Raw genomic sequence first — 103,827 nt, 5'->3', positions numbered from 1 at the left:
CCCCCCGCCGCTCCCCACCCCCCCCCCCCGCCCTCCCCCCCCCCGGGCGGGGGGGCGGCCGGCCCCCCCCCCCCCCCCCCCCGCGCCGTCCCGGGCTGATCATGAAGTTGGCGGCCGAAACGGAGATCGACATCGCCGCTAACTTCATGATCAACGGGGTGGGGTGGTGGGGTGGGGGGTGAAGGGGGCGCCCAGGTGGGGGGTGGCCAGGAGCAGCGGGGAGAGGGTCGACAGGACGCGCTCGCGGGTCCGGCCGGCCCCGGCCCGGTCCTCCTCGTGGACGTAGCACAGTGCCGGGTCGATCAACTGGATCGCGTGCACCAGCAGGTCGCCGGTGACCAGGAGACGCTCGTCGCCGGACTCCACCAGCACGGACTGGTGCCCGGGGGTGTGGCCGGGCGTGCTCAGCACGCGTACCCCCGGGGTGAGGTCGGTGTCGCCGTCGAGCACCCGCAGCCGGCCGTCGGCGCGCAACGGCCCGAGCAGCCGGGCCGGCAGTTCCGGGTGGAACAGCTCCAGCGCGTCCAGCTCGGCGCGCTGCACCAGGTGGTCGGCGTTCGGGAACAACGACCCCGCCCAGCCCACGTGGTCGCTGTGCAGGTGGGTGAGGACGACCGTGCGGACGTCCGCCGGGTCGATGCCGGCGTCGGCCAGCTCGGCCGGCAGCCGGCCGGGCACCGGCGCCCAGCTCGCCGCCGGGGCGTCCGCCGGGCCGATGCCGGCGTCGACCAGGGTGACCGGCCCGTCACCGGTACGCAGCGCGAACGCGCGGAACGGCAGCCGCCAGCCGCCGTCCGGCCCGATCGCGTCCGGGTCCCGCCGGTCCGCCTCGTGCCAGTTCGCCTCGGTGGCGTCGGGGAACGCCTCCTCGCGCGGCATGAAGAAGGGGCCCGCTCCGTCGAGCAGCGAGGTGATCGTGATGGACCCGAGCGTGTGCGTCAGCGGCATGCGGGAAGGATGTCACCGCGAGGCCGGCTGGGTCACCTCCGACGGTTTCCAGTACGCTCGTACTGCTTGAGCACGTGTCCCCCGAGAGGAGCGCCGGCCGATGGCGAAGATCAAGGTAAACAACCCGGTCGTGGAGATCGACGGCGACGAGATGACCCGGATCATCTGGAAGCAGATCCGGGAGCAGCTGATCCTGCCGTACCTCGACGTCGACCTGCACTACTACGACCTGTCGATCCAGTACCGCGACGAGACCGACGACCAGGTCACCGTCGACGCCGCCAACGCCATCAAGGAGCACGGCGTCGGCGTCAAGTGCGCCACCATCACCCCGGACGAGGCCCGGGTGGAGGAGTTCGGCCTGAAGAAGATGTGGCGGTCGCCGAACGGCACCATCCGCAACATCCTCGGCGGCGTGGTGTTCCGCGAGCCGATCATCATGTCGAACGTGCCGCGGCTCGTCCCGGGCTGGACCAAGCCGATCATCATCGGCCGGCACGCGCACGGCGACCAGTACAAGGCCACCGACTTCGTCGTTCCCGGCCCCGGCAAGGTCACCATCACGTACGCCCCGGCCGACGGCGGCGCGCCGATGGAGATGGAGGTCGCCAACTTCCCCGGCGGCGGCATCGCCATGGGCATGTACAACTTCGACGAGTCGATCCGGGACTTCGCCCGCGCCTCGTTCCGGTACGGCCTGGACCGCAACTACCCGGTCTACATGTCGACCAAGAACACCATCCTCAAGGCGTACGACGGCCGGTTCAAGGACATCTTCGCCGAGGTGTTCGAGGCCGAGTTCAAGGCCGAGTTCGACGCCGCCGGCCTGACCTACGAGCACCGGCTGATCGACGACATGGTCGCCGCCGCGCTCAAGTGGGAGGGCGGGTACGTCTGGGCCTGCAAGAACTACGACGGTGACGTGCAGTCCGACACCGTGGCGCAGGGCTTCGGCTCGCTCGGCCTGATGACCTCGGTGCTGCTCTCCCCGGACGGCCGTACCGTCGAGGCCGAGGCCGCCCACGGCACGGTCACCCGGCACTACCGGCAGTACCAGAAGGGCGAGAAGACCTCGACCAACCCGATCGCCTCGATCTACGCCTGGACCCGGGGCCTGGCCCACCGGGGCAAGCTGGACGGCACCCCGGCGGTCACCGAGTTCGCCAACACGCTGGAGCAGGTCATCGTGGAGACCGTCGAGGGCGGCCAGATGACCAAGGACCTCGCGCTGCTCATCTCGCGGGACGCCCCGTGGCTGACCACCGACGAGTTCATGAACGCGCTCGACGAGAACCTGGCCCGCAAGCTCGCGGCCTGAGCCTCCTCGCCGATCACGACGGAGCCCGCCGGTACGCGCCGGCGGGCTCCGTCATGTCCGGACACGGCCGTTTCCGTGCGTCGTCGTGTCCGGGTGCCGGCTCGTGTCCGCGCCCGGGGCGTCACCCGGGCCCGGCCGGGCTCGTTGGTCCGGTTGGACGCGATGCCAGTCCCGTCCACCCGTCCCTTCCCTGCGGGGGCCCGGTTCCCGGGCCCCCGCGCCCTGTTTCCGGGGCGCGGGGAGCCAGAGGTGTTAACAAGGGGCCCCGCCTCTACCGGAGGCGTTAAGAAGGGGCCCCGCCTTTCACGCGGCGCGGAGGAGTTCGGCGGCCCGCTCGGGGGCGATGTCGTTGATGAAGACGCCCATGCCGGACTCCGAACCGGCCAGGTACTTCAGCTTGTCCTTCGCCCGGCGGACGGTGAACAGCTGCAGGTGCAGGTGCCCCAGCTCCCGGTCGACGCGCACCGGCGCCTGGTGCCACGCCGCGATGTACGGCATCGGCAGGTCGAACAGCCCGTCGAAGCGGCGCAGCAGGTCCAGGTAGAGCGGGCCGAAGGCGTCCCGCTCGGCGTCGTCGAGCGCCGGGATGTCCGGCACCGGCCGGTGCGGTGCCACGTGCACCTCGAACGGCCAGCGGGCCGCCGCCGGCACGTACGCGGTCCAGTGTTCGTTGCTGGTCACCACCCGGTCGCCGGCGGCGCGTTCGGCGGCCAGCACGTCGGCGTAGAGGTTGCCGCCGGTGCGCTCGGTGTGCCGGCGGGCGGCGGCCAGCATGCTCCGGGTCCGCGGCGTGACGAACGGGTACGCGTAGATCTGGCCGTGCGGGTGGTGCAGCGTCACCCCGATCTCCACGCCCCGGTTCTCGAACGGGAACACCTGCTCGACGCCGGGCAGCGCGCTCAGCGCGGTGGTGCGGTCGGCGAGCGCGTCGAGCACGGTCCGCACCCGGCCGGGGGAGAGGCGGGCGAACGAGGCGTTGTGGTCGTCGGTGAAGCAGACCACCTCGCACCGGCCGAGCCCGGGACGCACCGGGGTGAACGGCGTGATCTCGGCCGGCTCCTCGGCCACCCGCTGGCTCAGCGACGGGAACCGGTTCTCGAAGACCACCACGTCGTAGTCGGGCGCCGGGATCTCGCTGTGCCGGTCGCCGCGCGACGGGCACAGCGGGCACTGGTCTGCCGGGGGCAGGAACGTGCGGGTCTGCCGGTGCACCGCCACCGCCACCCACTCGTCGGTCAGCGGGTCGTACCGCAGTTGCGAGGCGGGCGGCGGCGGGGGCAGGTCCCGCCGGTCCGGTTGGTCCCGCACCGCGTCGTCCCGCTCGTCGAAGTAGATCAGCTCCCGGCCGTCGGCCAGCTCGATCTGCGTACGCTTCACTCCGCTCCCTCCGTCGCGGGCACGGTCACCAGCTCACCCACCCGGTCCTCGAGTACCCCTCGCGCGTCGGGTGTCAACCGGTCGTCGGTGACCAGCACGTCCGCCGCGTCGAGGCCGACGATCGACGAGATGCCGACCGTGCCCCACTTGGTGTGGTCGGCGAGCACCACCAGCGCGTCGGCGGCGGCCACCAGCGCGCGGTTCGTGTCCGCCTCCATCAGGTTGGGCGTGGTGAACCCGGCCCGCTCGCTGATCCCGTGCACACCGAGGAAGAGCAGGTCCAGGTGGAGCGCGGCGATCGCGGCCACGGCCAGCGGACCGACCAGCGCGTCCGACGGGGTGCGGACCCCGCCGGTGAGCACCACGGTCTGGTCCGGCCGGCCACCGACGTGCAGGATCTCGGCCACCGGCAGCGAATTGGTGACCACCGTCAGGCCGGGCACGTCCACCAGCCGGCGGGCCAACGCGGCGGTGGTGGTGCCGGCGGAGAGCGCGATCGCGGCGCCGGGGCGGACCAGCCGCGCGGCGTGGTCGGCGATGGCGGCCTTCTCCGCGGCCTGGCGGACCGACTTGGCCCGGAAGCCGGGCTCGTCGGTCGAGCCGGGCCCGGCCAGCGTCGCCCCGCCGTGCACCTTGGCGAGCAGACCCTGGTCGTGCAGCGTTTCCAGGTCCCGCCGGATGGTCATGTCCGACACGCCGAACTCGGCGGCCAGCTCGGTGACCCGGACGCCGCCGGCGGCGCGGACCCGCTCCAGGATGGCGGTCTGCCGCTGTCGCGCGAGCATCGCCGGTCACCTCCCGAGCCTTCCCCCACCGCGAACGCGGTCGAACGTGTTCCAACAAAGACGAACACTACCGGTCGGCGGGGGTGGACGCGACACCGCCGCCGTCCCGGGACGGAACGGCGGCGGTCGGCGGAGATCCGTGCCGGTCAGGCCGGCTGCATGCGTGGCTCCACCCAGCCGGTCTCGGTGAGGTGCTCCAGCACCCGCTGGACCGCCTCCTCGACGGTCAGGTCCGAGGTGTCCACCACCAGGTCGGCGTCGGTGGGCTCCTCGTACGGGTCGTCGATGCCGGTCATGCCGGTGAGCAGGCCGGCCCGGGCCCGGGCGTAGAGACCCTTGCGGTCGCGCTGCTCACAGACCGCCAGCGGCGTGGCCACGTGCACCAGCAGGAAACCCGCGCCGGCCGCCTGGGCCATCTCCCGGGCGGTCGACCGGGCCGCCGCGTACGGCGCGATCGGGCAGCAGATGCCGACCCCCCGGTGCCGGGCGATCTCGGCCGCCACCCAGCCGATCCGGCGCACGTTCAGGTCCCGGTCGGCCTTGCTGAAGCCCAGCCCGGCGGAGAGCTCCCGCCGCACCACGTCGCCGTCGAGCAGCGTGATCGTCCGGTCGCCCTGCTCCCGGAGCACGTCGGCGAGACTCCGGGCGATCGTCGACTTGCCCGAACCGGAGAGGCCGGTCAGGAAGATCACCAGACCGCGGTGCCGCCGGGGCGGGCGGGCCCGGGCCAGCTCCCGCGCCACCGCGGGCGGGGTGTGCCACTCGGGCAGCGGGAAACCCCGGTCCAGCAGGTCGTCGATCTCGTGCTGGCTGAGCGCCAACCGGCGGTTGCGCGGTGGGATGTCCTCCCGCCAGCGCCACTGCCCGTCCCGGTTGTCGTACGCCAGCTCGCGCGGCACCAGCACCCGCAGTCCGGCGCCGGAGAGCATGCCCTCGGTGGAGAGCAGATGGGTCACGCCGTACGCGGCGGCGACCCGCGCCCGCAGCAACGCGTCGCTGATCTCGTCGCTGCGCCGCGCCAGCGGCACCGCCACCAGCGTGGCCGGCGGCATCCGGTCGCGGGCCGCGAACACGCTGCGCACCAGCGCCTCGGCCGGCAGGCCACCGCTGGACTCCTCGCCCACCGGGATCAGCACCAGCAGGTGCGCGCCGAGCGTCCGGGCCGCGTGCGCGATCTGGGCCAACTGCGGGCGGTGCAGCGCACGGTCGGCGAAGACGCCGAGCACCCGGCCCGGCGGCAGCAGCCCGCGCACCTCGTCCGGGCCGCGTCGCAACCGCTGGAACGGCCCGTGGCCGCCGTCGCCGAGCCGGCGTACCGCGCCGCCCACGCCGACCGTGCCGTCGCGGGTCGGCCAGACGTCGATCACGTCCATGGCCGCCACCGGGGCGCCCTCGCCGTCGGTGAGCACCAGCGCCCGACGCGCCGGGTCGGCCAGCTCCAGCCCGTCGGCGAGCGCCGCCGGCACCTGGAGCGTCACCGGCACCGGCCACGGGGTGCCGTCGGCGAGCCGGCCACGCCGGCCCAGCGAGGCCAGGTCCGCCCGGGTCATGAAACCGCTCAGCGGCGCGTACGCCCCGGTCAGCAACAATTCCAGATCGGCCAGCTCAGCGGGCCTTGGCGCGTACGACGGCGCATCCCGCAGCACATCCTCGGGCAGGATCCACCCGTTGCTCATCGAACCCCCAACTCGCCGGCCGGCACACAGTTTCGCAGCCCACCGGCGATCGGTCGAGAGCGCCACTCCACCTCCCGGTCACCCGGAGGTCGACCGGGTGTCGCCGGGCGGGTTCAGCCGGCGGTCGTCAGCGCCGCCGCGCCGAACGAGACGGCGAACCGCTCGCACCAGATGGAGACGCTGGTCAGCCCGGCGAGATCGGTTCCGGCGGGGATCTCGTACGCCTGGTCGCCCCGGTTTCCCTTGAGCGGACCGAGCGCCACGTGCCGCCCGTCGTCGAAGACACGCCACCCGGACGGCCCGGTCCGAACCGGCTGGTCGGTCAGCCAGACCTGAAGATCCGGACCGTTCGAGGTGTCCAGCCCGACCAGTTCCAGCCGGTGCCGCCCGTCGGCGGTGCGGACGATCCGGGCAGCGCCCCGGGTGTCGTGCTCGTGGCTGACGAACTCGCCGCCGCCGAGCAGCACCGGGCCGGCGGGCGTCGGCGACGGCGTGGCCGGGCGCGACGGCCCGGCCGACCCCGTGGACGGCACCGCGGAGGCCACCGCGGAGGGCACCGCCACCAGTTCCTCGTGCACCTCCGTGTCGGTGACCAGCTTCCAGGGCTGGAACCAGTACAGCGCGGTCGCCGCCCCGACCACGAGGACGGCGACGGCGATCCAGGTCAGCGGCGCACGCAGCAGACGCATCGGCATGCGTCGAGTGTCCCGGTGGCGGGCGCGGCGGGCACCGGTCCGGCCGCTTACGGAAGCCTTACCGGCGGTGTCCGGGCCGAATCAGGGACAACCCCGAGCGTTTCCCGGTGCAAAGGCGGGCCCGCGCTTCCTAGGCTGGCAGCGTGACACTGCTCGCGACCGAGTCGCTGACCAAGACGTACGGAGGCCGGGTCACCGCGTTGGCCGACCTCACCGTGTCGGTCGAGCCGGGGATCATCGGGCTGGTCGGCGCCAACGGCGCCGGCAAGTCCACCCTGATCAAGATCCTGCTGGGTCTGCTCCCGCCGACCAGCGGCCGGGTGCAGGTGCTCGGCCTCGACCCCACCACCGATCCGGCGCAGGTCCGCGCCCGGGTCGGCTACATGCCCGAGCACGACGCCCTCCCGCCGGACCTCTCCGCCGCCGAGCTGGTCACCCACCTGGGCCGGATGAGCGGGCTGCCGCGCACGGTGGCCCGGGAACGCGCCTCCGAGGCGCTGCGCCACGTCGGCCTGCACGAGGAGCGGCACCGGGCGGTCGGTGGCTACTCCACCGGCATGAAGCAGCGGGTCAAGCTCGCCCAGGCCCTGGTGCACGACCCCGACCTGCTGCTGCTCGACGAGCCCACCAACGGCCTCGACCCGGCCGGCCGGGACGCCATGCTGGCGCTCATCCACCGGATCGGCACCGAGTTCGGCATCTCCGTGGTGGTCTGCTCCCACCTGCTCGGCGAGGTGGAGCGGATCTGCGACACGCTCGTCGCCATCGACGGCGGCCGGCTGCTGCGGGCCGACCGGGTCGCCGCCATGACCACCGCCACCGACGTGCTCGCCGTCGAGGTGAGCGAGGGCACGGAGGAACTGGCCGCCCGGCTCACCGCGCTCGACCTGCCGGTGTCCCGGGACGGGCGGCTGCTGCTCGTCCCGCTCGCCGACGACCACACCTACGACCTGATCCTCGGCGCGGTCGCCGAGCTGGACCTGCCGCTGCACCGGCTGGACCAGCGACGGCACCGGGTGGCCGAGCTCTTCGCCCCGAGGGAGCCCAGCCATGTCTGACGCGACAGGCGTCATCCACGACATCGGATACCAGCGCTACACCGGCCCACGGCTGGGCCGGCGGCAGGTCTTCGGCGCGCTCTACGGCCACGGTCTGCGTACCGTCTTCGGGTTGGGGCGCAGCGCCAAGGCGAAGATCTTCCCCTGGCTGGTGGTGGCCGTGGTCACCGTGGTGGCCGCCGGGCTGACCGCGGTCCGCAGCCAGCTCGGCCAGGTGGTGCTGACGTACGCCCAGTTCGCCGACGCGATGAGCTGGCTGGTCATCTTCTTCGTCGCGGTGGCCGCACCCGAGCTGGTCTCCCGCGACCTGCGCAGCGGCGTGCTCCCGCTCTACTTCTCCCGTCCGCTGCCGCGCGGCGACTACGCGCTGGCCAAGCTGGCGGCCCTGATGACCGCGCTCTGGCTGCTGCTCGGCGGTCCGCAGCTGGTGATGTTCCTCGGCGCCGCGTTCACCACCTCACGCGGCATGCGCGGGGTGTGGGACGAGCTGCTCGACCTGCTGCCCGGCCTGCTCTACGCCGGGCTGTGGGCGGTGGTCTTCGCCTCGATCGGCCTGCTGGTCGCGTCGCTGACCGGCAAGCGCGCCTTCGCCGCCGGCGGCATCGTCGCGGTGTTCCTGATGACCACGCCGGTGGTCGGCGTGCTGTCCATCATGCCCTCCCGGACGGTCAACGAGCTGGCGTTCCTCGCCTCCCCGTCGTCGCTCGTCAGTGGCGTGGGCACCTGGGCGCTGGGCGACCTGCTGACCCAGGGACAGGAGGGGGGCATCCCGATCGGCGGCTTCGGGCCGGTCTACGCGGTGGTCGCCGTCCTGCTGGTCGCCGCCTGCGTCAGCCTGCTGCTCCTGCGATACCGGAAGGTGGCCGCCCGATGACGGCGCTGCACACACAACCGGCGGCCGACGCGCCCGCCGCCACGACGAGCACCCTCGACCTGGCCGGCGTCTCCCGCTGGTACGGCAACGTGGTGGCGGTCAACGACGTCACCATGCGGCTCGGCCCCGGGGTGACCGGCCTGCTCGGCCCGAACGGCGCCGGGAAGACCACGCTGCTGCACATGATGGCCGGGTTCCTCGCCCCGTCCCGGGGCGCGGTGACGCTGGACGGGGAGCCGACCTGGCGCAACCCGGGCGTCTACCGGCGGCTCGGCCTGGTCAGCGAGCGGGAGGCGGTGCACACGTTCCTCAGCGCGTACGAGTTCGTGCTGGCCAGCGCGAAGCTGCACCGGCTGCCGGACCCGGAGGCGGCGGCCCGGCGGGCGATCGAGCTGGTCGAGCTGGAGGGCGCGCAGGGCCGCCGGATCGGCACCTACTCCAAGGGCATGCGGCAGCGCACCCGGGTGGCCGCCGCGCTGGTGCACGACCCGCAGGTGCTGCTGCTCGACGAGCCGTTCAACGGGATGGACCCGCGACAGCGGCTGCACATGATGGCGCTGCTGCACTCCCTCGGCGACGCCGGCCGGACCATCCTGTTCAGCTCGCACATCCTGGAGGAGGTCGAGCAGGTCTCCGGCACGGTCCAGGTGATGGTGGCCGGTCGGCTGGCCGCCTCCGGCGACTACCGCACCATCCGCCGCCTGATGACCAACCGGCCGCACGTCTTTGCGGTGCGCTCCACCGACGACCGGGCGCTGGCGGTGGCGCTGATGGCCGAGTCCTCGGTCTCCGGGGTCGAGCTGGGCCGCACCGGCCTGACCGTCAAGGCCGGCGACTACGGCGCGTTCACCCGGGCCCTGCCCCGGATCGCCCTCCGCCACGGCATCCGGGTCCGGCAGCTCCTGCCGGAGGACGAGTCGCTGGAGAGCGTCTTCTCGTATCTGGTGGAGGCCTGATGTCGACCGTTACCTGGATCACCGCCCGCGGCCTGTTCGGCCGGAGCCGGTTCCTCATGCTGTTGCCGTTGCCGCTGGTCCTGATCGGCCTGGCGGTGCTCTGCCGGTCGCTCGGGGTGGACCCGGGCCAGTGGGGGCCGCCGGTGCTGGTCGGCCTCGGCCTGGCCGTGGTGCTGCCGGTGGTGGCGCTGATCGTCGGCACCGGCGTGCTCGGCGCCGAGATCGACGACGGCACCGTGGTGCACATCCTCACCAAGCCGCTGCCCCGCTGGCAGATCGTGCTGCCGAAGCTCGCGGTGGCGGCCGGCGTCAGCGCGGTCACGGTCGCCGTCCCGCTCTACGTGGCCGGCGTGCTGGCCGACTCGGTACGCCTCGGCCTGGCCCTGGTCGCCGCGTCGGTGGCCGGCGCGTTGGCCTACTCGGCGCTGTTCCTGGCGCTCAGCCTGGTGAGCCGGCGACCGGTGCTGCTCGGCCTGGTCTACGTGCTGATCTGGGAGGGGCTGCTCGGCCGGTTCGTCGACGGCACCAAGGTGCTCTCGGTCCAGCAGTGGGTGATCGCGCTGGCCGACCGCATCGCGCCGACCGCGCTGCTCGGCACCACCGTCTCGGTGCCGGTGGCCGGCGTACTGATCGCCCTGGTGACGGTCGGCTTCACCGCGCTGGCGGTCGACCGGCTGCGCTCGTTCAGCGTCGCCGGCGAGACAAGCTGAAAGGCGGGGGCCCCGCTTAACGCATTCGGTAGAGGCGGGGGCCCCGCTTAACACCTACCTGTTAAGCGGGGCCCCCGCCTAACAAGCGGGGCGGCCCAACCGGCGTCAGAACGCGCAGGCGATGACCAGCTCGGGGGTGCGGTCGGGCAGCAGGTCGAGCTTGGCGATCCGCCCCGCCGCGCGCACGTCGTCGGCCACGAGCGTGAGCTGGTCGAGCAGGGCCGCCGGCCCGAGCGCCTCGGCCAGCGGCACGTCCGCCTTCATCGACAGTTTCCGCTCCGACTTGGCGCGGCGCACCTGCCCCAGCGCGTCGGCGGCCAGCCGCAGCAGCTCCGGGTCGCCGGGCGCGGCCAGCGCGCGGTCCACCTCGTACGTGGTCGGCCACGTCGCCCGGTGCACGGAGCCGTACCGCCACCAGGACCAGACCTCCTCGGTGACGAACGGCAGCACCGGCGCGAGGAGCCGCAACTGCACCGACAGCGCGGTGGCGAGCGCCGCCCGCGCCGAGTCGGCCGCCGGCCCCTCGCCGTAGGCGCGCTCCTTCACCAACTCGATGTAGTCGTCGCAGAACCGCCAGAAGAACGCCTCGGTGGCCATCAGGGCGGCGGTGTGGTCGTACCCGTCGAGGGCCGACGTCGCGGCCCCGACCAGGCCGGACAGCTCGGCGAGCATCGCGGTGTCGAGTGGTTCCGTCGCCGGGGCCCGCAGCGCGTCGGCGGCGCCCAGCCCCAACGCGAAGCGGGACGCGTTGAGCAGCTTGGTGGCCAGCCGGCGGCCCACCTTGACCTGGGCCGGGTCGAAGGCGAGGTCCATGCCCGGCTTGCCGTTGGCGGCCCAGTAGCGGACCGCGTCGGAGCCGTGCTCGGCCAGCAGCCCCATCGGGGTGACCACGTTCCCCTTGGACTTGGACATCTTCTTCCGGTCCGGGTCGAGGATCCAGCCGGAGAGCACCGTCGTACGCCAGGGCAGCACGCCGTGTTCCTGGTGCGAGCGGGCCACGGTGGCGAACAGCCAGGTGCGGATGATGTCGTGTCCCTGGGGGCGCAGGTCCATCGGGAAGACCCGGCCGAACAGGTCCGGGTCGGTTTCCCACCCGCCGACGAGCTGCGGGGTCAGCGACGAGGTGGCCCAGGTGTCCAGCACGTCCGGATCGCCGGTGAAGCCACCGGGCCGACCGCGCTGCGACTCGGCGAAACCGGGCGGCGGCTCGCTTGTCGGATCGATCGGCAACGTCGCCTCGTCCGGTGTGAGAGGGTGGGTCCAGTCCGGCTCGCCAGTGTCGTCGAGCCGGTACCACACCGGCACCGGCACGCCGAAGAACCGCTGCCGGCTGACCAGCCAGTCGCCGGTGAGACCGCCCACCCAGTGCTCGTAGCGGTGCCGCATGTGCGCCGGCACCCAGCGCAACTCGCGCCCGCGGGCCAGCAGCCCGTCGCGCAGGTCGGCGTCCCGGCCGCCGTTGCGCAGGTACCACTGCCGGGTCGAGACGATCTCCAGCGGCCGGTCGCCGCGCTCGTAGAACTTCACCGGGTGGGTGATCGGGCGCGGCTCGCCGACCAGGTCGCCGGCCTCGCCCAGCAGCTCCACCACCGCGCGCCGGGCGCCGTTGACGCTCTGCCCGGCCAGCGCCGCGTAGGGTCCCGCCGGCACGTCCGCCGGCGGCTCCGGCAGCAGCCGCCCGTCCCGGCCGATCACCACCCGGGTGTCCAGCCGCAGGTCGCGCCACCAGGTCACGTCCGTCAGGTCACCGAACGTGCAGACCATCGCGATGCCGGTGCCCTTGGCCGGGTCCGCCAGCGCGTGCGCGCGCACCGGCACCTCCACCCCGAAGACGGGGGTACGCACAGCGGTGCCGACCAGGTCGGCGTACCGCTCGTCGTCGGGGTGGCAGACCAGCGCCACGCAGGCCGGCAGCAACTCCGGCCGGGTGGTGTCGATCAGCACCTCACGCCCGTCCGGCCCGGTGAACCGCAGCCGGTGGTACGCGCCGGGCCGGACCCGGTCCTCCAGCTCCGCCTGCGCGACCGCGGTACCGAACCCGACGTCCCAGAGCGTCGGCGCCTCGGCCTGGTACGCCTCACCACGGGCCAGGTTGCGCAGGAACGCGCGCTGGCTGGCCGCCCGGGCCGCCGACCCGATCGTGGTGTACGTCAACGACCAGTCCACGGAGAGGCCGAGCCGCCGCCACAGCGCCTCGAACGCCTGCTCGTCGGTCACGGTCAACGTCTCGCACAGCTCGATGAAGTTGCGTCGGGAGATCGCCGTCGGGTTCTTCCGGGCGTCGGCGCTCACCGGTGTGGCCGGCGGTCGCCAGTCCCGGTCGTACGGCAGCGCCGGGTCGGGGCGCACGCCGTAGACGTTCTGCACCCGCCGCTCGGTGGGCAGCCCGTTGTCGTCCCAGCCCATCGGGTAGAAGACGGTCCGCCCGCGCATCCGCTGGAACCGGGCCACGACGTCGGTGTGCGTGTACGAGAAGACGTGCCCCATGTGCAGCTCGCCCGACACGGTCGGCGGCGGGGTGTCGATGGAGTACACGTCCGCGCGTTCCTTCGTGCGGTCGAACGCGTACGTGCCGTCCGCCTGCCAGCGACGGGCCCAGGTCTCCTCGAGCCCGTCCAGGCTCGGACGCTCGGGGACGCCGGAGCGCCCCGTCCTCGTCGTGTCACTCATCCGCCGATGGTAGGCACCCCCGGCGGCCCGCTCCACGTCTTTCCCCCGGCCCCACCGCCCGTCGATCTTGCACTCTCTGCCCCTAGAGCAGTGAGTCGCGCCACTGGCGGTGCAGGGCGGCGTACCGGCCACCGGCGGCGGCCAGCTCGGCCGGCGGGCCGTCCTCGACGATCCCGCCGGCGTCGAGGACCAGCACCCGGTCGGCGATCTCCACGGTGGAGAGCCGGTGGGCGATCACCAGCGCGGTGCGGTCGCACAGCACGTTCCGCAACGCGCGCTGCACCAGCCGCTCGGTCGGCACGTCCAGCGACGAGGTGGCCTCGTCGAGGATCAGCACCCGGGGGTCGGCCAGGAACGCCCGGGCGAACGCGACGAGTTGCCGCTGCCCGGCGGAGAGCCGGCCGCCACGCCGGTGCACGTCGGTGGCGTACCCGTCGGGCAGCGCGGCGATGAACTCGTGCGCGCCGATGGCCCGGGCGGCGGCCACCACGGCGGCGTCGTCCGCGTCCGGGCGGCCGAACCTGATGTTCTCCGCGACGGAACCGCTGAACAGGTGGGTCTCCTGGGTGACCAGCACCACCGCCCGGCGCAGTTCGGCGTCGGCCAGGTCGCGCAGGTCCACCCCGTCCAGGTGGACCGAGCCGGCGTCCGGGTCGTGGAAACGGGCCAGCAGCTTCGCCAGCGTGGACTTGCCGGCCCCGGTCGGGCCGATCAACGCCACGGTCTGTCCGGCCGGGACGGTCAGCTCCAGCCCGGACAGGATCGGCGTCTCCGGCCGGTAGCCGAAGGAGACCGAGCGGAAGACCACGGCGCCGCGCGGCGGCCCGGCGGGCAGCGGCACCGGCCGCGCCGGCTCGGCCACCGCCGGGCGCTCGTCCAGCACCCCGGCCAGCTTCTCCAACGCCGCGGTCGCCGACTGGAGCGAGTTGTAGAACTGGCTCAGCTCCTCCATCGGCTCGAAGAACCGCCGGAGGTAGAGCAGGAACGCGGCGAGCACGCCGACCTCGGTGTCGCCGCCGAGCACCCGCCAGCCGCCGTACGCGAGCACCGTGGCGGCGGTCAGGTTGCCGATCAGCCGGATGCCCGGCGAGTAGATCGCGATCAGCCGGAACGCGCGCAGGCTGGCCCGCCGGTAGTCGTCGTTGACCGCGGCGAAGATGCGCTGGTTGCGGGGCTCGCGGCGGAACGCCTGCACGGCCCGGATTCCGCGCAGCGACTCGACGAAGTGCACGATGACCAGCGCCACCGCCTCCCGGGTGCGGCGGTACGCCCCGGCGGAGGCCCGCGCGAACCAGCGGGACAGCCCGAACAGGAACGGGAACGCGAACAGCGTGACCGCGGCCAGCGGCAGGTCCAGCCAGAGCAGGATGCCCGCCACCGACAGCACCGACAGCACGGCCATGACCAGCCGGTCGATCCCGCCGTCGACCAGTTCACCGATCGATTCCAGGTCGCTGGTCAGCCGGGACACCATCCGGCCGGACGTGTACCGCTCGTGGAAGCCGACGTCGAGGCGGAGGAAGTGCGCGTACACCCGCTGGCGGAGGTCGAGCAGGACGGCCTGGCCGATCCGGGCGGCGAGGGCGAGGAACGCGCGCCGAGCCGCGTACTCGACGGCGGTCGCCACGACGAACGCGGCGGCGACCGCGACCAGTGGGCCGGCGTCACCGGCCCGCAGCGGCCCAATGCCCCGGTCGATGCCGAGCATGACCAGGTACGGGCCGGTCATCGCCGCCGCGTTCTGGGCCAGTAGCAGCGCCACGGCCAGCCCGAGCGGCGCCCGGTGCGGGTGGAGCAGCGTCCGCAGCAGGAGCCGGCTGCGGACGCGGAGCCGGGTCACCGCCGCCGGTGACGAGCCCTCCGCGCGGCTGCGGTCGGCGTCCGGGTCGGTGGCCCGGCCCCGCCACCGGGTCAGGTCGGCGTCCGGCGCGGTCACGACCGCACCAGGCCGACGCCGCCCGGCCGACCCTCCGGCTCGGCGGAGAGCACCGCCCGGTACGCCGGCACCCCGGCCAGCATCTCGGAGTGGGTGCCGACGGCCACCACCCGACCGGCCTCCAGCAGCGCCACCCGGTCGGCCAGCGCCACGGTCGAGGGCCGGTGCACCACCAGCAGCGCCGTGGTGTTCCGCAGCACCCGGCGCAGCGCGGCCTCGACAAGCGCCTCGGTGTGCACGTCCAGCGCGGAGAGCGGGTCGTCGAGGACCAGCAGGGCGGGCCGGCCGAGCACCGCCCGGGCCAGCGCGAGCCGCTGCCGCTGCCCGCCGGAGAGCGACAGCCCCTGCTCACCGACCCGGGTGGCCAAGCCCCACGGCAGCTCGTACGCGAAGTCCGCCTGCGCCAGCGTCAGCGCGGCCCGGATCTCCTCCTCGCCGGCCTCGGGCCGGCCCAGGGTGAGATTTTCCCGGACCGACATGGAGAACAGCGTCGGCTCCTCGAAGGCCACCCCGACCAGCCGGCGCAGCGAGCTGAGGCGCAGGTCGCGTACGTCGTGCCCGTCGAGCGTGAGCCGGCCGCCGGTCACCTCGTGCAGCCGGGGGACCAGCGAGAGCAACGTGCTCTTGCCGCACCCGGTGGCGCCGACCAGGGCGAGCGTCTCGCCCGGCTCGACGGTCAGGTCCAGGTCGTGCAGCACCGGGGTGGGTGCGCCGGGATAGCGGAAGGTCACCCGCTCGAAGCGGAGCCGGCCGTGGACCTCACCCCGACCCAGCGACCGGGCGTGCGGGGCGTCCACGATGGTCGGCGGCGTGTCGAGCACCTCCTGGATCCGGTCGGCGGCGGTGGCGGCCTCCTGCCCGTTCGCGATGATCCAGCCGAGTGACTGCACCGGCCAGATCAGCATCAGTTGGAGGCTGACGAACGCGACCAGTTGCCCGATGGTGAGCGCGCCCCCGGCCACGGCGGCGGCGCCGGCCACCAGGACCGCGCCGAGCGTCAGGTTGGGCACCAGGTCGAACAGCGCGGAGGTGCGGGCCAGCAGGCGGGCCTTGCCGATCCCGGTGTCGTGCAGCCGGCGGGCGCCGGCGGCGAACCGGGCGGCCAGTTCCGGACCCCGCCCGTACGCCCGCATGGTGCGCAGCCCCTGCGCGGTCTCCTCGACCAGCGTGGCCACGTCGCCCTGCTGGTCCTGCATGCGACGGGAGGCCGCGTGGTAGTGCCGGGCGAACCGCCGGCTGATCAGGAACAGCGGGAGGGCGCTGGCCGCGACCAGCAGCCCCAGCCAGGGGTGCAGCCGGATCAGCAGCACCACCACGGCGGCGTAGGTGATCAGGTTGAGCACCAGGAAGAGCAGACCGAAGGAGAGGAACCGGCGGATCACCGAGAGGTCGCTGGTGATCCGGGAGAGCAGTTGACCGGACTGCCAGCGGTCGTGGCAGCCGACCGGGAGCCGTTGCAGGTGCGCGTAGATGTCGGCCCGGATGGCCGCCTCCATGCCCACCGAGGAGGACGACTGCGTCCACCGCCGGATGAAGATCAGCACGGCTTCGGCGAGCCCGAGCAGCAGCGCGAGCGCGCCGAGCCGGAGCAGGCCGGAGCTGTCGTGCCGGGCCACCGGCCCGTCCACCACCCGTTGCACCACCAGCGGGACGGCCAGGCTCGCCCCGGTCGCGGCCAGCGCGGCGACCAGCAGCCAGGCGAACTCCGTCGCGTACGGGCGCAGGTAGGGCCGCAGCCGCCAGAGGTTGTGCAGCGGCTGGGACCGGGCGTCGGTATGCGCCGCGGGATTGCCGTCGCTGGGCGCGGGCACCAACCGACGGTAGCGGCCGGGTGCGTCGACGCGGGGTCAGCTAGCCGTCACCCGTCCCTCATGCCCGAGAAGCCACTTTTTCACGTCCAGCCCCCAGCGGTAGCCACCGAGCGCGCCGTCGGTGCGCAACACCCGGTGGCAGGGCACGAAGAGCGCCGCGGCGTTGCGGGCACAGGCCGCCGCCGCGGCGCGGACCGCGGCCGGCCGGCCGGCCAGCGCGGCGAACCCGGTGTACGTCACCGGATCACCCGGCTTCACGTCGCGCAGCACCTGCCAGGCGTGCGCCAGGAAGGCGCCGTCGGTGTGCTGCTCCACCGCGACCGCGTCGATCGCGGTCAGGTCGCCGTCGAGGTAGGCCCGGACGGCCGCGGTCACCGGCCCGAGGTCGGCCCGCTCCCGCAGGTCGCCGCGGAGGCTCGGGTGCGTCAACGGCACCAGGGTCGTCGGGTCGGCGGTGAAGCCGGCCGCGCGCACCGCACCGCCGGGCCCGGCGAGCACGCTCAGCGGCCCGACGGGAGTGTCGATGACGGTGCTGTCCAGAGTGGTCATGCTGCTCTCCAGAGTCGGATCGTCGCGTACGACCGCCAGGGGCGCCAGCGGTCCGCGTACGCGGTCAGGGTCTTCGGGTCGTCGGGCAGGCCGAGCGCGGCTGCGCCGCGGCGGACGCCCAGGTCGGTGGCGAGGATGACGTCGGGATCGCCGAGCGCGCGCATGGCCAGGTAACCGGCGGTCCACGGCCCGACGCCGGGCAGCGCGACCAGCCGCCGGGCGGCCTCCTCCCGGTCGCCGCCCGCGTCCAGGTCCAGCTCCCCGTCGACGACGGCGCGGGCCAACGCCCGGATCGTCTCCCGCCGGGCCCCGGGCATGCGGAACGCCGGGTCCGGCGCGGCGAGCACCTCCGCCGCGCTCGGGAACGCCCGCAGGCCAACCGGGGCCCCGTCGTCGGCCCCGTCGTCGTCGGACCGGGTGGCGGCGATCAGGTGGGTGAGCGTGGTCCGGGCCGAGCGGAGCGAGACCTGCTGGGTGGTGACGGCGCGGACCGCGGTCTCGAAGCCGTCCACCGCGTGCGGGAGCCGGACACCGGGCTCTGCCGCGACCGCCGGGGCCAGCGCCGGATCGTCGGCCAGGACGGCGTCCACCGCGACCGGGTCCGCGTCCAGGTCGAGCAGGCGGCGGCAGCGGGCCACCGCGGGTGCCACGTCGCGCATGTCGGCCAGCCGCAGCGTGGCGGCCACGTGCCCGCCGGCCGGGGTCAGCGCCACCGTGCCGGGGCCGTGCGGCAGGCGCAGCCCGCGATGGTACGTCCGGTCGCGGACCTCCTCGATGCCGGGCAGCGCGCGCAGGGCGAGGAAGTCCAGCAGCGCGTCCGCGTGCAGCGGTGGCCGGTAGGCCAGTCGCAGCGTGATGGTGCCCGCCCCGCCGGCCGTCGAACAGCCGCTCCGGCCACCCCTCAGCTCGGACGGGGTGACGCCGAACACCTCGCGGACCGTGTCGTTGAACTGTCGCACGCTGCCGAACCCGGCGGCGAAGGCCACCTCGGCCAGGCCCAGCCCGGTGGTCTCGACCAGGATCCGGGCGGTCTGCGCACGCTGCGCCCGGGCCAGCGCCAGCGGGCCGGCGCCCAGCTCGGCCTGGAGCATGCGGTGCAGGTGCCGCTCGGTGTAGCCGAGCCGGGTGGCCAGCCCGGGTATGCCGTCCCGGTCGACCACGCCGTCGGCGATCAGCCGCATCGCGCGGCCGACCAGATCGGCCCGGACGTCCCACTGCGGGGAGCCCGGCGCGGCGTCGGGCCGGCACCGGCGGCAGGCCCGCAGCCCGGCGCCCTGCGCGGCGGCGGCGGACGGGAAGAACCGGACATTCTGCCGCTTCGGTGTCGTCGCCGGGCAGGACGGCCGGCAGTAGATCCCGGTCGAGGTGACGCCGGTGTAGAACCAGCCGTCGAACCGCGGGTCGCGGCTGTCGACGGCCCGGTAGCACCGCTCGAAGTCCAGCTCCATGCCCCGATCCTGCCTCCCGGACCGGCCGCTCGGCTGGCGGGATTCGGACCTGACGTGCGGCAGTCGCGCCAGCTCGGCGAGGTGGCGGTATCCCCGGCCCGCGGATACCGCCACCTCGGCGTAGTGGCGTGGATCTTGCCGGTGCGGCGGGGAAAGTGTCGTAAGTGGTCGGTACCGTCCCGCCACCAACTCCCAGAAAAGGTGCGGGGCATGGCGAGCGTGGCCGGGCGGGGGCGAGCACCACTCGACACCGCGGTGGTGCAGGGCTTCTACGACCGGATGCGGGCGGTGGCGCCGGCCGCCTACGGGGCGATCGAACGGGACCGCGCCGACGACCCGACACGGCCGTTCGCCGAGACGGCCTGCGGCCGGCTGGTCGGCTCGCTCGACGCGGCCGGCCTGCGCGCGCTCGGCATGTGGGCGCACCACTGGTGCATGCGCTTCTACGACGACGACACCCGGGTCGGCGTGCGGTTGGTCGGGGAGATCGCCGGCCGGCGCGGCCTCGGCTGGACCGCCGACGAGGTGCGCTGGCTGCTCGACCGGTCACACGAGGCCGGGCCCGCCGCCGGCCACCGGTTCACCCTGCCGCTCGCCGCCGCGGCGGAGCTGCCGTCCGGCGCGCTGCCCGAGGACGTTCCGGTCGACACGGTGCCGGCCGACTGGCGCCGGTTGCGAGCCGGCTGAGCGGCGGTCACGCCCCGAGCGTGTCGGTCCGGGAGCTGCCCGAGCACCATGGCGACGACCGCCACCGCGAAGCCGGCGAGCTGGATCGGGCCGAGCGCCTGGCCGAGCACCAGCCAGCCGAGCGCCGCGGCGGTCAGCGGGCTGAGCGCGCCGAGCATCGACACCCGGCCCACCGGCAGCCGGGCCGCGCCCCGGAACCAGAGCGCGTACGCCAGCGCGGTGCCGACCAGCCCGAGCCACGCGTACCCGAGCAGGGCCGGCCCGTCCGGCGCGGGCGGCGCCCCCTCGACCACGGCGGCGACCGGGGTGATCAGCAGGCCGCCGGCGACGAGCTGCCAGCTCGTGGCCGCGAGCGTGCCGACCCCGGGCGGGCGCCCCCAGCGGCGGGTGAGCACCAGGCCGGCGGCCATCGCGGCGGTGCCGGCCAGGCCGGCGGCGACGCCGAGCGCGTCGAGGCCGGCGCCCGGCCGCAGCACCACCAGGGCGACGCCGGCCGGGGCGGCGACGGCGGCGAGCAGCGCCGTGCGGCCGGGCCGGTCCCGGAGCAGGGCGACCGTGAGCATCGCGACCAGCAGGGGCTGGGCCGCGCCGAGCACGGCCGCGGTGCCGCCGGGCAACCGGTAGGCGGCGACGAAGAGCAGCGGGAAGAACGCCCCGATGTTGAGCGTGCCGAGCAGGGCGGCCCGGCCCCACCAGATGCCGTGCGGTCGGCGGCGGGTCAGGGCGAGCAGCAGCAGGCCGGCCGGGAGGGCGCGGATCGCCCCGGCCCAGAGCGGCCGGTCGGCGGGCAGCAGCTCGGCGGTCACCAGGTAGGTGCTGCCCCAGGTGACGGGCGCGATCGCGGTGAGCGCGACATCGGTCCGGCGGGTCATGCCTGCCTCTTCTCACGGTGGTAAGTATCTTAGAGCTAAGCTACTTGGCGTCGAGTAAAAGCGGAAGGGCGACGTGCGGCACAATCGACAGCCGTGGCAGCGGACGAGGTGGACCTGATCGTCGAGCAGTGGCGTCGGGAACGGCCCGGCATGCGGCCCGAGCCGATGGCCGTCTTCGGCCGCATCTACCGGCTGTCCCGGCTGGTCGGCGACCGGCAGGAACAGGTGTACGCCCGCTGGGGCATCGGACGCGGCGAGTTCGACGTGCTCGCCGCACTGCGCCGGTCCGGCCCGCCGTACACGCTGGCGCCGAAGGCGCTCACCGCCGCGCTGATGCTCACCTCCGGCGGGATGACCGGCCGGCTCGACCGGCTGGAACGCGCCGGGCTGGTCCGCCGCGCGCCGGACCCGGGGGACCGGCGGGCGCTGCGGGTCAGCCTCACCGACGCCGGCCGGCAGATCGTCGAGGAGTCGGCGGAGGCCGGGCTGGAGGTGCAGCGGCGGATCCTCGACGCGCTGCCCCCCGCCGACCGGGACCGACTGGCCGACCTGCTGCGCGCGCTGCTCGCCGCCGCCCAGGCGGCGGACGGGCCACCGGACGACGAGGCACAATGATCTCCACCGTCGCCGGCCGGAAGGACACCCATGCCCGCCACCGAACCGACCATCGTCGCCACCAGCATGGGCTACTTCAGTCGCCGGCGCGGCCCCTGGGACGCCCGGCCCAGCCAGCTCTTCGACCACATGGCCGAGCTGGCCGGCGCCGGTGACGCGCCCCGGGTCTGCTATCTCGGCCAGGCCGTCGGCGACCAGCCGACCGGCCTCACCGTGTTCTACGGCGCGTTCGCCGACACCCGGTTCCGCGCGTCCCACCTGGCGCTGTACCCCATGCCCAACGTCGACGACATCCGCGCCCACCTGCTGGCGCAGGACGTCATCTGGGTCGGCGGCGGCAGCGTCGCCAACCTGTGCGCGGTGTGGCGGGTGCACGGCCTGCCGGAGATCCTGCACGAGTGCTGGCAGGCCGGCGTGGTGCTCGGCGGCGTCTCCGCCGGCTCGATCTGCTGGCACACCGGTGGTGCCACCGACAGCTACGGCCCGGAGCTGCGTCCGTTCACCGACGGGCTGGGCTGGCTCCCGTACGGCAACGGCGTGCACTACGACAGCGAGGAGCAACGCCGGCCGCTGATGCACCGGCTGGTCGCCGACGGGACGCTGCCGACCAGCCACTGCACCGACGACGGCGTCGGGCTGATCTACCGGGGGACCCGGCTGGTCGAGGCGGTGGCGGACCGGCCGGATGTGGCCGCGTACGAGCTGGTGCGCGCCGACGACGGCACGGTGCGGGAGACCCGGATCGAGCCCCGGCTGCTGCCCGCCGGGCCGGACGGCCGGCAGACCGCGTAAGCTGGCTCGTCGTGAGTCTCACCATCGGCATCGTCGGCCTGCCCAACGTGGGCAAGAGCACCCTGTTCAACGCGCTGACCAAGAACGACGTGCTCGCCGCGAACTACCCGTTCGCCACCATCGAGCCGAACGTCGGCGTGGTCGGGCTCCCCGACGAGCGCCTGGGCAAGCTGGCCGAGATCTTCTCCTCGCAGAAGGTGCTGCCCGCGCCGGTCTCGTTCGTCGACATCGCCGGCCTGGTCCGGGGCGCGTCGAAGGGACAGGGCCGGGGCAATGCGTTCCTGGCCAACATCCGCGACGCCTCGGCGATCTGCCAGGTGGTGCGCGCGTTCTCCGACCCGAACGTGGTGCACGTCGACGGCAAGGTCTCGCCCGCCGACGACATCGAGACGATCAACACCGAGCTGATCCTGGCCGACATCCAGACGCTGGAGAAGGCGCTGCCGCGGCTGGAGAAGGAGGCCAAGCTCCGCAAGGACCGGGCCGCCGCCGTCGAGGCCGCGAAGAAGGCCGTCGAGGTGCTCGACAACGGCATCACGCTCTACGCGGGAGCCGCCGCCGCGAAGGTCGAGCTGGAGCACCTGCGCGAGCTGCACCTGCTCACCACCAAGCCGTTCATCTACGTCTTCAACGTCGACGAGGCCGAGCTGGGCAACGCCGCGTTCCTCGACGAGCTGCGCGCGCTGGTCGCGCCCGCCGAGGCGGTCTTCATGGACGCCAAGATCGAGTCCGAGCTGGTGGACCTGCCCGAGGACGAGGCCCGCGAGCTGCTGGAGTCGATCGGGCAGTCCGAGCCGGGCCTGGACCAGTTGGTCCGGGTGGGCTTCCGGACGCTGGGGCTCCAGACGTACCTCACGGCCGGCCCCAAGGAGGCGCGGGCCTGGACCGTCCCGATCGGGGCGACCGCGCCGGAGGCCGCCGGGGTGATCCACAGCGACTTCCAGCGCGGCTTCATCAAGGCCGAGGTGGTGTCCTACGCCGACCTGGTCGCGGCCGGATCGATGGCGGCGGCGAAGGCCGCCGGCAAGGTCCGGATCGAGGGCAAGGAGTACGTCATGCAGGACGGCGACGTGGTGGAGTTCCGCTTCAACGTCTGAGTCCGGCCTGTTTCCGCAGTTCAGACGGTGGACGCCCCGTTCTGGGGCACATCACGGGCGCGAAGGGCCCCGGCCTACTCGGCGACGAAGACGCCTACGCCCGGCAGCGTCTCGGTCATGCCCTTGATCCGTAGCACCTGCATGGCGCGGTCGATCACCGGCTCGGTCACGCCGTAGTGCTCGATCAGCTCTCGCCGGCTGGGCAGCTTGGCACCCGGCGGGAACTCGCCGGACGCGATGCGTTCGGCGAGGTCGTCGGCAATCTGCTCGTAGCGGTAACGCGGTGGCACGGTGTTCTCCTCGGTTGGCGACACGAGTCAACCACCTACACCAGCCCTTGACTACCCAACGGTACCTATGGGAGGTTGCGGAGGAGGTCGTCCCCTCGGTTGGCACTGTGGGCCGTCCTCGCCGGCGTGGATGCCCGGCACATCCCCCGTGATCGGGCATCCACGCCTCCGGACACCCGTGGCGCGAGGAGGCCGCAGTGCTCCCTTCCCACCTCGGATTCGGTGGCTGTGACATGTCGCCGAAGCGGGTTACGTATGACGACTACGTCCTGGCGGCAGCGCTCACCCTCGCCCGTCGCCACCGACCGGTGTGGTCCTGGCGGCACTGGCGACGCATCTGCCGCTGCGGCGCGAACCTGCCCTGCCGAAGTCGGCATCGCATCCCGATCAACCGCGGCCACTGGCCCAACCAGGACGGCCTGTCATGAGCGCACACCAGCCCGTCAAGCCGACATGGACGTGCGAAGGCTGCGCGGGGGATTGGCCCTGTCGGAGCCGGCGCCGCGAACTGCGAGCCGAGTACAACGCCGCCTCGGCATCGCTGGCGGTCTACCTGGCCGCACAATTCGTCGATGCCGTCCAGGACCTTGGCCACGTTCCTACCGGCGATCTGTACCGCCGATTTCTCGGCTGGATCCGATGAGCATCCTGCGAGCGGGCGACGAGAAGTTCCACTACAGCGACGGCTCGCACAAGTGGATCCCACCGGACCCCGACTACGACCAGGAGGTCTGGAACGAGCAGGTCCGCCAGCACAAGCTGGGCCACCTGAGGAACGAGCACCCGAAGGTGCGTACCCAGCGCCGTATATGAGCCAGCGACCACCGCCGATGCCGACACTGTCGCAGATCACCTGGCGGACGCGTGTCGCACATCAGTCGACGGAGGACAAGCGGGCTGCCGGCGAAGTGGTTCAAAGTTTCTGTACGTCTTCAAGGCGGCCCTGAACGGGCCGCACGCGCCGCCGCCTGGGCGCGCGCCCGACGCTCCGCTGTCGCTCCACGACGGCCACGCAGAACGCCCGTCGGCTGGCGCGGACAGCGGGAAGCCCGGGGGCCGCCGCAGACGGGATAGGTCAGGGAAGTGGTGGAGGTTCGTCGCCGGCAGCCGGCCGCGCCGCGGCCGGAGCAGCGCGGCGCAGGGAAGGGCACGCCGGGTCCGCAGCGCGGGTCGCGGCGGCGGACCGGTCGCGGTCACTGCGCCTCCGGCGGGGGCGCAACGACTCCAGGATGGCCGGAGCTGCGTCGGCGGGTCGCGGTCCGTGGGTGGTTGCGCGTGCCATCCCGCCAGCCGTCGACCCGGGCGAGCCGAGCAGACCACCGCCCGACCCGCCAGCGTCCGACCGTGCGTCAAGGTCCGCTTGACGTGGCGGGCCGGGCGGCGGCCCGCTCCCCAAGGGGCGGGTCGACGGCAGACGGGATGGCGCTACTTGAAGATGGCGATCGGATGGACAATGACATCCGGGTGCGTGAAGGAGAGATCCTCGTCTTCAAATGGAACGTGCAGATGAGCAGCACCTTCCTGCATGTGTTTCATGGCTTCGGTTACGGTACTTACTTCAATTGGCACCGGCGGCGCATCTTTCAGAACGCGGACCAGCGACTCTTGATGTCTCGGGGAGAGAATAGAGCGCACCTGAGCCACAACCTGGTACCTCTCCTCAATGTTCGCTAGGCCCGAAACCAGATAATCGGAGGAGAGTCTGGCCACGATCCGCGGCCTGCCTGTGCTATTGGCTCTTAAATATACGGCAACTGATCGACTGCCATCGCTTCCCGAAATCCAGCTCTCCATCATCTGGGCGGTTCGCTTTATATTGGCAAGCTCCTGTTGTTTCAGCCCGAATTGCTGCGGAGCCTTGGCGAACGAGGAGTACGCGGTGACCAGCTTGAACAACGGACTTACGCTGACATCCGCTGAGAAGTGCAAGGTGTCTCCAACTGACACCTCGTCGCGAACTTCCATGTCCCACTCGTCAAAGGTGCCCAGGGCACCTTCTTCTTTGAGGCGGCGGAACCAGGATTCGAACGAAGAAAACCTGGTTCGGGTTTTCACAAGTTCCTCCTGGATGCTTCCCTGCCTTTTCTTTGCACCCCCAACGCGAGTGCCTTTAATTCCAATCCCTCCGTCTATCGAGCCTTCGGACGCTTCCGTTGTCTTCTCGACGATTTCATCGATTCGCCCGGCTTCGAAAGCCGATAGTGAGTTAAGAATGGTGTCGTGATTCAGGTAAATGAACTCTCGGTGAAGATTCGTCTTTGGCTTTTTATAATTCCCCACTTGTCTCTCCCAGTAGGTCACCCGAACCGGTACGACGCGAGCCTACGAACATACGTCAAGCACCTATCAAGCGGTGAGGCAGCAAACCAGACTGGCGTTGCTGCCGAGCGGAAGGCGTGAAAATTGCAGCGGGAGTCCGGGCGGCCCTCGTGGTTCGCGGATCAGCTCCCAGCTATTGGCGTCTGCCTCGATCTGGTCGTGGTCAACCATAGCGCTCACAACTGGCAGGTTCGACTACGGCCCGCCGAAGTCGAAGCCAGCGGCTGAGGGACTAACTGGGTGACGATCGGGGTGTACGGGTCTGGACGTCTGTGGACGATGCCGGACGCGAGTCCCAGCGCGCAGCCAAGGTCGGCGCAGGTGAGAACGCCCTGATGGTTGCCTGGGGGTCAAAGGAGTCAGGCAATTCGGCAAGATGACCGAGAGCGACCAGCAGCACCCGGAGAATCGGCAAGTCAGCCGCCACATGAGGGCGCGGCTGACCTGGTGGGTGGCGGACGAGACGACCTGTACGCCGGATTGTTTGGCCTGATCTACTGGCGAGATGCGCGGGCATCTTCCCCACCTCGCACTGCTGAGCGCTGGCGTCATGACGGCAGGGGCTGGCCTGATGGTCGCCCTGGGCTACATGGAACAGCCGGGACCGCTGAACGAGGCGCTGTTGGGTGCGATCGGCGGTGCCACAACGGCGGCGGGGTTCCGTCGTTGGAGGAAGAACCGTTCGTCGGGCTTGGGGCACACACGGGGCACAAGACAGCGTGAAACGTCGGCAACCAGCCACCAATAACGTGAGGTCGGCACGAGGTGCCGCCAGCGCGTCGGGCACGTCGGTGCAGGTCACGGGAGCCTCCGTCTTAGTTCCGCTTCAACGTCTGACTCCGGCCCGCCGGGGCTGGCAGGATCGGTACGGTTGGCGCTGAATTCAGCAATCGCTGTACTGTCGTCGGGTGGAGATCCTGACGCACGGGCATGTGCTGGCCCGGTTCGGCCATGCGTTGTCCGACCCCATCCGAGCGCGGTTGCTCTTGGCGCTGCGGGACGCTCCGGGCTATCCGGCGGAGCTGGCCGACCTGCTCGGGACGACTCGCCAGAACCTGTCCAACCACCTTGCCTGCCTGCGCGGCTGTGGTCTGGTCGTGGCGGTGCCCGAGGGGCGGCGGACCCGCTACGAGCTGACCGACGCGCGGCTGGCGCATGCTCTCGGTGACCTGCTGAACCTGGTGCTGACGGTCGATCCGACGATGTGCGCGGACGCCGACGAGAAGGGCTGCTGTTGATGTCCGCCCCTCTGCTGCAGGTCCGATCCGGTGGCGGCGCGGCCCGTCGTGCCGTGCTCGCCCGACGGGTGCGGCTCCTGGTGGCGGCGACGATCACCTACAACGTGATCGAGGCGGTGGTGGCGATCACGGCCGGTGCTGCGGCCTCCTCCACCGCCCTGATCGGCTTCGGTCTGGACTCGGTGATCGAGGTTTCCTCGGCAGCGGCGGTGGCGTGGCAGTTCGCCGGCCGTGACCCTGAGGCGCGGGAGAAGGCCGCACTGCGGATCATCGCGGTGTCGTTCTTCGCGCTTGCCGCGTACGTGACCGTGGAGTCGGTGCGGGCGCTGGCCGGCGGCGGAGAGGCCGAACACTCCACCGTCGGTCTGGTCCTGGCTGCCCTGTCCTTGCTGATCATGCCGGTGCTGTCCTACGCGCAGCGGCGGGCCGGGCGCGAGTTGGGCTCCCGATCAGCGGTGGCCGACTCCAAGCAGACCCTGCTCTGCACCTATCTGTCCGCCGTGCTGCTCGTCGGCCTGGGTCTCAACAGCCTCTTCGGCTGGTCCTGGGCCGATCCGCTCGCCGCGCTCGTCATCGCCGTGGTGGCGGTCAAGGAGGGGCGAGCGGCGTGGCGCGGGGACGCCTGCTGCGCGATGCCGGTCAACGGTTCGGCTCCACCTGCCGGTCGGCGTGACAGCGCCGACACCTGTGCGTGCGAACCTGGCTGTTCCTGCTGCTCGGGCGAGACGAAGTGATCTTCCGGCGCTGCGGGTGCCGCTTCGACGGCTGACCGTGCAACGGGGTGAGAGACATCGCGCTGTCACTGCGCCAAACGCGGAGGCTTACCGTTGGCGGTGTGCCGCGCATCGAGCTGACCACGGACGTCCAGGCAGCCACGGAAGCCGTCTTCGACGCCTGCCTCGACGTCGACACGCACACCGACTCCATGGCGAACAGCGCCGAACGGGCGGTCGGCGGCGTGACGACCGGCCGGTTGGCGGCCGGCGACACCGTGACGTGGGAAGCGCGGCACTTCGGCCTGCCCTGGCGGATGGCCGTCCGGATCACCCACTATCGACGACCGCACGGCTTCACGGACGAGCAGATCAGCGGCCCGTTCCGCCGATGGCACCATGAGCACACGTTCACCCGGAACCCGGCTGACCGCGCGGCGACCCTCATGCGCGACGTCATCGACTTCACGGCGCCGATGGGCCCCCTCGGTCGCCTGGTGGCCCACTTGATCCTGCGGCCGTACCTGCGACGCCTCATCGCCCGCCGCAACGCCTACCTCGCGGACGCCTTGGCACGGCCTCAACGCCAAGCTGAGGGGGCGGAGTGAAACCGCCTGGCGGGCACTAGGTCAGCTTTTGCGGACGGGCAACAACCCGGTCAGGTCGATCTTGATCGGGAAGGGCAACGAGGTGCGCAGCTCACCCCGATGGATTCCGGTCGGCGCATACGACCGGGTGGGGCCGTCGATCTCGTACGTGTAGACCACCGGGGAGCCGTCCTCGTCCTCGATGCGCCAGTAGTTCGCGATCCCCGCTTCCGCGTACTTGCGCAGCTTGACGTTGCGGTCCCGGTGCGCCGACTCGGGCGAGACCACCTCGACCACCAGCAGCGTCTCTTCGGGTGTGTAGAAGGTGCGGGACGGGTCGTAGGGCGCCGTTGTGGCAAGAAGATCGGGCTCGGGGCGGTTCCATCGGTCGAGTCGAATCGTGATTTCCCGATCGACCTCGACGCCTGCCGGAGCCTGCTCGGTCAGGGCGATCACCAGTGCGGTGACCATCCGGGCGTGCCAGACCCGCTGAGGGGACATCATGAAGACGAGTGCTCCATCGATGAGCTCGGTGTGACGCGGCGCTTCGGCGAGCTTGTCCAAATCCTCGGAATACCAGCCTTCAGGGCGGGGCGGCCGCATCCACTCGGGCACCGCAGTCATGGGCCTCACGGTAGCACTCGGTGACGGGCCGACCTGCGCGCTCACGCGGTCGGCGCGTTCTTCGAGCAACCCTCTCGGCGGTGCTCTGCGAGAGATCAAGAGCACGCCTCGGGTGCTGGCGACGGCAGGTGAGGGTGGCGTGGCGTCATGGTGATGCCAAGCTGAGGATGGCTCTTGAACAGGGTTGATGCAGTAATCAACTCAGGGCGCGTGCCGCAGTGGCATCATTTAGGCTTGCCATGGTGCCAGTGATGTGCCACAGTAATGCCATGGACTTGACCTCGTATGTGAGCAACCTCGGGCGGGAGTTCGCCACGCTCGCCGAAGCCGGCGGTGAAGAGTCGCGTGCGCTGGTCGAGCGCCTGACCGGGCCGCTGGAGTCGGCGATCCGGATGACGCTGCTGGACGCGCTGTCGGCCGCCGCCGACGAGATCACCCGGGAACTCGCCCCCGGCTCGGTGGAGGTGCGGCTGCGCGGCCGGGACCCGGACTTCGTGGTGACCCCACCGCAGGCCGAGCCGCTCCCGGCGGCGTCCGACCAGGGCGCGGCACCGGACATCGACCTGCCGATCAGCGAGGACGGCCCGGTCGCCCGGATCAACGTACGCATGCCGGAGCAGCTCAAGGCCGCGGTCGAGGAGGCCGCCTCCGCCGAGGGGCGCTCGGTCAACGCCTGGCTGGTCCGGGCCGCCGCCGCCGGCCTGTCCCGAGGCGACCGGGAGTCGCGTCCCGAGCCGCGCGCCAGCGGGCAACGGTCCCAGCAGCGCTTCACCGGCTGGGTGCACTGACCGTACCGCCCCACCCGGCTTTTCTCTTCACGTCCCCCTGACCTGCGGGGACGACTCACCGACCCAGGATGTGGGGACAACCATGCCTGTTTTCGACACACCCGAATCGATCTCCGTCACGATGGAACTCGGCGTCGCCGCCGTGCGGGTGGCCGCCGGCGACCGCGCCGACACCGTGGTGGAGGTCCGCCCGAGCAACGGTGACGACGAGTCCGACGTCCAGGCCGCCGCCCAGGTACGCGTCGAGTTCACCAACGGCACGCTGCACGTGACCGGCCCGAAGCGCACCTTCGACTTCTCGAAGAAGAGCAGGTCGGTGGATGTCTCCATCGAGTTGCCCGGCGACTCCCGGCTCGCCGCGCACCTGCTGCTCGGCGACGTGCACGCCACCGGCCGGCTCGGCGAGACCCGGGTGAAGACCACCGGCAACGTCCGGCTGGAGCGCAGCGGCCCGCTGCGCCTGCACACCGGCGTCGGCCACGTCACCGTCGACGAGATCACCGGCGACGCGGAGATCTCCACCGGCTCCGGCACGGTGCGGGTCGGCAGTGTCCAGGGCGCCGTCGCGGTGAAGAACTCCAACGGCGACACCACGATCGACGCGGCCACCGGTGACGTGCGGGTGCGTAATGCCAACGGTGCCATCGAGGTGGCGCACGCCGGCGCCGGCGTCGACGCGAAGACCTCCAACGGCGGCATCCGTGTCGCCGAGGTGACGCGCGGCTCGGTGGTGCTGGGCACCGCAATGGGTGACCTGGACATCGGCGTCGCGGCGGGCACCGCCGCCTGGCTGGAGGTCAACACCGGCTTCGGCCAGGTGCACAACCACCTGGAGAGCACCGCGCGGCCGGGCGGCACCGAGGAAACCGTCGAGGTACGCGGCCGGACCTCCTACGGCGACATCACCATCCACCGGTCCTGACGGGAGGACACCATGACCACGTATCAGATCGCCGTGACCGGGCTCCGGAAGTCGTTCGGCGAGCACGTCGTGCTCGACGGCGTCGACCTGCGCGTACCCGAAGGCACGGTCTTCTCGCTGCTCGGCGCGAACGGCGCCGGGAAGACCACCACCGTGCGGATCCTGTCCACGTTGCTCGCCGCCGACGGCGGTGAGGTCCGGGTCGCCGGGCACGACCTGGCCCGCGAGCCGGACGCGGTACGCGCCGCGATCGGTGTCACCGGTCAGTTCTCCGCGGTGGACAAGCTGCTCACCGGCGAGGAGAACCTGCGGTTGATGGCGGACCTGCACCACCTCGCCCGCCACGAGGGCCGGCGGCGGGCCACCCGGCTGCTCGAACGGTTCGACCTGACCGGGGCGGCCGGGAAGCCGGCGTCGACCTACTCCGGGGGCATGCTGCGGCGACTCGACCTGGCGATGACGCTGGTCGGCGACCCTCGGGTGATCTTCCTGGACGAGCCGACCACCGGGCTCGATCCGCGCAGCCGCCGGGACGTGTGGCAGATCGTCCGCGAGCTGGTGGCCGGCGGCGTGACCATCTTCCTGACCACCCAGTACCTGGCGGAGGCGGACGAGTTGGCCGACCGGATCGCGGTGCTCGACCACGGCCGGGTGGTCGCCGAGGGCACCCCCGAGGAGTTGAAGCGCCGCATCCCGGGCGGGCACGTCCGGCTGCGGTTCGCCGACCCGGCGGGCCTCGACGCGGCGGTACGCGTGCTCGACCGGGCCACCCGCGACACCGACGCGCTCACCCTGCGGGTGCCCGGCGACGGCAGCCTGCGGTCGCTGCGGGCGCTGATCGGCCGGCTCGACGACGGTGGCGTCGAGGTCGACGAGTTGTCCGTGCACACCCCCGACCTCGACGACGTCTTCCTCACCCTGACCGGCGGACCCACCGACACCCTGACCGGCGGACCCACCGACACCCGCACCGACCAGCCGTCCGATGGGAAGGTGACCACGCGATGAGCGTCTCCACCCACGCCGACCTCCGGTTCCACCCGCTGCGCGACTCGGTGACGATGCTGCGCCGCAACCTCCGGCGCATGCTGCGCTACCCGTCGATGACCGTGATGCTCATCGGGATGCCCGTGGTCTTCCTGCTGCTCTTCGTCTACGTGTTCGGCGGCACGCTGGGCGCCGGGCTCGGGAGCGGCGCCGGGGGGTCGACGGCCGGTGGCGGCGCGGCCGGTGCGGGGACCCGGGCCGCGTACGCCAACTACGTGGCGCCGGCGATCATCCTGATGACGGTGGCGGCCACGGTCCAGGGGACCGCCATCTCGATCGCGATGGACCTGACCGAGGGCATCATCGCCCGGTTCCGCACCATGCACATCGCCCGCGTCTCGGTGCTGACCGGACACGTCCTCGGCAGCATGATCCAGGCGGCGTTCAGCCTGGCCGTGGTGATCGGCGTGGCGCTGCTTGTCGGCTTCCGTCCCACCGCCGGGCCGGTCGGCTGGCTGGGCGCGGTCGGCCTGCTCGCGGCGGTGACGTTCGCGCTGGTCTGGCTGGCGGTCGCGCTCGGCCAGGTCAGCGAGAGCGTGGAGACCGCGAGCAACCTGCCGATGCCGCTGATCCTGCTGCCGTTCCTCGGCAGCGGGTTCGTGCCCACCGACTCGATGCCGGCCGGCCTGCGCTGGTTCGCCGAGTACCAGCCGTTCACCCCGATCATCGAGAGCCTGCGCGGCCTGCTGATGGGCACGCCGCTCGGCAACGACGGCTGGCTCGCGCTCGGCTGGTGCGCCGTCGTCGCGCTCGGCGGGTACCTCTGGTCCCGGCGGCTGTTCAACCGCGAGTCCCGCTAGCTGCGGCGCCCGCCCCCCGGTCCGCGAGTCAGCGGATCCGGGGGCTGCGGCGTTCGATGAGCGTGACGTCCCGCCAGACACCGTGGTGCCGGCCGATCCGCTCCCGGGTGCCGACCACCCGGAAGCCGCGGGCCGCGTGCAGCGCCAGGCTGGCGGTGTTCTCCGGGAACACGCCGGACTGGATGGTCCAGACGCCGGCCGCCTCGGTGGAGTCGATCAGCGCGTCCAGCAGCAGCCGGCCGACGCCGCGGCCCCGCGCCTCGGGATGCACGTAGACGGAGTGCTCGACCACCCCGGCGTAGACGCAGCGGTCGGAGACCGCCGAGCAGGCCACCCAGCCGAGCAGCCGTCCGCCCGCGTCGAGCGCCACCCACCGGTGACCGGGCAACCGGCCGGCGGTGAACCGGGGCCACTCCGGCGGCTCGGTCTCGAACGTGGCGTCGCCCTCGGCGATGCCGAGGCGGTAGATCGCCAGCACGGCATCGGCGTGCGTGTCGTCCATCGCGGCAACGGTGACGGTCATCGGCGACGACGTTACCGGAGGCGGTAGACCGAGATGTGCGTGCGGCTGTCCGCGTCGAAGGGCGTCCGGTCCCAGTCGGCGTACCGCTCGGCGAGGTGGAGCCCGGCCCGCTCCGCCATCTCGTCGATCTGCTCCGGCCAGGCGTAGCGCATGGCGAACGGCTTGAGGTGCACGCCATCGGCGTCGAACGTGATGGTCTGCCGCACGAACGTCTGCGCCGCCCGGTCGTACCGGTGCATCCGGATGGTGGCCGAGTCCTCGGTCACCTCCCGGACCTGGACCTGCTCGTCCCGGTCGAAGCCGGCCGGGTCGGGCACGAACGTCTCGATGACGAACGCGCCGCCGGGCGCCAGCACCCGCGCGACGTTGCCGAAGCACGCCGCCTGACGCTCCGCGTCGACCAGGTTGAACAGCGTGTTGAAGACCAGGAAGACCAGACGGTACGGCCCGGACACCGGGACGTCCGCCATGTCGCCGATGGTGACCGGCAGGTGCTCGCCGCCCGGCTTGGCGCGCAGCTGCGCGACCATCTCCGGGGACGCCTCGACGCCCTCCACGGCGAGGCCGCGCGCGGCCAGCGGCAGGGCCACCCGGCCGGTGCCGATGGCGAGTTCGAGCACCGGTCCGCCCGCGGCGACGGGCGCGAGGAAGTCGACGGCCGGCGTCGGGTCGGGATTGCCGGGGCCGTCGTAGTTCGCGGCCCAGAGTCGGCCGAACAGGCCGGGATCATCGAAGACGGACATTGCGTCAGCAGACCAGTGGTCGTCCCGGCGCCACAACCGGATTACGACGGTCAGCCCGCCCGCAGGGCGTCGTCCACGCCGGTCTCGTGCCGGCCGAGGTGCACCGGGTCCCGGCCGGAGAGCACGTCCACCGCGGCCTTCACGCTGGCGCCGTACTCCCGGGCGCTGCTGATCCGCCACTGCCGGGCGTACCGGCGGACGGTGTCGTCGCCCACGCCGTCGGCCGTCACCCCGACGTGCCGGCAGAGCGCCACCGCGCGGGGCAGGTGGAACGACTGGGTGACCACGATGGCCCGCCGCACGCCGAAGATCCGCCGGGCCCGGACGCACGAGTCGTAGGTGTCGAAGCCGGCGTGGTCGAGCACCACCTTCTCCGCCGGCACCCCCCGGTCGACGAGCCAGCGTCGCATCGCGTCCGGCTCGTCGTAGTCCCAGTCCATGTGGTCGCCGGAGACCAGCACCACCTTGACCCTGCCGGCCGCGTACAACTGCCGGGCGATCTCCAGCCGGGCGGCCAGGAACGGCGACGGTGCGCCGTCCGGCTCGACCTTGGCGCCGAGCACCAGCGCCACCGGCGCGTCCGGCACGTCGGCGACGGTGAACACGTGCCCCTCGGCGTCGCCGCGGACCCAGGCCACGCTGGCCGCCGTCGCCACCGCCAGCAGCACCGCGCCGGCGACGCCGGTCAGCAGCAGCCGGCGGATCAGGCGTACGGCCCGCCGGTGCCCGTCGTGCCAGGTGCGCCAGCGTGCCGTCAGCCCCCGCATGGCGGCGATTGTGCCAGGCCGCTCAGGAGATGTGGTGCAGGATGACGTTGTGCACGTGGTGGCTCTTGTCCGCGCCCCGGAACTCCACCTCGTAGGTGTGCGTGCCGACGTGCACGGCGATCGCCCCGGTGGAGAAGAACGAGCCACCCCAGGACTTGTTGCTCACCACGCTCACGCTGGTGATCTTCGAGTACGGGATGCTCGTGATGGCGTACCGCTTGCCGACGAACGAGCGGTCCTGGACGATCACGCGCCGGTCGGTCAGGCCGATGAAGCCGGTGCCGGTGCCGATCGCGTCGTAGACGGCGATGATCTGCTCCCCGGGCAGCAGCCCGCTCTGGATCTGCTGGAACTGTTCCTTGCGGTCGTACGTCGGACCAGACATGTCCTCGACGGTAGGGCAGCCGCGCCAGTGTTCAGGGCGCGGTGACCGCCCGGACCGCGTCCTCGATGCGGGCCGCGAGCAGCACCTCACCCTCGGTGAGCGGCTCGCCGTCGTCGTGCCCCAGCCTGATCCGGGTCCGCCCGGCCTGGCGACTGATCTCGGGGCGCAGTCGCAGCGCGTCGGCGACCACCGCCACCCGCTCGGTGAGCGCGGCGTGCTGGGTGTCGTCCAGGGCGAGCATGCGACTGAGCTGCTCGCCCTCGCGCGTCCACCCGGGCAGCAGGGCGAGCGCGTCGCTGAGGTAGTCGTGCTTCGCCCGGCTGCTGAACAGCACGCGCATCACCGCACCTCCCAGGCGTCGTTGCCGGCTTGTGGCCAAATCGTCGCCATCCCGTGTCCCAGTCGACGCCCTCTAGTCTGTCGTCGCACAGATGGTGTGTCCACGCCCACACTTCCGTGTTCTGCTGGCCTGATGGCCGACTCAGCTACCCAAACCGCCGATTGATCTGGCACGCTGGTGGCCCGTGCGGACCGAACGGGTTAGCGGAAATGGGCAGGCCGACCGGCGGGAGCCGAGGGTGGTCGTCGGAGCGGCGATCATCGTGGCCGGCCGAGTCCTCGCCTGCGAGCGCGCCGCGCCGCCCGAGGTGGCCGGGCGGTGGGAGTTCCCCGGCGGCAAGGTCGAGCCCGGGGAGACCGAGGTCGACGCGCTGACCCGGGAGTGCGCCGAGGAGCTGGGCGTCCGGGTCGCGGTCGGCACCCGGGTCGGGCGGGACGTCCGGATGGCGCACGGCCGGTCCGTCCTGCGGGTCTACGCGGCCCGCCTGCTGCACGGCGACCAGCCGACCGCGTTGGAACACGCCGAACTGCGCTGGCTCTCCGCGACCGAGCTGGACACCGTCGAATGGCTGCCGGCCGACGTGCCGATCGTGCCCGCGCTGCGTCCGCTGCTCGCCAAGCCCTGAGCCGCGCCCGCCGCCGGCAGGATCAGACCCGCCGAACCGGACAGCCGGGCGGAAACGGGACGGGGGCCGGCGGCGTGTGCCGCTGGCCCCCGTCATCGTCGCGCCGCTTGTCAGTGCTTCGGCTCGTCCTGCTGCGGGTGGGCGAAGTTGAGGTGCTCCGCCGGCAGCGGGAACTCCACGTCGTCGCCGAACGGCGACGGCGCGGCGGCCCGGTCGAAGGTCAGCTCGGTCAGCGGCAGCTTGCCGTTGGCGTCCACCGCCGGGGCGGTCGGGTGCGGCACCTCGCGCTGCCAGTTGACGCCCTGCTGGGCCTGGCGCTCGGCACCGCTGTCGTGCGAACCGCCGGCGTGCGAGTGCACCCCACGGTGAGCCGCGCCGGTGGTCACCGCACCACTGGAATGCCCGCTGGTCGCGCTGGTCTGAGGCACTTGACCCCTCCGGAAGATCTTGTTACCGAGCCACACAAGGGGATCGTACCTGCGGTCCACGACCCGTTCCTTCATGGGGATGATCCCGTTGTCGGTGATCTTGATGTGCTCGGGGCAGACCTCGGTGCAGCACTTCGTGATGTTGCAGAACCCGAGCCCCATCTCCGACTGCGCGTACTCCTTGCGGTCGGTACGCGTGTCGAGCGGGTGCATGTCCAACTCGGAGGCCCGGATGAAGAACCGGGGACCGGAGAACGCCGGCTTGTTCTCGTCGTGGTCGCGGATCACGTGGCAGACGTTCTGGCACAGGAAGCACTCGATGCACTTGCGGAACTCCTGCGAGCGCTCGACGTCGACCTGCTGCATCCGGTAGTCACCGGGCGCCACGTCGGCCGGCGGCGCGAACGCCGGGGTCTCCCGCGCCTTCTCGTAGTTGAAGGACACGTCGGTGACCAGGTCCCGGATCACCGGGAAGGTCCGCAGCGGCGTGACCGTGACGGTCTCCGTCTCCTCGAACGTCGACATCCGCGTCATGCAGCCCAGCCGCGGCTTGCCGTTGATCTCCATCGAGCAGGAGCCGCACTTGCCGGCCTTGCAGTTCCAGCGGCACGCCAGGTCCGGCGCCTCGGTGGCCTGGAGCCGGTGGATGACGTCGAGGACGACCTCGCCCTCGTTCACCTCGACCGCGTAGTCCTGGAGGTCGCCGCCGGTCTCGTCACCCCGCCAGATGCGGAACTGTCGCTTGCTTCCCATCAGCGCTCCTCCTCGGTGCGGGCGTCGAACTCGGCGAGCTCCTCGTCGGTCAGGTATTTCGACAGCTCGGCCCGGTCGAACAGCCCGATCAGCTCCGGCCGCATCGTCGGCAGCGCCTTGTGGGTCAGCCGGACCGCGTCGCCGTCGAGCGAGCAGACCAGGTTGACCCGCCGCCACTTCGGGTCCATCGCCGGATAGTCCTCCCGGGTGTGCCCGCCGCGCGACTCCTGCCGCTCCAGCGCCGCCTTCGCGGTGCACTCCGAGACCACGAGCATGTTGCGCAGGTCGAGCGCCAGGTGCCAGCCCGGGTTGTAGCGCCGGCCACCGACCGCGCTCACCTTCGCCACCCGCTCCCGCAGCTCGGCCAGCCGGCCGAGCGCGTCGGCCAGCTCACCCTCCCGCCGGATGATGCCGACCAGGTCGCCCATCACCACCTGGAGATCCTGCTGGAGCTGGTAGGGGCTCTCCCCGGTGTCACGCTGCAACGGCGCCAGCGCCGTCTCCACCGCGGCCTCCACCGCCGCCACCGACACCGCCGGGCGGGCGGTGAGCTGGTCGGCGTACGTCGCGGCGTGCCCGCCCGCCCGCTTGCCGAAGACCAGCAGGTCGGACAGGGAGTTGCCGCCGAGCCGGTTGGAGCCGTGCATGCCGCCGGAGACCTCACCGGCGGCGAAGAGTCCACGCACCGTGCCGGCCGCCGCGCCGGAATCCGGGTCCACCTCCACGCCACCCATCACGTAGTGACAGGTCGGGCCGACCTCCATCGGCTCCTTCGTGATGTCGACGTCGGCCAGCTCCTTGAACTGGTGGTACATCGACGGCAGCCGGCGCTGGATCTCCTCCGCCGACTTGCGGGAGGCGATGTCCAGGTAGACGCCGCCGGCCGGCGTACCCCGACCGGCCTTGACCTCGCTGTTGATCGCGCGGGCGACCTCGTCGCGGGGCAGCAGCTCCGGCGGACGCCGGTTGTTGTCCGGGTCGGTGTACCAGCGGTCCGCCTCGTCCTCCGTCTCCGCGTACTGCTTGCGGAAGACGTCCGGGACGTAGTCGAACATGAACCGCTTACCCTCGGAGTTCTTCAGCACGCCGCCGTCGCCGCGCACCGACTCGGTGACCAGGATGCCCTTCACCGAGGGCGGCCAGACCATGCCGGTCGGGTGGAACTGGAGGAACTCCATGTTGATCAGCGTGGCCCCGGCGCGCAGCGCCAGCGCGTGGCCGTCCCCGGTGTACTCCCAGGAGTTCGAGGTGACCTTGTAGGACCGGCCGACGCCGCCGGTGGCCAGCACCACGGCCGGCGCCTCGAAGAGGATGAACTCGCCGGACTCCCGGTAGTAGCCGAACGCGCCGGCCACCCGGTCGCCGTCCAGCAGCAGCTCGGTGATCGTGGTCTCGGAGAACACCCGGATCCGGGCGTCGTAGCTGCCGAACTCGCGCTTGTCCTCCTGCTGGAGGGAGACGATCTTCTGCTGGAGCGTGCGGATCAGCTCCAGGCCGGTCCGGTCGCCGACGTGCGCCAGGCGCGGGTACTCGTGGCCACCGAAGTTGCGTTGCGAGATCTTGCCGTCCTTGGTGCGGTCGAAGAGCGCACCGTACGTCTCCAGCTCCCAGATCCGCTGCGGCGACTCCTTGGCGTGCAGCTCGGCCATCCGGAAGTTGTTCAGGAACTTGCCGCCGCGCATGGTGTCCCGGAAGTGCACCTGCCAGTTGTCCCGCGAGTTCACGTTGCCCATGGCCGCCGCGGCGCCGCCCTCGGCCATCACCGTGTGCGCCTTGCCGAACAGCGACTTCGAGATGATCGCGGTCTTCTTGCCGGCCAACCGGGCCTCGATCGCCGCGCGCAGGCCGGCGCCACCGGCCCCGATCACGACGACGTCGTAGTGGTGTCGTTCGATTCGCGTTTCAGTCATGTCAGGGGCCCTCAGTTGATGAACCGCAGGTCGTTGAACCAGCCGGCGGCGATCGCCATCACGTAGAAGTCGGTGAACGCCAGGGTGCCGAGCGTGATCCAGGCGAGCTGCATGTGCCGGACGTTCAACCAGGACACGCCGGTCCACGCCTTGTACCGCACCGGGTGCTTGGAGAAGTGCTTGAGCCGGCCACCGATGATGTGCCGGCAGGAGTGGCAGGAGATCGTGTACGCCCAGAGCATCACCACGTTGACCAGCAGGACGATGTTGCCCAGACCGAAGCCGAAGCCCTCGGGGGAGTGGAAGGCGAGGACGGCGTCCCAGGTGTTGATCAGCGAGATGATCGCGGCGGCGTAGAAGAAGTAGCGGTGCAGGTTCTGCCCGAGCAGCGGGAACCGCGTCTCGCCGCTGTACGTCTGGTGCCCGTCCGGCACGGCGCAGGCCGGCGGCGACAGCCAGAACGACCGGTAGTACGCCTTGCGGTAGTAGTAGCAGGTCAGCCGGAACAGCAGCAGGAACGGCAGGGTCAGCGCCGCGTCCGGGATGATCCACCAGCCGGGCAGGAAGCTGCCGAAGTGCGAGGAGCCCTCGACGCACCGCTCGGTGACGCAGGGGGAGTAGAACGGGGTCAGGTAGTGGTACTGCTCCACCCAGTACCACTTGTGCATGAAGACCCGGACGGTCGCGTAGATGACCCAGGCGCCGAGCCCGACCACGGTGATCAGTGGGGCGAGCCACCATCGGTCGGTCCGCAACGTCTTCGCCGCGATGGCGGCACGTGCCCGCGCTCCCCGCGGCTGCGACCTCGGCCCCCTGGCCGACGTAGTTGTCATTCGAGTCATCTCCCTGACGTCACTGTCACGTCCTGCGCACACGTGGGACCACGCCGGTGAACCGGCGCGGCTAAGTGACACACGTTACGCCGATCTTCACGGCCCGGCCGCGCAACGCAGTGTCCCGTGTGTCCCGCTGGTTGGAAAGACCCGGCTCATGATCAATATGCGCGGCGTCGCTCAGCCGGACGCGCCGCCGGTGAAGTGCCACGACGACAGTCGCAGCGCCGGACCCTCCCACCACGACCCGTCGGACCGGGCCGGCTGCCGGACCGGCCGCCGGCCCAGGCCGAGCACCCGGCCCGGCCCTACGGCACGCGGATAGGACTCGGTGAACCGGAAGTCGCGCACCGCACGCACCGGTACGCCGTCCTCGACCAGCCAGACGCCGTTGCGGGTCAGGCCGGTGACCACGAGCTGCTTCGGATCCAGCACCCGCGTGTACCAGAAGTCGCTGACCAGCAGCCCGCGCCGGACGCCGGCCACCAGGGCCGCCGTGTCCGGGTCGCCCACCGCACCGGTCACGCCCGCGCCCACCGAACCGGCCGGGCCGTCGACGGTCGCCACCGGGGCGGCGTCCGCCGGCAGCAGGCGGAGATTGCTGGGGATCGGGCCAAACGTCGACCCGCCGGCCATGCCGTGCCCGGTGGACCCGGTGCCCGCCCCGGCGCCGCTGCGCCGGTCGTGCGCCACCGCCTCGGTGGTGCCCGCCCGCACCAGGGTGAGCGCCCGCCGGGGGGTGCCCTCCAGGTCGAACGGCAGCGTGGAGGCGTGCAGCGGGTCGTCCACCAGCGTCACCCTCGGGTCGAACTGGGCCGTGCCCGGCTCGGCGAAGGACTGGCGTTCGGCGTGCCGCTTGCCGTTGAAGCCGTACCAGGCGAGATTCTGGAGCAGGTCGGCCACGGCGGCCGGTTCGAGCACCACCTCGTAGTGCCCCGGCGGCAGCTCGACCGGGTCGGCCGCGGCCCGCGCCTTGGCCGCCGCGCGGGCGCCGAGCGCACCGCCGTCCAGGTCGGCCAGGCGGTCCGCGCAGTGGCGGGCCACCCCGTCCGCGCCGCCGGCCCGGGCGATGCCGTCCATCGCCGCCTCGGCGGCCCGGCCCACCGCCGAGTGCCCGGCCGAGTTGGCGAACGCGCCGGACAGGTACAGGGTGCGGCAGTAACCGGCCGCCTCCAGCCCGTCGACCGCGTCCACGAACGCGCGGACCCGGGCGGCCCGCTCGTCGGGCGACGCGAACGCGGTGGCCTCGTCGACGGCGGGGCCGGTCGGCGTCGATGTCGGCGCGGTGAGGCCCGGCCAGGCCGGGTCGGGCGGCGCGAGGCGGGCCGCCGCCCGGGTGCGTTCGACGAGCGCGGTCAACCCGTCGGCGTCCACCCGGTTGCCGCCGCCCGCGGCGGTCCGGCCGTCGACGTGCAGCCGCAGCCGCACGGCGGTGCCGGTCTCGGCCACGTTCTGGTGGATGAACGAGTTGGCGAACCGGGTCAGCGCCAGATCGGACCGGGTCACCACCACCTCGGCCTCGGCGCCCGGCCCGGCCGCGCGCCGGACCAGCTCCACCACCCGGGCGGCGAGGTCCCGCTCGTCACTCATGGCGTGCCGACCGGGCATGCGCTCACGGCCCTCGCTCCGCTCGGTGCGTTCGCTCATGCGCGTACCCCCACCCGCACGCCGCGGAACCGGGCCGGCGCGGCCGGGTGGCCGGTGTGCCCGATCTGGCCGGGCTGCCCCTTGCCGCAGTTGGGCGTGCCCCAGGCGACCGTCTCCGAGGAGAGCATGTCCATCGAGCGCCAGAAGACCGGCCCGATGCCGGTGTAGGTCGGGTTGCGCAGCATCCGGCCCCGGCGCCCCTTCTTCACCTCCCAGCCGACCTCGCAGCCGAACTGGAAGTTGAGCCGCTTGTCGTCGATCGACCAGGACCTGTTGATGTCCATCAGCACCCCGTCGTCGGTGGCCGCGACGATCTCGTCGAGCGTGTGCGGGCCTGGCTCCAGGCCCACGTTCGTCATCCGCACCATCGGCAGCCGGGCCCAGCCGTCGGCGCGTACGCTGCCGCCGTGGTCCAGGCCGGCGACGGCGGCCGAGTCCCGGCCGGCGAGCACCCCGACCCACCGCCCCTCGCGCACCGCGTCCCGTCGGACCGCCGGCGACCCCTCGTCGTCGAAGCCGAAGCTGCCGAGCGCGCCCGGGATGGTCGGGTCGATCGTCACGTTCATCAGCTCCGAGCCGTAGCGCAGCGAGCCGAGCCGGGCCAGGTCGAGCCAGGACGTGCCGGCGAACGCCGCCTCCCAGCCGAGGATGCGGTCCAGCTCGATGGCGTGCCCGACCGACTCGTGGATCTGCAACGCGAGCTGCTCCCCGCCGAGGATCAGGTCGGTCTCGCCGGATGGGCACTCCGGCGCGGTGAGCAGCTCGCGGGACTCCTCGGCGACCCGGGCGGCGTGCGCGGCCAGGTCGAGCGCGGTGACCAGCTCCCAGCCGGTCGTGCCGTACTGCCCGCGGTAGCTCGGGTAGGACCGGCGCTGCGTCTCGCCGTCGCCGATCGAGGTGGCGGAGATGCCGCCGCCGCACTCGCGGATGTGCTGGTCGATCCGGTGGCCCTCGCTGGAGACGAACCACTTCGTGGTGTCCCAGACCTGGTAGAGCCCCTCGGCCAGGTCGGCCCCGTGCTCGCGCATCGTGGCGGTGGCGCCGACCAGCAGGTCGCCCTTGTCGGACAGTGGCACCCCGAGCGGGTCGACCGCGCACTCCGAGGCCCAGCTCGCCACCGCCGCCTCCACCGGCACCAGGTCGACCGGCGGGCCGGGAACCCGCGCGCTCGCGGCGGCGATCGCCGCGGCGCGCCGGCCGGCGTCGCGGGCCGCGGCGTCGGACAGCTCGGGTGCGGCGTGGAAGCCCCAGCCGGAGCCGACGAGCGCGCGCACCCCCAGGCCGATGCTCTCGTGCTGGGCCAGCTCCTCGATGTCGCCGTTGCGCGCCGACATCGACTCGTACCGGCGGTGCATCACCCGGGCGTCGGCGTAGCGGGCTCCCGCGTCGAGGGCGGCCTGCACGGCGGCGGTCGCCGCATCGAATCCCATGCGTCCGACCCTAGGCGAACGCACCGACATCCGTCAGGCGAGCAGATCCTCCGGGCGGATCGTGGCACGCACGGGTCGGATCAAGTCCAGCGTGTCGCCTCTCTTCGCGACGGCGTGCTCGACATAGTGCGCGTCCTGGCGCCGGTAGAGGTGCATGGTCAACGTGTCCTGCTCAATCAGCAGGTACCACTCGATCTGCGCCGCGGCGTAGAAGTGCATCTTGAGCACCTTGTCGGTCGCCGCGTTGCTCGGCGAGATGACCTCGCAGACCAGACGCACATCACTGGCCTCTATCACCGGTACGCGTAGGTCGATGTCATTGGTGATGACCAGGTCGGGAATGGGAATCCGTCCCGGCCGCAGCCGTACGTTCACGGCTTCGAGCACGCGTAACCCGGCTTTCCGCGCCGGCGTGCGGAGCATGGCGCGAAGTTCGCCGGAGATGTTCTGATGCAGCGGGGTGGGACCAGGGGTCACGTAGAGGCTCCAGTCGAAGAGCTCGACGCGTTGCTGCGTCTCCCCGAGAGAGAGGTACTCCTCTTCGGTCCACGGGCCGTCGTGGTCGAACACCGCCGCCGTCATGGCAAACCTCCACCTCGTGTCGGCCGGGATCGTCGCTCCTTCACCACGGATATCGTCGCACCTCTCGTGCGATGAGCAGACCACCACGGTGAGTCACGACTCACGAAGGTCCAGGTGAGGGCTGTTCAGGTCGGAAACCCAGTCGTTACGCTCTGACCGCTGACAGACCGCTCGATGTAGCTTACTTTCGCCTCCAGAGGTTTCCTGTAGGTTCTCTTCATCACCGAAGGGGAGGCGGTCAATGGGCAGGTCGGAGGCGGTGCCGTCCGGGGAGCCGGACCGCCCGGAGGTGCCGGAGCAACGCGCCGGCGACGCGCCCTATCTCCAGGTCAGAGACCTGCGGGTGCGGTTCGACACCGAGGACGGCGTGGTCAGGGCCGTGGACGGCGTGTCGTTCGCGGTGGAGCGGGGTCGCACGCTCGGCATCGTGGGGGAGTCCGGTTCCGGCAAGAGCGTCACGTCGTTGGCGATCCTGGGCCTGCACAGCACGTCCAAGCGGGCGACCGTCACCGGGGAGATCTCCGTCGGCGGACGTCAGCTCGTCGGCCTGCCCGATGAGGAGGTACGGCGACTGCGGGGCCGGGACATGGCGATGATCTTCCAGGATCCGCTGTCGGCGCTGCACCCGTACTACTCGGTGGGCAGGCAGATCGCGGAGGCGTACCGGGTGCACCACCCGAAGGCCGGGAAGCGGGAGGCCCGCACCCGGGCCGTGGACATGCTGGACCGGGTCGGCATCCCGCAGCCGGCAAAGCGGTTCGCGCAGTACCCGCACGAGTTCTCCGGTGGGATGCGGCAGCGGGCGATGATCGCGATGGCGCTGGTCAACGATCCGGACCTGCTGATCGCCGACGAGCCGACCACGGCGTTGGACGTGACGGTGCAGGCGCAGATCCTGGACCTCCTCGCGGATCTGCAGGCGGAGTTCCGGTCGGCCATCATCCTGATCACGCACGATCTGGGCGTGGTCAGCCAGGTGGCCGACGACGTCCTCGTCATGTACGGCGGCCGGGCGGTGGAGCACGGCAGCGTGGCGCGGGTGTTGCGGACGCCGCAGCATCCGTACACCTGGGGGTTGTTGTCGAGCGTGCCGTCGCTGCACGGCGACGCCGACGCGGACCTGGTGCCGATCCCGGGTAATCCGCCGTCGTTGATCAATTTGCCCTCGGGGTGTGCGTTCCATCCGCGGTGCCGGTGGGCCGACGACCGTTCCCGCCTTGAGGTGCCCGGGTTGCGGGACGCCGGTGAGTCGGGGCATCTGGTCGCCTGTCATCTGTCGGCGGGGGATCGGGAGCGGATCTACCGCGACGAGATCGCCCGGGTGGGGGTGGCCCGATGAGCGCCGAGACCGAGCCGCTGTTGTCGGTGCGGGGGTTGACGAAGCATTTCCCGGTGCGCGACGGGCTGCGTGGCAGGGGGGCGGTGCGGGCGGTCGACGGCCTGGACTTCGACGTGCGGCCGGGCGAGACGCTCGGTCTGGTGGGGGAGTCCGGGTGTGGGAAGACCACGACGGGGCGGATGTTGGTGCGGCTGTTGGAGCCCACCAGCGGGTCGATCACGTTCGCCGGTCGGGACATCACCCACGCGGGGCGTCGGGATCTGCGTGACCTGCGGCAGGATTTGCAGATCATCTTCCAGGACCCGTACGCGTCGTTGAACCCGCGGCACACGGTCGGGCGGATCGTGGCGATGCCGTTGCAGGTCAACGGGATCACCCCACCCGGCGGGGTCAAGCGGCGGGTGCAGGAGTTGCTGGAACTGGTCGGACTCAACCCGGAGCACTACAACAGGTATCCGCACGAGTTCTCCGGCGGGCAACGTCAACGCGTCGGTATCGCCCGCGCCCTCGCGCTGAAACCGAAGCTGATCGTCGCCGACGAACCCGTCAGCGCGTTGGACGTCTCCATCCAGGCGCAGGTCATCAACCTGCTACGCGGCCTGCAACGCGACCTGGACCTGGCGTTCGTGTTCATCGCCCACGACCTCGCCGTGATCCGCCACTTCTGCCACCGCGTCGCGGTCATGTACCTCGGCAGAATCGTCGAGATCGGCGACCGCGACGCCATCTACACCCGACCGCAGCACCCCTACACCCGGGCGCTGCTGTCGGCCATCCCGGACGTCACCACGCTCGGTCCCGCCGGCCGGATCCGTCTCACCGGCGACGTCCCGACCCCCCTCAACCCGCCATCGGGCTGCCGCTTCCGCACCCGCTGCTGGAAAGCCACCGACCGCTGCGCCACCGAGACACCCGCACTGACCACCCGCGACGGCGGCACCCAACTCACCGCCTGCCACTACCCGGAGGCGGGTCCGGTGGCGGTCGGCGTCGCCGACGCCGCAGACGCGCAGGAGGTGACGGAATGAGTCTGTCCCCGGTCGAGGGTGTGGCCCTCGCCGAGATCGAGACGCCCGCCGACGGCGGTGCGCGGCGGGACGAGGAGTTCGTCGGCCGCTCGCCGGGCCAGCTCGCCCTGGCACGGCTGCGCCGCGATCGTACCGCCCTGGTCAGCGGCGGTCTGCTCGTCTTCTTCGTGCTTGTCGCGCTGGCCGTGCCGCTGATCGAGGCGCTGTACGGGATGGGGCCGAAGGAGCAGTTCCAGAGCCGCCTCGACGGCTACGGCATGCCGCTGGGCTATGCCGGCGGCGCCACCGGCGAGCACTGGTTCGGGCTGGAGCCCGGTCTCGGCCGGGACATCTTCATCCGGATGGTGCACGGACTGCGCACGTCGCTGTTCATCGCGTTCGCCGCGGCCGTGCTGACCGCCGCGATCGGCGTGACCCTGGGCACCCTGGCCGGCTACCTGGGCGGCTGGCTCGACTCGGTGATCAACTGGATCACCGACCTGACGCTGGCCATGCCGTTCCTGATCATCGCGCTGGCGCTGATGCCGACCGTGGCGTTGCGCTTCTACGGCCAGCGGGAGGCCGTGCCGGCGTACTTCCAGATCGGGGTGCTCATCGCGATCTTCGCGCTGTTCGGCTGGACCAGCACGGCCCGGCTGGTCCGGGGTCAGATCATCGCGCTGCGCGAGCGGGAGTTCGTGGAGGCGGCGCGCGCCAGCGGCGCCGGGTTGGGGCACATGCTGTTCCGCCAGTTGCTGCCGAACGTCTGGGCGCCGATCCTGGTGGCCTTCTCGCTGGCGGTCCCGCAGTACATCACCAGCGAGGCGGCGCTGTCGTTCATCGGCGTCGGGCTGACGGACGCGACGCCGAGCTTCGGGCGGATGATCTACCGCAGCCTCGACTACCTCCAGACCGACCCGGCGTACGTCTTCTTCCCCGGCATCACGATCTTCGCGCTCGTGTTCGCCTTCAACCTCTTCGGTGACGCGCTGCGCGACGCGCTCGACCCGAAGTCGTCCCGGTAGGAGGCCGGCCATGACGCGTTTCCTCATCCGCCGGCTGTTGTCCGCCGCGCTCACGCTCTTCGCGGTCAGCGTGCTCAGCTTCCTGATGTTCTTCGCCCTGCCGCGTGATCCGGTGACCGGCATGTGCCCGAAGAACTGCAACCCGGAGCGGCTGGAGCGGGTCCGCCAGGAGTTGGGCCTGCGCGACCCGCTGATCAGCCAGTACGCCGGCTACATGAAGGGCATCGTCACCGGGCGGGACCTGGGCAGCGCCCAGGGCGGCCGGTGCGACGCGCCCTGTCTCGGCTGGTCGTACGTCTCCAACGAGGCGGTCTCGGACACCATCGCCCGGGTGCTGCCGGTGACGCTGAGCATCGTCATCCCGGCGGCGGTCCTGTGGCTGCTGCTCGGCGTCGGCCTCGGCATGCTCTCGGCGCTGCGCCGGGGAAGCTGGCTGGACCGGGCGGCGATCGGCTTCTCGCTGACCGGCGCCTCGTTGCAGCTCTACTTCGTCGGCGCGGTGCTGCTCATCGTGTTCGTCTACAACCTGCGGCTGCTGCCGGTGCCGAGCTACACCTCGTTGTTCGACGATCCGCTCAAGTGGAGCAGTGGGCTGGTGCTGGCCTGGTTGGCACTGGCCTTCCTCTTCTCCGCCATCTACGCCCGGCTGTCCCGGGCACAGATGCTGGAGACCCTGTCCGAGGACTTCGTCCGCACGGCGCGGGCCAAGGGCCTGGCCAAACGGACCGTCTACGGGCGGCACGCGCTGCGCGCCGCGATCACGCCGGTGGTGACCATCGCCGGACTGGACGTGGGCGGGGCGTTGGGCGGCACCGTGATCACCGAGACGACGTTCGGGCTCAACGGGATGGGCCGGACGGCGGTGGACGCGGTCCGCGCCGGTGACCTGCCGACCATCATGGCGACCGTGCTGATCGCGGCGGTCTTCGTGGTGCTGGCCAACGTGGTGGTGGATCTGCTGTACGCGGTGATCGATCCCCGGGTGCGGCTGGGCTGAGCGTCCGGCCCGACGAAATTTATCGAAACTATTTCCTGGAGGTAGAAGATGCGACCACGTGCAGCGGCCGCCGTCGGCGGCGCCATCGCACTGGTGGTGGGGCTGGGCGCCTGCTCGGAGAACACGGGCGAAGGCACCACTGTGGACGGCAACCGGCAGCAGAGCGGCGTCATCGCGACCGACCCGAAGGACTCCCAGGGGCCCGCGGCGGAGGTGGACGGCGCGGCCAAGGGCGGCACGTTCACCATCATCCGGGAGACCCCCATCTCCCACCTGGACCCGCAGCGGACGTACTCGTTCGCCGGCCTGATGGCCAACCCGCTCTTCGCCCGCTACCTGACCACCTGGAAGGACGACGGCAAGGGCGGCCTGGTGCTGGTCGGCGACCTGGCCGAGACCCCGGGCAAGAACGTCAACAACGACTGCAAGGTCTGGGAATTCACCATCAAGGACGGGGTGAAGTTCGAGGACGGCAGCCCGATCACCGCCAAGGAGATCGCGTACGGCATCGCCCGCTCGTTCGACCCGGACCTCACCGGCGGCCCGACCTACCTCCAGGAGTGGCTGGCCGACACCCCGCAGTTCGACACCAAGTGGGACTTCAAGAAGAACAAGACGTCGCTGCCGCCGGGCCTGACCACGCCGGACGACAAGACGCTGCGCTTCGAGTTCGCCAAGCCCCGCTGCGACCTGCCCTTCGCGGTCTCGCTGCCGACCACCGCGCCGCTCAGGCCGGAGAAGGACACCGGCGTCAACCTGGACCAGAAGCCGTTCTCGTCCGGCCCGTACAAGATCGCCAAGAACCAGGTGGGTGTCCAGCTCACGCTGGACCGCAACCCGAACTGGGACGCGAAGACCGACCCGGTCCGCCACCAGTACCCGGACCAGTTCGTGTGGACCTTCGGCCCGACCCAGGACGCCGCGAACAACCGGGTGATCGCCGACAACGGCGCCGACCAGAGTGCGCTGGCCTTCAACTCGGTGCCGCCCTCGCTGGTCGCGAAGGTGGCCGGTGACCCGGCGCTGAAGTCCCGGACGCTGCTCTCCCCGACCCCGAGCGCCAACCAGCTCGTGATCAACACGCAGCGGGTCAAGGACCTGAAGGTCCGCCAGGCGCTCAACTACGCGATCGACCGTGAGGGCCTGGTCAAGGCGCTCGGCGGCCAGACCATCGCCCAGCCGATGACCACGCTGATGCCGTCGTCGACCATCGGCTACAAGGCGTACGACGCCTACCCGGCGGGTGCCAACGGCAACCCGGAGAAGGCGAAGGAGCTGCTCGGCGGCCAGACGCCCGAGCTGGTCCTCGGCGTCGCGGACAACACCAACGAGCAGCAGATCGCGGTCCAGCTCAAGGGCAACCTGGAGCGCGCCGGCTTCAAGATCACTGTGCGGAACATCCCGGACGACTCGAAGCTGGACGAGGTCAAGAAGAAGAACAACCCCTGGGACCTCTACATCGGCAACTGGGCCGCGGACTGGCCCAGCGGCGCGTCGATCCTGCCGGTGCTCTACGACGGCCGCACCATCAAGGCCGAGGGCAACAGCAACTCGTCGTACTTCAACGACGACGCGATCAACGCCGAGATGGACCGGATCCTGGCCATGCCCCCGGCCGAGCAGGGCCCGGAGTGGGGCAAGCTCGACGAGCGGATCATGAAGGAGTTCGCGCCGGTGGTGCCGCTCTTCGTCGACGTGGCGTACAACGTGCACGGCTCGAAGGCCGGCGGCGTCTTCATCTCCTCCGTCTTCGGCTACCCGAACTTCGTCAACGCGTACGTCAAGCAGTAGCCCCCGGCCCTGAGGTAAGGAGGGGCCCCCGCTTAACACGTGTGTGTGAGAGGGGGCCCCTTCTCTACCTGAGGCGTTAACAGGGGGCTCCTCCTTACACCAGGTAGCGGCGGAGGAAGTCCAGCTCCAGGCGGAGCAGCCGCTCGGACGCGCCGCCGGCGGCCAGGTGAGTCGCGCCGGTGAGCGGGAGCACCGCGTGGGGGCGGCCGGTGGCCAGCAGCGCGGCGGAGAGCCGCAGCGTGTGCGCGGCCAGCACGTTGTCGTCGACCAGGCCGTGCACCAGCAGCATGGGTCGGGCGTCGGCCGGGGCGCCGAGCGGCTCGGCGGCCAGCTCCACCAGCGAGTGATGCGCGTAGACGTCCATGCCGTCCTCCGGCATGCCCAGGTACCGCTCGCTGTACGCGGTGTCGTACAGCGCCCAGTCGGTGACCGGCGCGCCCACGATCGCGCACTTGAACAACTCCGGGTGGCGCAGCACCGCCAGGCCGGCGAGCCAGCCGCCGAACGACCAGCCCCGCACCGCCACCCGGTCCAGGTCCAGGTCGGGGTGTTTGCCGGCGAGCGCGGTCAACGCGTCCACCTGGTCGGTCAGGATCACGTCCGCCACCCGGCGGTGGATCGCCTTCTCGAACGACGGCGCGATGCCGGGCGTGCCCCGGTTGTCCACGGTCACCACCGCGAAGCCCTGCTCGGCCCACCACTGCCGCTCCAGCCAGGCGCCGCGCGCCGCGACCACCTCCTGGTGGCCCGGCCCGCCGTAGACGTCCACCAGCACCGGCAGCCGGGTGCCCTTGACGTGCTCGGCCGGGTAGAGCACCGCACTGGGCAGCCGCCGGTCGGTCACCCGCACCAGCGTCGGGCGCGGCGCGTACGAGCAGGTGGCGGCCAGCGAGCGCAGCTCACCCACCTCGCGGTCGCCGTGCCACACCCGCCAGCGGACCCCGGCGTACTCCAGCGAGGCGGTCCCCACCGCCAGCGTGGCCCCACCGATGGCGGCGGTGTGCCAACCCGGGTCGCTGCCCATCCGGCGGGCGTCCATCCCGCCGCCGATGGTGGTCCGCACCCGGTAGAGATGGCGTTGGCTCGGTTCGCCCTCACTCGCCTCGACCAGCAGGTCGGCGGCCGTGTCGGGGCCGGCCGGCAGCCGCCCGACCACCCGCCGCACGTACAGCGAGGGCGGGGTGAGCAGCGTGCCGTCGGCGAACAGGCAGCGGGCGTCGTACCCGTCGTGGGCCAGCTCGCCGCCGACCAGCACCCGCCCGTCGGGCAGGTGCGCCGGGGTGCCCGGGACCGGTTCCACCCAGCGCGGGTCGGCCAGCTCGGCGTGCACCTGCGTCTCCCCGGTACGCGGGTCCACCGCGAGCACCAGCCCGTGCTGCTGGGAGCGGCGCAGCACCGTGATCAGCGGCCCGCCGTCCGCCCACTCGACCGCGCTCAGGTAGGGGTAGGTCTCCCGGTCCCAGTGCACGTCGACCCAGCCGCCGTCGAGGTCGAGCAGGTGCAGGCTGACCTCCGCGTTCGGGCCACCCGCCACCGGGTACGCCAGCGACGTCGGCGGGGTCGCCGGCTCGGCCGGGTCGTGCAGGTACCACCGGGGCAGCCGGGACTCGTCGACCCGGGCGGCCAGCACCGCGCGCCCGTCCGGGGCCCACCAGTAGCCCCGGTACCTGTGGAACTCCTCGGCCGCGATGTGCTCGGCCAGCCCCCAGGTCACGCCGCTGTCCTCGCCGGCGAGCAGGTTGTCCGTGCCGTCCGGCTCGACCACCCGGAGCTGACCCCGGCGGACGCCGTCGGCGGCGTCGGTGACGTAGGCCAGCCGCTCGCCGGTCGGGTCCGGACGCGGATCGATCACCGGCCCGACGGTGGCCACCTCGACCACGTCGCCGTGCCGCAGGTCGGCCCGGAACAGCCGCCCGGCCAGCGCGAACGCGGCCACCCGGCCGGTCGCGTCCAGCGCGTACCCGCCGATGCCGCCGGCGCTGAGCCGCAGCCGCTCGCGCAGCGCCCGCTCGCCGGGGGCCGGTCGGGCCGGTTCCGCGTCCGCGCCGAGCAGCACCGCCGGGTCGGCGACCAGGCGTTCCTCGCCGGTGTCGACGTCGAGCAGCCAGAGCGCGTCGGCCGGGTCCTCCGGGCCCGCGGAACGCAGGAAGAGCACCCGGGAGCCGTCACCGGCGACGGTCACGGCGCGCGGCGCCCCCAGGCTGAACCGACGGGTACGGGCGGCCAGCTCGGGAAAGTCCACGCCTGCAGATCGTAGGCGGGCACCGGGCGTGATGTGGCCGACCTGGGCGGACGCATGACCGTCGGACGGGCAGGACCGCCGGTTAGAGTGACGGGCGTGACGACGCTGCCCGACCGACGCCTGCTGCTGGTCCACGCGCATCCCGACGACGAGTCGATCGGCACCGGCGCGACGATGGCGCACTACGCCGCCGCCGGCGCCCACGTCACGCTGGTGACCTGCACGCTGGGTGAGGAGGGCGAGATCCACGTGCCGGCGCTGGCCGGGCTCGCCGCGGCCGAGGCCGACCAGCTCGGCGGCTACCGCATCGGCGAGCTGACCGCGGCCTGTGCCGCGCTCGGCGTCACCGACCACCGGTTCCTCGGCGGCGCGGGCCGCTACCGCGACTCCGGGATGATGGGGATGGCCACCAACGAGCACCCGCGGGCGTTCTGGAGGGCCGACCTGGACGCCGCCGCCGGGCACCTGCTGGAGGTGATCCGCGAGGTCCGCCCCCAGGTCGTGGTCACGTACGACCCGAACGGCTTCTACGGCCATCCCGACCACATCCAGGCGCACCGGGTGACGATGCGGGCGGTGGAGCTGGCGGCGGCCGACGGGACCGCCCCGGCGAAGGTCTACTGGACGGCCATGCCGCGCAGCGTGCTCGACGCCGGCCTGGAGACGTTCACCGGGTCGTCGGACAATCCCTTCGCCGGCATCTCCAGCGCCGACGAGCTGCCGTTCGGCACGCCGGACGCGCAGATCGCGGCGCGGGTGGACGCCACCGAGCAGCACGCCGCCAAGGAGGCGGCGATGCGCGCCCACGCCACGCAGATCCCGGCCGACTCCTGGCTCTACGCGATCGCCGGCAACTTCGGCGCCGAGTTCATGGGGGTGGAGTACTTCACGCTCGCGGTCGGCGAGAAGGGGCCCGGCGGCGGCCGGTACGGCTGGGAGCACGACCTCTTCGCCGGGCTGGCGCTGGACGGGTCGGACCGTGCCCCGGTCGCGGCCGGTCTCCGGTGACGTCGCCCGCCGCGCCCGTGTCGGTCCTTCCGGAGCAGCAGCCGCCCGCACCGCCCAGCGCGGTGGAGCGGGCGCTGGACCGCGTGCTGCGGGTGGCCGGCGGCGTGGTGTCGGTCTGGGCCGGCGCGCTGTTCGCGCTGCTCGATCTGATCTTCGCCACCTGGGCCTGGGCGGCGGTGCAGGGCCGGTCCGGGGGCGCGCAGGCGCTCGTCGGCATCGGCCTGGCGGTCGCCGGGATCGCCGCGGTGGCGGCGTCGACGGTGCTGCTGGGCTGGTTCGCGCACCTGTCGACGGGCAGCCGGTGGGGGGTGGCGCTGGCCGCGCTGCCGTGGTTCCTGGTGATCGTCGTGGGCGGGTTCCGGACCACCGAGGGCGATCTGGCGCTCGCCGGCGACAACGTGCTCGGCCTGGCGTTGATCGTCTCCGGCGCGGTCACCTTCGCGGTGCTCGGCTTCCGGCACGTGGTGACGCCACCGGCGGTCGACCGCTGAGGTGCTGACGCCGCACCGGCGGCGGTGGTAGACATTCCTGCCAGAGGCTCGCCGCCGGGGCGGGCGGTACGTGCGGGAGGCGTGCGATGGGTCAGCGGTGGCGTGCGGTCGGGGTGCTGACGGCCGCGTTGTTCGCGGTCAACGTGGTGGCGCGGCTGGTCATCAGGTTCGCCTTCCCGGACGACGACACCGCCGCCAGCCGGGTCTCGCTGGTGATGTTCCTGGCGATCGGTCTGGTCCTGGCCGGCGTGTCGTTCCGCTGGGGCGCCGACCGGCCGGTCGGGCACTGGGCCGGTGACCTGGCCGTCGCGGTGGTGGCGGCGCTGGCGCTGACCGTCTTCGTCGGCCCGCTGCTGGTCGGCGAGAACCCGTTCGGCGGGGGCGCCGGCCTGTTCTTCGCCCAGATCTGGCTCTACCTCGCGGCCACCGCGGCCGGGGTGCTGGTCGGCTACCTGACGCTCACCGCGCTGGGCCGTGACTTCCGCTCCCGCCAGCTCAAGCGGTACGCCGAGCTGAAGACGTCCCGGCCCCGCCGGATCGTCCGCCGCTGACGTCAGGGCGCCACCCGGGTCAGGTAGGTGTGGTGGGTGGTGAAGCCGAGCCGGTGGTAGAGCGCCACCGCGCCGATGTTGCGCTGCTCGACCTGGAGGAACGCCCGGGTGGCCCCCTCGGCCGCGGCCCAGCCGGCCAGTGCGCGGACGACCGCGGCGGCGTACCCGTGCCGGCGGGCCTCCGGCAGCACTTCGAGCAGGCTCACGCCGAGCCACCGCCCCCCGCCGGTGACGGTGCCGCGCCCCACCGCGAGCAGTCGGCCGTCGACCCGTAGCTCGGCGAAGCGGATCCGGTCCACGGCGGTGAGCACGTGCCGCGCGGCCTCCGGGAGCCCGCCCTTGCGGTCGGCGGCGATCGCCAGCCAGTCGTCGGTGGGCGCGACCGCCAGCGCCACCGGCGGCAGGTCGGTGACGGCCGGCGCCACCGGCGGCGGGGCGGCGGTGGGCGGCGGGGCGGTCAGGGTGGTGAGCGGCACGGTCTGGACCAGCACCGGCGGGCGGGCCGTCCAGCCGCGCGCGTCGAGTTCCGCGCCGACCGGGGCGGCCAGCGGCAGCGGCGTGTTCACCAGGGCCGGCTGGCCGAGGTCGGCGTACCAGCGCTGCACCGCGTCCAGCGCCGCCGGCAGCGGCCGGTCGGGGTCGCCGATCGGGAGCGCGCTGTTCGCCCGGCCGGTCCAACCGGCCGCGGAACGCAGCCGCCAGTCGCCGAGTCGGCCGCGAACCGGGGCCGGCCACGCCTCATCGCTTGCGCTTTCCAGGTCGACCACGGCGACGGCGGTCGGCCGGCGAGCCGGTGGCACCCGCTTCGCCCGGTGCACCTCACCGACCGGCACGCGGAGCGGGCCACCGTCCGTGACCAGCGTAATGTGCGTCTCACTCAGCTCGACCAGATCGCCGAGCGCGTCGGAGAACAGCGGCCGGCCCTCCCGGATCCCCACGATTCGGCGGACCACGATCCGGTGTCCCACATCCTGCTGTCGGAGCACGATCGACCTCCTCCCCGGCGAGATACTAGGCTCTTACCGTTGCGGATGATCGCGACGAGTCTTGCGGAGGAGAAGACCGGTGACCTACATCATCGCCGAGCCGTGCGTGGATGTGCTCGACAAGGCATGCATCGAGGAGTGCCCGGTCGACTGCATCTACGAGGGCAATCGGATGCTCTACATCCACCCCGACGAGTGCGTCGACTGTGGGGCCTGCGAGCCGGTCTGCCCGGTGGAAGCGATCTTCTACGAGGACGACGTGCCGGAGCAGTGGAAGGACTACACCGGCGCGAACTACGAGTTCTTCGAGGACCTGGGTTCGCCCGGGGGCGCCTCCAAGATCGGCAAGGTGGAGAAGGACGCCACCTTCGTCGCCGCGCAGCCGCCGCGCGGCGAGGACCACTGAGCCGGTCCGCGCCGGTTTCGGCACGGCTGCCCGAGTTCACCTGGGACACGCTGGACGCCGCGGCCGCCACGGCCGCGGCGCACCCGGACGGTCTCATCAACCTCTCCATGGGTACGCCTGTCGACCCGGTGCCACCGCTGATCCGGCAGGCGCTTGCCGACGCGTCGGACGCGCCCGGCTACCCGCTGACCGCGGGCACGCCCGCCCTGCGGGACGCGATCGCGGCCTGGGTGGCCCGGGCCTGCGGCGCGGGCGTCGACGGGTTGGGTGTGCTGCCGACCATCGGCTCCAAGGAGCTGGTGGCCTGGCTGCCGACGCTGCTCGGGCTCGGCCCCGGTGACGTGGTCGTGGTGCCGACCGTCGCGTACCCGACGTACGAGGACGGGGCCCGGCTGGCGGGCGCCACGACGGTGCGCAGCGACTCGTTGACCGCGCTCGGCCCGGACCCCCGGGTCCGCCTGGTCTGGGTGAACTCGCCGGGCAACCCGACCGGGCGGGTGCTGCCCGCCGCCCACCTGCGCAAGGTGGTCGAGTGGGCCCGGGAGCGCGGCGCGGTGGTCGCCAGCGACGAGTGCTACCTGCCGCTGGGTTGGGACGCCGAGCCCGTCTCGGTGCTGTCCCCGCAGGTGTGCGGCGGGGACTACGCGGGCGTGCTGGCGGTGCACTCGCTCTCCAAGCGCTCCAACCTGGCCGGCTACCGGGCCGGGTTCGTGGCCGGTGACCCGGCGCTGGTGGCCGAGCTGCTCAAGGTGCGTAAGCACGCCGGGATGATCGTGCCGGCACCGGTGCAGGCCGCCATGGTGGCCGCGCTCGGCGACCAGGCGCACGCCGACGCCCAGCGGGAGCGCTACCGGGTGCGGCGGGAGAAGCTGCGGGCCGCGTTCACCGGCGTCGGCTTCACGGTCGAGCACTCCGAGGCCGGGCTCTACCTCTGGCTGACCCGCGACGAGGACTGCTGGGACACGGTCGACTGGTTGGCCCGGCGGGGCATCCTGGTGGCCGCCGGCGTCTTCTACGGCCCGGCCGGCGCCCGACACGTCCGGGTGGCCCTGACGGAGTCCGACGCGCACATCGACGCCGTAACCGGCCGTCTGAAAGGCGGGACCCCCGCTTAACGTTTCCGGTAGAGGCGGGGCCCCCGCTTGACACCGTGCGCTCCGCTGGCGTGCCGGGCGATATCCTCGGCGGGACTTCCCGCGGGGCCACCCGGGCTCCGCCGACGACGCGGACCCGAGGTGCACCGATGGTGGGCGAGGCGGGCGGGCTGGCACGCGCGGCGGTGGTCGGCACCGGGCTGATCGGCGGCTCGATCCTGCTCCGGCTCCGCGACACCGGGCTCGGCGTCGCCGGCTGGGACCCGGATCCGGCCGTCCGGGGGCAGCTACGCGAGCGGGGCGTCGCGGTCGCCGGGACCGTCGAGGAGGCGGTGGCCGGCCGGGACGTGGTGTTCGTCTGCGGCCCGCTGCCCACGCTGCCCACCACGCTGGCCCGGGTGGCCGCCGCCACCGACGACCGGTGCGTGCTCACGGACGTGGGCAGCGTCAAGGCGGAGGTGGCCACCGCCGCGACCGCGCAGGGGCTCGGGCACCGATTCGTGCCGGGTCACCCGATGGCCGGCGCGGACCGGGCCGGGCTCGGCGCGGCCGGCCCGGAACTGCTCGACGGCGCGGCCTGGGTGCTCTGCCCGGGGCCCACCGGGCTGACCGCGTTCCGGCGGCTGGCCGCGCTGCTCGTCGACGTCTTCCACGCCCGGGTGGTGCCGATGTCCGCGCCGGAGCACGACGCCGCCGCCGCGCTCGCGTCACACGTGCCGCACGTGCTCGCCGGCGCGCTGGCCGGCACGGTGCAACGCTCGCCGCTGCGGGACGCGGTGCTGGCGCTGGCCGCCGGCAGCTTCTCCGACGGCACCCGGGTCGCCGGGGGGCCGCCCGAGCGGACCGCGAACATGCTGCTCGGCAACCGGGACCGGGTGCTCGCCGAGCTGGCCGGCGTCGGTGACTTCCTGACCGAGCTGACCGCCGCGCTGCGGGCCGGGGACGCCGAGGCGCTGGCCGGCCGGCTGGCCGAGGGGCGGGCCGCGCGTGCCGCGCTGCGCGGCCGGGAGCTCGGCACGCACCGCCGGGAGTTCCCGGCCGACGCGGACCACGCCGGCGAGCTGGCCTACCTGCGGGAGCTGGGCGCGGCGGGCGGTCACCTGACCGGGTGCCGGGTGACGGCCGGCGCGGTCGGGTACACCGCGCACCTGCCGGCCACCCCGCCGTTAGGCTGAGCGGCATGGCGGACGCACCGGTCGTGGCGGTACGCGGCGAGGCGTACCGGGAGGTCGCTCCCGAGCTGGCCCGGTTCACGGTGACGGCGGCGGTGCGGGACCGCGACCGGGAGACCACGCTGACCCGGCTGGCCGAGCGGGCCGCCGCGGTGCGGGCGCTGCTCGACGCCGCCGGGCCGACGGTCGCGCGGCGGGAGACCGGTCAGGTCAACGTCTGGCCGGTGACCAGGCGCTCGGGCGACCGGGTGGTGGCCTACCAGGGCAGCGTGAGCACCACGGTCACCGTCACCGACTTCAGCGCGCTCGGTGAGCTGATGCTCCGCCTGGCCGACCACGAGCAGGTCGAGGTGGCCGGTCCGGTGTGGTCGCTGCGGCCGGACAGCCCGGCGTACCGGGAGGTGCGGCACGCCGCGATCGCGGACGCGCTGGCCCGGGCCCGGGAGTACGCGGAGGCCCTCGGCGCCCGGGTCACCGCACTGCGGGAGCTGGCCGACACCGGCCTGACCGCGGCCCCGCCGATGCTGGCCAAGGCGGCGTACGCCCGGTCCGGCGAGTCCGTGCCGGAGCTGGAGCTGGATCCCGCGCCGCAGCCGGTGCACGCGGCGGTCGAGGCGCGGTTCACCATCAGCGACCCGGTGCTCGGCTGATGCCGCCGGCCCAGGTGTTGCCGCTGGCCGAGCTGGTCGCCCGGGCGCGGGCACTCGCCGGGGACGGCCCGCGGCAACTGCTCGGCATCGCCGGCGCGCCCGGCGCGGGCAAGTCCACGCTGGCGGAGCGGATCGTCGCCGAGGTGGGCCCGACCGCCCGGCTGGTGCCGATGGACGGCTTCCACCTGGCCGGGTCGGCGTTGGACCGGCTGGGCCGGGCGGCACGCAAGGGCGCGCCGGACACGTTCGACGTCAACGGCTTCGTCGCCACGCTGCGCCGGTTGCGGCGGCTGGAGCCGACCTCGGTGTGGGCGCCGGAGTTCCGCCGTGATCTGGAGGAGCCGGTCGCCGGGGCGATCGAGGTGCCGCCCGAGGTGCGGCTGGTGGTCACCGAGGGCAACTACCTGCTGCTGCGGGACGACCCGTGGGAGGAGGTGCGGTCGCTGCTGCACCAGGCATGGTTCCTCGACCTGGACGCCGAGCTGCGGCTGCGTCGCCTGACCGCCCGGCACCAGGCGTACGGGAAGTCCGCGGAGCAGGCCCGCGCCTGGGCGCGCGGCAGCGACGAGGAGAACGCCCGGCTTGTCGCCGGCACGGCCGGGCACGCCGACCTGGTGGTCCGGCTGGCCGAGCCGCCGCCGGCGTGACGCCGGTCTGGTGACCAAGGCGGGCCGTGGTGTCAGCCGACGCCGGGCCGGGGTGACGGCACGCTCCGGCGCAGCAGGCGGGCCACCACGGCTCGTTCGCGGGCGAACTCGACCGCCTCCGGGTAGCCGCTGTGGCTGCGGATCGGCGGGTCGGCCACCTCGCCGCCGGTCGGGTGCAGCGCCTCCGGGTCGGCCACCGCCACGTCCCGCTGCCCGGCGCTGACCTGCCAGCCGAGCGGGTCGGTGTCCCGCCAGAAGTTCGTCCAGGCGACGTGGCCGCCGGGCCAGGTGACCGCCCGGGCCAGCGTGCGCAGCCGCTCCGGCCCGAAGTAGGACGGGAAGACCCGGCCGTAGAGCCGGGTGAGCTGGCAGCCGTAGGAGAAGAACCAGGTCCGCCGCCGCCACCGGCGGGGCAGGTGCAGCAGCACCGCGGCGCAGATGACGGTGCCCTGGCTGTGCCCGGAGAGGATCACGCCGTCCATCCGGTCCGGGTGCTGGGGCGGCAGCGCCAGCAGCCCGGCGACCCGGGTCTGGAGTTCCGGTACGGCGCGTTCGGCGTAGCTGGGCGGGGCGAGCGGGTGTGCGGCCCGCGGCCAGAACGTGCACACGTCCCAGACCACGCCGACCGAGCGGCGGACCGAGTCGGTGCGGTAGACCATCAGCCCGAGCGCGCTCGTCACCACCGGCAGCCAACCGAGCACCGCGTCGCCGAGTTCGGCGGCCCAGTGGATCGCGGTCTGCCACCCGGCCGGGGAGAGCGGGCTGGGCCGGTGGCCGGAGAGCGCGGCGGCGCAGCACAGGATGATCAGGAGCGCGGCCCCGGCCGCGAACCAGCCGATCAACCGGACCGCGTGCTCGCCCACCAGGCGGTGCAGCGCCCGGTAGGTGCTGACGTCGCGGCAGCGGCGCAGGTCGTGTGCGGAGAGGCCGTCGGCGGAGGTCAGTCGCGCGTACTCGGCGCGGCGCAGCCGGTGCAGCAGGTACGCGGCGCGGGCCAGCAGCCCGAGCAGGAGGACCAGCCCGATGACGCAGGCCAGCCCGGCCCAGAAGACGGCGAGTGGCGGCACCACGCGCCCCGGGCCGGCCGGGTCGACCGGCCCGTCGAGCCGCTCACTGACCCAGTAGAGCAGCCCGGCGCAGTACGCGACCGCCATCATCCAGCCGAACCCGGCGATGACGGCCGGCGCGCAGCCGTGCCAGGCGAGCCCGGTGTACGCGCCGAGCGGCTGGGTCGGCACGGCGGGCCGCAGGCGCGGCATGAGCAGCCCGCCGATGGCCAGCGCGATGGCCGGGCCGACGAGCATCCAGGTGTGCAGCCCGGCCGGCGCGGCCGGCAGGCCGGGCAGGCCGCGTTCGATCCAGGCCACCCCGAGCGGCAGCAGCACGCCGGCGGCGGCCGGCCCGGCCAGGGCCCGCCGGCCGGAGCGGTTCGCCGCGCCGATGGCCACCAGCAGCAGCACCTGGTAGGTGACGAGCCAGGCGAGCGCGGTCTCGTAGCCGGGCAACGGGCGGGCGGCGCGGCAGCCGGCGAGGTCCGGGACCGCCGGGCAGCCGACAGGTGGCCGGTACGTCGCCAGTGGACGGCCGGCCGGGCCGTCCGGGAGCAGCAGGAGGACGAACGTGCCGAGCAGCCCGAGCGCGGTGAGCACCGCCACCGCGATGCTCCACCGGCCGAGTGGGGTGGCGCCCTGGCGACGGGTCAGCCAGGGGCGACCGACCGCGACCACGGCGATCGTCACCACGGCGACGAACAGCACCACGGTCGGCCAGGCGACCGCGGCCCGCAGTCCGCGCGGCGGGTCCATCAGCAGCACCGCGGCGACCGGCACGGCGGCGGCGGTCACCGCCCCGGTGCACAGGTGCAGCACCGCGGCGCGGCGCAGTTGCCCCTCCCCGTTCCAGAACGTCGGGTCCTGCAACGGGTTCTCCAGCGGTTCCGGCGGTTCGGCCCGGTCCGGGCGGGCGCGGGGCTCGGCCGGCATCTCCGCCTCGTACTGGTAGGTGCGCCAGGCGACCAGCCCGATCGCGCCCAGCACGAGCAGCGGCAGCAGCAGCCCGAGGGCCAGCGCCCGGGTGTCCCGACGCCACCAGGCGTTGCCGAGGAACTCCCACGGGCCGGGGAGCTGGCCCAGGCACTCCCGGCCCACGCACTGCCAGCCGATGAGGTCGACGCCGATCCCGGTCACGGCGATGACCAGGGTGCAGGTCAGGCTGAGGCAGAACAGCCGGATGAGCCAGGCGGTGATGCCGGAGCGGCTGGCCCAACGCTCCCGGTCCGGGTCCGCCGGGATGCCGTCCCGGGCGTGCAGCGCGACGTTCGCCAGCGCGAAGGGCAGCAGCAGCGTCCAGAGCGCGCGTTCGATGTCCCGCCGGGTCCGCGCGCCGGAGGTCAACTTCCCCCAGCTGTACGCCTCGACGCTGATCGGGTCGTCCCGGTCGGCCTGGGTGGAACGGTAGAAACCGGTCACCTGTCCGCCGGCGACCAGCTCCGGTTGGGGGCCGTCACCGCCCGGTCCGGGGTCGAGGCCGAGTAGCTGATCCGGTGGGGTGTTGGACACCCCGTGCACCCGTAGTTCCAGCACGCGCTCCATCGGGGCCTCCCCAGAGTGAGCATCTCACTACCCAGAGTGCGCGCACATTCCGGAATTCGCATCCCCCCGGAGGGTTGTTTCGGCAGCTCAGGCGTCAGATCAGGGTCCTGGTCGGCCGGGCCGGGTTACCCACCGCCACCACGTTCGCCGGCAGGTCCCGGGTCACCACCGCGCCGGCGCCGACCACCGTGTTCTCGCCGATGGTCACGCCGGCGAGCACGATCACGCCGCCGCCGAGCCAGACGTTGTCGCCGATGGTGATCGGCTGCGCCGCCTCCCACTTGGCCCGGCGCGCCTCCGGCTCCACCGGGTGGGTGGCGGTGAGGAGCTGCACGTTCGGTCCGATCTGGACGTCGGCGCCGATGGTGATCCGGGCGACGTCGAGGAAGACCGCGTTGAAGTTGACGAAGGTGCGCGGCCCGAGGTGGGTCTGGAAGCCGTAGTCGCAGTGGAACGGGGGGCGGATCCAGGCGTCCTCGCCGAGCGTGCCGAGCAGTTCGCGTAGCGCGGCGAGGCGGCCCTGCGGGTCGTCGGCGTCGCTGCGGTTGAAGCGTTCGGTGAGTCGGGCGGCGCGGTCCAGATCGGCGACGATCGCGGGGTCGTCGGCGAGGTACAGCTCGCCGGCCAGCATGCGGTCCCTCATGGCGCTCATCGGTGGATCATCCCCGGTTCGGCCACCCCGGGGGAACCGGTTCGGTCGGATAAGCGACTTCCGATTGCATACGCGGTATGCAATTCTGATAACCCACATCGATGTGCCTTCTGTCGATGAGACGCCTCACCGAGGAGGAAAGGTTGCCCCAGAACCGCAGAAGACTGGCCGCGCTCGGCCTCACCCTGGGCCTGGCGCTCGGCCTGCCCGTGCCCGCCCAGGCCACCACGTCGGCGGCCCCGACCGGTACGCCCGCCCCGACCGGGTCGTCGACCCGGCCGGCCACCGTCACCCTGATCACCGGTGACCAGGTCACCGTCGCCGCCGGCGGTCGCGCCGCGGTCCGTCCCGGCGCCGGTCGCGCCAAGCTCCAGTTCGTGGTCCGCCGCGAGCGCACCGGCCTCAGCGTGGTCCCCCAGGACGCGTTGGCGCTGATCCGCTCCGGCCGGCTCGACCGGCGACTGTTCGACGTCACCGGCCTGATCGCGGCCGGCTACGACGACGCGCACCGCGACACCGTGCCGCTGCTGGTGTCGTACCGGCCGGGGGTGGCCCGGCGGGCGGCGGCCCCGCTCGCCGGCACCCGGGTGATCCGCGACCTGCCGGCGATCGGCGGCGCGGCGCTCGCCGCGACCAAGGCCGACACCGGCTCGCTCTGGCGGGCGGTCGCCGCGGACCGCTCCGGCGCCCGGCTCGACGCGGCGGGGGGTGTCGACCGGATCTGGCTGGACGGGCGGCGGCGGCTGACGCTGGACCACAGCGTGCCGCAGATCGGTGCGCCGGCCGCGTGGGCCGCCGGATACACCGGCAAGGGCGTGAAGGTCGCGGTGCTCGACACCGGCGTCGACCTCACCCACCCGGACCTGGCCGGCAAGGTCGCCGAGTCGCGCAACTTCAGCGAGGAGGCGGACCCGGACGACATCGTCGGGCACGGCACCCACGTCGCCTCGATCATCGCCGGTAGCGGCGCCGCCTCCGGCGGGAAGTACCGGGGCGTCGCCCCGGACGCCACGCTGCTGTCCGGAAAGGTCTGCGAGCAGTACGGCTGCACCGAGTCGGCGATCCTGGCCGGCATGCAGTGGGCCGCGGCCGAGCAGCACGCCACCGTGATCAACATGAGCCTCGGTGGCTTCGACACCCCGGAGGTCGACCCGCTGGAGCAGGCGGTCGAGACGCTGACCGCGCAGACCGGCTCGCTCTTCGTGGTCGCCGCCGGAAACGACGGCGCCGACGGTTCGGTCGGCTCGCCGTCCACCGCCGACGCCGCGCTGTCGGTCGGCGCCGTCGACCGCAACGACGACCTGGCCGACTTCTCCAGCCGCGGGCCGCGGGTCGGCGACGGGGCGATCAAGCCGGACATCACCGCGCCCGGTGTGGACATCGTGGCCGCCCGCGCCGCCCACGGCCAGATCGGCGACCCGGTGGGGGACCGGTACGTCTCCCTCTCCGGCACCTCGATGGCGACCCCGCACGTGGCCGGCGCGGTGGCGCTGATCGCCCAGCAGCACCCGGGCTGGAACGCCGGCCGCTACAAGGCCACGCTGATGGCCTCGGCCCGGCCGCACCCCGAGCAGACCGCGTTCCAGCAGGGCGCCGGTCGGGTCGACGTGGCGCACGCGATCACCGAGCAGGTGACGAGCGAACCGTCCTCGGTCTCGTTCGGCGTCGCGGTCTGGCCGCACGCCGACGACAAGCCGATCAGCCGGACCGTCACCTACCGCAACGGCGGCACGACCCCGCTCACGCTGGAGCTGAGCGCCGGGTTCACCGGCCCGGGCGGGCAGTCCGCGCCGGCCGGGATGCTCACCCTCAGCGCCTCCCGGCTCACCGTCCCGGCCGGCGGCACCGCCCAGGTCACCGTCGTGGTGGACACCCGGCTCGGCGGCGCCGACGGGTACTGGACCGGCCGGCTGACCGCCCGATCCGGCGACACCGTCGCGGTCACGCCGCTGGCGGTCAACCGGGAGGTGGAGAGCTACGACCTGACGCTCACCCACCGCAACCGGGCCGGCTCGCTCACCGGTGACTTCTACACCACGCTGATCGGGCTCGACGACGGCGCGACCCGGGACGTGTTCGACGCCGACGGCGCGGCCACGATCCGGGTGCCGAAGGGCCGGTACGGCGTGCAGAGCCTGCTCTTCGTGGCCGACGAGGAGCGCTGGACGGAGATCTCCATGCTCACCCAGCCGGAGCTGGTGGTGACCGGGAACCAGCGGCTCACCCTGGACGCCCGGCGGGCGAAGCCGGTCCGCACCACCGTGCCGCAGCGCGGCGCGGCCCCGCTGTTGATCGACGTCACCGCCGCCTGGAACTTCGGCGACTACTACGCCAGCTTCGGGCTCTGGACGGACACCTTCGACGGCCTCTACTCGGCCCAGCTCGGTCGCGGCGTCTCGGACCAGGTCTTCGTCGGCTCGCTGGCCAGCCAGTGGACCGAACCGACCGCGCCGGAGCGCAGCCCGTACTTCTACGGGCTGAGTGACGTGTTCCCCGGCCGGTTCCCGACCGGCTTCGTCCGGCACTACCAGCCGGCCGACCTGGCGCACGTCACCAGCCGCTTCGCGAACGGGTACGCCGGGCTGGAGAACGAGCGGATCGTGTACCCGGAGCCTGACTACAACATGGGCGGCTCGGCGATCGTCGTGCCGGTCCAGGCGCCCGGCCGGCGGATCGAGCACCTGAGCACCGCCCGGACCCGCTGGAACTTCGAGCAGGACTTCGGCAAGCGCGACGAGGACGGCTGGCTGAACACGCAGGCGGTGCTGGAGTCCGGGCCGACCCGCTACCAGGCCGGCCGCAGCTACGCCGAGACGTGGAACGCCGCGCCGTACGGGCCGTCCTTCCCGCCGCCGCGCTGGCCCGAACAGGGCATCACCCGCACCGGTGACACCATGGTGGTCTCCCTGCCGATGCACAGCGACGCGGCCGGGCACGGAGGCGGTTCGCTCAACGACACCGAACGCACCGCGCTCTACCGCAACGGCAAGCTGGTCGGCGAGGTCGCCGCACCCGGCTACGGCGTGTTCGAGGACCTGCCCCCGGGGCTCGCGAACTACCGGCTGGACACCGTCGCGAAGCGTTCCTTCACCGACCTCGGCACCGAGGTCGCGGCGAGCTGGACGTTCCGCTCGAAGCGGGTGCCGGGCGAGCAGCCGGCCCGGTTGCCGGCGATGGCGGTCCGGTTCACCCCGTCGCTCACGGCGGACGGCACCGCGCCGGCCGGCCGCACGTTCACCGTCCCGGTGGCGGTGCAGCGCCAGCCCGGCGCACCGGCCGGCACGGTCGCGGCGCTCACCGTCGACGTCTCCTACGACGGCGGGAAGACGTGGCGGAAGGCGCCCCTGAAGAAGCAGGGCACCGGGTGGACGGCCACCGTCGTGCACCCGGCCGGTCCCGGCTACGCGTCGCTGCGGGCCACGGCCCGCGACGACGCCGGCAACACGGTCACCCAGCGGATCATCCAGGCGTACCGCCTGCGGTGAGCCGGCCGTCCGGGTCCGTGGCGGTCGCGCCGCGGACCCGGACGGGGTGGCTCAGTGCCGACTCTGTTCGCGACTGCGGGGCTCGCAGACCCGGCTCACTCCTCGCGGCGAACGTCAGTTGGCGTGCAGGGCGGCGTTCAGCTCGATGCCCCGGCCGGTGCGCGGCCTCGCCTCCAGCGCGCCGGTCACCGAGTTGCGCCAGAACAGCAGCCCGTCCACGCCGGACAGTTCGCGGGCCTTGACCACCCGGCCGTCCGGCAGGGTGATCTTGGAGGCCGCGGTGAGGTAGCAGCCCGCCTCCACCACGCAGTCGTCGCCGAGCGAGATACCGACGCCCGCGTTCGCGCCGACCAGGCTCCGCTCGCCGATCCGGACCCGGTCCTTGCCGCCGCCGGACAGCGTGCCCATGATCGAGGCGCCGCCGCCGATGTCGGAGCCGTCCCCGACCACCACGCCCTGCACGATCCGCCCCTCGACCATCGAGGTGCCCAGCGTGCCGGCGTTGAAGTTGACGAAGCCCTCGTGCATGACCGTGGTGCCGGCGGCCAGGTGCGCACCGAGCCGGACCCGGTCCGCGTCGGCGATCCGCACCCCGCCCGGCACCACGTAGTCGGTCATCCGGGGGAACTTGTCCACCCCGTGCACGACCAGGTGGCGGCCGGCGGCCCGCTCGATCACCCGCAGCTCGTCCACCCGCTCCGGCGGGCACGGCCCGGCCGAGGTCCAGGCCACGTTGGCCAGCTTGCCGAAGACGCCGTCGAGGTTCAGCTCGTTGGGCCGCACCAGGCGGTGGGAGAGCAGGTGCAACCGGAGGTACGCGTCGGCCGCGTCCTTGATCGGATCGTCGAGCGAGCCGATCACCGTGGTCACCTCGACGGTACGCAGGCCGGGCAGCGCGCGCTCGCCGACCGCGCCCGGCGGCAGGTCGAGCACGTCGGCCTGGTCCTCCCCGGGCACCAGGGGCAGCTCGCCGAGACCCAGCTTGCCGGTCGGGTACCAGGTGTCGAGCACCTGGTCGTCGGCGGTGACGGTGGCCAGGCCGATGCCCCAGGCGGATGGTGCGGACGTCACGGTGACACCTCTCTCCTCCGGCGGCGGCGTCCGCCGCTGCTCGCGGCCGCGGGCGCGGAACGTGTCCCTCGCACCCGCCGAGGATGACGGTACCGTGCGAGACATGCAGAACCCGTTGACCCCCGAGGTCCTGGCCGATCCGGTGGCACTGACCCGTGCCCTGGTCGACATCGAGTCGGTCTCCCTCAACGAGAAGGCGATCACCGACTGCGTCGAGGAGGTGCTGCGCGGCGTACCCCACCTGAGCACCCAACGGCACTCGAACACGCTGATGGCCCGCACCGACCTGGGCCGCCCGCAGCGGGTGGTGCTCGCCGGCCACCTGGACACCGTGCCGCTCAACGGCAACTTCCCGTCGAGCATGCGCGGCGACCTGATGTACGGCTGCGGCACCTCCGACATGAAGTCCGGGGTGGCCTTCGCGCTGCACCTGGCCGTGACGCTGCCCGACCCGCGCTACGACGTCACGTACTTCTTCTACGAGGCCGAGGAGATCGAGTCCCGCTACAACGGCCTCACGCTGGTGTCGCAGAGCCACCCCGAGTGGCTGACGGCCGACTTCGCGGTGCTGCTGGAGCCCACGTACGGGATCGTCGAGGCGGGCTGCCAGGGCACGATGCGGGCGGTCGTCACCACGCACGGCGAGCGGGCCCACGCCGCCCGCTCCTGGCACGGGGTGAACGCCATCCACGGCGCCGGTGAGGTGTTGCGCCGGCTGGGCGCGTACGAGGCGCGTCGGGTGACCATCGAGGGCTGCGACTACCGCGAGGGGCTCAACGCCACCGGCATCCACGGCGGGGTGGCCGGCAACGTCATCCCGGACCGCTGCGACATCGAGATCAACTACCGGTACGCCCCGGACCGGGACCCGGCGCAGGCCGAGGCCCACCTGCGCGAGGTCTTCGACGGCTTCGAGCTGACGGTCACCGACGCGGCGGCCGGCGCGGCCCCCGGGCTGGACAACCCGGCCGCGCAGGAGTTCCTGGCCGCGGTCGGCGCCGCCCCGATCGGCAAGCTGGGCTGGACCGACGTGGCCCGGTTCGCGGCCATGGGCATTCCGGCGCTCAACTTCGGCCCCGGCGACCCCAACCTGGCGCACCACAAGGACGAGCACGTCGAGCTGACCAAGATCCGGGACGGCGCGGCCACCCTGCACCGCTGGCTCGCGGCCTGACGTACCGAAGATCCGCAGGCCCGCGCCCGGCGTCGCGGGCCTGCGGATGGTCAGACGCTCGTGGTCAGCGGCGCGTCCGCCTCGTCGCTGTCGGCGGCCGGCTCGGAGCGGTGGGCCTCCATCATCCGGGCGCGGCGGCGCTCGGCCACCACGTCGTGGATCCGCCGCTGCATCTGCCGGCGGATCCGGATCATCTCGCTGTTGCTGATCAAACGCTGGCTCCTCCCCCGAAGGCGCGTCCCCCGGGCATACCGGGTATGTGAATAGTAAGACGTACGAGCGAGCGAATTAGTTGCCTTGATCGCAAAGATTTTCTCCGGCTCGCCGGCCTGCGCGCCGCGTCGCCGTCGCTCCACTACGGTGGCCCCATGAGCGAGAGCACCGGGAGGCCGGCTGAGCAGGGGCCGCGGGCCGAACGCCACCGGGGAGCGGTCACGCTGCGCAATCGGGCGATCCCGAGCAGCACCGCGGACCAGCGGCTGCTCGACTCCCGGGGGCGCAGCGACTGGAAGACCAAGGACGCCTGGCGGGCGTTGCGGATCCTGTCCGAGTTCGTCGAGGGGTTCGACACGCTCGCCGACCTGCCACCCGCGGTCAGTGTCTTCGGCTCGGCCCGCAGCAAGCCGGACAGCCCGGAGTGCCGGCTGGCCGAGGAGTTGGGCGGCGCGCTGGCCCGGGCCGGCTACGCGGTGATCACCGGTGGTGGTCCGGGCGTGATGGAGGCCGCCAACCGGGGGGCCGGCGAGGCGGGCGGCCTCTCCGTCGGGCTCGGCATCGAGCTGCCGTTCGAGCAGGGCCTCAACGACTGGGTCGACCTGGCCATCGACTTCCGCTACTTCTTCGCCCGCAAGACCATGTTCGTCAAGTACGCCCAGGCGTTCGTGGTGCTGCCCGGCGGGTTCGGCACCATGGACGAGCTGTTCGAGGCGCTCACCCTGGTGCAGACCGGCAAGGTGACCCGGTTCCCGGTCGTGCTGATGGGCGCCGACTACTGGGGCGGCCTGCTCGACTGGCTGCGCGCCACCATGGCGGCGGACGGCAAGATCGGCCCGAGCGACCTCGACCTGATCCGCGTCACCGACGACGTCAACGAGGCGGTCCGGCACATCGTGGAGGCCGAGGCGGTGCTCTCCGCCGAGCAGGAGGCGGTACGCGAGGAGGCGGTCGCCCGGGTGGCCGCCGACCAGCAGGCCGCCGCCGAGGCCGCGCCCGAGGGCCCGGCCGGGTCACGCTGACATGGCCGACGTCTGCGTGTTCTGCGCGTCCTCGCGTACCCTCGACGACCGCTGGCTGGCGCTGGCCACCGAGACCGGCGCGGAGCTGGCCCGGCGCGGGCACACGCTGGTCAGCGGCGGCGGCTGTGTCGGCATGATGGGCGCGGTGGCGGACGGCGCGCGGGCGGCCGGTGGTCGCACGCTCGGCATCATCCCGCAGACCCTGGTCGACCTGGAGGTCGCCGACCTGGCCGCCGACGAGCTGCTGGTCACCGACGGGATGGCCAGCCGCAAGACGCTGATGGTCGACCGGTCCGACGCGTTCGTCACGCTGCCCGGCGGGCTGGGCACGCTCGACGAGCTGTTCGAGGTCTGGACCACCGCCACGCTCGCCCTGCACGCCAAGCCGATGGTGCTGGTCGACGCGGACGGGTTCTACCGGCCGCTGCTCGACTGGCTCGGCACGCTGGCCGAGCGCAACTTCCTCAAGCCGGCCGGCCTCGACCTGCTGATGGTCGCCGACAGCGTGCCCGCCGCCCTCGACCTCATCGACGCCCGCCTCACCTGACCGCCCGCGCCCACACACCCGTACCGACGCGTGCACGCGGTGGGGCGGCGTCGATTTCCCGGTGTCGTACCGGCGTGGTGGGATGTCGGTGATGCAGGCGTACCGGTTGGTGCGCCGGCCCGGCGGCGCGGGGGCGGGGGTCACCCACGACGCCGGGGCGGGGCAGGGGGTGGGCCGGTCCGACGGGCCGGCCATGTCGGAGCCGCGATCCGGGGGGTCGGCGGTCGATGCCACGCACCCGCGCCGGACGGCAGCCAGGCATCCCGACCCGGTGCAGGCCGAGGTGATCGCGCACACCGACGGGCCGATGCTCGTCGTCGGCGGTCCCGGCACCGGGAAGACCGCCACCCTGGTCGAGGCGGTCGCCGCCCGGGTGGCCGAGGGCGTCGACCCGGAACGCGTGCTGGTGCTCACGTTCAGTCGCCGCGGCGCCACCGAGCTGCGTCGGCGCATCGAGGCGCGGATCGCCGGCGACGGCCACCGGGCGGTGCGCGAGCCGCTGGTCCGCACGTTCCCGGCGTATGCGTTCGGGCTGCTCCGCCGCGCCGCGGCCGAGCGTGGCGAGCCGTCGCCCCGGCTGCTCACCGGCCCGGAGCAGGATCTGATCATCCGGGAGCTGCTCGACGTGGTCGGCGAGGAGTCGGCGGACGACCCGGTCGGCTGGCCGGAGGACCTGCGTCCCGCGTTGCGGACCCGGGCGTTCGCCCAGCAGCTCCGCGACCTGCTGATGCGGGCCGCGGAGCGGGGCGTCGGCCCGGTCGAGCTGGCCCGGCTGGGCGAGAAGCTGGGCCGCGCCGACTGGCCGGCCGCCGCCCGCTTCCTCCGGGAGTACGTCGCCGTCCTCGCGTTGCGCGACGTGAGCAACCGGGGCTCGGTCGCGTACGACCCGGCGGAGCTGGTGCGGGCCGCCACCGGCATGCTGCTCGACGATCCCGAGCTGCTCGCCGCCGAACGCCGCCGGGTGGCCCACATCTACGTCGACGAGCTGGCCGACACGGACCCGGCCCAGGTGGACCTGCTCGCGGTGGTGGCCGGTGGCGGCCGGTCCCTGGTCGCCTTCGCCGACCCCGATTCCTCCACGTACTCGTTCCGCGGCGCCGACCCGGCCGTGGTCAGCACGTTCGCTCACCGGTTCCGGACCGCGTCCGGCGCGCCGGCCGCCCAGGTCACGCTGACCACGTCCTACCGGGCCGGGCCGGAGCTGCTGGCGGCGACCGCCCGGCTGGCCCGGCGGCTGCGCGGCCCGGCGGCGCACCGGCGGCTGCGTCCGCTTCCGGACGCGCCGGCCGGGGCGGTCGAGGTGCGCACGTTCCGCTCGGCGACCAGCGAGTCGGCCTGGCTGGCCCACGCGCTGCGCGAGGCACACCTGCTCGACGGCGTGCCCTGGTCCCGGATGGCGGTGCTGGTCCGGTCCACCGGGCGGCAGCTCCCGTCGCTGCGGCGCGCCCTGCACACCGCCGGGGTGCCCACCGTCGTGCACGGCGAGGACCTGCCGCTGCACCTCCAACCGGCGGTGGCCCCGCTGCTGCTCCTGCTCCGCTGCGCGCTCGAACCCGACCGGCTGGACGAGGAGGCGGCGGTGGCGCTGCTGCACTCGCCGCTGGGCGGTGCCGACCCGCTGGCCGAACGACGACTGCGGCAGGGGATGCGGGCGCTCGCGTTGGCCGGCGGCGACCGCCGACCCTCCGGTGAGCTGCTGGTGGAGGCGCTGCGCGACCCGGCCGAGCTGGCCGCCGTCGAGCGCCGCTGGGCGGCGCCCGCGCAGGCCGTCGCGCATCTGCTGGCGACCGCCCGGGAGGCCGCCGCCACCCCGGGCGCCACCGCCGAGGACGTGCTCTGGGCGGTGTGGCGGGAGAGCGGGCTGGCCGAGCGCTGGTCCGGGGCGATCACCCAGGGGCGGGAGGCCACCGGCGAGCACGAGACCGCCCGGCGGTGGCGCGCCGAGGCCGCCGACCGTGACCTGGACGCCGTACTGGTGCTCTTCGACGCCGCCGCCCGGTTCACCGACCGGCTGCCGGGGGCGCGCACCGAGGTCTTCCTCGACCACGTGCTCGGGCAGGAGTTGCCGGCGGACACGCTCGCCGCCGCCGCCGACCGGGGCGAGGCGGTCCGCCTGCTCACCGCGCACGCCGCCAAGGGCCTGGAGTGGGATCTCGTCGCCGTCGCCGGGGCCCAGGAGGGCGTCTGGCCCGACCTGCGGCTGCGCGGCAGCCTGCTCGGCTCCGAGCGGCTGGTCGACGTGCTCGCCGGCCGGGCCGACGGGGCGGGGCTGCGGGCCAGCCTGGTCGGTCAGACGTCCGCGTTGCTGGACGAGGAGCGGCGACTGTTCCACGTCGCGGTCAGCCGGGCCCGGCGTCGGCTGCTGGTCACCGCGGTCGCCTCGGCGGCGGTCGGTGGCGACGACCACGAGGAGCAGCCCAGCCGTTTCCTGCACGAGCTGGCCGCCGGCGATCCGCCCGCCACCGGCGCCGGCGGCACCGCCCCGCCCGACGGCGAGCCGCCCGGTGACGGACCGTCGGGCGGGGGCCCGGCGCCGGACGGGCCGGTGCCGCACGGCGACGACCACCCGTCGGACGCGCCGTCCGGCGCGCTCCCGGTGACCCTGCCGCCACGCGGGCTCACCCTGTCCGCGTTGGTGGCGGAGCTGCGTACCGCGATCACCGACCCGGCGGCGCCGGTGAGCCGGCGGCGCGCGGCGGCGGGCGAGCTGGCCCGGCTGGCCGCCGCCGGGGTGCCCGGCGCGCACCCGGACGACTGGTGGGGGCTGCGCGGTCTCTCCGACGACCGGCCGCTCGTCGACGACGGCGAGCCGGTGCGGGTCACCCCGTCGGCCATGGAGAGCGCGTTGCGGTGCAGCCTGCGCTGGCTGCTGGAACGGCACGGCGGCAGCGGGCCGGCCAGCGCCGCGCAGGGCGTCGGCAACCTGGTGCACGCCGCCGCGATGCTGGCCGAGGACGCGAGCGTCGACCGGGAGACGCTGCTGGAGTACGTTGCCGCCCGGTTCGACGCGATCGAGCTGGCCGCCCGGTGGATGGTCGGCCCGGAGCGGCAGCGCGCCGAGGCGATGGTCGACAAGCTGCTGCGCTGGCTGGCCGGCAACCCGCGCCGGCTGCTCGCCATCGAACACGAGTTCGCGGTGCGCCTCGACGATCCGGCCCGGCCGGTCGAGCTGACCGGCCGCGTCGACCGGCTGGAGGTCGACGCCGAGGGCCGGCTCGTGGTGATCGACCTGAAGACCGGCAAGTCCACCGCGGTCACCGAGCGGGAGGTCGCCGAGCACCCGCAGCTCGGGGCGTACCAGGCGGCCGTGGAGGCGGGTGGGTTCGCGGAGTTCGGCGCGGAGTCCGGCGGGGCCGCGCTGGTGCAGCTCGGCACCGGCGCCCGGGACGCCAAGGAGCAGGCCCAGGCCGCGGCCGGGGAGGGCCCGGAGGCTGGCTGGGCCACCGCGCTGGTCCGCCGGACCGCCGACACGATGGCCGCCGCCACGTTCGCCGCCGTCGCCAACTCCAAGTGCCGGGTCTGCCCGGTACGCACCAGCTGCCCGGTCTCCGGCCAGGGCCGCCAGGTGGTCGAGCCACCTCCGGAGGATCAGGCGTGACCGCGCGGAGCCGGACGAGGACCGGCCGATGACGATCCAGCCGGCGCTGTTCGGCGCCACCGGCACGCCGCCGCCCACGCCCCGGTCCGCCGACGCCGGGCCCCGCTACACGCCCGTCGAGCTGGCCCGGCTGCTCCGGCTGCCGGCGCCCACCCGGGAGCAGGCCGCGATCATCGCGGCGCCGGTGGAGCCGCTGCTGGTGGTCGCCGGCGCCGGCTCGGGCAAGACCGAGACGATGGCCGCCCGGGTGGTCTGGCTGGTCGCCAACGCGTACGTGCGCCCCGAGCACATCCTCGGGCTCACCTTCACCCGGAAGGCGGCCGGCGAGCTGGCGCACCGGGTGCGGACCCGCCTCGACCAGCTCGTCCGTCGGCTGGGGCGGCCCCGGCGGGACCCGCGTGAAGATCCGTTCGCGGGCGAGCCGACCGTCTCCACGTACCACTCGTACGCCGGGCGGATCGTCACCGAGCACGGGTTGCGCGCCGGGTACGAGCCGACCACCCGGCTGCTCACCGAGGCGTCCCGCTGGCAACTCGTCGACCTGCTGGTGCGCAACTACGACGGCGACATGTCCGAGGTGGACCGGATGCCGTCCACCATCACCGACGCGGTGCTGGCGCTCGCCGGCGAGCTGGACGAGCACCTGGTCGACCCGGACGAGCTGGCCGGCTGGACCGGCCGGTTCTTCGCCGAGGTGCAGTCCCGCCCCGGCCGGGTCTACGCCGACGTGCGCAAGGCGCTCCAGCTCCAGCGGACCCGGCTGAAGCTGCTGCCGTTGGTCCGGGCGTACGCCCGGCGCAAGGACGACTTCGAGGCGATGGACTTCGCCGACCAGCTCGCCCGGGCGGCGCGGGTGGCCCGGGACCACCCGGGCGTCGGCGTGATCGAGCGGGACCGGTTCCGGGTGGTGCTGCTCGACGAGTACCAGGACACCAGCCACGCGCAGGTGGTGCTGCTCAACGCGCTGTTCGGCGGCGGGCATCCGGTCACCGCGGTCGGTGACCCGTGCCAGTCGATCTACGGCTGGCGCGGGGCGAGCGCCGGCACGCTGGACCGGTTCCCCGGTGAGTTCGCCCGCGCCGACGGCACCCCCGCCGAGGTGCTCGGTCTCACCACGAGCTGGCGTAACCGGCCGGAGATCCTCGGCGTCGCGAACGCGCTCTCGGTGCCGCTGCGGGCGGCCGGCGCCCGGGTGCCCGAGCTGCACGCCGCGCTCAGTGTCCGCGAGCCGATCCCGCATCGGACGCCGGGCGGTCGGGCCGCCGGCACGGTGCACTGCGCGCTGCTGCCGACGTACGCCGACGAGGCCGACTGGATCGCGGACAGCGTGCTGGCGGCGTGGCGGGGCGCGGCCGGGATGCCGGGCGCGTTGCCCGAGCACATTCCGGCGGACCGTCGCCCGACGACCGCGGTGCTGGTGCGGCTGCGCAGCCAGATCCCGGCGATCGAGGCCGCGCTGCGGGCCCGGGGGCTGCCGGTCGACGTGGTCGGGCTGGGCGGGCTGCTGGACACCCCGGAGGTCCGGGACGTGGTCTGCACGCTGCGCGTGTTGGCCGACCCGACCGACGGGGCGGCGCTGCTGCGGCTGCTCACCGGCGCGCGCTGGCGGATCGGCCCGCGCGACCTGGTCGCCCTGCACCGGCGCGCCCGGGCCATCGCCCGCAGCCGCCGCGAGCTGACCGGCGACGACGGGCCGGAGATCACCGTGGACGTGCTGGACGAGGCGACGCTGGTGGAGGCGCTGGCCGACCTCGGGCCGGCGCAGGCGTACTCGGCGGAGGGGTTCGCGCGGCTGCGGTCGTACGGGATGGAGCTGGCGCTGCTGCGGTACCGGCTGGACCAGTCGCTGCCGGAACTGATCGCGGACATCGAACGGACCATCGGGCTGGACGTGGAGGTGGCGGTCCGGGCCGGCCGGGACGGCGCCGGCGACGCCGGGCTGGCCCGCGCCCACCTGGACGCGCTCGGCGACGTCGCGGCGCGGTTCAGCGGCGAGACGCCCGGCGCCACGCTTGCCGGTTTCCTCGCCTACCTGGCCGCCGCCGAGGACGAGGAGCGCGGGCTGGCCCCGGGCGAGGTCGAGGTGGTGGCCGGCGCCGTGCAGGTGCTCACCGCGCACGCCGCGAAGGGCCTGGAGTGGGACGTGGTGGCGGTGGCCGGGCTGACCCGGGGCGGGTGGCCGGGGCCGGTGCGCAACTCCGACCACTGGCTGGGCGGGCTCGGCGTGCTGCCGTTCCCGCTGCGCGGCGACGCGGACGGGCTGCCCGAGCTGGCCCTGCCGGAGGCGGCGGACCAGCGTGCGGTGGCCCGTGCGGTGGCCGGGTTCACCGACGACTGGCGGGCGCACGACGAGCGGGAGGAGCGCCGGCTGGCGTACGTGGCGGTGACCCGGCCGCGTCGGTTGCTGCTCTGCTCCGGCTACTGGTGGGGGGAGGGGACGAAGCGGTTCCGCGGGCCGTCGCTGTTCCTGCGCGAGGTGTACGACGTCGCCCTGGCCGGGACGGACGGGCACGTGGTGGACGCGTGGGCGCCGGAGCCGGCCGGGGACGCGGTGAACCCGACCACCGAGACGGTGCTGCGGGCGGAGTGGCCGGCCGACCCGCTGGGTGGGCGTCGGCCGGCGCTGACCGAGGCGGCGGCGCTGGTCCGTCGTCACCTGGCCGACCCGGAGGCGGCCCGTCGCGAGGCCGCGCTGCTGGCCACCGTCGGGTCGACCGCCGTCGGGGCACCCGCGACCCCGCCGGAGGACGCCGACGCGGAGGTGGAGCGCTGGCGGCGGGAGGCCGACCTGCTGCTCGCCGAGCGGGCGGAGCTGGCCCACCGGGCCGAGGCGGTCGAGGTCGAGCTACCCGGCCAGCTCTCGGTGACCCAGCTCGTGGCGTTGCGCCGGGACCCGGAGGCACTGGCCCGTGCGCTGCGCCGTCCGATGCCGAGCGCACCCAGCCCGTACGCGCGGCGGGGCACCGCCTTCCACACCTGGCTGGAGCAGCGCTTCGGCGCCGACCGGCTGCTGGACGTCGACGAGCTGCCCGGTGCCGCCGACGAGGGCGCCGCCCCGGACGGGGCGTTGGCCGAGTTGCAGGAGCGGTTCCTGGCCAGCGAGTGGGCCGACCGGGTGCCGGTGGAGGTCGAGGTGCCGTTCGCCACAGTGATCGCCGGCGTGGTGGTCCGGGGCCGGATGGACGCCGTGTTCGCCCGCCCCGGCGGGCGTTACGACGTGGTGGACTGGAAGACCGGCCGCCAGCCCACCGGCCCGGAGGCCGAGGCGGCGGCGGTGCAGCTCGCGGTCTACCGGCTGGCCTGGGCCGAGTTGGCCGGCGTGCCGGTGGAACGCGTCGGCGCGGCGTTCCACTACGTGCGGGACGCGGTGACCGTCCGCCCGGCGGACCTGCTCGACGTCGAGGGGCTGACCGCGTTGGTGGCCGCCGTGCCGGAAATTTCGACGTGATCTCCCCACCGGGCGAGATCCGTGGTACGTTGGTCTCGTTGCAGTTTTGGTTTCCAGAGACTCTGTGTGCGCCTGGCGGATTGTGGCCCCAGGCGCTCTTTGTTGTGTCCGGAGTTCTCCGGGCGGGGCGACCAGCAGCGACAGGCACGCCACGCAGTCCATGCGTGGTGGGCTCCTCTCCGGCCCGCAACACGTGCGGGCCGACCGTTCCGTCAAGGAGACGAAACACATGGCAATTGGCACCGTCAAGTGGTTCAACGCTGACAAGGGCTTCGGCTTCATCACCCCGGACGACGGCGGCGCCGACGTCTTCGCCCACTTCTCGGCGATCCAGACCTCCGGCTACCGGAGCCTGGACGAGAACCAGCGGGTCGAGTTCGAGGTGACCCAGGGCCAGAAGGGCCCGCAGGCGGAGAACATCCGCCCGCTCTGATCTTCGGATCAACCGGCACCACCACCACGCCCCGCCGGGCGTGGTGCACGGGCCGGCCCGCCGCGCCGCCCTCCCGTACGCGGGAGCTGGCGCGCCGAGGCGGGCCGGCCCGTCCCTTTCGGTTCGTGCTTGTGATCACCGGCCACGCCGGTGACGCGCCGTCGCCCGGCGCCCTTCCTCGACACGTGCCGCCTCGAGGAAGGCTTTCCGCATGACCACGACCATGCCCACTTTCGCCGCCACCGGTCTGGCGCCGGCGCTCGTCGCCGAGTTGACCGCGCAGGGCATCACCGCGCCGTTCCCGATCCAGTCGGCGACCCTGCCCGACTCGCTCGCCGGCCGGGACGTGCTCGGCCGCGGGCGGACCGGCTCCGGCAAGACACTCGCGTTCGGGTTGCCGCTGCTGCACCGGTTGGCCGGCCGCCGGGCGCGTCCCGGCCGCCCGCTCGCGCTGGTGCTGGTGCCCACCCGGGAACTGGCCGCACAGGTGACCGCCGCGCTCACCCCGTACGCCGGCGTGCTCGGGCTGCGTTGCGCGACCGTGGTCGGTGGGCTCTCCCTCACCCGCCAGGCGGACGCGCTGCGGGCCGGGGCCGAGGTGCTGGTGGCCACGCCGGGCCGGCTGCACGACCTGATCGACCGCGGGTCCGCCCGGCTGGACCAGGTCGAGATCACCGTGCTCGACGAGGCGGACCAGATGGCCGACATGGGCTTCCTGCCGCAGGTGACGAAGCTGCTGGAGCAGGTCGCCCCGGGCGGGCAGCGGATGCTCTTCTCGGCCACCCTGGACCGCGGCGTGGACCGGCTGGTCCGCCGGTTCCTCTCCGAGCCGGTCACGCACTCCGTGGACCCGGGCACCGCCACGGTCACCGCGATGACGCACCACGTGCTGCACCTGGAGGCGGAGGACAAGCCGGCCGCGCTGGCCCACATCGCCGCGCGGGAGGGCCGCACCATCGTCTTCATCGCCACCAAGCACCGCGCCGACCGGGTGGCCCGCCAACTGCTCGCCAAGGGCGTTCGCGCCGCCGCGCTGCACGGCGGCAAGTCGCAGCCGCAGCGCACCCGGATCCTGGAGCAGTTCCGCACCGGCCAGGTCACCGCGCTGGTGGCCACCGACGTGGCGGCCCGCGGCATCCACGTCGACGGGCTGGACCTGGTGGTCAACGCCGATCCGCCCACGGAGGCGAAGGACTACCTGCACCGGGGCGGCCGGACCGCCCGGGCCGGGGAGTCCGGCACCGTGGTCACGCTCGTCCTGCCGGAGCAGCGTCGGGACGTCGCCCGGCTGATGACCACCGCCGGGATCAAGGCGCAGACCACCCGGGTACGCGCCGGCGACGCGGAGCTGGGCCGGCTGACCGGGGCGCGCGAGCCCTCCGGCACGCCGGTGACCATCGCCGTCCCGCCGCCGGTCGCCGCGCACCCCGCCCCGGGGACCCGTCCCCGCCGTCGCCCGCGCCGCCGCTGACCGGACGTTCCGTGCGAGGCCGCTGACCGGCCGTCATGCGGCGCCTCGCTGAGTCGGGGATCAGCGAATGTTCAGTCGGGTGGCCGACTGTCCGCTGTCGTCGGGGCGACGATGCTGGGTCCCGTGGGCCGGTCGGAGGGCCGGCCGGACACGGGAGGGGCGACCATGGCGGGTGACACCGGCCCGGGTGACGGGACCCGGGAGGTGCTGCTGGTGCTCGCGGTGGCGGGCGCCGGCCTGGCGCTCGCCGTGGTGGCCGCGTTCGGCCCCTGGCATCCGGCGGCGGGCGGTCCGCCGGACCGTGGCGCGGCCCGCACCTTCAACCCCGGCTGATCCGTACGGTCAGCCGGGCCTGACGGGGGTCACGCAGGGCGACGTCCGGTGGTGGATGTGCGGCAGAAACGGATATACCTCAGCGGCATAAATATGCCGCTCGGTCATATTGCTCCAGGGGGATGCCTTCTCGGCGGGCCCCCCACCGATCGGTTCTGTCGGCCCCTCGGCACCAGCCGCCGTCACCGCCCGGGGCGCGAGCAGCCGGGCGGGGCCCCGGCACCGGGCCCCGCCCGGCCTCGGGCGCCCCGCCCCGGCCTTCGTGCGCCTGGGTACGGGCCACCGACCGGCGGACTCAGGGCGCCGGGGCGCGGTCCGCCAGCAGGTCGGCCAGCGTGGTGCGGTCCACCACCAGCGCGATCGCGCCGTCCACCGCCAGCCAGACGTCCCGCAGCCCGGTGGCCACCCCGTGGTAGCCGGTCCGGTCCGCGGGCATGCCCCGGACGCTGGTGAGCGCGCCGCCGACCGCACGCAACACGTCCCCGACGCTGATCTCGGCCGGGGGCCTGCTCAGCGCGTACCCGCCCTCGTTGCCGCGGTGGCTGTGCAGCAGTCCGGCCCGCCGCAGGTCGAGCAGGATGCCCTGGAGGAAACTGAGCGGGATGTCCTGGCGTTCGGCCAGGCTCGCGGCCTTGACCAGCTCGCCGCCGGGGTCCCCGTCGCCGGTGGATCCGGCGTCGGCGACGGCGAGCATGGCCCGGAGCGCGTAGTCGGCGCGCGCGGAGATGTACACGAGGTCAGTTGCCGGCCTGGTCCAGCACGCCCCAGCGGCGGCGGATCGCCTTGTCGGCCGCGCCGAACGCGGTGTCCACCAGCAGGCCGACCACCAGGATCACGATCATGATGGCCATCAGCCGGGGCGCCTCGCTCAGCTCGCGGGCGTAGGTGAGCTGCGCGCCGATCGAGGTGCGGGTGGCGATGACCACAAGCAGCTCACCGGCCATCAGACTGCGCCAGGCGAACGCCCAGCCCTGCTTGAGCCCGGCCACGATGGCGGGCAGCGCGGCCGGGGCGATCACGTACCGGTAGAGGTTGAGCCCGCGGGCGCCGAGGTTGCGGCCGGCGCGGACCAGCAGCGGCGGCACGTAGTCCACGCCGTGGATGACGCCGTTGGCGACCGACGGCGCGGCGCCGAGCACCACCACGAAGAAGATGGCCTGCTCGCTGAGCTGGAACAGCAGGATGGCCAGCGGGAACCAGGCGATCGACGGCATGGTCTGCAACGCGGTGATCATCGAGCCGAGCGCGGCGCGGAGCACCTTGACCCGGGCCACGCCCAGGCCGAGCAGCAGACCCACCGCGACCGCGGCGGCGAACCCGACCGCCGCCCGGCGGGCGGTGGTGGCCAGGCCCTCCCAGAGCGCGGAGCTGACCAGGTAGTCGCCGAGGTCGCCGAAGACCACCATCGGGCCGGGCAGCGCCCAGGGCTCCTTCCACCCGCTCCAGACCACGGCCTGCCAGAGGGCGATGGCCATCGCGAGCGCGGCGAACTTGGGCCAGGTGGCGGACCAGAGCCGGCGCAGCCGGGACGGTCCCTTCTCCCGGCCGGCGATCTCCAGCGCGTCGAGACCGGAGATCTCCGCGTCGGTACGCGCCGACCCGGTGAGGGTGTCACTGGCCATGCCGGCCCACCTCCTTGCGCAGCCGGTCGGTGACCTCGGCGGCGATGGCCGAGACCTCCGGCGAGTCGATCCGCCGGGGTCGCGGCACGTCGACCCGGGTGGAGTAGATGATCCGGCCGGGCCGGCTGGAGAGCAGCACGATCCGGTCGGCGAGCCGGGCCGCCTCGCGCACGTTGTGCGTGACGAACAGGACGGTGAGCTTGCGCTCGCCCCAGATCCGCTCCAGCTCGTCGTGCAGGATGTCCCGCGTCATCGCGTCGAGCGCGCCGAACGGCTCGTCCATCAGCAGCACCGGGGTGTCCAGCGCGAGCGTGCGGGCCAACGCGACCCGCTGCCGCATGCCGCCGGAGAGCTGGTGCGGGCGCTTACGGCCGAAGTCGGACAGGTGGACCGTGCGCAGCAGCTCGGCCACCCGCTCCCGACGCTGGTCGCGGGGGAGCCCGCGCAGCTTCAGCGGCACCTCGACGTTGCCCTCGACGGTCGACCACGGGAACAGCGCCGGCTCCTGGAACATCAGGCCCGGGTTGACGCCCTCGCCCAGCTCGATCGCGCCGCCGCTGACCCGGTCCAGGCCGGCGACCAGGTTCAGCAGCGTGCTCTTGCCGCAGCCGGACGCGCCGACCAGGCAGACGAACTCGCCCGGGGCGACGTCCAGCGACACCCCGTCCAGCGCCAGGACGGCCTGCTCGCCCTGGCCGTACACCTTGGTCACGCCGCGCAGCGCGACCGAGCCGGTCGCGCTGCGCGGGGTCGTCGTGGTCGACGTCACGGCTGGGTGACCTCGGGCTTGCCCTCGGCCTTCAGCACCTCGTTGAGGTACTTCAGGTCGTAGAGGCCGTTCAGGTCGACCGGCTGGGTCAGCCCGACCGCGACGGCGTGGTCCAGGCCGGCCTTCAGCGAGGCCGCGATCGGGTCGTTGGTGAACTCCAACGTCGGCCAGGCCTGCTTGATCAGCTTGATGTCCAGCGGCTTACCGGTGATCTTGCCGATGTGCTCGGAGACGGCCTGCTGCGCCTCGTCCGGCTTGGTGTTGACGAACTCGTTCGCCGCGACCTGACCCTCGACCAGCTTCTTCACCACGTCCGGGTGTGCCTTGAGGAACTTGGTGCTGACCAGCAGGTTGGTGATGACGAACTTCTTGTCCGGCCAGAGGTCGCGCTCGTCGACGAGCACCTTGCCGCCGGCGTTGACCAGCCGGGACACGAACGGCTCCGGCACCCAGGCCCCGTCGATGGCCCCGCTGCCGAACGTCTCGACGGTCTGCGCGTTCTCCTGGGGGACGATCTTGACGTCGCCGCCGCCCTCCTTGGTGGTCGCCAGGCCCTTCTCCTTGAGCCAGTAGCGCAGCGCGACGTCCTGGGTGTTGCCGAGCTGCGGCGTGGCGATCTTCTTGCCGCGGAGCTGCTCCACCGAGGTGATGCCGGGCTTGACCACCAGCGCGACGCCACCGGACGCGGCGCCGGAGACCACCCGGACCGCCTCGCCCTTGGACTTGGAGAAGGCGTTCACGGTCGGGTTCGGACCGATGTACGTGGCGTCCAGCGCGCCGGAGAAGACCGCCTCGATGGCCGCCGGGCCGGCGTTGAACGTCTTCGTCTCCAGCGTCACGTCGCCGCCGAGCTTCTCCTTGAAGATCCCCTTCTCCACGCCCACCACGGCGGGCGCGTGGGTGAGGTTGGGGAAGTAGCCCAGGCGTAGCGTCACCGGGCCGGAGTCACCGGCGGCGTCGCTGTCGTCGCCGCAGGCGGCGGTGGTGCCGAGCGTGGCCGCGCCGACCACGGCCAGGGTGGCCAGCGTGACCAGGCGGCGCAGGGGGAGCCGTCTCATCGAAAGTCCAATCCGCAGTATTCCTATTTAGTTGGTAGGAAGACTGGGGCAGGGTGCCGGGCGGCGTCAAGACCCGTCCCGCATCTGTCCACCGTTCGGCCACGGCACACCGCCGGTGTGGCCGGTACGGAGGCGCTAGTGTCGATCTCGTGCCGACCAGGAGAGCGAAGATCCCAGCGACGAAATACCCGGTCGAGCGGTTCGCCCTCGACAACGGCCTGCGGGTGGTGCTCACCCCGGACCGCAGCGCCCCGGTGATCGGGGTGGCGGTGGTCTACGACGTCGGCATCCGCTCCGAGCCGCAGGGGCGCACCGGCTTCGCCCACCTCTTCGAGCACCTCATGTTCCAGGGCTCGGAGAACCTGGAGAAACTCGCGCACTTCCGGCACGTGCAGGGCGCCGGCGGCACGTTCAACGGCTCCACCCACTTCGACTACACCGACTACTTCGAGACGCTGCCGAGCAACGCGCTGGAGCGGGCGCTCTTCCTGGAGGCGGACCGCATGCGCGGCCCCCGGCTCACCGAGGAGAACCTGCGCAACCAGGTCGACGTGGTCAAGGAGGAGATCCGGGTCAACGTGCTCAACCGGCCGTACGGCGGGTTCCCCTGGCTGACGCTGCCGCCGGTGATGTTCGACACGTTCCCGAACGCGCACGACGGCTACGGCTCCTTCGACGACCTGGAGTCCGCGACGGTGGCCGACGCCGCCGACTTCTTCCGGCACTACTACGCCAGCGGCAACGCGGTGCTGGCGGTCAGCGGCGACATCGACGTGGCCGAGGCGACCGCGCTGATCGAGCGGCACTTCGGCGACGTGCCGGCCCGCCCCGCGCCGGAGCGGCCCGACTTCGCCGAGCCGGACCTGACCACCGAGCGGCGCAGCACGTACACCGACGCGCTGGCCCCGCTGCCGGCGGTGGCGAGCGCCTGGCGGGTGCCCGACCCGATCACCGACTTCGCCGGCTACCTGCCCTTCGTGGTGCTCGCCGAGGTGCTCACCGACGGCGACGCGTCCCGGCTGGTCGAGCGGCTGGTGCAGCGCGACCGCACGGTCACCGGCCTGGGCGGCTACCTCAGCTTCATGGGCGACCCGTTCGACGTGCGCGACCCCACCGCGCTGCTGCTCGAGGCCCACCTGCCGCCCGGTGGCGACGTGGACAAGGTGCTGCGCACGATCGACGAGGAGCTGGACCGGCTGGCCACCGACGGGCTGACCGACGGGGAGCTGGCGCGTACCCAGGCCCGGATGGCCACCCACCTGCTGCGCGAAACCGACGCGGTGCTCGGCCGCGCGCTGCGGATGGCCGTGCTGGAGCAGCAACGCGGCGAACCGGGGCTGCTCAACGAACTGCCCCGACTGGTCGGCGCGGTCACCGAGGAGCAGGTCCGCGCCGCCGCCGCCACGCTGCGGCCCGAGCGTCGCGCATCCGTCGAGGTCGTGGCCGGAGGTGCCAAATGACCACCACCACCGTCCGTCAGCTGCCGGCGCTCGGCCCGAACCGGCGGCTCACCGTGCCGAAGCAGGCGGAACGCACGCTCGGCAACGGCCTCACCGTGATCGCGGTACGCCGGCCCGCCGTACCCCTGGTCGAGCTGCGGCTGTGGATGCCGTTCGGGCGGGCCCACCTGGCCCGTGGCGCGATGCTGGCGCAGACCGTGCTGGCCGGCACCGAGGCGCACAGCGCCACCGAGATCGCCGCCGAGCTCCAGAAGGTCGGCGGCGGCCTCTCCGCCGGCGTCGACCCGGACCGGCTGATGCTCTCCGGCGCCGGCCTGGTGACCGGGCTGGACCGGATGCTGGAGCTGCTCGCCGAGGTGCTCACCGGCGCCAGCTACCCGGCCGACTGGGTGGCCACCGAGCGGGACCGTCTCGTCGACCGGATCCAGGTCGCCCAGAGCCAGCCGTCCCACCTGGCCCGGACCGCGCTGCTCACCCGCGTCTACGGCCGCCACCCGTACGCGACGCAGACGCCCGAGCCCGACCAGGTCCGGGCGGTCCGCCCGGCCGCGCTGCGTCGACTGCACGCCGAGCGGGTGCACCCGGCCGGGGCGGTGCTGGTGCTGGTCGGCGACGTGCAGCCGGCGCGGGCGCTGGACGCGGCCGAGGCGGCGCTCGCCGGCTGGCGGGGCGACGGTCACGTCGCCGAGCTGCCGCCCGCGCCGCCGCTGGAGCCCGGCCCGCTGCTGCTCGTCGACCGGCCCGGCTCGGTGCAGTCCTCGCTGCGCCTCGCGCTGCCGGCGGTGCCCCGCACCCACCCCGACCACGCCGCGTTGCAGTTGGCCAACCTGCTCTTCGGCGGCTACTTCTCGTCGCGCTGGGTGGAGAACATCCGGGAGGACAAGGGCTACACGTACGGGCCGCACTCCGTGGTCGAGCACTCGGTGGCCGGGTCGGTGCTGGTCGCCGGCGCCGAGGTGGCCACCGAGGTGACCGCGCCCGCGCTGCTGGAGACCAGCTACGAGCTGGGCCGGCTGGCCACCGTGCCGCCGAAGCCGGACGAGCTGGAGCAGGCCCGCCAGTACGCGCTCGGCACGCTCCAGCTCGGCATGTCCACCCAGGCCGGCCTCGCGTCGCTGACCAGCGCGTACGCCGGCAGCGGGCTGCGGCTGGACTTCCTCGCCGAGCACGCCGCCCGGCTGGCCGCCGCGACCGTGGACGACGTCGCCGAGGTGGCGGCCCGGTACCTCGCCCCGGCGAAGGCGGTCACCGTGGTGCTCGGCGACGCGGCCCGGGTGGCCGACTCGCTCGCCGCGCTCGTCCCCGTGCGCACGGAGGGTGAATCCCCGTGACCGGCGAGCCGGCGCCGCCGCTGGCCCGGTCCACGGTGGACCGCGCCGCGCACCGGCGTACCGACCCGGCCTGGCTGGCCGAGGCGTGGGAGCAGGCCCGGGTGCTGGTGCTGGACTCGACCGACGAGGGCCGCGCACTGGTCCGGGGCGAGGCGGCCCCGCCGGAGCTGGTCCTGGTCGGCGCCGGTGAGCTGCCCGAGGTGCCCCGCTCGGTGCCGATGTTCCTCGGCGTGGAGCCGGACGGGGTGCCGGTGTTCGCGGTGGACAGCACGCTGCCCGCGCTGCCCGGCACCCGCCGGGCGCACCTGCGTGAGGTCGGCCACCTGATGACCGACCGGGACGCGGGCCTGTTCACCACCGCGTTGGCGCTGCTCAACTGGCACCTGCGGCACGGCTACTCGGCGTCCACCGGGCAGCCGACGCAGGTCGACGAGGCCGGCTGGTCCCGGGTCGACCCGGCTGGCCACCGGACCTGGCCGCGTACCGACCCGGCCATGATCGTGCTGGTGCACGACGGGGTGGACGGCCCGGAGGGCCGCTGTCTGCTGGGCAACAACGCGGCCTGGCCGAGCACCCCGGGCCGGCGCCGCTACTCCTGCCTGGCCGGTTACGTCGAGCCCGGCGAGTCGGCCGAGGCCGCCGTGCTGCGCGAGGTCCACGAGGAGGTCGGCGTCGCGGTCGGGGAGATCGCGTACGTGTCCAGCCAGGCCTGGCCGTTCCCCGGCTCACTGATGCTCGGCTTCCTGGCCCGGGCCGACGCCGACGAGCCGATCCGGGTCGACCCGACCGAGATCGCGCACGCGCGGTGGTTCAGCCGCCGGGAGATCGGCGCCGCGCTTGCCGGCGAGTCGGTCCGGGCGGACGGCGGGGACCGCCTGCTGCTGCCCCCACCGTCGTCGATCGCGTTGTTCCTGGTGCACCGCTGGCTCGACGGCCACTGCTGACCGGGGCGGCCGGGCGCGGACGCGGTCCCCGCCGCGGCGAGCCGCCAACCCCGAGCCGGTGCGTTGAGAAGGGGCCCCGCCTATGCCGTAGGCGTTAAGCGGGGGCCCCTCCTTACGCGGTCCCGGCCCGGGACCGTCGTTGCCGCGGCGGTCCGGGGCCGGGAACACGGGCCGTCGTGGCCGGGTGAGGCGTGGAGCACGGCGGGGGAGCCGGTCCGGCCACGACGGACGTCAGTGGCGGATCATGCGCCGACCCATCGGTAGGGGCGGCCTGGGGTGGGCTCCTCGATGGGCAGCACCTTGACCCGGTGCCGGCCGGCACGGACCGCCCCGACGGCGGACAGGGCGCGGGCGAGCAGGAGGGCGGCGTCCCGGTTCTCGGCGTGCACGACCTGACGACGTGGTTCCGGCGCACGGGTCTCGTCCCGCAGCCGTCCCCCGCCGGCCCAGGCGGCGGCGAGGTCGGCGTCGCCGGCGCTACGGATCTCGGTGCGGACGATCAGGAACCGCATGGTGTCCCCCGGAAGTGGACGGATACGCGGTGGAACTTCCACGTCACTCAAGCGACATCGTACGCCGGCAGGTCGTCCCAGCAAGTGAAACGAGGCGGCTCGACCGTTCGGGGGAGGGCAGGTCAGGACGGTTGTCCGGGGTGGACGTGCGAGGGGCCGCCGGCGTGACGCCGACGGCCCCCGGGCCCTCGCCGGATCAGTTCAGGTCGAACTGGCCGTTCTTCGCGCCGGCGATGAAGCCGAGCCAGCCGGCCCGGTTGAACAGCAGCACCGGCCCGCTCGGGTCCTTGCTGTCCCGCAACGCCATGGTCGCCGGCCCGGTGCCGAGCGGCGCGACCTCCACGCAGTTCGAGGTCTGGCTGCGGGTGCTCTTGCGCCAGGCGGCGCCGGCGAGGGAGGTCGTGCTGGTGTGGATCTGGTTCATGGTGTCCTGCTCCTGGTGAGGTGCTCCGATGGGGACGAGCGACGCCGACGTCGGCGCGGGGATCACCGTTCCGACGTGAGGCGCCCCGAGTCACGGCGGCGCTGGGTCGGCGCCGTTGCCGGCCCGTACGCCGCCGTGGACTCGACTGCCGTGCCGGTCGGCCGTCCGGTCGCCTCGGTCAGCCAGGAGAGGGTGTCCGATGCGGAGAGTGCCGACTTGCATAGCCACTCGAACACCACTTTATAGCGATTTAGGGTGTTCACCTCGGTCGACATGACGTCGGTGAACCCACTTTCGATGGCCAGCGTCTCCGGATCGAGCGGGTCGGCGAACCGGTAGAGCGAGAACGCGGTCGGCGGGACGTACCAGTCGCCGACCCGGGTGTCCCGGAGCAGCAGGCGCAGCTCCACGTTCGGCATGTCGGCCAGCTCGCACAGGTGGACGAGCTGGTCCCGCAGCACGTCCGGCGGGCCGGCGCGCCGGTCCAGCGCGGCCTCCTCCAGCACGGCGGTGTACCGCGGCACGTGGACCAGCAGCGACTGGCGGGCCTGCCGGGCGCCCACCTCGGCCTCCGGATTCTCCGACTCCGGATCGCCCGCCTCCTCGGCCACCCGGGCCGCGGACCGGATCCGGTGCCGGGCGTAGCCGGGGGTCTGCAACAGCCCCGGCACCAGCACCGGGTTGTACTCGGAGATCTCCGCGCAGCCCGCCTCCAGCTCGGCGAAGGCGCGCTGCTGCTGGGTCATCACCGGGAAGTTGCGCAGCCAGCCGCGCATGTCGCCGGCCTCGTGGGCGATCCCGGTCAGCTCCGCGCGCAGCCCGGCGGCGACGCCGTAGAGCGTGAGCAGCGCGTCCACGTCGTCCGGGTCGGGCCGGCTGCGGCCGTTCTCCAGGCGGGACAGTTTGGAGGCGGAGGCCCAGCCGATCCCCTCGATGACCTGGTCACCGGTGAGACCGGCCTGTTCGCGGAGCCGGCGCAGCTCGATGCCGAGGCGGCGACGGCGTAGAAACGGGCCTGGTACGGCAGGAGGCACGGCGTCCTCTTTTCCGTCGACCGTCGCGAGACGCGACGGTAACTGTATGGAATTCGCCCCCCACGGTCAGTATGGACGGCGCGACCGGTGTCGGCAGGTCCGGCGAGGGCGTGTCACGAGAGACAAAAAGAGGACTGTGGAGAGCGCCTTCGCCGGCGCCCGCCCCGACGCGCCCACGGGCGCACCTGCCGGAGGGAAACCGATGCGCACCGTCCTGCGCCGCCCCGACTTCCGCCTGCTCTTCGCCGCGATGGTGGCGAGCCTGGCGGCGGAGTCGATCCTGCTGCTCGCGCTCGCCGTCTGGGTGAAGGACCTGACCGGCTCGGACAGCATGGCCGGAGCCACCATCTTCGCCGTGATCGCGCCGATGGCGCTCGCCCCGCTGGTCGGCTGGGTGATCGACCGCTACCGCCGCCGGCCCTTCTTCATCGCCGCCAACCTGCTCGCCGCCGTACTCCTCGGCCCGCTGCTCACCGTGCGGGACCGCGGGGACGTCTGGGTGATCTACCTGGTCGCGGCGCTCTACGGCCTCTCCTCGATCACGCTGACCGCCGTGCTCAACGGGCTGATCCGGCACCTGGTGCCGGCCGACCTGCTGGCCGACGCGAACGGGGCCCTGCAGACCGTCCGGCAGGGGCTGCGGCTGGTCGGGCCGCTCGCCGGGGCCGGCATCTACGCCGCCGTCGGGGGCTGGCTGCTGGTGCTCCTGGCCATGGCCGGGTTCCTGGTCGCCGCCGCCGTGGTCGGGCTGCTCCGGGCGGAGGAGAGCACACCGACCGGGCCCGGGAGCCGCTGGCCGGCCGGACTGGGCGCCGGGCTGCGTCACCTGGCCCGGGAGGCGGCGCTGCGCCGGGCCCTGGTCGGCTACGGCGTCGCCTCGCTGGTGATGGGCTTCACCGAGTCGCTGATCTTCGCGTACGTCGACCTGGGCCTGCACCGCGACGCCGCGTTCGTCGGTGTGCTGTTCATGGTGCAGGGGATGGGCGGTCTGGTCGGCGGGCTGCTCTCCGCCGCCGTGGTCCGTCGGCTCGGTGAGCTGGGCGCGCTGGCCACCGGCGTGACGTTCTTCGGCCCGGCCGCGCTGGCGCTGGCGTACCCCCGGCTCTGGCTCGGGGTGGCGGCGCTGCTGCTGGCCGGCGTCTCGCTGCCGCTGACCATGGTGGGGTTGTACACGCTGGTCCAACGACGGACCCCGCCGGCGCTGCTGGGCCGGGTCACCGCCGCGTCCCGGGCGCTGGTCAGCGGGCCGCAGGCGGTCTCCATCGGCACCGGCGCGCTGCTCGTCGGCGTCTTCGACTACCGGCTGCTGTTCGTGCTGGTCGGAACCGTCACCACGGGCGGCGGACTCTACCTCTGGCGGGGTCGTCGCCTCACCCCGCCGGGGACGGCCGGCCCGGCCCGCGTCCCGACGCCCCGCCGGCCGCTCGACGACGAGCTGCTCGCCGCCAGCCGCCGGCGCCGGACGCCGTGACCGGCGCCGGTCGGCCGCACCCGGAATCCGGGTGCGGCCGACCGGGGCGGGTGCGGGCAGGTCAGCCGGGCAGCGCGGCGAGGTGCTGCTTGACCTGGTTGATCGAGGGGTTGGTCAGGGCGCTGCCGTCGGCGAAGCGCAGCGTCGGCACGGTCTGGTTGCCGCCGTTGACGCCCATCACGAACTCCGCGGCCGTCGGGTTCTGCTCGATGTCGACCACCTCGTACGCGATGCCCTCCCGGTCGAGCTGCGACTTCAGCCGGTGGCAGTAGCCGCACCACGTGGTGGAATACATCGTCAACATGGTCTGGTCCTCCAAGAGTGGGCCCGCGCCCGGTCCGATCAGGCCAGGCTAACCGCTGCAACGTCGGACGGGGCTGGGATGATTCCCTGTCGTGGGGGTTCACTCAGCGGCGGAACGGGTGCTGGCCGGGCTCGATCCGGAGCAACGGTCGGCGGTGACCGCCCCGGCCGGCCCGGTCTGCATCCTGGCCGGCGCCGGCACCGGCAAGACCCGGGCGGTGACGTCGCGGATCGCCTACCGCGCGCTGTCCGGCGACATCGCCGCCCGGCACGTGCTGGCGGTCACGTTCACCGCCCGCGCGGCGGCCGAGATGCGCAGCCGTCTCACGGTGATCGGGGTGGGCGGTGTCCAGGCGCGCACGTTCCACGCCGCGGCGCTGCGCCAGGTCCGCTACTTCGCCCCCCGGCTGCTGGCCGGGCGGGCCATGCCGGAGCTGCTGGACAGCAAGGTGCGGGTGGTCACGCTGGCCGCCGCCAAGCTGGGCCTGCGCACCGACCGGGCCGCCGCGCGGGACCTCGCCGCCGAGATCGAGTGGGCCAAGTCCTCCCTGGTCGAGCCGGACGAATACGTGGTCGCGGCGGCCAAGGCGCGACGCGAGACGCCGTACGAGCCGGCGCGGGTGGCGGAGGTGTTCGTCGCGTACGAGCGGCTCAAGCGCGGCAACGGGGTGATCGACTTCGAGGACATGCTGCGCGCCGCGGTCTGGGGGATCGAGGAGCACCCGGACGTGGCCGAGCAGGTGCGCAGCCAGTACCGCCACTTCGTGGTCGACGAGTACCAGGACGTCAACCCGCTCCAGCAGCGGCTGCTGGACGTCTGGCTCGGCGGGCGCGACGACCTTACCGTGGTCGGCGACGCCAGCCAGACGATCTACTCGTTCACCGGCGCGACCTCGTCGTACCTGGTCGACTTCCCCCGCCACCACCGAGGCGCGACGGTGGTGCGGCTGGTCCGCGACTACCGCTCCACCCCGCAGGTGGTGGGCCTGGCCAACGCGGTGATCTCGCAGGCCCGGGGCGCCGAGGCGCGGCTGCGGCTGGAGCTGCACGGCCAGCGCCGGCCCGGCCCCGAGCCGGAACTGCGGATCTTCACCGACGAGCCGGCCGAGGCCGCCGCCGTCGCGGCCCGCTGCCGGGCGCTGGTGGCCGGCGGCACCCCGGCCCGCGAGATCGCGGTGCTGTTCCGCACCAACGCGCAGTCCGAGGCGTACGAGAAGGCGCTCTCCGAGGCCGAGGTGCCGTACGTGCTCCAGGGCGCGGAGCGGTTCTTCGAGCGGCCCGAGGTGCGCCAGGCGATGATCGCGCTGCGCGCCGCCACCCGGTCCATCCCCGGGGAGACGCCGCTGCCGGCCGCCGTGGTGGAGGGGCTCGCCGCGGTCGGCTGGGCACCCGACGCGCCGCCGGCCGGCGGCGCCGCCCGCGAGCGCTGGGAGGCGCTCGCCGCGCTGCTCCAGCTCGCCGAGGAGTACGCGGCCACGCCCGAGGTGCTGCCGATCGGGGAGGCCGCCACGGTCGAACGTCAGGTGACGCTGGCCGGCTTCACCGAGGAGTTGGCCCGGCGGGCCGCCCAGCAGCACGTGCCCACCGTGGACGGCGTGACGCTGGCCTCGCTGCACTCGGCGAAGGGCCTGGAGTGGGACGCGGTGTTCCTGGTCGGGCTGGCCGAGGGCACGCTGCCCACCACGTACGCGAAGACGCCCGAGCAGGTCGAGGAGGAGCGGCGGCTGCTCTACGTGGGCATCACCCGGGCCCGGGAGTGGCTCTGGCTGTCGTACGCGGCGGCGCGCTCGCCCGGCGGCCGGGCCCGGCGGCCGTCCCGCTTCCTGCCACAGCTCGACCGCTCGGGCGGCGGTGAGCGGGCCGGCGCCGGCAGCCCGGCCCGGCGGGCCGAGCGGCGACGACCGCAGGTGGTCTCCTGCCGGATCTGCGGCGCCACGCTGCTCGCCGGCGCGGACCGCAAGCTGGGCCGCTGCCCCACCTGCCCGTCGGACCTGGACGAGGAGCTGTACGAGCGGCTGCGCGACTGGCGGCAGCGGGTGGCCGGCGCGCAGCGGGTGCCGGCCTACGTGGTCTTCACCGACGCCACGCTCACCGCGCTGGCGGAGCGGAAGCCGGGACGCACCGAGGAGCTGGTCGCGATCGCCGGCATCGGGCCCCGGAAGGTGGGGCTCTACGGCGACCCGGTGCTGGCCCTGGTGGCCGGCGCCACGGTGGACGACGTTCTGCCCGCAGAAAACTTTGGAAATCAGTCCGTAAATCGTTTGCCCTCCCCCGAGGGCGAGGAATAGCCTCAGGACACACCACGCGAGCGGCGCCGTTCTGGCTGCTCACGGGGGATGAGTCCATGGTCGGCACGAGGAAAGTCAGGGAGGTGGCACCAATGGAGATTTACACCTACGAGCGTCCGGCGGCGATGCCAGCTGCCTGCGCTCCGCTGTCGGCTGTCCGGGTGGCCCTTGCCGCTCGACCGTCGGCTCCGCAGGTGCACCAGGCCCAGGTTCAGGCCGAGCTGAACCTGACCGTTGCACCGTTGCGCGGAGTCGAGGGGACCAGTGGCTTCACGGGCATGGGCATCGATGGCGGCAAGAAGCGCACCGATGTCCGCGGCGTTCCACCTCGAGGTAGACCGGTCTGATCCATCAGACCACCGGCTCACCTCGAGGCCGCGGAACCCGCTACCGGGATCCGCGGCCTCAGTTTTTTGCCCCGCCGAAGTACCGAATGCGATCCACGAGATCGAAGTGAGAGAGAGGTGACCGGAGGATGAGTCTGGCGTTGGCCCCACTCGACGTGAGCGTCGAGATGGAGGCGAACCTGCCCTGCCGGAAGTTCGACCCCGACCTGTGGTTCTCCGACTCGCCCGCCGAGCTCGAGCTGGCCAAGTCGCTCTGCGGGGACTGCCCGCTGCGCGTCGAGTGCCTGGCCGGGGCGGTGGAGCGGGCCGAGCCCTGGGGCGTCTGGGGCGGCGAGATCTTCGAGCGTGGCGCGGTCGTCCCGCGCAAGCGGCCCCGTGGCCGTCCGCGTAAGGAGGACCTCGCCCGCGACGCCCAGCTCCGGGTCGAGGCGGAGGCGCGACTGGCGGCCAGCGGGCTGTCCGAGTCGCGTAGCGCCGTCCGGCTGGCAGCCTGACACACCGACGTTCCGAAGCCGACCGACGCCGGTGTCCCTCCACCGGCCGAACGAGAGAGAGAAACCAGTGCTGCACCTGCCGAACGGAACCGAGATGCAACTACTCCACGAAGCGTTGTCCAGGGCTCGAATGCGCCGGCCTCAGGCCGGTCGCACCACCACGAGCACTGAGGCAACCCGTTCCGCCCGTACCGTCGCCATGCGGAGTCGCAGCCAGTCGGCACGCGACCTGGGCGTTCTCTAGAGCGAACAACTGAGGAAGGGGCGGTGACCCGATGGTCACCGCCCCTTCGACGTACCCGTGTCGTCAGGCCACCGCCGCGAAGCCGGGCAGCCAGCGTTCCAGGATGGCCCGGTAGGACGCCTTCGCCTCCAACTGGCAGAGCACCCCGATCGACCCCAGCGTCACCCGATGGATCATCAGGTACGACGGCGGCAGGTTGAGCTGCCGGCTGAGCTGGTACGCGGGGGAGCGGGGGCTGGCCAGCCGGCCCGCCTCTCCCCGCAGCCAGGCCCGGGTGAAGCGGAACTCGTCGGCGGCGATCGGCTCCAGCATCGGGCGGAGGAAGTCGAGCACCCCCTGGGCGTCGATCGGCTCGGTCCGGCTGACGAAGCCCTCGTCGCGCAGCCCGTCCACCACCCCGGCGGCGTCCCCGCGCAGCGCCAGCGCGGCGATCCGGCCGATCGGCTCGGGCGTGCCCTCCGGCATCCGGGCCACCGCGCCGAAGTCGATCACACCGAGGCGGCCGTCGGGCAGCAACCGGAAGTTGCCCGGGTGCGGGTCGGCGTGCAGCAGCCCGGCCCGCTCCGGCGCGGAGAGGTGCAGCTCGGCCATCAGCCGCCCGGCCTCGTTCCGCTGCTCCTCGGTGCCCTCCCGGATGATGGTGGACAGCGGGATGCCCTCCACCCACTCGGTGATCAGCACCCGGGGCGCGGCGTCGAGCACCTCCGGGATGAAGATGTCCGGGTCGTCCGCGTACGCGGCGGCGAAGGCCCGCTGCGACTCGGCCTCCAGCTCGTAGTCCAGCTCCTCGGTGATCCGCTCGCGCAGCTCGGCCAGGAGCGGTTTGACGTCCAGGCCCGGCTGGATGGCCCGGAACATGCCGCCCAGCCGGGAGAGCTGCTTGAGGTCGGCGAGCAGGGCCTCGCCGGCGCCCGGGTACTGGATCTTCACGGCCACGTCCCGGTGCAGCGGGCCGCCGTCCGGCCCGTAACCCGGGTCGCGCCAGACCGCCCGGTGCACCTGGCCGATGCTGGCCGCGGCGGCCGGGGTGTCGTCGAAGGAGACGAACCGGTCCCGCCAGTCCGGCCCGAGCTGCTCGGCCAGCACCTTGTGCACGGTCGCCGCGGGCAGCGGCGGGGCGGCCTCCTGGAGCTTGGTGAGCGCCTGCCGGTAGGGCGCGGCGACCTCCTCGGGCAGCGCCGCCTCGAAGACCGACAGGGCCTGACCGAACTTCATCGCACCGCCCTTGAGCTGCCCGAGGACGCTGAACAACTGCTCGGCGGTGCGCTGCTGGATCTCGGCGGAGATGACGTCGGACGCGAGGCCGGTCACCCGCTTGCCCATCCCGAGGACGGTTCGACCGGCGAATCCGAGCGGCAGGGCGGCGAGTTTGGCGGTGCGGGACACGGCGCGGCGCGGGATGTCGGTCACCCGGCCATTGTTACCGACGGGAGGGGCTCGCTGCTGCCGTGCGCCCGGGAGCGGGTAGGGCCGACCGGATCGGGCGACGCCCGCAGCAGCCGCAGGAGGGGTGCGGGGGCCACCGGCGGTGCCGGAGACGACCGGCCCGGTGCACCTCCACCGCCGCGCCGAGCGTCTCCGGGGTGCCGCCGTCGAGCTGGGCCAGCGCCTCGGCCGCCGCGAACGCCACCGCGGCGAGCCGGGTGGTGGCCGCGCAGCCCGGCTCGCCCCGGTCGGTCGCGAGCTGGGCGGCGAGCGCCGGCCAGTCCGGATCGCGGTCGGCGCGGTGCAGGTCGAGGCAGCGCAGGCAGGGACCGGCGGGCGGGCGGACCAGCGGCCCGACCACGGGTACCCCGCCGCGCAGGTCGAGCAGGAGGTGGGGTTGTCGTCGGTGGGCGTACCCGATGGCGAGCGCCTCGGCCGGCCGGCCGACGCCGAGCTGCACCACCAGGTCGGGGCGGCCGGACCGCAGCGGCCCGGTGGCCGTGCCCGGCGCACACCGGCCCAGCGCCGCGCCCACCGCCGCGGCCAGCGGTCGACCCAGCTCCGCGCCGGTCAGGCCGGTCCCGACCAGGTCACCGGCGCGGACCGGGCCGGACAGCTCGGGTACGACGTGCCCCACCCCGGCCTGGGCCAGCGCCACGGCGACCGCGGCGCCGAGCCGGCCCGCACCGGTCACGAGCACCCGGGCGGCCCGGCGGCGGCGCAGCAGCCGTGCCGGCGTGCCGGGCAGGTCGCGCGCGGCCAGGGCCAGGGCGTCCGCCTCCGCGGTCAACCGGGCCCGGACCGGCCCGGTGAGGTCGCGGGGGAGCAGCGTCTGCGCTGGTACGACCAGGCCGGCGTCCCGGAGCGCGTCGAGCAGGGCACGCGCCTCGCCCGCCGGCACCCGGGCGGCGGTGGCGGCGGCCAGGACGGCACGTTCGCTACGGGTGCCGTCGAGCAGGTCGAGCAGGTGGGTGGTGCCGGGGGTGGACACCTCGACCAGCACCGCCGGGCCGGGCTCCATGCCCAGCTGGAGCGTGCGCCGGTCGCGCCACAGCCTGGTCAGGCCGGGCAGCAGCGTGGGGCGGGGAAGCGGAGTTGGATGCGTCACGCCACGAATGGTGACCGTGTCCGTGCGCTCAGTCGCTCGTTTTCCACAGGCTCACCATGCCGTAGCCAGCGTTGTCCACAGGAGCGCGCCGGTTTTCCACAACTCGCCGGTAGTGATGTCGGATACGCGACGGGGGAGGGGCGGCCGTGGCCACCCCTCCCCCGGACGACCCGAACGGGTCAGACCTTCGCCTTGCCCAGGATGCGGTTCACTGTTGTGCCGCACACCGGGCACTTGCCCTTGGCCATGTTCATGCCGGTCTTCGAGACCTCCACGTGCCCCTCGAAGTCCCGCTTCTCCTTGCACTTGACGCAGTAACCGTTGTAGGTCTGGGCCTGCTCGGCCACGGTAGCCTCCTCGTCTCGTCCGCCGGAGGTGTCCCGGCGGGTTATCCCTGCGACGGGCCACACGTGGACCGGCGCCGGGCGTTCTCCGTGATCAGTCTCCTGATCACTGGTTGGCGGACCCTACCCAGGTCTGGGTGGTTCCATGTCAGCTGTACGCCGACTCTGTGAGCAAGTCGACGACGAGAGTGTGCACGTCGAGTAACGTCTGATAAGTGAGTTTCGGGGGGACACGCCGGGTAAATGCGCTCAGATCCCCTTCGGGTGGCCCCGCCGCCACCGGCCCGTCGTAGATCACCTAACGTGAGCGACGGCCGGCGGGTGATGGTTACCTACCGTCGCAAAGAAATTTTTCAGGACTCCTGACAACCAATCGCCATTTTCCGGGCGCGTGTCGTCTTGTTTACTCTTGCGGAGCCCTGGTCAGTACGCATTAGCTTTCCCTCGTGACAGTCAACCGAGGCTGCGCGGCCCGGTAATGGCCGGGACGCGGAAGCCCGTCGTCGAGGTGCGGCGCAGCCAGCGCCGGCGACGCACGGTGTCCGCGTACCGGGACGGGGAGCGCGTCGTCGTGCTCATCCCCGACCAGTTCTCCCGGGCCGAGGAGAGCGAGTGGGTCGACCGGATGCTGGCCCGGCTGGCCGCCCGGGAGGGCCGGTTCGCCCGCTCGGACGCCGAACTGCTCGCCCGGGCCACCCGCCTGATCGGCCTCTACCTGCCGGAGCACGGGTCGGCCGCGGAGCCGGCGAGCGTCCGCTGGGTGACCAACCAGAACGGCCGCTGGGGTTCCTGCACCCCGGCCGACCGCACCATCCGGATCTCCCACCGGATCCAGGACATGCCCGACTGGGTGATCGACTACGTCCTGCTGCACGAGCTGACGCACCTGATCGTGCCCAGCCACAACGCCCAGTTCTGGGCCCTGGTCGCCCGCTATCCCCGCGCCGAACGGGCCCGCGGCTACCTGGAGGGCGTCGCCGCCACCGCCGGCCTCCCCTGACCCGCCCCTCCGCCCTGCCCAGTCGCCCGTCGCCCTGCCCGCCGTCCGCCCCCGCCCCGCCCGCCCCGCCCCAGCGCCCGGCGTCCCAGGCGGGCCGCGCGGCGGTGTTGGGCGTGGTGGGGATGTGCCGCCCTGCGGAGGTGGCGAGGGGCGGGATGGTGGGCGCGGGGTTAGGGTCGGCGAATGGTCCGACGTGTGGTGGTGGCGTTGCTCGGCCCGGTGACCTGGGTGCCGCCGGGAATCGAGCCGGCCCGGTGGCGGACCGCCCTCGCCGAGGACGTGGTGGACCTGCTGGCCACGCTGAACGAGGTGGAGACCGCGGTGGCGGTCACTCCGGCGGACCGCTGGCTGGCCGACGCGGTGGTCTGGCCCGGCACCTCCGTGCACGAGGTGCCCGAGCCCACCCCGAACGCCGTCTTCGCGGCGCTCACCGGCTACGACCAGGCTGCCGTGGTCGCCGCCGACGCGCCCGACGTGCCCGGTCTCACCCTCGGCAAGCTGCTCCGGCCGCTGTCCAGCCGGCCGCTGGCCGTGGCCCCGGCGGAGGGGAACGGGCCGGGCCTGCTCGGGGTGGCCGCGCGCCTGCCCGTACCGAAGTGGGTGCCCGTGCTGGACCTCGACACGGCCGTGCCGGGCGAGGTTCGGGCCGCCGCGCCCCGGCCCGGCGACGTGGCGGTGACCGCCGGCTGGCGACGCCTGCGCGGCCCGGCCGACCTCGGCGCCCTGGATCCGGCGTTCGAGGGATGGGACGCGACCCGGGCGTTGCTCTCCGGCCACCCGAGCTGACCGCCCGCTCCGGCCCGCCTGCCCGCTTGCCCCCTCGGCTCGCCTACTCGGCCCGCCTGCTCCGGGCCGCCCTGCTCTGGACCTCGCCAGCCGGCCTCGCTTGGTGGCTGGGCCGGGTCGGGGCCTTGGGCGTCGTCCGCACGTGCCTGAGCGGCCGGAGCATCCCTTCTCCGCGCTTACCACCTTGAGGGCGTGGACGGGTCAAGCGTGGTGGCGAGGGTGCGTCGCGGTCCGGCCGGCTCGCGGATCGACAGCGACTTCCGCGACCGCTGCCGCGGTGAGTCGGTTACGCCATCAGGTCCGTAGGCACCCGGGTACCTTCCTCGACCGGCAGCGGTCGAGGTCGTCGACGGGACGCGTCCGGTCACCCGTCCGCGACGGCTGCGCCGCGCACTCCCGACGGTGCGCGGTGGCGGTGCGCGGGTGAGGCGTGGCGGACGGCGCACGGTGGGCCGCGTCGGGCGGTGCGCGGTGAGGCGCGTCGGGCGGTGCGCAGTGAGGCGCGCCGGAGCGCGGCGGTGACCCGCAGGACGGGCAGGGGTCCGCACGGATGTCCGTGCGGACCCCGGTCGACGTGTGGCGTCAGGACCTGCCGTCGTCCTCGCCCGGAGTCGGCTCCTCGGGCGCGCCCGGCGCGGAGAAGTCGAAGTTGGCCAGTTCCTCGTCGAGGTCGCTGCCGGTCGCCGCGAACGCCTCCGGGGCGGCGAAGTCGTCGTCCGAGGGCAGCAGGTCGGGGTGGCCCCAGATCGCGTCCCGGCCGGCGATGCCGCGCTGCTCGGTCAGCGCCGCCCAGAGCACGGTCGCCTCGCGCAGCCGACGCGGTCGCAGTTCGAGGCCGACCAGGGCGGCGAACGTCTGCTCGGCGGGGCCACCGGCGGCGCGCCGGCGGCGGAACGCCTCGCCGAGGCGTACGACGTTGGGCAGGCGGTCACCGGCCGCGCTGTCCACCACGTGGCACACCCAGCCCTCGACCAGGGCGAGGACGGTCTCCAGTCGGGCCAGGGAGGCCTTCTGCGCCGGGGTGTCCTCGGGGGTGAAGATGCCTTCCAGGGCGATCGCCTGCATCGACTCCGGGTCGGTCGGGTCGACCCGGCCCATCGCCTCCTCGATCGCCTCCCGGTTGACCCGGATGCCGGCGGCGTAGTTCTCCACCGCCGTCAGCACGTGCCCGCGCAACCACGGCACGTGCTGGAAGAGGCGCTGGTGGGCGGCCTCGCGCAGGGCCACGTAGAGGCGTACCTCGTCCTCCGGCAGTTCCAGGCCCTCGCCGTACGCCTTGATGTTGGCGGGGATGAGCGCGGCGGCGCCGGCGGGGCCCAGCGGCAGGCCGATGTCGCCGGCGGAGAGCACCTCGGCGGCGAGCGAGCCGAGGGCCTGGCCGAGCTGGCCGCCGAAGAGCGCGCCGCCCAGCGTGGCGACCATCGACTGCATCGGGCCGAGCTGGGCGCGGGCCTCCGGCGGCACCAGGTCGCCCATCGCGCCGACCATCCGGCTGGCCACCGGGTCGCAGAGCTTGCGCCACACGTCGAGCGTCTTGAAGATCCACTCGTTGCGGTTCCAGGCGACCGACGAACGGATGCCGGAGGGCCACGAGGTGGCCGGCTCCAGCCAGAGGTCGGCGATGCGGAGCGCATCCTCCACCGCGTTGCGTTCGAACGGCGAGACCGCCGGGTCGCCGGTGGCGGCGAGCTGGCTCGCGGCGACCTGTCGGGCGAGGTCCCAGTTGACCGGCCCGCTGCCCGGCGCGGACAGCAGGTGCTGCAACTGCGACATGAACTGCTGCATCTGCGCGGGATCGTTGGGGTCTGGTGGTTGCCCACCCGGGAGCGCGAAGCCGAACGGAATATCAGGCACGACGTCTACGGTACGCGGGCCCCGCCGCAGGTCGGGCCCGTCGGCGTTGCGCTGAGGGCGAAGTCCGCCGGTCACCGCGCCGGACGGTGGGGGACGGATCGGTACGCTCTGGCGCATGAGACGTCGCGGCGTGACCGTCCTGCTCGGTGCCCTGCTCACCGCCCTGCTCAGCGTCGGCGTGCTGAGCGTGCCCCTGCCGTACGTGGTGCTCGGCCCCGGCCCGACCGTCAACACGCTCGGCAGTGAGAACGGCAAGGAGATCATCCAGGTTTCCGGCCGCGCGACGTCCACCTCCGCCGGGCAGCTCCGGCTCACCACGGTCGGTGTGCAGCCCACGGTCCGGCTGCGGTCGGCGCTGGCCGGCTGGTTCTCCTCCGACGAGGCGGTGGTGCCCCGCGAGCTGGTCTATCCGCCGGGGGAGTCGCAGGAGGAGGTCGAGAAGCGCAACGCGGAGGACTTCCAGAATTCGCAGACCAGCGCCGAGACGGCGGCCCTGCGCGAGCTGGGCTACCCGATCAAGGTGCTGGTCAAGACCGTCACGCCGGGTGGGCCGTCGACGGACGTGCTCCGCGCGGACGACGTGCTCACCTCGGTCGACGGGGCGCCGGTGACCAGCGCGGCCAAGCTCACCGAGCTGATCCGGGCCAAGCCGGCCGGCACCGCGCTGAAGATCGGCTACACCCGGGGCGGTACGCCGGGCACCGCCACGGTGACCAGCCGCGAGCAGGACGGCCGGCCGCGCATCGGAGTCGAGATCGACCAGCAGCAGCCGCACCCGTTCACCCTGAAGATCGACCTCGGGGACATCGGCGGGCCGAGCGCCGGCCTGATGTTCACGCTGGGCATCATCGACAAGCTGGAGCCGGCCGACCTGACCGGCGGGAAGATCGTCGCCGGCACCGGGACCATCGACGACGAGGGCCGCGTCGGCCCGATCGGTGGCATCGCGCAGAAGCTGGTCGGCGCCAAGGACGCCGGGGCGAAGGTCTTCCTGGTCCCGGCGGACAACTGCGCCGAGGCGGTCCGTAACCCGCAACCGGATCTGCCGTTGCTCAGGGTGGCGACGCTCGACGACGCGCTCAAGGCGCTGGAGACGCTGCGTGCCGGGGGGCAACCGACACGCTGCTGAGCAGGACCGGTCACCGGCCCGGGGGCGATCGTGACGTGACCTTGACCCGACGTGTTCAGGAACACCCCGTACTCTTGGGTGCCTGGTCGGAGCCGATCACATCAAACGTGCGGAGCCAATAGTGGTCATGCGTAGCAGTCCCCTGCCGAGGATGAGCCGACGCGGACGCGTCACCATCGGGGTCCTGGTCGGGGTGTTCGTGTTGTTCACCCTGCTCGGGTGGGGGGTCAACGCCTGGACCGACTGGCTCTGGTTCGACGAGGTCCGGTACACCCAGGTCTTCACCGGCGTGCTCGCCACCCGGCTGCTGCTGTTCCTGGTGGTCGGCGTGGGGATGGCGGTGATCATCGCCGGTAACCTCTGGCTGGCGTACCGGCTGCGGCCCCGGATGCGTCCGCACTCGGCCGAGCAGGCCACGCTGGAGCGCTACCGGATGCTGCTGAGCCCCCGGCTCGGCACCTGGATCGCGCTGGTCTCCGCCGTCGTCGGGCTCTTCGCCGGGCTTTCCGCGCAGACCCGGTGGGCCCAGTGGCTGCTGTTCCGCAACGGCGGCGACTTCGGCGTCAAGGACCCGGAGTTCGGCGTCGACGTCGGCTTCTACGTGTTCCAGCTCCCGTTCTGGCGTTACGTGCTCGGCGTCGGCTTCACCGCGGTGGTGCTGGCCCTGCTCGGCGCGCTGGCCGTGCACTACGTCTTCGGCGGGGTCCGCCTCCAGGGCGTCGGGGACCGGATGACCAACTCCGCCCGCGCCCACCTGAGCACGCTGGTCGCCGTCTTCGTCCTGCTCAAGGCCGTCGCGTACGTGCTGGACCGGCGCGCCATGCTGCTGGAGTACAACGAGGGCGCGAAGCTCTACGGCGCCGGCTACGCCGACGTGAACGCGCTGCTCCCGGCGAAGGAGATCCTCGCCTGGATCTCCGTCCTGGTGGCCGTCGCGATCATCGTGTTCTCCAACGCGGTGATGCGGAACCTGGTCTGGCCCGGCATCTCGCTGGCCCTGCTCGGCGTCTCCGCGGTGGCGATCGGCGGCATCTACCCGTGGGCGGTGCAGACGTTCGAGGTGAAGCCGAGCGCCCGGGACAAGGAGGCGCCGTACATCGAACGCAGCATCAAGGCGACCCGGTCCGCGTTCAGCCTCGACGGCACGAAGACCACACCGTACGCGGCCAGCAACCTCGTGCCACCCGCCAGCCTGTCCACGGACACCTCGGTGGTGTCGAACATCCGGTTGCTCGACCCGCAGCTCGTCTCCGAGACCTACACGCAGCTCCAGCAGGTGCGTGGCTTCTACGACTTCGGCTCGAAGCTGGACATCGACAGGTACGCGGTCAAGGACAAGACCTCCGACTACGTGGTCGGCGTCCGGGAGATCAACTACGGCGAGCTGACCGACCAGCAGAGCAACTGGATCAACCGGCACACCGTCTACACCCACGGGTACGGCCTGGTGGCCGCGCCGGCGAACCAGGTGGTCTGCGGCGGGCAGCCGTACTTCGTCTCCGGCTTCCTCGGCGAGAAGGCGCAGGAGGCGTGTTCCTCGCCGACCGAGGAGATCCCGGCCCAGCAGCCGCGGATCTACTACGGCGAGCGGATGGAGCCCGACGACTACGCGATCGTCGGGCAGAACGGCGACCGCAACGTCGAGTTCGACCGGCCCACCCAGACCGGCGGCGAGCAGTACTACACCTACAGCGGCGAGGGCGGCGTCAAGATCGGCTCGTTCCCCCGGCGGCTGCTCTACGCGATCAAGGAGCAGGAGTCGAACTTCCTGCTGTCCGAGGCGGTCAACGAGAACTCGAAGCTGCTCTACGTGCGCAACCCGCGCGACCGGGTGGAGAAGGTCGCGCCGTTCCTCACGCTCGACGGTGACCCGTACCCGGCCGTGGTCAACGGCCGCGTGCTGTGGATCATCGACGGCTACACCACGGCGGCGACCTACCCGTACGCCGAGCGGGTCAACCTCCAGTCGGAGACCGCCGACGAGCTGACCGGCCGGGGCACGTTCCAGCTCGCCCGGGAGAACGTCAACTACATCCGCAACTCGGTGAAGGCGACCGTCGACGCGTACGACGGCACGGTCAAGCTCTACTCGTACGACGACACCGACCCGGTGCTGAAGGCGTGGAACAAGGCGTTCGGCGGCGACGTCGTGCTGCCCAAGGGCGACATCCCGGCGGAGCTGGCCGAGCACTTCCGCTACCCGGCCGACCTGTTCAAAGTGCAGCGCAACCTGCTCACCAAGTTCCACGTGACCGACCCGGGCGACTTCTACTCCGGCCAGGACTTCTGGCAGGTGCCGAACGTGCCGGACGCGCCGGACAGCGGGCAGAAGCAGCCGCCCTACTACCTGTTCACGCAGTTCCCCGGGCAGGACGGGCCACGGTTCCAGTTGACCTCGGCGGTCACCCCGAACGGGCGGCAGAACCTGGCCGCGCTGGTCTCCGGCTCGTACGTGGACGGGCAGCCGCGCCTGGAGGTGCTGGAGTTGCCGGACCAGACCCGGATCTCCGGGCCGACCCAGGTCCACCAACAGATGACCAACAACGGCGACATCCGTCAGCAGCTCAACCTGCTCTCCTCCAACCAGGCCCAGGTGCAGTACGGCAACCTGCTGTCGTTGCCGTTCGCCGACGGGATGCTCTACGTCGAGCCGGTCTACGTGAAGAGCAGCAGCCAGGACGCGTACCCGCTGTTGCAGAAGGTGCTGCTCTCGTACGGTGACGGCGGCTCGTACGTGGTGCTCGCCAACAACCTGAGCGACGGCATCAAACAGTTGGTCGAGCAGGGTAAGCGGGCCGGCTCGGGCACCCCGCCGCCGAGCGACGACGGCAACACCCCGCCACCGGCCGGCGGCACCAACACCCCGCCGCCGCTCACCGGCGAGCTGGCCGACGCGGCCGGCAAGGTGCAGACCGCCATCGCCGAGGTCAAGGCCGCGCAGACGTCAGGTGACTTCGAGCGGTACGGGCGGGCGTTGAAGGCGCTGGACGAGGCGATGACCGCGTTCCAGCAGGCCCAGGCGGCGGCGAACAGATCCGGCAACCCGGCGCCCTCGGGCAGCGCCTCGCCGTCGGCACCGGCCTCGGCCTCGCCGTCGCCGAGCGGCTGACCTCGCGCGACGACACTCCGGGCCCGTGGCCCGGTGGCCCCGACGGTCACCGGAACCCGGGCCCGGGTCGTGTCGGGCACCCGTTTTGCGCCTCGTCGGGGCGGTGCGCTAGGGTTAACGAGCCGACGCGGGGTGGAGCAGCTCGGTAGCTCGCTGGGC

The 103,827-nt window shown here is 73.1% G+C and carries 93 protein-coding genes and 2 pseudogenes; 52 read left to right on the top strand and 43 right to left on the bottom strand.

Translation table 11 applies throughout. From position 1 onward, the window contains the following. Positions 1–150: 150 nt before the first annotated feature. Positions 151–948 (bottom strand): MBL fold metallo-hydrolase, encoded by a 798-nt coding sequence (locus tag ACLQ2W_RS11015; protein WP_425786303.1) that lies wholly within the window; start codon positions 946–948, stop codon positions 151–153. A gap of 100 nt (positions 949–1,048) precedes the next feature. Between ACLQ2W_RS11015 and ACLQ2W_RS11010 the strand changes: the two genes are divergently transcribed. Then, positions 1,049–2,266 carry an NADP-dependent isocitrate dehydrogenase gene (locus tag ACLQ2W_RS11010; protein WP_107158977.1) on the top strand — a complete coding sequence of 406 codons (1,218 nt, stop codon included), beginning with the start codon at positions 1,049–1,051 and terminating at the stop codon, positions 2,264–2,266. Positions 2,267–2,569: 303 nt separating this feature from the next. On the opposite strand, the gene galT is transcribed toward ACLQ2W_RS11010, so the two are convergent. The 4 genes from galT to ACLQ2W_RS10990 all read right to left on the bottom strand — a co-directional run bounded on the left by galT (position 2,570) and on the right by ACLQ2W_RS10990 (position 6,799). Beyond that, positions 2,570–3,643, bottom strand: a complete 1,074-nt coding sequence (galT, locus tag ACLQ2W_RS11005) for a galactose-1-phosphate uridylyltransferase (protein ID WP_425786302.1) — start codon at positions 3,641–3,643, stop codon at positions 2,570–2,572. Further along, entirely contained in the window at positions 3,640–4,428 is a 789-nt protein-coding gene (locus tag ACLQ2W_RS11000; RefSeq protein ID WP_425786301.1) for a DeoR/GlpR family DNA-binding transcription regulator, read from the bottom strand. The genes galT and ACLQ2W_RS11000 overlap by 4 nt, the downstream gene beginning before the upstream one ends. Positions 4,429–4,574: 146 nt before the next feature. Then, positions 4,575–6,104 carry an adenylyl-sulfate kinase gene (gene cysC / locus ACLQ2W_RS10995; protein WP_425786300.1) on the bottom strand — a complete coding sequence of 510 codons (1,530 nt, stop codon included), beginning with the start codon at positions 6,102–6,104 and terminating at the stop codon, positions 4,575–4,577. A gap of 113 nt (positions 6,105–6,217) precedes the next feature. Continuing rightward, entirely contained in the window at positions 6,218–6,799 is a 582-nt protein-coding gene (locus tag ACLQ2W_RS10990; protein ID WP_425786299.1) for a DM13 domain-containing protein, read from the bottom strand. Positions 6,800–6,942: 143 nt separating this feature from the next. Here ACLQ2W_RS10990 and ACLQ2W_RS10985 point away from each other — a divergent pair, with 143 nt between their 5' ends. The 4 genes from ACLQ2W_RS10985 to ACLQ2W_RS10970 are packed head-to-tail and all read left to right on the top strand — an operon-like array spanning position 6,943 to position 10,397. After that, a complete protein-coding gene (locus ACLQ2W_RS10985; RefSeq protein ID WP_405091145.1) occupies positions 6,943–7,857 on the top strand; it encodes an ABC transporter ATP-binding protein in 915 nt (304 codons plus the stop codon). Further along, positions 7,850–8,731 (top strand): ABC transporter permease, encoded by an 882-nt coding sequence (locus tag ACLQ2W_RS10980; RefSeq protein WP_107158989.1) that lies wholly within the window; start codon positions 7,850–7,852, stop codon positions 8,729–8,731. The genes ACLQ2W_RS10985 and ACLQ2W_RS10980 overlap by 8 nt, the downstream gene beginning before the upstream one ends. Continuing rightward, a complete protein-coding gene (locus ACLQ2W_RS10975) occupies positions 8,728–9,687 on the top strand; it encodes an ABC transporter ATP-binding protein (protein WP_425786298.1) in 960 nt (319 codons plus the stop codon). The genes ACLQ2W_RS10980 and ACLQ2W_RS10975 overlap by 4 nt, the downstream gene beginning before the upstream one ends. Beyond that, complete coding sequence (locus tag ACLQ2W_RS10970) at positions 9,687–10,397, top strand: ABC transporter permease (RefSeq protein WP_357297797.1); 711 nt, start codon at positions 9,687–9,689, stop codon at positions 10,395–10,397. The genes ACLQ2W_RS10975 and ACLQ2W_RS10970 overlap by 1 nt, the downstream gene beginning before the upstream one ends. 105 nt (positions 10,398–10,502) lie before the next feature. Here the strand turns inward: ACLQ2W_RS10970 and valS are convergent, their stop codons facing one another. From valS to ACLQ2W_RS10945, 5 genes are all read right to left on the bottom strand, one after another. Further along, positions 10,503–13,067, bottom strand: a complete 2,565-nt coding sequence (valS, locus tag ACLQ2W_RS10965; protein ID WP_425786297.1) for a valine--tRNA ligase — start codon at positions 13,065–13,067, stop codon at positions 10,503–10,505. An 82-nt stretch (positions 13,068–13,149) separates the two neighbouring features. Continuing rightward, a complete protein-coding gene (locus ACLQ2W_RS10960) occupies positions 13,150–15,003 on the bottom strand; it encodes an ABC transporter ATP-binding protein (RefSeq protein ID WP_425786296.1) in 1,854 nt (617 codons plus the stop codon). Continuing rightward, positions 15,000–16,814, bottom strand: coding sequence for an ABC transporter ATP-binding protein (locus ACLQ2W_RS10955; protein ID WP_425786295.1), 1,815 nt, complete (start codon positions 16,812–16,814; stop codon positions 15,000–15,002). The genes ACLQ2W_RS10960 and ACLQ2W_RS10955 overlap by 4 nt, the downstream gene beginning before the upstream one ends. Positions 16,815–16,850: 36 nt before the next feature. Continuing rightward, positions 16,851–17,363, bottom strand: coding sequence for a methylated-DNA--[protein]-cysteine S-methyltransferase (locus ACLQ2W_RS10950; protein WP_425786294.1), 513 nt, complete (start codon positions 17,361–17,363; stop codon positions 16,851–16,853). Next, on the bottom strand, positions 17,360–18,811 hold the full coding sequence (locus ACLQ2W_RS10945; protein ID WP_425786293.1) for an AlkA N-terminal domain-containing protein: 1,452 nt from the start codon (positions 18,809–18,811) through the stop codon (positions 17,360–17,362). Before ACLQ2W_RS10945 ends, ACLQ2W_RS10950 begins: the two co-directional genes overlap by 4 nt. Before the next feature lie 210 nt (positions 18,812–19,021). Here ACLQ2W_RS10945 and ACLQ2W_RS10940 point away from each other — a divergent pair, with 210 nt between their 5' ends. Further along, positions 19,022–19,498, top strand: coding sequence for a hypothetical protein (locus ACLQ2W_RS10940; RefSeq protein ID WP_425786292.1), 477 nt, complete (start codon positions 19,022–19,024; stop codon positions 19,496–19,498). Between the two features lie 101 nt (positions 19,499–19,599). Here the strand turns inward: ACLQ2W_RS10940 and ACLQ2W_RS10935 are convergent. After that, positions 19,600–20,370 (bottom strand): annotated as a pseudogene (locus tag ACLQ2W_RS10935) (EamA family transporter); the annotation flags it as partial. 93 nt (positions 20,371–20,463) lie between these two features. Between ACLQ2W_RS10935 and ACLQ2W_RS10930 the strand changes: the two are divergent. From ACLQ2W_RS10930 to ychF, 3 genes are read left to right on the top strand one after another with little or no spacing between them, the layout of a single operon-like run. Beyond that, the gene (locus ACLQ2W_RS10930; RefSeq protein WP_425786291.1) at positions 20,464–20,985 is read left to right on the top strand and encodes a MarR family winged helix-turn-helix transcriptional regulator; all 522 of its coding nucleotides are present in this window, start codon (positions 20,464–20,466) and stop codon (positions 20,983–20,985) included. A 30-nt stretch (positions 20,986–21,015) separates the two neighbouring features. Further along, entirely contained in the window at positions 21,016–21,777 is a 762-nt protein-coding gene (locus ACLQ2W_RS10925) for a Type 1 glutamine amidotransferase-like domain-containing protein (protein ID WP_425786290.1), read from the top strand. An 11-nt stretch (positions 21,778–21,788) separates the two neighbouring features. Continuing rightward, positions 21,789–22,874, top strand: coding sequence for a redox-regulated ATPase YchF (gene ychF / locus ACLQ2W_RS10920; RefSeq protein ID WP_425786289.1), 1,086 nt, complete (start codon positions 21,789–21,791; stop codon positions 22,872–22,874). Positions 22,875–22,948: 74 nt separating this feature from the next. On the opposite strand, the gene ACLQ2W_RS10915 is transcribed toward ychF, so the two are convergent. Continuing rightward, positions 22,949–23,188, bottom strand: coding sequence for a winged helix-turn-helix domain-containing protein (locus ACLQ2W_RS10915; protein WP_107159014.1), 240 nt, complete (start codon positions 23,186–23,188; stop codon positions 22,949–22,951). 400 nt (positions 23,189–23,588) lie between these two features. On the opposite strand from ACLQ2W_RS10915, the gene ACLQ2W_RS10910 reads away from it, so the two are divergent. Together ACLQ2W_RS10910 and ACLQ2W_RS10905 are read left to right on the top strand one after the other, a co-directional pair. Further along, a complete protein-coding gene (locus ACLQ2W_RS10910; RefSeq protein ID WP_425786288.1) occupies positions 23,589–23,807 on the top strand; it encodes a flavin reductase in 219 nt (72 codons plus the stop codon). Next, entirely contained in the window at positions 23,804–23,977 is a 174-nt protein-coding gene (locus ACLQ2W_RS10905) for a hypothetical protein (protein WP_425786287.1), read from the top strand. The genes ACLQ2W_RS10910 and ACLQ2W_RS10905 overlap by 4 nt, the downstream gene beginning before the upstream one ends. Before the next feature lie 612 nt (positions 23,978–24,589). On the opposite strand, the gene ACLQ2W_RS10900 is transcribed toward ACLQ2W_RS10905, so the two are convergent. Next, a complete protein-coding gene (locus ACLQ2W_RS10900) occupies positions 24,590–25,465 on the bottom strand; it encodes a DUF6414 family protein (RefSeq protein ID WP_425786286.1) in 876 nt (291 codons plus the stop codon). A gap of 926 nt (positions 25,466–26,391) precedes the next feature. Here ACLQ2W_RS10900 and ACLQ2W_RS10895 point away from each other — a divergent pair. The 3 genes from ACLQ2W_RS10895 to ACLQ2W_RS10885 all read left to right on the top strand — a co-directional run bounded on the left by ACLQ2W_RS10895 (position 26,392) and on the right by ACLQ2W_RS10885 (position 28,042). After that, positions 26,392–26,721, top strand: a complete 330-nt coding sequence (locus ACLQ2W_RS10895; protein WP_281937909.1) for an ArsR/SmtB family transcription factor — start codon at positions 26,392–26,394, stop codon at positions 26,719–26,721. Next, positions 26,721–27,455, top strand: a complete 735-nt coding sequence (locus ACLQ2W_RS10890) for a cation transporter (RefSeq protein WP_425786285.1) — start codon at positions 26,721–26,723, stop codon at positions 27,453–27,455. Before ACLQ2W_RS10895 ends, ACLQ2W_RS10890 begins: the two co-directional genes overlap by 1 nt. 101 nt (positions 27,456–27,556) lie before the next feature. Further along, positions 27,557–28,042, top strand: a complete 486-nt coding sequence (locus tag ACLQ2W_RS10885) for an SRPBCC family protein (RefSeq protein WP_425786284.1) — start codon at positions 27,557–27,559, stop codon at positions 28,040–28,042. Positions 28,043–28,063: 21 nt separating this feature from the next. Here the strand turns inward: ACLQ2W_RS10885 and ACLQ2W_RS10880 are convergent, their stop codons facing one another. After that, a complete protein-coding gene (locus ACLQ2W_RS10880) occupies positions 28,064–28,645 on the bottom strand; it encodes a Uma2 family endonuclease (protein ID WP_425786283.1) in 582 nt (193 codons plus the stop codon). 269 nt (positions 28,646–28,914) lie between these two features. Here ACLQ2W_RS10880 and ACLQ2W_RS10875 point away from each other — a divergent pair, with 269 nt between their 5' ends. From ACLQ2W_RS10875 to ACLQ2W_RS10860, 4 genes are all read left to right on the top strand, one after another. Next, positions 28,915–29,433, top strand: coding sequence for an Arc family DNA-binding protein (locus ACLQ2W_RS10875; RefSeq protein ID WP_425786282.1), 519 nt, complete (start codon positions 28,915–28,917; stop codon positions 29,431–29,433). A gap of 82 nt (positions 29,434–29,515) precedes the next feature. Then, complete coding sequence (locus tag ACLQ2W_RS10870) at positions 29,516–30,355, top strand: DUF4097 family beta strand repeat-containing protein (RefSeq protein ID WP_425786281.1); 840 nt, start codon at positions 29,516–29,518, stop codon at positions 30,353–30,355. Between the two features lie 12 nt (positions 30,356–30,367). Continuing rightward, positions 30,368–31,363, top strand: coding sequence for an ATP-binding cassette domain-containing protein (locus ACLQ2W_RS10865; RefSeq protein WP_425786280.1), 996 nt, complete (start codon positions 30,368–30,370; stop codon positions 31,361–31,363). Then, positions 31,360–32,202 (top strand): ABC transporter permease, encoded by an 843-nt coding sequence (locus tag ACLQ2W_RS10860; protein ID WP_405091129.1) that lies wholly within the window; start codon positions 31,360–31,362, stop codon positions 32,200–32,202. Before ACLQ2W_RS10865 ends, ACLQ2W_RS10860 begins: the two co-directional genes overlap by 4 nt. Before the next feature lie 28 nt (positions 32,203–32,230). On the opposite strand, the gene ACLQ2W_RS10855 is transcribed toward ACLQ2W_RS10860, so the two are convergent. The 5 genes from ACLQ2W_RS10855 to ACLQ2W_RS10835 are packed head-to-tail and all read right to left on the bottom strand — an operon-like array spanning position 32,231 to position 34,960. Then, a complete protein-coding gene (locus tag ACLQ2W_RS10855) occupies positions 32,231–32,725 on the bottom strand; it encodes a GNAT family N-acetyltransferase (protein WP_425786279.1) in 495 nt (164 codons plus the stop codon). Between the two features lie 11 nt (positions 32,726–32,736). Beyond that, entirely contained in the window at positions 32,737–33,468 is a 732-nt protein-coding gene (locus ACLQ2W_RS10850; RefSeq protein ID WP_425786278.1) for a class I SAM-dependent DNA methyltransferase, read from the bottom strand. 50 nt (positions 33,469–33,518) lie between these two features. Further along, complete coding sequence (locus ACLQ2W_RS10845; RefSeq protein WP_425786277.1) at positions 33,519–34,235, bottom strand: SanA/YdcF family protein; 717 nt, start codon at positions 34,233–34,235, stop codon at positions 33,519–33,521. 22 nt (positions 34,236–34,257) lie between these two features. Beyond that, the gene (locus tag ACLQ2W_RS10840) at positions 34,258–34,620 is read right to left on the bottom strand and encodes a PH domain-containing protein (RefSeq protein ID WP_405091126.1); all 363 of its coding nucleotides are present in this window, start codon (positions 34,618–34,620) and stop codon (positions 34,258–34,260) included. A gap of 31 nt (positions 34,621–34,651) precedes the next feature. Then, complete coding sequence (locus ACLQ2W_RS10835) at positions 34,652–34,960, bottom strand: 4a-hydroxytetrahydrobiopterin dehydratase (RefSeq protein WP_405091125.1); 309 nt, start codon at positions 34,958–34,960, stop codon at positions 34,652–34,654. 238 nt (positions 34,961–35,198) lie between these two features. On the opposite strand from ACLQ2W_RS10835, the gene ACLQ2W_RS10830 reads away from it, so the two are divergent. Next, positions 35,199–35,585 (top strand): (deoxy)nucleoside triphosphate pyrophosphohydrolase, encoded by a 387-nt coding sequence (locus ACLQ2W_RS10830; protein ID WP_405091124.1) that lies wholly within the window; start codon positions 35,199–35,201, stop codon positions 35,583–35,585. 110 nt (positions 35,586–35,695) lie between these two features. Here the strand turns inward: ACLQ2W_RS10830 and ACLQ2W_RS10825 are convergent, their stop codons facing one another. The 6 genes from ACLQ2W_RS10825 to ACLQ2W_RS10800 form a co-directional block, all read right to left on the bottom strand. Beyond that, on the bottom strand, positions 35,696–36,766 hold the full coding sequence (locus ACLQ2W_RS10825; protein ID WP_281937886.1) for a succinate dehydrogenase/fumarate reductase iron-sulfur subunit: 1,071 nt from the start codon (positions 36,764–36,766) through the stop codon (positions 35,696–35,698). Continuing rightward, entirely contained in the window at positions 36,766–38,676 is a 1,911-nt protein-coding gene (locus ACLQ2W_RS10820; RefSeq protein ID WP_425786276.1) for a fumarate reductase/succinate dehydrogenase flavoprotein subunit, read from the bottom strand. Before ACLQ2W_RS10820 ends, ACLQ2W_RS10825 begins: the two co-directional genes overlap by 1 nt. A gap of 11 nt (positions 38,677–38,687) precedes the next feature. After that, positions 38,688–39,509 (bottom strand): hypothetical protein, encoded by an 822-nt coding sequence (locus ACLQ2W_RS10815; protein WP_425786275.1) that lies wholly within the window; start codon positions 39,507–39,509, stop codon positions 38,688–38,690. A 180-nt stretch (positions 39,510–39,689) separates the two neighbouring features. Beyond that, positions 39,690–41,117: a metallopeptidase TldD-related protein gene (locus ACLQ2W_RS10810; RefSeq protein ID WP_425786486.1), complete on the bottom strand. Its 1,428-nt coding sequence runs from the start codon at positions 41,115–41,117 to the stop codon at positions 39,690–39,692. Between the two features lie 35 nt (positions 41,118–41,152). Beyond that, the gene (locus ACLQ2W_RS10805) at positions 41,153–42,586 is read right to left on the bottom strand and encodes a TldD/PmbA family protein (RefSeq protein WP_425786274.1); all 1,434 of its coding nucleotides are present in this window, start codon (positions 42,584–42,586) and stop codon (positions 41,153–41,155) included. Between the two features lie 33 nt (positions 42,587–42,619). Beyond that, positions 42,620–43,168, bottom strand: a complete 549-nt coding sequence (locus ACLQ2W_RS10800; protein WP_425786273.1) for a Uma2 family endonuclease — start codon at positions 43,166–43,168, stop codon at positions 42,620–42,622. Between the two features lie 241 nt (positions 43,169–43,409). Here ACLQ2W_RS10800 and ACLQ2W_RS10795 point away from each other — a divergent pair, with 241 nt between their 5' ends. Genes ACLQ2W_RS10795 through ACLQ2W_RS10775 form a run of 5 tightly spaced genes read left to right on the top strand, consistent with a single transcriptional unit; the run spans position 43,410 to position 49,327 of the window. Further along, a complete protein-coding gene (locus tag ACLQ2W_RS10795) occupies positions 43,410–44,507 on the top strand; it encodes an ABC transporter ATP-binding protein (RefSeq protein ID WP_425786272.1) in 1,098 nt (365 codons plus the stop codon). Continuing rightward, entirely contained in the window at positions 44,504–45,535 is a 1,032-nt protein-coding gene (locus ACLQ2W_RS10790; protein WP_425786271.1) for an ABC transporter ATP-binding protein, read from the top strand. The genes ACLQ2W_RS10795 and ACLQ2W_RS10790 overlap by 4 nt, the downstream gene beginning before the upstream one ends. Next, a complete protein-coding gene (locus ACLQ2W_RS10785; protein ID WP_425786270.1) occupies positions 45,532–46,539 on the top strand; it encodes an ABC transporter permease in 1,008 nt (335 codons plus the stop codon). The genes ACLQ2W_RS10790 and ACLQ2W_RS10785 overlap by 4 nt, the downstream gene beginning before the upstream one ends. A 10-nt stretch (positions 46,540–46,549) precedes the next feature. Continuing rightward, a complete protein-coding gene (locus ACLQ2W_RS10780) occupies positions 46,550–47,536 on the top strand; it encodes an ABC transporter permease (RefSeq protein WP_405091118.1) in 987 nt (328 codons plus the stop codon). 48 nt (positions 47,537–47,584) lie between these two features. Further along, complete coding sequence (locus ACLQ2W_RS10775; RefSeq protein ID WP_425786269.1) at positions 47,585–49,327, top strand: ABC transporter substrate-binding protein; 1,743 nt, start codon at positions 47,585–47,587, stop codon at positions 49,325–49,327. A 94-nt stretch (positions 49,328–49,421) separates the two neighbouring features. Here ACLQ2W_RS10775 and ACLQ2W_RS10770 read toward each other — a convergent pair whose 3' ends face one another. Next, positions 49,422–51,569 (bottom strand): prolyl oligopeptidase family serine peptidase, encoded by a 2,148-nt coding sequence (locus ACLQ2W_RS10770; RefSeq protein ID WP_425786268.1) that lies wholly within the window; start codon positions 51,567–51,569, stop codon positions 49,422–49,424. An 87-nt stretch (positions 51,570–51,656) separates the two neighbouring features. Here ACLQ2W_RS10770 and mshB point away from each other — a divergent pair, with 87 nt between their 5' ends. The 3 genes from mshB (at position 51,657) to ACLQ2W_RS10755 (ending at position 53,619) form a co-directional block, all read left to right on the top strand. Continuing rightward, entirely contained in the window at positions 51,657–52,577 is a 921-nt protein-coding gene (gene mshB, locus ACLQ2W_RS10765) for an N-acetyl-1-D-myo-inositol-2-amino-2-deoxy-alpha-D-glucopyranoside deacetylase (RefSeq protein ID WP_425786267.1), read from the top strand. Between the two features lie 17 nt (positions 52,578–52,594). Then, positions 52,595–53,068: a hypothetical protein gene (locus ACLQ2W_RS10760; protein ID WP_425786266.1), complete on the top strand. Its 474-nt coding sequence runs from the start codon at positions 52,595–52,597 to the stop codon at positions 53,066–53,068. Positions 53,069–53,154: 86 nt separating this feature from the next. After that, positions 53,155–53,619, top strand: a complete 465-nt coding sequence (locus tag ACLQ2W_RS10755; protein ID WP_425786265.1) for a hypothetical protein — start codon at positions 53,155–53,157, stop codon at positions 53,617–53,619. A 2-nt stretch (positions 53,620–53,621) separates the two neighbouring features. Here ACLQ2W_RS10755 and ACLQ2W_RS10750 read toward each other — a convergent pair whose 3' ends face one another. Continuing rightward, a complete protein-coding gene (locus ACLQ2W_RS10750; protein ID WP_425786264.1) occupies positions 53,622–54,605 on the bottom strand; it encodes a GNAT family N-acetyltransferase in 984 nt (327 codons plus the stop codon). A 79-nt stretch (positions 54,606–54,684) separates the two neighbouring features. Here ACLQ2W_RS10750 and fdxA point away from each other — a divergent pair, with 79 nt between their 5' ends. The 5 genes from fdxA (at position 54,685) to ACLQ2W_RS10725 (ending at position 58,574) form a co-directional block, all read left to right on the top strand. Then, entirely contained in the window at positions 54,685–55,011 is a 327-nt protein-coding gene (gene fdxA / locus ACLQ2W_RS10745) for a ferredoxin (protein WP_107077162.1), read from the top strand. After that, complete coding sequence (gene dapC, locus ACLQ2W_RS10740) at positions 55,008–56,126, top strand: succinyldiaminopimelate transaminase (RefSeq protein WP_425786485.1); 1,119 nt, start codon at positions 55,008–55,010, stop codon at positions 56,124–56,126. The genes fdxA and dapC overlap by 4 nt, the downstream gene beginning before the upstream one ends. Before the next feature lie 128 nt (positions 56,127–56,254). After that, entirely contained in the window at positions 56,255–57,280 is a 1,026-nt protein-coding gene (locus ACLQ2W_RS10735; protein WP_425786263.1) for a prephenate dehydrogenase, read from the top strand. A gap of 5 nt (positions 57,281–57,285) precedes the next feature. After that, the gene (locus ACLQ2W_RS10730; protein WP_107162089.1) at positions 57,286–57,927 is read left to right on the top strand and encodes an SIMPL domain-containing protein; all 642 of its coding nucleotides are present in this window, start codon (positions 57,286–57,288) and stop codon (positions 57,925–57,927) included. After that, entirely contained in the window at positions 57,927–58,574 is a 648-nt protein-coding gene (locus tag ACLQ2W_RS10725; RefSeq protein WP_425786262.1) for a nucleoside/nucleotide kinase family protein, read from the top strand. Before ACLQ2W_RS10730 ends, ACLQ2W_RS10725 begins: the two co-directional genes overlap by 1 nt. Positions 58,575–58,606: 32 nt before the next feature. Here the strand turns inward: ACLQ2W_RS10725 and ACLQ2W_RS10720 are convergent, their stop codons facing one another. Together ACLQ2W_RS10720 and ACLQ2W_RS10715 are read right to left on the bottom strand one after the other, a co-directional pair. Further along, positions 58,607–61,165: a hypothetical protein gene (locus tag ACLQ2W_RS10720; RefSeq protein ID WP_425786261.1), complete on the bottom strand. Its 2,559-nt coding sequence runs from the start codon at positions 61,163–61,165 to the stop codon at positions 58,607–58,609. A 94-nt stretch (positions 61,166–61,259) separates the two neighbouring features. After that, positions 61,260–61,817: a sugar O-acetyltransferase gene (locus ACLQ2W_RS10715; RefSeq protein ID WP_425786260.1), complete on the bottom strand. Its 558-nt coding sequence runs from the start codon at positions 61,815–61,817 to the stop codon at positions 61,260–61,262. 116 nt (positions 61,818–61,933) lie between these two features. Here ACLQ2W_RS10715 and ACLQ2W_RS10710 point away from each other — a divergent pair, with 116 nt between their 5' ends. Beyond that, the gene (locus ACLQ2W_RS10710) at positions 61,934–65,302 is read left to right on the top strand and encodes a S8 family serine peptidase (protein WP_425786259.1); all 3,369 of its coding nucleotides are present in this window, start codon (positions 61,934–61,936) and stop codon (positions 65,300–65,302) included. A gap of 114 nt (positions 65,303–65,416) precedes the next feature. Here ACLQ2W_RS10710 and dapD read toward each other — a convergent pair whose 3' ends face one another. After that, positions 65,417–66,373, bottom strand: a complete 957-nt coding sequence (gene dapD, locus ACLQ2W_RS10705) for a 2,3,4,5-tetrahydropyridine-2,6-dicarboxylate N-succinyltransferase (RefSeq protein ID WP_425786258.1) — start codon at positions 66,371–66,373, stop codon at positions 65,417–65,419. 103 nt (positions 66,374–66,476) lie between these two features. On the opposite strand from dapD, the gene dapE reads away from it, so the two are divergent. Continuing rightward, positions 66,477–67,547: a succinyl-diaminopimelate desuccinylase gene (gene dapE / locus ACLQ2W_RS10700; protein WP_405091104.1), complete on the top strand. Its 1,071-nt coding sequence runs from the start codon at positions 66,477–66,479 to the stop codon at positions 67,545–67,547. 50 nt (positions 67,548–67,597) lie between these two features. Here dapE and ACLQ2W_RS10695 read toward each other — a convergent pair whose 3' ends face one another. Then, positions 67,598–67,759 (bottom strand): hypothetical protein, encoded by a 162-nt coding sequence (locus ACLQ2W_RS10695; protein ID WP_199199950.1) that lies wholly within the window; start codon positions 67,757–67,759, stop codon positions 67,598–67,600. A 156-nt stretch (positions 67,760–67,915) separates the two neighbouring features. On the opposite strand from ACLQ2W_RS10695, the gene ACLQ2W_RS10690 reads away from it, so the two are divergent. The 7 genes from ACLQ2W_RS10690 (at position 67,916) to ACLQ2W_RS10660 (ending at position 78,612) form a co-directional block, all read left to right on the top strand. Then, a complete protein-coding gene (locus ACLQ2W_RS10690; RefSeq protein ID WP_425786257.1) occupies positions 67,916–68,782 on the top strand; it encodes a TIGR00730 family Rossman fold protein in 867 nt (288 codons plus the stop codon). A 1-nt stretch (position 68,783) separates the two neighbouring features. Beyond that, on the top strand, positions 68,784–69,329 hold the full coding sequence (locus ACLQ2W_RS10685; RefSeq protein ID WP_425786256.1) for a TIGR00730 family Rossman fold protein: 546 nt from the start codon (positions 68,784–68,786) through the stop codon (positions 69,327–69,329). Positions 69,330–69,420: 91 nt separating this feature from the next. Beyond that, the gene (locus ACLQ2W_RS10680; protein ID WP_425786484.1) at positions 69,421–72,927 is read left to right on the top strand and encodes an ATP-dependent helicase; all 3,507 of its coding nucleotides are present in this window, start codon (positions 69,421–69,423) and stop codon (positions 72,925–72,927) included. A 28-nt stretch (positions 72,928–72,955) separates the two neighbouring features. Further along, positions 72,956–76,375 carry an ATP-dependent helicase gene (locus tag ACLQ2W_RS10675; protein ID WP_425786255.1) on the top strand — a complete coding sequence of 1,140 codons (3,420 nt, stop codon included), beginning with the start codon at positions 72,956–72,958 and terminating at the stop codon, positions 76,373–76,375. Between the two features lie 229 nt (positions 76,376–76,604). Beyond that, positions 76,605–76,808: a transcription antiterminator/RNA stability regulator CspE gene (gene cspE / locus ACLQ2W_RS10670; RefSeq protein WP_013288421.1), complete on the top strand. Its 204-nt coding sequence runs from the start codon at positions 76,605–76,607 to the stop codon at positions 76,806–76,808. Positions 76,809–77,019: 211 nt separating this feature from the next. After that, positions 77,020–78,279: a DEAD/DEAH box helicase gene (locus tag ACLQ2W_RS10665; protein WP_425786254.1), complete on the top strand. Its 1,260-nt coding sequence runs from the start codon at positions 77,020–77,022 to the stop codon at positions 78,277–78,279. Positions 78,280–78,444: 165 nt separating this feature from the next. Then, on the top strand, positions 78,445–78,612 hold the full coding sequence (locus tag ACLQ2W_RS10660; protein ID WP_405091098.1) for a hypothetical protein: 168 nt from the start codon (positions 78,445–78,447) through the stop codon (positions 78,610–78,612). 295 nt (positions 78,613–78,907) lie between these two features. Here the strand turns inward: ACLQ2W_RS10660 and ACLQ2W_RS10655 are convergent, their stop codons facing one another. Genes ACLQ2W_RS10655 through ACLQ2W_RS10640 form a run of 4 tightly spaced genes read right to left on the bottom strand, consistent with a single transcriptional unit; the run spans position 78,908 to position 82,061 of the window. After that, positions 78,908–79,345, bottom strand: a complete 438-nt coding sequence (locus ACLQ2W_RS10655; protein ID WP_425786253.1) for an RrF2 family transcriptional regulator — start codon at positions 79,343–79,345, stop codon at positions 78,908–78,910. Between the two features lie 4 nt (positions 79,346–79,349). After that, positions 79,350–80,234 (bottom strand): ABC transporter permease, encoded by an 885-nt coding sequence (locus ACLQ2W_RS10650; protein WP_107162058.1) that lies wholly within the window; start codon positions 80,232–80,234, stop codon positions 79,350–79,352. Next, complete coding sequence (locus ACLQ2W_RS10645) at positions 80,224–81,003, bottom strand: ABC transporter ATP-binding protein (RefSeq protein WP_107162056.1); 780 nt, start codon at positions 81,001–81,003, stop codon at positions 80,224–80,226. Before ACLQ2W_RS10645 ends, ACLQ2W_RS10650 begins: the two co-directional genes overlap by 11 nt. After that, positions 81,000–82,061: an ABC transporter substrate-binding protein gene (locus ACLQ2W_RS10640; protein ID WP_425786252.1), complete on the bottom strand. Its 1,062-nt coding sequence runs from the start codon at positions 82,059–82,061 to the stop codon at positions 81,000–81,002. Before ACLQ2W_RS10640 ends, ACLQ2W_RS10645 begins: the two co-directional genes overlap by 4 nt. 149 nt (positions 82,062–82,210) lie before the next feature. Between ACLQ2W_RS10640 and ACLQ2W_RS10635 the strand changes: the two genes are divergently transcribed. From ACLQ2W_RS10635 to nudC, 3 genes are read left to right on the top strand one after another with little or no spacing between them, the layout of a single operon-like run. Then, entirely contained in the window at positions 82,211–83,521 is a 1,311-nt protein-coding gene (locus ACLQ2W_RS10635) for a M16 family metallopeptidase (protein WP_405091095.1), read from the top strand. Next, positions 83,518–84,852 carry a M16 family metallopeptidase gene (locus tag ACLQ2W_RS10630; protein ID WP_425786251.1) on the top strand — a complete coding sequence of 445 codons (1,335 nt, stop codon included), beginning with the start codon at positions 83,518–83,520 and terminating at the stop codon, positions 84,850–84,852. Before ACLQ2W_RS10635 ends, ACLQ2W_RS10630 begins: the two co-directional genes overlap by 4 nt. Next, positions 84,849–85,796, top strand: a complete 948-nt coding sequence (gene nudC, locus ACLQ2W_RS10625; RefSeq protein WP_425786250.1) for an NAD(+) diphosphatase — start codon at positions 84,849–84,851, stop codon at positions 85,794–85,796. The genes ACLQ2W_RS10630 and nudC overlap by 4 nt, the downstream gene beginning before the upstream one ends. A gap of 242 nt (positions 85,797–86,038) precedes the next feature. Here the strand turns inward: nudC and ACLQ2W_RS10620 are convergent, their stop codons facing one another. From ACLQ2W_RS10620 to ACLQ2W_RS10610, 3 genes are all read right to left on the bottom strand, one after another. Beyond that, a complete protein-coding gene (locus ACLQ2W_RS10620; protein ID WP_425786249.1) occupies positions 86,039–86,308 on the bottom strand; it encodes a hypothetical protein in 270 nt (89 codons plus the stop codon). Between the two features lie 196 nt (positions 86,309–86,504). Next, a complete protein-coding gene (locus ACLQ2W_RS10615; RefSeq protein WP_107162043.1) occupies positions 86,505–86,732 on the bottom strand; it encodes a DUF397 domain-containing protein in 228 nt (75 codons plus the stop codon). Between the two features lie 62 nt (positions 86,733–86,794). Next, a complete protein-coding gene (locus ACLQ2W_RS10610; protein ID WP_425786248.1) occupies positions 86,795–87,766 on the bottom strand; it encodes a helix-turn-helix domain-containing protein in 972 nt (323 codons plus the stop codon). Positions 87,767–87,968: 202 nt separating this feature from the next. Here ACLQ2W_RS10610 and ACLQ2W_RS10605 point away from each other — a divergent pair, with 202 nt between their 5' ends. After that, positions 87,969–89,237, top strand: coding sequence for an MFS transporter (locus ACLQ2W_RS10605; protein WP_425786247.1), 1,269 nt, complete (start codon positions 87,969–87,971; stop codon positions 89,235–89,237). Positions 89,238–89,298: 61 nt separating this feature from the next. Here the strand turns inward: ACLQ2W_RS10605 and ACLQ2W_RS10600 are convergent, their stop codons facing one another. Further along, the gene (locus ACLQ2W_RS10600; RefSeq protein ID WP_281937819.1) at positions 89,299–89,541 is read right to left on the bottom strand and encodes a mycoredoxin; all 243 of its coding nucleotides are present in this window, start codon (positions 89,539–89,541) and stop codon (positions 89,299–89,301) included. A gap of 91 nt (positions 89,542–89,632) precedes the next feature. Here ACLQ2W_RS10600 and ACLQ2W_RS10595 point away from each other — a divergent pair. The 3 genes and pseudogenes from ACLQ2W_RS10595 (at position 89,633) to ACLQ2W_RS10585 (ending at position 92,669) form a co-directional block, all read left to right on the top strand. Further along, positions 89,633–91,796 (top strand): annotated as a pseudogene (locus tag ACLQ2W_RS10595) (ATP-dependent DNA helicase UvrD2). Between the two features lie 124 nt (positions 91,797–91,920). Continuing rightward, the gene (locus ACLQ2W_RS10590; protein WP_107162032.1) at positions 91,921–92,175 is read left to right on the top strand and encodes a hypothetical protein; all 255 of its coding nucleotides are present in this window, start codon (positions 91,921–91,923) and stop codon (positions 92,173–92,175) included. A 128-nt stretch (positions 92,176–92,303) separates the two neighbouring features. Next, on the top strand, positions 92,304–92,669 hold the full coding sequence (locus tag ACLQ2W_RS10585; RefSeq protein WP_396856701.1) for a WhiB family transcriptional regulator: 366 nt from the start codon (positions 92,304–92,306) through the stop codon (positions 92,667–92,669). 307 nt (positions 92,670–92,976) lie between these two features. On the opposite strand, the gene ACLQ2W_RS10580 is transcribed toward ACLQ2W_RS10585, so the two are convergent. From ACLQ2W_RS10580 to ACLQ2W_RS10570, 3 genes are all read right to left on the bottom strand, one after another. Further along, positions 92,977–94,323, bottom strand: coding sequence for an ABC1 kinase family protein (locus tag ACLQ2W_RS10580; protein ID WP_107162028.1), 1,347 nt, complete (start codon positions 94,321–94,323; stop codon positions 92,977–92,979). Between the two features lie 10 nt (positions 94,324–94,333). Then, positions 94,334–95,446 (bottom strand): TOMM precursor leader peptide-binding protein, encoded by a 1,113-nt coding sequence (locus ACLQ2W_RS10575; RefSeq protein ID WP_425786246.1) that lies wholly within the window; start codon positions 95,444–95,446, stop codon positions 94,334–94,336. A gap of 179 nt (positions 95,447–95,625) precedes the next feature. Next, complete coding sequence (locus tag ACLQ2W_RS10570; protein WP_396856698.1) at positions 95,626–95,793, bottom strand: DUF5679 domain-containing protein; 168 nt, start codon at positions 95,791–95,793, stop codon at positions 95,626–95,628. A 475-nt stretch (positions 95,794–96,268) separates the two neighbouring features. Between ACLQ2W_RS10570 and ACLQ2W_RS10565 the strand changes: the two genes are divergently transcribed. Together ACLQ2W_RS10565 and ACLQ2W_RS10560 are read left to right on the top strand one after the other, a co-directional pair. Next, a complete protein-coding gene (locus tag ACLQ2W_RS10565; protein ID WP_107162024.1) occupies positions 96,269–96,790 on the top strand; it encodes a M48 metallopeptidase family protein in 522 nt (173 codons plus the stop codon). Positions 96,791–96,973: 183 nt separating this feature from the next. Beyond that, positions 96,974–97,576 (top strand): hypothetical protein, encoded by a 603-nt coding sequence (locus ACLQ2W_RS10560; protein WP_425786245.1) that lies wholly within the window; start codon positions 96,974–96,976, stop codon positions 97,574–97,576. A gap of 582 nt (positions 97,577–98,158) precedes the next feature. On the opposite strand, the gene ACLQ2W_RS10555 is transcribed toward ACLQ2W_RS10560, so the two are convergent. Further along, entirely contained in the window at positions 98,159–99,361 is a 1,203-nt protein-coding gene (locus ACLQ2W_RS10555) for a zinc-dependent metalloprotease (protein WP_405094327.1), read from the bottom strand. Positions 99,362–99,545: 184 nt separating this feature from the next. Between ACLQ2W_RS10555 and ACLQ2W_RS10550 the strand changes: the two genes are divergently transcribed. Together ACLQ2W_RS10550 and ACLQ2W_RS10545 are read left to right on the top strand one after the other, a co-directional pair. Then, positions 99,546–100,559 (top strand): YlbL family protein, encoded by a 1,014-nt coding sequence (locus ACLQ2W_RS10550; protein WP_405091086.1) that lies wholly within the window; start codon positions 99,546–99,548, stop codon positions 100,557–100,559. Positions 100,560–100,686: 127 nt separating this feature from the next. Further along, on the top strand, positions 100,687–103,668 hold the full coding sequence (locus tag ACLQ2W_RS10545) for a UPF0182 family protein (protein WP_425786244.1): 2,982 nt from the start codon (positions 100,687–100,689) through the stop codon (positions 103,666–103,668). Positions 103,669–103,827: the final 159 nt, after the last annotated feature.

Source organism: Micromonospora sp. DT227, assembly GCF_049841835.1.
In the GTDB taxonomy this organism is placed as follows: Bacteria; Actinomycetota; Actinomycetes; order Mycobacteriales; family Micromonosporaceae; genus Micromonospora.
Note: the sequence above shows the minus strand (reverse complement) of the source record. Positions and strands in the feature narration are given on the sequence as shown.

Coding starts and splice junctions, on each gene's coding strand:
- ACLQ2W_RS10855 (WP_425786279.1), bottom strand. CDS start 32,725: ATGACCGTCACCGTTGCCGCGATGGACGACACGCACGCCGATGCCGTG.
- ACLQ2W_RS10865 (WP_425786280.1), top strand. CDS start 30,368: ATGACCACGTATCAGATCGCCGTGACCGGGCTCCGGAAGTCGTTCGGC.
- ACLQ2W_RS10560 (WP_425786245.1), top strand. CDS start 96,974: ATGGTCCGACGTGTGGTGGTGGCGTTGCTCGGCCCGGTGACCTGGGTG.
- ACLQ2W_RS10555 (WP_405094327.1), bottom strand. CDS start 99,361: ATGCAGCAGTTCATGTCGCAGTTGCAGCACCTGCTGTCCGCGCCGGGC.
- ACLQ2W_RS10945 (WP_425786293.1), bottom strand. CDS start 18,811: ATGGAGCTGGACTTCGAGCGGTGCTACCGGGCCGTCGACAGCCGCGAC.
- ACLQ2W_RS10600 (WP_281937819.1), bottom strand. CDS start 89,541: ATGTTGACGATGTATTCCACCACGTGGTGCGGCTACTGCCACCGGCTG.
- ACLQ2W_RS10805 (WP_425786274.1), bottom strand. CDS start 42,586: ATGGGATTCGATGCGGCGACCGCCGCCGTGCAGGCCGCCCTCGACGCG.
- ACLQ2W_RS10795 (WP_425786272.1), top strand. CDS start 43,410: ATGGGCAGGTCGGAGGCGGTGCCGTCCGGGGAGCCGGACCGCCCGGAG.
- ACLQ2W_RS10875 (WP_425786282.1), top strand. CDS start 28,915: ATGGACTTGACCTCGTATGTGAGCAACCTCGGGCGGGAGTTCGCCACG.
- ACLQ2W_RS10640 (WP_425786252.1), bottom strand. CDS start 82,061: ATGAGACGGCTCCCCCTGCGCCGCCTGGTCACGCTGGCCACCCTGGCC.
- ACLQ2W_RS10710 (WP_425786259.1), top strand. CDS start 61,934: ATGAGACGCCTCACCGAGGAGGAAAGGTTGCCCCAGAACCGCAGAAGA.
- ACLQ2W_RS10975 (WP_425786298.1), top strand. CDS start 8,728: ATGACGGCGCTGCACACACAACCGGCGGCCGACGCGCCCGCCGCCACG.
- ACLQ2W_RS10815 (WP_425786275.1), bottom strand. CDS start 39,509: ATGACAACTACGTCGGCCAGGGGGCCGAGGTCGCAGCCGCGGGGAGCG.
- ACLQ2W_RS10990 (WP_425786299.1), bottom strand. CDS start 6,799: ATGCCGATGCGTCTGCTGCGTGCGCCGCTGACCTGGATCGCCGTCGCC.
- ACLQ2W_RS10810 (WP_425786486.1), bottom strand. CDS start 41,117: ATGCCCGGTCGGCACGCCATGAGTGACGAGCGGGACCTCGCCGCCCGG.
- ACLQ2W_RS10780 (WP_405091118.1), top strand. CDS start 46,550: ATGACGCGTTTCCTCATCCGCCGGCTGTTGTCCGCCGCGCTCACGCTC.
- ACLQ2W_RS10730 (WP_107162089.1), top strand. CDS start 57,286: ATGGCGGACGCACCGGTCGTGGCGGTACGCGGCGAGGCGTACCGGGAG.
- ACLQ2W_RS10725 (WP_425786262.1), top strand. CDS start 57,927: ATGCCGCCGGCCCAGGTGTTGCCGCTGGCCGAGCTGGTCGCCCGGGCG.
- ACLQ2W_RS10860 (WP_405091129.1), top strand. CDS start 31,360: ATGAGCGTCTCCACCCACGCCGACCTCCGGTTCCACCCGCTGCGCGAC.
- ACLQ2W_RS10690 (WP_425786257.1), top strand. CDS start 67,916: ATGAGCGAGAGCACCGGGAGGCCGGCTGAGCAGGGGCCGCGGGCCGAA.
- ACLQ2W_RS10890 (WP_425786285.1), top strand. CDS start 26,721: ATGTCCGCCCCTCTGCTGCAGGTCCGATCCGGTGGCGGCGCGGCCCGT.
- ACLQ2W_RS10925 (WP_425786290.1), top strand. CDS start 21,016: ATGCCCGCCACCGAACCGACCATCGTCGCCACCAGCATGGGCTACTTC.
- ACLQ2W_RS10685 (WP_425786256.1), top strand. CDS start 68,784: ATGGCCGACGTCTGCGTGTTCTGCGCGTCCTCGCGTACCCTCGACGAC.
- ACLQ2W_RS10565 (WP_107162024.1), top strand. CDS start 96,269: ATGGCCGGGACGCGGAAGCCCGTCGTCGAGGTGCGGCGCAGCCAGCGC.
- ACLQ2W_RS10680 (WP_425786484.1), top strand. CDS start 69,421: ATGCAGGCGTACCGGTTGGTGCGCCGGCCCGGCGGCGCGGGGGCGGGG.
- cspE (WP_013288421.1), top strand. CDS start 76,605: ATGGCAATTGGCACCGTCAAGTGGTTCAACGCTGACAAGGGCTTCGGC.
- ACLQ2W_RS10675 (WP_425786255.1), top strand. CDS start 72,956: ATGACGATCCAGCCGGCGCTGTTCGGCGCCACCGGCACGCCGCCGCCC.
- ACLQ2W_RS11015 (WP_425786303.1), bottom strand. CDS start 948: ATGCCGCTGACGCACACGCTCGGGTCCATCACGATCACCTCGCTGCTC.
- ACLQ2W_RS10950 (WP_425786294.1), bottom strand. CDS start 17,363: ATGACCACTCTGGACAGCACCGTCATCGACACTCCCGTCGGGCCGCTG.
- ACLQ2W_RS10720 (WP_425786261.1), bottom strand. CDS start 61,165: ATGGAGCGCGTGCTGGAACTACGGGTGCACGGGGTGTCCAACACCCCA.
- ACLQ2W_RS10630 (WP_425786251.1), top strand. CDS start 83,518: ATGACCACCACCACCGTCCGTCAGCTGCCGGCGCTCGGCCCGAACCGG.
- ACLQ2W_RS10785 (WP_425786270.1), top strand. CDS start 45,532: ATGAGTCTGTCCCCGGTCGAGGGTGTGGCCCTCGCCGAGATCGAGACG.
- valS (WP_425786297.1), bottom strand. CDS start 13,067: ATGAGTGACACGACGAGGACGGGGCGCTCCGGCGTCCCCGAGCGTCCG.
- cysC (WP_425786300.1), bottom strand. CDS start 6,104: ATGAGCAACGGGTGGATCCTGCCCGAGGATGTGCTGCGGGATGCGCCG.
- ACLQ2W_RS10835 (WP_405091125.1), bottom strand. CDS start 34,960: ATGCGCGTGCTGTTCAGCAGCCGGGCGAAGCACGACTACCTCAGCGAC.
- ACLQ2W_RS10590 (WP_107162032.1), top strand. CDS start 91,921: ATGGAGATTTACACCTACGAGCGTCCGGCGGCGATGCCAGCTGCCTGC.
- ACLQ2W_RS10940 (WP_425786292.1), top strand. CDS start 19,022: ATGGCGAGCGTGGCCGGGCGGGGGCGAGCACCACTCGACACCGCGGTG.
- ACLQ2W_RS11000 (WP_425786301.1), bottom strand. CDS start 4,428: ATGCTCGCGCGACAGCGGCAGACCGCCATCCTGGAGCGGGTCCGCGCC.
- ACLQ2W_RS10650 (WP_107162058.1), bottom strand. CDS start 80,234: ATGGCCAGTGACACCCTCACCGGGTCGGCGCGTACCGACGCGGAGATC.
- ACLQ2W_RS10845 (WP_425786277.1), bottom strand. CDS start 34,235: ATGCGGGGGCTGACGGCACGCTGGCGCACCTGGCACGACGGGCACCGG.
- ACLQ2W_RS10800 (WP_425786273.1), bottom strand. CDS start 43,168: ATGACGGCGGCGGTGTTCGACCACGACGGCCCGTGGACCGAAGAGGAG.
- ACLQ2W_RS10735 (WP_425786263.1), top strand. CDS start 56,255: ATGGTGGGCGAGGCGGGCGGGCTGGCACGCGCGGCGGTGGTCGGCACC.
- ACLQ2W_RS10980 (WP_107158989.1), top strand. CDS start 7,850: ATGTCTGACGCGACAGGCGTCATCCACGACATCGGATACCAGCGCTAC.
- ACLQ2W_RS10870 (WP_425786281.1), top strand. CDS start 29,516: ATGCCTGTTTTCGACACACCCGAATCGATCTCCGTCACGATGGAACTC.
- ACLQ2W_RS10820 (WP_425786276.1), bottom strand. CDS start 38,676: ATGACTGAAACGCGAATCGAACGACACCACTACGACGTCGTCGTGATC.
- ACLQ2W_RS10715 (WP_425786260.1), bottom strand. CDS start 61,817: ATGAGCGCCATGAGGGACCGCATGCTGGCCGGCGAGCTGTACCTCGCC.
- ACLQ2W_RS11010 (WP_107158977.1), top strand. CDS start 1,049: ATGGCGAAGATCAAGGTAAACAACCCGGTCGTGGAGATCGACGGCGAC.
- ACLQ2W_RS10660 (WP_405091098.1), top strand. CDS start 78,445: ATGGCGGGTGACACCGGCCCGGGTGACGGGACCCGGGAGGTGCTGCTG.
- ACLQ2W_RS10755 (WP_425786265.1), top strand. CDS start 53,155: ATGGGTCAGCGGTGGCGTGCGGTCGGGGTGCTGACGGCCGCGTTGTTC.
- ACLQ2W_RS10880 (WP_425786283.1), bottom strand. CDS start 28,645: ATGACTGCGGTGCCCGAGTGGATGCGGCCGCCCCGCCCTGAAGGCTGG.
- ACLQ2W_RS10825 (WP_281937886.1), bottom strand. CDS start 36,766: ATGGGAAGCAAGCGACAGTTCCGCATCTGGCGGGGTGACGAGACCGGC.
- ACLQ2W_RS10585 (WP_396856701.1), top strand. CDS start 92,304: ATGAGTCTGGCGTTGGCCCCACTCGACGTGAGCGTCGAGATGGAGGCG.
- ACLQ2W_RS10550 (WP_405091086.1), top strand. CDS start 99,546: ATGAGACGTCGCGGCGTGACCGTCCTGCTCGGTGCCCTGCTCACCGCC.
- ACLQ2W_RS10775 (WP_425786269.1), top strand. CDS start 47,585: ATGCGACCACGTGCAGCGGCCGCCGTCGGCGGCGCCATCGCACTGGTG.
- ACLQ2W_RS10605 (WP_425786247.1), top strand. CDS start 87,969: ATGCGCACCGTCCTGCGCCGCCCCGACTTCCGCCTGCTCTTCGCCGCG.
- ACLQ2W_RS10665 (WP_425786254.1), top strand. CDS start 77,020: ATGACCACGACCATGCCCACTTTCGCCGCCACCGGTCTGGCGCCGGCG.
- ACLQ2W_RS10850 (WP_425786278.1), bottom strand. CDS start 33,468: ATGTCCGTCTTCGATGATCCCGGCCTGTTCGGCCGACTCTGGGCCGCG.
- ACLQ2W_RS10790 (WP_425786271.1), top strand. CDS start 44,504: ATGAGCGCCGAGACCGAGCCGCTGTTGTCGGTGCGGGGGTTGACGAAG.
- ACLQ2W_RS10905 (WP_425786287.1), top strand. CDS start 23,804: ATGAGCATCCTGCGAGCGGGCGACGAGAAGTTCCACTACAGCGACGGC.
- ACLQ2W_RS10840 (WP_405091126.1), bottom strand. CDS start 34,620: ATGTCTGGTCCGACGTACGACCGCAAGGAACAGTTCCAGCAGATCCAG.
- ACLQ2W_RS10545 (WP_425786244.1), top strand. CDS start 100,687: ATGCGTAGCAGTCCCCTGCCGAGGATGAGCCGACGCGGACGCGTCACC.
- ACLQ2W_RS10910 (WP_425786288.1), top strand. CDS start 23,589: ATGAGCGCACACCAGCCCGTCAAGCCGACATGGACGTGCGAAGGCTGC.
- dapE (WP_405091104.1), top strand. CDS start 66,477: ATGCAGAACCCGTTGACCCCCGAGGTCCTGGCCGATCCGGTGGCACTG.
- ACLQ2W_RS10615 (WP_107162043.1), bottom strand. CDS start 86,732: ATGAACCAGATCCACACCAGCACGACCTCCCTCGCCGGCGCCGCCTGG.
- ACLQ2W_RS10970 (WP_357297797.1), top strand. CDS start 9,687: ATGTCGACCGTTACCTGGATCACCGCCCGCGGCCTGTTCGGCCGGAGC.
- ACLQ2W_RS10620 (WP_425786249.1), bottom strand. CDS start 86,308: ATGCGGTTCCTGATCGTCCGCACCGAGATCCGTAGCGCCGGCGACGCC.